This window comes from Alteromonas sp. H02 (assembly GCF_059682525.1).
Window position 1 is genome coordinate 230,422 of record NZ_CM185021.1, and the last position, 115,343, is coordinate 345,764.

Genomic DNA, 115,343 nt, shown 5'->3' on the forward strand with positions numbered 1-115,343 from the left:
TGGTGTACTGCTAATTGGCTTTGCCATCACCGATGGATTTGATTTAGGGGTTGGCGCACTGCTCACCCTGATTGGTAAAACCGACGATGAGCGCCGGGTAATGATCAACACAGTGGGTCCGCACTGGGACGGTAACCAGGTGTGGTTTATCACCGCCGGTGGTGCCATTTTTGCGGCCTGGCCGATGATTTATGCCACCGCCTTCTCGGGCTTTTATCTGGCACTGGCGCTGGTGTTGATTGCCTTATGGATGCGGCCGCTGGGCTTTGATTTTCGCAGCAAATTAGAAGATAAGCGCTGGCGTACCAGCTGGGACTGGGCGCTGTTCACTTCTGGCTTCGTGCCTGCGTTAATTTTTGGCGTGGCCTTTGGTAACCTGCTATTGGGCGTACCCTTTGAGCTGGATGGCAATTTAAAAGCCACCTATACCGGTTCGTTCTTTGGCCTGCTGACGCCATTTGCGCTGGTAGCGGGTTTGGTTTCAGTCGCGATGATCCTCAATCACGGCGCTACCTGGCTGCAAATGAAGACCGACAGCTTTATTGAAGTGCGGGCGCGCGCAGTGTCCGTGGTACTGTCACTGGCAACCGTGGTGCTGTTTATTTTAGCTGGCCTGTGGGTTGCCTTTGGACTGGAGGGCTTTGTGGTTACTTCAGCCGTGGATACACTGGCTACGTCTAACCCGCTTAAGAAAGAAGTGGCGGTTGAGGCCGGTGCCTGGATGGCCAACTACAGCAAATACCCCTGGATGGTGGTGGCGCCACTGTTAGGTATTGGGGCGGGCCTGGCTTGCGCTTTCTTCTCCAAAGCTGGTCGTGGTGGCTGGGCATTTGTGAGCAGCGCGCTGATGATGACCGGTATTATTCTGACAGCGGGCTTCTCAATGTTCCCATTCCTCATGCCAAGTACCACCATGCCGATGGCCAGCTTAACCGTCTGGGATGCAACATCCAGTGAAATGACCCTGAAGATTATGTTTGGCGTAGCCTGTGTGTTTGTGCCCATTGTTTTAAGCTACACCGCTTACGGCTTCTACGTGATGCGCGGTCGCATAAAAAACAGCGATTTAGACTCATCTCACGCGATTTATTAAGGAGAACAGAACATGTGGTATTTTACCTGGATATTGGGTGTGTTACTGGCTTGTTCATTTGGCATTATTAACGCCATGTGGTTAGAATCGACTGAGAACCTGGACCGCCCTGAAGACCCAGAAGATCAGTAGTGAAAGAGAGTCAGTCCCTTGTGCGGTGGTTTAACGCCACCGTCACCAGGCAGGGTGTTGCATCGCGCAGCACCTTGTTTTTATTGGTGGCCATAAAAACCACCCGGCTGTTATGTTTAATTGCCGGCTACTGGCTGTTTGCCGCGATGATGCACGATTGGGTGGTGCTGGCTCAGCAGCCGGATATGAGTGACTGGCTGGGTTTGGCGGCTGCGTTATTACTGGCCTGGCTACTGCAGGGCGATGCTTATCAGCGTACCTTGCAGGCTAAAACCGATTTACTTAGTGGCCTTGAAAAGCGCTTTGCCGAGCGTTTGGTGGCAGAGCAAACCTCGTTAGTCAGTACCCATTCGGCTTACTTTTGGCAATCGGTATGGACCAGGCACATCAGCGCGTTGGTTCACTGGCGCTACGACTATCAGGTGCAACAATATGTGGCGGTGCTTACGCCGTTTTTCGCGCTGCTGTTTATTTTTGTGGTCAACCCGGTGGTGGGTGGCAGCCTGCTAATCACGTTACCGCTTATTCCGCTGTTTATGATTTTGGTGGGTAAGGGCGCCGCGGCACTTCAGCGCAAACACTTTGTCGCCCTCACCCGCCTGGGCAGCCTGTTTGTTGATCGCCTCACCGCGTTAGGCCTACTGGCCACTTTTCGCACCCACCAGATAGAACAAAAGCTATTAAAACAGGCCAGTGACGACCTGAATGAACGCACCATGAAGGTAGTTGGCGTGGCGTTTTTATCCAATACCGTGTTGGATTTCTTTTCGACCATTGCCGTTGCCTTAATTGCGGTGTTCATTGGCTTTAGTTTATTGGGCGAGTTCTCGCTAGGCCCTGAGCTTACGCTGCATTCTGGCTTATGGTTGTTACTGACAGCGCCATTGCTGTTTTCTGAACTCAAAGCGCTGGGGCAGTTTTATCACCAGAAGGCCGAAGCTGAAGCCGCGCGGGATCTTGCCGGTAACTGGCTTGCGCCCTTGGATGCCGGGAAATTGGATGAACCGGCCAACGAACTGACCAAGACACAGCATTTCAGCTTACAACTGGCCGATAATCTGCTTACCAGCCAGTCATTAACGCTGCTGCCTGGTGACTGGGTGGCCGTAACCGGGCCGTCCGGCAGTGGTAAAACGTTGTTACTGGAAGCCCTCGCCGGCCAACGTATGGGGAACTACCGCTTGCCTTGTCGGGTAGCCATGCTCACTCAGCATCCGGTTTTGTTACCCGCCACGCTGCGGGAAAATCTCAATTATCAACGCACTTTTACCACTGCCAGGCTGGAACAAGCGCTCAGTGAAGTCGAGCTTAGAGCATGGCTGGACTCGTTGCCGGCAGGGCTCGATACGCCCCTAGCTGAAGTGCCCGCGATCTCTGGTGGACAGGCTCAGCGCCTGGCTCTGGCGCGCTTATTACTGTCAGACGCACCAGTATGGCTACTCGATGAACCTACCGCGCATTTGCCTGAGACGCAGCATCGCAGTCTCAGTCTGCTTATTCATAGCCTGGGGCAGGGGCGAACCGTGTTATGGGTTTCCCATAAGGCGCTGCCGGATAACTGGTTTAACCGAACCTGGCAGGTGGAAAACCGCAGGGTGCAGCAAACAGCTGGGGAGGCGCTATCGTGAAAGCCTTCATTACCGTGTTACTGGCAGTGCTGCACGGCGGTGCCGGGCTGGCCATTTTGATTGTGTCATCGTGGTTTATTGCCGCCTGCGCTGTGGCCCCGGTAAATTTTAACTACATGCTGCCAGCGGTAGTGATCAGAGCGCTGGCGCTGATACGCATTGGTAGTGGCTATGCTCATATGTGGGTGGGCCATAAACATCTGTTGCAACTCACCTCGCTACTACGCGTGCAATTATTCGAACGGCTGTTCGCCGCGCAGATCCGCCAGCGTAGTGAGGAAGTCGAAGCGCTGGCCAGTCATACCGAGGCCATCGCAGCGGTGTGGGTCGGCTGGGTTTCTCAGCAGGCCTCTGCGGTACTTATGCTGGTGGTGAGCGCAGTAGCGCTGCTGGCGCTGGATATCCCTTTTGCTGGCTGGACAATAGCACTTGGTGTTATCTGGCTGGTGATCATGTCGGTGCTTTGTGTGCAAGGGCTCACTTTAGCTAAAATTCAGGTGCTTCAGGAGCATAAGTTCAGAGAGCAATCCGATGTGGTGCTCAGAAGTGTGGCCATCTGGCATTTAAAAACAGTGCAAGAGCAGTTAAGGCAGTTACCCTCCGCACAAGCGTTGTGGCAAACTGAAACCAGCCAGCAGCGGCTTACTTTGCAGAGTACGTGGGTGTTTCAGGGGCTTGCCTGGGCGCTGATGCTGGTGATTATTTATCTGGCTATCCATACTCAACTTGAGGGGAAAGGCGGTAACCCGCTGTTGCTGGTGGTGCCCATGCTGTTGCTCAGCGCCGGTGACTGGCTGGGCCGCTCCTTTAATGGTCAGCCTGCGCTAAACCGGTATGTGCAGGGCAAACAGGCACTTAAAACACTACCATTAGAGTCTCTGCAACTCACAGACGCCGCACCACTGTCCAACACGCTCACTCTTACAGGCTTTGGTTCAGTGAACTTACCCGAACAAAACGTGACGGCGGAATTTGATGCCAGCGGTCTTTACCTGGTTGGCGGGCCAAGCGGCGCAGGTAAATCCCAGTTATTGCAGGCTATCAGCGGGTTGGTAGCCAGCCATGGGCAACGCCTTTGCGATGGTGATGCACCGGGGGAGGGCCTGATTGAAGGCTGGCTATATCTGGAGCAGCAACCGGTGATCCTCGCCGCCACGCTCAGACATAACCTGACCCTGGGCCGGGACTTTTCGGCGACGCAGCTAAATGACGTGCTAGCCAAGGTGGGCCTTGTTCAGCTCAAAGATCTGGGCGAATGGCTCGGTCCGGGTGGCCGCGCATTATCAGGCGGCGAGCGCAAGCGCTTAGGCATAGCACGAGCAATGCTTATCCAGTCACCCGTGTGGCTGCTGGATGAACCCTTTGAGGGGCTCGATGGAGCAGCGGTTAGCCGACTGGTTGCCTTGTTACAACAGGAAGCCGCAACGCGTCTTATCATCATTGCCAGCCACGTGTATCCGGCTGAACTGCAATGCAAAGACACGCTGATACTAAATCCGCCCAGCTAATCTCATCAGGCAACGCGGATAGGGATAACATCGTCAGTGATCCCATGCTTTAGCCGGGCCTTTAAACAATCGGCCGAGCCGGCCTCAAATTCCCGGCAGGTTGACGAGCGTTGTTCATAAATACTGCAACTCACCTGTTTACCAATTTCGCCTGTCAGGGCGACACACCTTGGGTCAGGCTGATTAGTACCTGCCATCGACACCAGGTTTGGCGAAATTTTAGTAGTCAGTTCGGCCGGAACCGAACCACCGGCAAACGGGTCGGACTCCGCCCAGTAAAAAGACACCCGAAAGGTGGCGCAACAGGCACCACAATCCACACAAGACAACATACAAAAACTGCTCCACACAATGTGCAAAACAACCAGTGATTAGCTGGGTTTGCGAGCTAACGCATAAGGGTTGGAAAACGTCATTGTTAAAGCCGGCAGAGGGTACCTGCTCAACAACGTATTTGGCGAATTATGCCATTAAAATTAAAAAATCCTAAATAATATAAATCTTTAATAATCAATTAATTAAGCTTTTCTTTGGCGTTGTTATACGCAGTTATGGATAGCGTCCGGGCCAGCTGGCAAAGCTTTTGCTGTATCACACTAAAGACCCATTCTATTTTGATACAGAGAGCCGGCAAATGAGCAAAATTCAGATCACGCCATTTTTCCATGATCCCACGTTTACCGTGACCTACGTGGTAACTGACCGTGCCACTAACAGCTGCGCAATTATCGACCCGGTACTCGACTACGACGCCGCAGCCGGGCAGATTTCCCATGAATTCGCTGACAAAGTTGTCAGTTACGTTGACAAAAATGGCTTAACACTGGAATGGATCCTGGAAACCCACGCCCATGCCGACCACCTTACTGCTGCCCCTTACATCAAGGAAAAGCTCGGTGGGCTGATTGGTGCAGGTGATCATATTCGCCGGGTACAATCCACGTTTAAAGCCATTTATAACCTGGAAAGCACGTTTCCCACCGACGGCAGTCAGTTCGACCAGCTGTTTGTCGACGGCGAAATGATTACGCTGGGGCACTTAGATATTGAAGTGCTGCATACGCCCGGTCACACCCCGGCCTGTGTGTCTTACTACATAGAAGATGCGGTGTTTGTGGGCGACACCTTGTTTATGCCTGATTACGGTACAGCCCGGGCGGATTTTCCTAACGGTAGTGCACAAACGCTTTATCAATCTATTCGTAAAATTCTGGCCTTACCGGAGGCTACCCGAATGTTCGTGGGGCATGACTATAAAAGCCCCACGCGGGACCACTTCGCCTGGGAAACCTCGGTGATTGAGCAGCGTCGCAACAATATTCACGCAAAAGATGGTGTCAGCCAGACCGATTTTGTGGCCATGCGGGAAGCCCGGGATGCCACATTGGCGGTGCCTAAACTGCTGCTACCTGCGATTCAGGTGAATATCAGAGCGGGCCAGATGCCGCCGGCGGAAGACAATGGCAAGTGCTACCTGAAAATCCCCCTGACGGTTAAGTCGTAGTCATGTTGCTCACCCTTATCGGCGCTATTGTGATTGGCGTGAGTCTTGGTTTGCTCGGCTCTGGTGGTTCGATTCTCACCGTGCCACTGTTGACCTATGTGGTCGAGCGCCCGCCTAAAGTGGCGATTGCTGAATCCCTGTTGATTGTGGGCGGTATTGCGTTGGCGGGGGTATGGCGTCAACAACGAGCCGGTTTGGTGGCGTGGCAGAAAGTAGTCAGTTTTGGCTTGCCGAGTATGGTTGGCACCTATCTGGGGGCGCAACTTTCCCAGTACTTCAGTGGTCTGGCGCAGTTGGTGTTGTTTGCGGTCATTATGTTGCTCGCCAGCCGCTTTATGCTTAAGCCCGTTAACGTTGCTGCCGGTAATGAGGTGTCACTGATAAAGCTTATTCCGGCAGCTGTAGTAGTGGGCATGATTGCAGGTTTAGTGGGGGTTGGCGGTGGCTTTTTAATTGTACCGGCCCTGCTGGCTCTCGGTGGTGTCTCTATGCGCCAGGCCGTGGGCACCAGCCTGGCGATTATTGTAATGCAGTCGGTAGTGGGTTTTGGCAAATACCTGTATTTGTTCAGCCAGCTTGGTGAACTGCCCTTCGACTTTCAGCTAATCACGCTAATGGTGATTATCGGCGCTGCCGGTTCCCTGTTCGGTACAAAGCTTGGTGGGCGCTTACCTCAGCAGCAGCTGAAAAAAGGCTTTGGCGTGATGTTAATTGTAATGGGGAGTTTTATCTTTCTCTCGTCGCTGTACACGCTGTACTTTGTGGAGGTATCGGTATGAACATTCGTATTATAAATCATCATTTTAGCGTTTCGGGACCGTTAACCAAGGGCGACTTTACTACCCTCGTCCAGGCAGGCGTGACCACGCTGATCAATGGCCGCCCGGACTTTGAAGAACCTAATCAGATCCCGGATGCCATGTTACGCAACTGGGCAGGGGGTGCTGGCCTGGATTATCACTTTATCCCGGTAGTGAGTGGTAACTACACTCAGCAGGATGTTGCCGAATTTGGTCGGATCCTGTTGGGCGCCGAAGGCCGGGTCCATGCCATTTGCCGAACCGGTACCAGGGTACTGCATTTATGGGCCCTTGCCCGATGGGCTCAGGGGCTTAGTCACTACGAAATAAAGCAGGCCGGCGACCAGGCCGGTGTCGACCTTGATGGCGAGCTTCTGACCTATCAGAACAGTATTAGCCAGTCGCAGAAGTTGCACTGAAAAAGTTAATTGAATCAGTGCTTTAATCTCTTATGGGGCAGATGTCCGATAGGCAGGCAGGGAATAATCTGGCATCTTGACTCCCTCTTACAGGGACTATTGCTATGTATTTTTACCGTGTTTTCGTGTTCTTAACCACCGCTATCATTCCGATACTGAGTGGCAGTTTCTCTACTCATCTTCAGGCTTCAGAGCTCGCTGATTTAGCGGCGCTACGTGCTCAAGCTCAAGAGCGCGTCGAGCAGAATTATTCCTCTGACTGGATGGCTCATCAGAGTTCGTCGCTGAGTCGCTGGCTCATCGGCGCGCCGACGTTGGAAGTCTCCGCGTTACAATCTAACCTGGCTACCGGCACCGATGAGATTGAAGTGCGACTTGGCATGCAAATCCAGCGGCCAGATAATCTGGATTTATTTGACCAGATGGAGCAAACCAATCAGGCCATCTTGGTTGCCCAAAAGCGCCAGCAGACGTTGCTGGTCTCCGGTTTGTTAAGGCAGCGTGCCTGGGGCGCAGCCATGGCACGCCAGCAGGTCAACGCGTTGAGTGATAAGCAGGTATGGCTCACCCGGCTGGGCACTCAGTTAACCGAGCGATTTAACGCCGGAGAACTATCACGCTTAGCTTATTTGCAGTGGCAACAGCAGCAACTTGATGTGCAGCAGGCACTGGTTAGCGCCAAAGCGGAATTAGCCGGTGCAATGCGAGCTTATACCGAGCTTACCGGTGCGCAGACACTCCCTGCCAACATGGCAGAATCAGTCCCCGCTAATATCGACAGCGCACTGAATCGTCACCCTGAATTGAAACTCCTGAGCTTGCAGAAGCAATATGCCGCAGCGGCTTATCAGTATGGCCGGCAAAGTCAGAGCAACTGGGATGTTGCGCTGGTGGCGAGGCGCTTACAAAGCGTGATGGGCGATGAAAATCAGATAGGTATCGCGGTAGGGATCCCGCTGGCCATTGAGATGCCTGCCAACCCGCAGAATTTACAGGCCTGGCAGCAAACCGATCTGGCCCTTTCACAAACTCTGATGAATCTGCAAATTACGTTGCAGCAGCAGCTCAGCACGAATATGACCAGCCTCTCATCGCTGGAAGAACAAATTGCCATTGGTGAACAGCAAGTCGCTATCGGCGAACAAATTGTTGAGCAATTGGAACGGTTAAAGCAGAGCAGCGAGTTGGAGCAAAGCAACTGGCTGCAATCGTTGCTACAGCAGCGTGACCGCACCTATCAACTGGAACAACTCAAACTTTCTCAGCAACAACTTGTTGCACAACTTAATCAACTGGCAGGGCAAGTGCTATGAAGTCATTTTTCTCTTTTCTTTTGTTAGTGCTGACAGTCTCTGCTGCTTCAGCGCAAGAACAGCGTATCCCCCTTGAATCGCTTGGTCGCCTGTCACTGAATTTTGCCGCACCACAGATTGTGCCTGCTGTGCCAACACCGGCAGTAAGCGGTGAGGTAAGCTACCTTCCAGGGAATGGCTATCAACTGGTATTGCCGTTTAGGGTGTTGCAGCAGCAGTACCTGGTAGCGCCACAAGCCGTTGTGGAGGCTAACACTCCGCTGGTTAAACTGACCGGCAGCGAGGTTCATCATTTCTACGAAATGTTAAGAGCTCAAAAGGAGATTTACCGTCACGCAGAGCAGCGATACCAACAAAATCTGCCATTATTTAAAAGCAAGTCCATAAATCAGCAATCCTGGCAGGCAATTACCGATCACTACTTTGCCAGTAAACTTGAGCTGGGCCACCTTGAACATGCCGAAGAGCTGTTACAGCTGGCAAATGATGACGATTCGGCGTTACTCACTGCTCCCGTAGCCGGTGTGTTTATCCCGGCCGGTGAACAACTGGATACCGAAGCGTTTGTTTATGGTGAAGTGATTGAACAGAGCGCGTTACGCCTGAAAGTACAGCTGCCATCCCAGCTAGCCGATAAGGTATCGGCATTAACGGTGGGTACTTGTCATCTTGACGTTACCTATCGCGAACGTTTAAGCAGGGGGCTGGTCAGCCGGTTATGGAGCGCCCCGGTTACCGGCAATACTGAGTGTGCGCTACATTTTGCTGATGCGGTTATGGTGACACCGGTCATCGAGCAGGCGGGCCTGGCTGTGCCTGCCTCAAGCGTTTATTTTTTTGAGGGCGAGTATTATGCCCTGGCTAAAGACGGGTTAGAGTTAGTGCCGGTGGCGGTAACCGTGCTGGGGCGTCACGATGGCCAACTGCTGATTGCCGATAGTAAACAGCTTAAGAATGCGCAGGTACTCACCTCGTCAGTGAGTGCGGTGCAAGGCATTTTACTGGGTTTGGGAGGCGAATAAATGATTGCCCGCTGGATCCAATTTTCCTTAAGTCAGCGAATTTTCGTGTTGGCGCTGTTTGCCGTAGCCCTGACAGCCGGGGTAAGTGCCTGGCTGAAATTGCCTGTAGATGCGTTTCCGGATATTTCCCCCACGCAGGTTAACGTGATTATTAAAGCGCCGGGCATGACCGCCGAAGAAATTGAGGCGCAAATTACCCAGCCACTGGAAACCGAGTTGCTGGGGATCCCCGATAAAGCAGTACTGCGCTCAACCACTAAATACGCCATTACCTCTATTACCCTGGATTTTGTGGAGGGGACCGATATTTACTGGGCCCGGCAGCAGGTGGCGGAACGCCTGAATAATCTGTGGAGTGAATTACCGCCCACGGTAGACGGTGGTATTGCACCAATGAGTACGCCGCTCAGCGAAATGTTTATGCTGACCCTGGAAAACCCCAATCTGTCACTCATGGAGCGCAAGCATTTACTGGACTGGCAGATACGGCCGGCGCTGCGCACTGTTGCCGGTGTGGCAGAGGTGAATGTGTTGGGTGGCTATACCAAAACTGTGCAGTTCACTCCGGATGTACAGCGAATGAGTGCCCTGGGCCTGACATTGCCTGATGTGGCCGACGCGCTGACCAGATCGAATATTAATGGCAGCATCGGCCGCATAGAGGTGGGTAATGATACGCTAATTGTTCGAAGCGAGGGGCGTTTCACTCAGTTGGAAGACGTGGCTGAACGAGTGGTTGCCATTAAAGATGGTGGTGCCATTCGACTCGACGACATTGGCCGTTTGTCGGTAGGCAGCCTGGCCCGTTATGGCGGGGTCACTAAAGACGGTGAAGAAACCACCGAAGCGCTGATTGTGGCGCTAAAAAACAGTAATACCGCCGAGGTGGTGGAGTCAGTACAGGCAAAGCTTGCGCAAATTAAGCCCGGTTTACCTGCCGGCACCGAGGTAAACGTATTCTATAACCGCAAAAACCTCATCGATACCGCGGTGGGAACCATCACCAGTGCGCTCGGACAGGCAATTGTGATTGTTGTAGTGCTACTGGCGGTGTTTCTTGGCCAGATTGGCGCGTCTTTTGTGGTGGCCTGTGTTATTCCGGTAGCAGTACTTATCACCTTTTATCTTATGAGCGTGGCTAACCTTACCGCTAACCTCATGAGCCTGGGCGGTCTGGTAATTGCCATTGGCATGTTGGTGGATGCCTCGGTGGTCGTGGTGGAAAATATCGTTTCGCAGCTTTCCCGGGGAGTACCTTTGCCAAGGCTGCATGTGATTTATCGTTCGGCTAAAGCGGTTGCTACGCCGGTCATCGCCGGTACGCTGATTGTGCTGGTGGTCTTTACGCCTTTGCTAACCCTCACCGGACTTGAAGGCAAATTGTTCAGCCCGGTGGCGATGACCATCATGTTTGCCATGGCCGTAGCGCTGGTAAGTGCCTTTACCATTATTCCGGTGCTGGCATCGTTCTTTGTTCGTAAAGCGCCGCAGCAACTTCCGGGTTATTTGCAGGCATTACAAAACGGCTTTGAAAGCGCTTTGCGAAAAGCCATAGCGGTACCGAAAACTCTGTTCATTGCGATGGCGATAACCCTTGCCCTCACTGTGCTAGCCTTTACGCAGTTGGGCAAAACCTTTATGCCAACCCTGGATGAGGGCGACCTGATTGTGCAACTGGAAAAATCCCCCACACTTTCGCTAACGGCCTCCCTTGAGCTGGATAAGCAAATTGAAGAGGCGTTACTCGCCGAAGTTCCGGAGATTAAGCAAATTGTGGCGCGCACCGGCTCGGACGAACTGGGGCTGGATCCCATGAGCCTCAATGAAACGGATGTCTTTATGCAGCTTGCCCCCACCGACGAATGGCGCTTCGACACTAAGGCCGAACTGGCCAACGCTATTCGTGAGGTTTTAAAGGGCTTCCCCGGTATTAACTACGGTTTTACCCAGCCAATCCAAATGCGGGTTTCTGAAATGCTTACCGGAAGCACCGGCATGGTAAGCATTAAAATTTTTGGTGATGATATTGCCCGCCTCACCGATGTGGCCAGTGAGGTTGCCGCGGTAACCCAAAGTGTGCAGGGTGCGGTGGACGTAAACAAAACCTTGATGGAAGGCGGTGACTATTTGCGTATTAAGCCAAATATGGATATCGCACTGAGATTTGATATGTCGCTCACCGAGTTGTCTGACTATTTACAAATGCAGGTGAACGGTGTGCAGGTTACCGACATCATTAACGGCCGCATCGTAACGCCGCTGATGTTTTCTAATCAGCGTGAGGGTATTGCGGCAATAGGTAGCGATAATGAACTGGCCAACCTGCCAATCCAGCTGCCCGATGGCACCTTATTGGCTTTATCTCAGGTCGCACAGCTTGAGCGGGTAGAAGGCCCTGCGGTGATTGAGCGGGAGGATGCCTTACGTTATGTGATGGTAAGTGCCAATGTGGAAAATCGCGACCTGGCGTCTTTTGTTGAAGAAGTAGCGGCCGAGGTGAATAACAGTGTGTCACTACCCACCGGCTATACCGTAAGTTACGGCGGCGAGTTTGAAAATCAGATCCGTGCAACCAATAACCTGCTGACTATTATTCCGCTGGTGCTGGGCGTGATTCTGATCATTCTTTTTACCCAGCTTAAGGAGCTTAAGCTGGCGCTGCTGATTCTGGCCAATATCCCGTTTGCGTTGGTGGGGGGGGTGTTTGCTTTGTGGTTTACCGGTGAATACCTGTCGGTACCCGCTTCAGTTGGGTTTATAGCGCTACTCGGTGTGGCGGTACTCAATGGGGTGGTGATGCTGTCGCATTTTCAGCAGCTGGCAAAGCTGGCTGGTGATTTTAAAGAGCACATTATCCAGGGAGCGAAAGACCGCCTGCGGCCTATCCTGATGACCGCAACCACGGCTATTTTTGGTTTGATGCCGCTGGCTTTTGCTACCGGCCCGGGCTCTGAAATCCAAAAACCACTGGCCATTGTGGTGATTGGCGGTCTGCTTTCCTCCACTCTGGTAACACTTATTATTCTGCCGATTCTGTATTTCACTCTGGAGCGTAAACATCATGTCTGAACAATGCATATTTAGCTGCTTTGTGGATCCTGAAACCGTCGATAACGTGGTGGATTGTTTATTGTGCCAGTCGTTTGTTGGCGGGTTTTCCATGCATGGTATTGAAGGCTACAGTAAGGAACATGCAAATTATTCGGTGAGTGAGCAGGTTGCCGGCCATCGGTCGGTGTGCCGCATTGATATTCGCCTGCAGCATAAAGAGCTGGATAATTTAACGGCCGCCCTGGCGGCATTATCGTTACAGCATCGTATTCGCTACTGGGTTACACCGGTTATTGATAGCGGCATTATATAGTCAGGCCGCTAGTACTTAGACCTAAGCTTAAGCTTGTCTTAATAAAACTCATGTAGCTTATTGTGAAAACAATAACATGTGGTGAGTTGTGAACGTTTCTTTTGTGATACCGGCAAAAAATGAACAGGGCAATATCCGGCCGTTGGTGACTGAGATTACTCAGTATACGCCGCCAGACGTGGCGTTTGAAATCATCTATGTGGATGATGGCAGTACGGATGGCACGCTCAGTGAAATACGTGAACTTGCAAACGAGTTGCCTGTTTGCCTGCGTGTAGTGCAGCATGAAAAATCTATGGGGCAGTCCACCGCCATCATAACCGGGGTTCGTTATGCTCGTTATGAGTGGATTATCACGCTGGATGCCGATGGTCAGAACGATCCGGCGGATATCCCGCGTTTCATTGAGGTTGCGGCACGCCAACCGATGGGAGCAGATTTTTGTGTCGCCGGTTATCGCAAAAATCGAAAGGATACAGCCTGGAAGCGTTTTCAGTCGCGTATTGCTAATCGGGTGCGCCAGCGCTTGTTACACGATGAAACGCCCGATACCGGCTGCGGTTTAAAATTGATCCCACGCAGCACTTTTTTATCGCTGCCTTACTTCGACCATATGCATCGCTTCCTGCCAGCGCTGGTAAAGCGCCTTGAAGGACGCGTATTTGTCGTAGAGGTCAATCATCGCGACCGACACTGCGGCACTTCTAATTACACCGTGTTGAGTCGCCTTGGCGTGGGTATTGTGGATTTATTTGGTGTTATATGGTTACTTAGGCGGGCGAAATGCCCTCATCCTCAGGAAGTTACCGATTGATGCCTAAAACCAGTACTATGAATCGTTTGCAAGCGAGTATACGTGCGCTGTTAAAGCCGCTGATAGCCTGTCTGGTTATTGCCGGTTTGGTAAAAATGGCGAGCCTCGGTGAATTCGCGGATCCGCAGGCTGTTGAACGGTGGCTTACCGCTCAGGGGATTCTTGGTTGGCCATTGCTTGTTGTAACCGGCGTGTTGTTGATGCTGGTGGGGTTTCCTCGTCAGATAGTGGCTTTTATTGGTGGTGGCCTGCTGGGCGTGACAGCAGGCACGTTACTTTCCACCGCGATGGCAGCCATTGCCTGTGCAACGACTTTTATGATTTCCCGTTACTTTTTTCAGGCCTGGGTCAAGCGCCGCTTTCCCGGCGTGATCGCAAAACTCCATCCGCTGCTTGCAGGAAAACCCTATACCGCGACCCTGGCAATAAGATTACTGCCTATTGGCAGTAATGCGCTCACCAATATTGTGGCGGGTGCCAGTACCATTAAAGGCCGGGCTTTTGTCAGCGCATCGGCGTTGGGGTACGTGCCGCAGATGCTAACTTTCGCCCTTGTGGGGCAGGGCATGGAACAGATGTCTTCGTGGCAGATCAGCGTTAGCCTGAGCTTACTGGTGTGTTCGGTGTTACTTGGCGCACACCTCTATCGCTGGTATCAGCAACAACCAGCCAGCTCTGTTTCAACGCGCTAATTGACTATGAATTTATTATTGCCTTCTGTCAGTCGCTATCAGCGCTCAGATTTAATCTGGCTCGGTTTACTGACCTTCTTACTGCTCGCTCTGGGTATTGGACTGCGGGCTCCCTGGCCTGCCGATGAACCCCGTTTTGCGTTAATTGCCAAAGACATGGTGGAAACGGGCCAATGGTTGTTTCCGATGCGAGGACATGAGCTGTATCCGGATAAACCGCCGTTATTTATGTGGTCTATCGCGATTTTTTACGCTCTTACCGGTTCGCTGTATGTCGCCTTTTTACTACCATCAGCCATCGCTGGCACAGTCACCGTGTTGGCGGTTTTTGATATATGCCGCCGCTTATGGGGGAGACGGGAAGCCTGGTGGGCGGCCGGATTATTGCTGGCCAGCGTGCAGTTTGTTCTGCAGGCGAAAAGCGCACAAATAGACGCCAGTGTATGTATGTGGGTGACGCTGGGCTGCTATGGCTTAATGCGGGCGATCCTTTGCCAGGAAGGGCATATTACCTGGTGGCTGGCAGGTTGTGTGGCGATGGGATTGGGCATCATGACCAAGGGGGTAGGTTTTTTAGCACTGTTGATGTTGCTGCCCTATGCTCTTGTATTGTGGCGTCAGACCCCGGTGAAAATCCTGCCAAAGCGCTATCACTGGGGATGGTGGGCAACAGGTGTACTGACCATGCTGATAACATTGATGCTATGGCTACTGCCAATGCTACTGGCTGTGGATGGCAGGTTAGATCCGGCCTATAACGCTTATCGCGACAATATCCTGATGAAGCAGACAGTTACCCGCTACGCCAACTCCTGGCACCACATTAAGCCATTCTGGTACTTTCTGATAAACGTAGTGCCCTGGGCGTGGTTGCCGCTGGTGGCGTTATTACCCTGGCAATGGCCGCACTGGCGCAGCGCCTGGAGAAATAATGACGCCCGTATCATCATGCCACTGGGCTATGTACTGCTGGTACTGATGTTTTTCAGCATGAGTCCGGGTAAGCGTGGGGTTTATATCCTGCCGGCTTTACCAATGCTGGCGTTGGCCATGGCACCTTTTATGCCGCACATTGCTGACAAGAAATGGTTGTCCCGCACGTTATGGGGATTGCCTTTGCTGATTGGCAGCAGCTTTTTCATTTTAGGTGGATTGGGCTTGGTTGATACCGGGCCCGTTGCTAAACTTAATCAACGCTATGAAGTGGATGGCAGTGGTCTGTTTCTGGCCACCGGGCTGGCGGTATTGGTAGCATTGTTCGCGGTGCGCCGCAGAGCAGGCTGGCAGGCCTGGGGTATCACCATGCTGGTGGTATGGTGCAGTTACAGTGTTGGATTTGCCAGCTTACTTAACCCAATTCGCACACCAGCCGGAGTATGGCAGGCAATCGATAGCAGCGTTCCTGCCAATCACGAAATAGCTCTGTTAGATACCGGTGAGCAGTTTATGCTATTTGCTCGCCGGCCAGTTGTGCACTTTGGTTATCATACGCCGCCCGAAGCCGAGATGTTTGCCGCGTGGCAGTGGCTAAAGATACATCCGGCAGGGCATTTGCTGCTACCTGCCAGTCGTGAATCTGCCTGTTTAGACCTGACCAAAGGACACCCTGTAGGGCGGGCACACAGAGAGGATTGGTTACTTTTAGGGGCCGACGGGCTAAAAGCAGACTGCCCGTCAACTGATATCAAAGCGACGACGTTTCGTTATGAGCCAATAAACCCGTTGATCAGATAGCCGGGTAATGGCTATGCTGATAGCTCACTAGATTTCAACCCGTTGCATAGTTTCCAATATGAGCAAACATGGCCTGGGGCAGGGGCACCATCATCATTCTCACGCTCATGACCATGGTCACGAGCATCATCATGGTCATCACCACCATCATGATATCGCTGAAGACAGAATCAGCTGGGCGTTCTGGCTCAATTTCATTTTTACCATTATCGAGTTTATCGGCGGCTGGCTTACTAACAGTGTGGCGATCATGGCCGATGCGGTACATGATCTGGGTGATTCCCTGTCGATAGGCCTTGCCTGGTATCTTAGTAAAGTGGGTAAGCGCGACGCTACCGAACAGTATTCCTATGGGTTTAAGCGCCTTAGTTTACTGGGCGCTTTAATTAATGGTTTGATCCTGGTCGTGGGGTCGGTATGGGTACTAACTGAAGCCATTCCACGGCTATGGTCACCTGAAATGCCAGTGACTGAGGGGATGATTGTGCTGGCCATTTTAGGCATTGCGGCAAACGGCTTCGCCGCTTATAAGCTGCACGGTGGAGACACCTTAAACGAGAAGGTGCTGAACTGGCATCTACTGGAAGATTTACTCGGCTGGGTGGCGGTGTTGATAGTCGCTATCGTGCTGCATTTTGTTGACTGGCCGATACTGGATCCATTGTTGTCGGTAGTTTTTACCTTGTTTATTCTGTTTAACGTGGTGAAGCACGTTATTCACACGGTGAAGCTATTTCTTCAGGTTAGTCCCGATGGTGATAAACGCGCCGCCATTTTAGCTTCGTTAGAGGACATTGAGCATGTAAGTGCTTTGCATCACGTTCATTTCTGGTCACTGGATGGCGCCAGTCACGTGCTTACTGCACACCTTGAACTGGATAAGCGAATCGATGTCACTGCCCTGATTGAATTAAAAGCCCGGGTCGCCAAAGCGCTTGAACCCTTTAACCTGGACCATACCACCATAGAATTTGAAATGCCCGGAGAACATTGCAGGGATAACTTTAAGTAATATAAGGCCCTGTAAAGGTGGCCGGGCCAAATAAATGGTTCCGGCCACAGGGCACACACACTCAGGAGCCAGGGCAGACGACAGGCGTTTCTACCCGGGTAAAGCGGATATCTGACAGTTTAAACTCGGTGGCATCCTCGGCAGAGAGTGCCATTGGCACATATATTTCACGCAGATTAACGCCCTTATCAACAAAGCAGCTCAGTGGAATAGCTACGCTCTGCCAGTTGTTATCAGCAGTGGTAAAGTCGTCCAGAGCTAGTTCGGCTTCGCAACCATCACCACAAGACATGGATACGGTCATGCCGGTTGAAGCTGAACGCTGAATATCAAAGGCCAGTACACCTGTTGGTACCGCGTAATCGAGTAAATCTTCCGGAAACGGCGAGAAGAAGCGAATGCTGTCTTCGTTGCTGCCAAAGGCGATTTGCAGTGTATCTTCCTGTACATGGCGGTCGGCAGTACGGATGCTAAGGGTATTAACACTCAGTACGTTACTATTCATTGCGCCTTGCTCGCCAGCGCTGGTAGCGATAAGTGACCACGGCTGTTGTACGCTCTGCTGGAAGATAACCGCATCGCCGGCGGCGTTGGCAGCGCTGTTCACAGACTCGTCGAGTTGCGGCAGATCGGCGTTTTCACCGTAACTCAGGCCGTAGTCGTAGGCAAATAGCGATTGCTTACCATCACCTTTATTAACCGGGTTCTGGAATGGGTCGGCAGGCCATGAGAACGACAGTTTACCGTGCATAGGGTAGTTAACCGAGCCGTCTGGTTTGCTGAACAATACGTCGGCTACACCGCCGCCTTCTGAGCCAGGTAACCAGGCAACCACAAAGGCATCTGATGCGTTTAGTTCTGGCGTAACCCACAGCGGCCGACCGGTAATAAATACCGATACTACCGGGATACCCTGCGCTTTAAGGGATTTCAGCAGCGCCAGGTCCTGCTTGTCACCACGCTGATACTCCACATTAGCGATATCACCGTTACCTTCGGCATAGGGTGTTTCGCCAAATACCACAATCGCTACATCCGGCTTTTCTGTGAAGCTGCCATCTACGCTTAATTCAGCCTCACCACCGGCGGCTTCAACAACTTGCTCAATGCCTGTGTATACAGAGGTAGCCCCCGGGAAATCATTGTTTTCATTACCGGTGCCTTGCCAGGTAATGGTCCAGCCACCGGATTGCTTGCCAATATTGTGCGCGCCGTCACCGGCGACGAGTACCCGGCTATTAGGCGCAAGCGGTAACAGTTGTTGGTTATTTTTAAGCATAACCAGTGATTTACGAACGGCTTCTCGGGCAATTTCGCGATGCGCGTCTGCACCGATAACCGACATATCGCCAGACAGGCTGCGATTAGCTGGTGAAGGCAGGTCAAATAACCCAACCCGTAACTTCACCCTCAGTACCCGGCTAACGGCGTCATCAAGACGTGACATAGAGATTTCGCCACTCTTCACCTGGGCAATAAGGTTTTCCATCAAAGGCTTCCAGGTTGGGGTAGGCGCCATGTAAACATCCAGGCCAGCCAGTAATGCCTGCGGGCAGTTGTCGTTAGTACAGCCTGGGATTTGGCCATGGCCGTTCCAGTCTCCTACCACAAATCCATCAAAGCCCATTTTATCTTTGAGAACATCAGTAAGTAAGTATTTGCTACCGTGTATTTTTTCTCCGTGCCAGCTATTAAAAGACGCCATTACGGATTGAGAACCGGCATTTAAGCCGTGCACGTAGCCTTGCGCATGGATGTCGAACAGCTCTTTTTCGCTGGCCAGGTTGTCACCCTGGTCATCGCCCTTATCGGTTCCGCCATCGCCAACAAAGTGTTTAACGGTGGAAATGACATGCTGGTCGTCGATATTGCCGTCGCTGATATCCCCTTGCAGGCCGGTAACTATTGCGCGTGCATACTCTCCCACTATCGCGGGATCTTCGGAATAGCTTTCGTACGTGCGACCCCAGCGGTCATCACGGACAACCGCAACGGTCGGAGCAAAAATCCAGTCTATACCGGTGGCGCGCACTTCTTTAGCGGTGGCGGTAGCTATTTCTTCAATCAACGCCGGATCGCGCATGGCACCCAGGCCAATGTTGTGCGGAAACAGTGTGGCACCAATTACGTTATTGTGGCCGTGCACCGCGTCGGTACCCCACATGGTGGGGATACTGCTGCCGTCGAGTGAGTCATCTATGGATGCCTGGTACATGGCTTCGGCCAGGTCGATCCATTCCTGCGGCGTAGCATGTTTGTTTGCACCTGGGAAAGAGCCGCCACCATTAAGGTAAGAACCAAAACCATAGCGACGCATGTCTTCTACCGTTACATCGCGGATCTCGGGTTGGATAAGCTGAGCGACTTTTTGCTCTACCGTCATATCGGCCAATAACGCTTCAACCTTGGCTTCAACTGCTTGATTATTACTGATAGGCGATTGAATTTGCGGCCAGTAATCCGGAACAGTTACGGTATTGGCAGACTGGCTGTCAGTTTCTGATGTGCTGCAAGCGGTTAACACTGCAACCCCAATGGCTGCTGCAGCCACTGACAAAGTAGTTGATTTCATGATTACTCTCCGGATTATAACCCCTGCGAATGCCAAAGCACTGCGAAACCAATGAACGAATGTTAATAATTTGTTGTGAGAGTATATGTATAAATTTTAAAAATGCAAGCGCTTACATTTTTGTGTGAGTAAATTGTTCGGGAAATGCTTTTCAGGAACAGTTAATTTGGTTAAATAACCCGTATTGTCGAAAATAGTGGCCTGGCTTTGATTCATTAACCCTGATTAACGGTTGTTCCGCACAGTTGCTGATGATTTTATGAAAGCGTTTACATTTTTGTGGTTGCCACTTTTGCCAGCTGGCATACTCACTGCTGGTACTGGCTGCTTGCTGCGTCGCCGCACATATTTCACAACGGATGCCGCCAAAATAGGCCGTAATAGCGACTGGAATATAGAATATGGGGTTCATCCGTAATCTGTACTCTAACATTGCTGTGCCTGGAAACAATTACGATGAGTGTTGCAGTGACTATCTTTATTCAGCGAGGGCGAGCCAATGCGGTGAATTGAAATGTAAATAACTTGTATAAAAAATGAAGGCGCTTACAATTAGGGTCTGATTTTTGATGAGTCTATTCTGCAAGAGGTGGCTGTACGCTGACGGAAATCATTGCGTTAGGTACGTAAATGTAAGATGAGTAAAGGTTTTTCAATCAAAAATGTGCTCGGTGAACCGAACTTTACAATTGGAGTGGCTACGTCGTCGTTTCAGATCGAAGGTGCCAGCGAATTGCGAGAGCCCTGCATATGGGACACATTTTGCCAGGTACCCGGCGCAGTAAAGGATAACTCCGATGGCCGGATGGCCTGCGATCATTATCATTTGTGGCAGCAGGACATTGCGCTGATTGATGAGCTGGGTTTTGATGCCTACCGGTTTTCCGTTTGTTGGCCAAGGATCATTTGTGCCGACGGCAGTGTTAATCAGGAAGGATTGGCTTTTTATCTTAAAATACTTGATGAACTTCAAAGGCGTGGCCTCAAGGCCTATGTGACGCTTTATCACTGGGAGTTGCCACAATTTCTGGAAGATAAGGGCGGCTGGCTTAACCGTGCTACAGCCTATGCATTTGCTGAATACAGCCGTATTGTAGCCACGGCATTTGGCAATAAAGTAAGTGCTTACACTACGCTTAATGAGCCTTATTGCAGTGCATTCCTTGGTTACGAAATAGGCGTTCATGCGCCGGGTAAAATTGGTAAGCAATACGGTAAAAAGGCCGCTCATCACCTTCTGCTTGCTCATGGGCTCGCAATGCAGGTGCTTAATGAAGTCTGTCCGGCTATTCCAAGCGGCCTGGTACTTAATTTTACTACTTATTATCCGGCGACTGAAAGTGAGGCTGATAAGCAGGCTACCTTGCTGGCTAAAGCCCATTTTAACGACTGGTATGTGAGCCCTGCCTTAACGGGTAACTATCCACCGCTGCTGAACACATTACCCGAAGCTGAAAAGCCATTAATTGAGCCGGGTGACATGGAAATAATTGCCGCGCCCATGGCGTATCTTGGGGTTAACTATTATACCCGGGCTCTGGTGCAGGCCCGCCCCGGAGGCCACTTTGAGATCCTGCCGCCTGATGACAACGTACCAGTTACTGCTATGAATTGGGAAATTTATCCGCAAGGCTTGTGTGATTTACTGCTCCAGCTTCATAGTGAATATGATTTGCCGCCACTTTTTATTACCGAGAACGGTATGGCCGAAGATGATGTGGTACAAGATGGCCAGGTGCATGATAAAGTGCGGATAGATTATTTACAGGACCACATGCAGGCTGTTGCTGAAGCAATGGAAAAAGGCGTGGATATCAGAGGTTATTTTGTGTGGAGTCTGTTGGATAATTTCGAATGGGCGGAAGGGTATCTTAAGCGGTTTGGCATTGTGCATGTGGATTTTGCAACCCAACAACGGTTACCTAAACAAAGTGCCCTGAAACTAAGTGAATGGCTTAAACAACGCCGCTAAACTCCATAGCTGTCTGGACATATAATGATTAGTGTAAAAGAAAAAGTTGCATACGGGCTTGGCGATACAGCAAGCAACTTTGTCTTTCAGACTGTCATTTTGTTTCTTACTTTCTACTACACCGATGTGGTTGGGCTCAATCCCGCAACCGTTGGCAGTATCTTTCTACTGGTACGATTGATTGATGCGGTAACCGATCCTTTGATGGGTTCCCTGGCAGATAAAACCCGCACCCGTTGGGGCGCTTACCGGCCCTATTTGCTGTGGATGGCTCTGCCATTTGCACTTATCAGCGTACTCGCCTTTACCACCCCCGACACGGATTACAACGGCAAACTGATTTACGCCATTGCCAGCTATGTGCTGTTAATGCTGATGTATACCGCGATCAATATCCCCTATTCCGCGCTAGGCGGTGTAATAACGGCAAGCCCACTGGAGCGGGTGTCGGTGCAGTCATATCGCTTTGTGTTTGCCATGCTGGGCGGACTTATTGTGTCGCTTTGCACGCTACCAATGGTGAATTGGTTTGGCGCCGGCAACGATGCGCGTGGCTATCAGCTCACGATGCTGACCATGGGAGTGGTTGGGATGGTGTTATTTCTTTTGTGTTTCGCCGGCACCAGAGAGAGAGTGTTACCGGCTGATGGGCCGCCCTCTCCGGTGCGGGAGCAGTTAAAGGCAGTATGGCATAACGACCAGTGCCGTGTTTTATGTATTGTCAGCATGGTACTGCTTACCGGAATCGTATTGCGCAATGCGCTGGCGATTTATTACGTGAAATATGTGCTGCAACGCCCCGACGATGTCACGCTGTTTGTGTCGCTTGCGATGGTGGGTGGCATTCTGGGCGCAGCATCGGCTCATCTATTTACGCGACGCTGCGATAAGATACTGTTATACAAAGTATTACAGCTTTCCTGTGCGGGATTATGTATTGCCAATTATTTCCTGCCTGCAACCATGTGGGTAGGGGCTTTGGTGATTCACTTTTTGTGGGGATTCGTGCTGCAAATGACCTCGCCATTATTGTGGTCAAAAATGGGCGATGTGACCGATTACGGCGAGCTGCAAACAGGTACACGACTAACCGCAATGACCTTCTCCACCATAGTGTTTTTTATTAAATTAGGTATCGCCCTTGGCAGTGCTTTGGCGGGTTGGGCGCTGGCCTATTACGGCTACCAGGCAAACAATATTGATGAGCGCGTAAGTCACGGTATAACTTTGTCTTTTTGTTTAATACCGGCTGCTATGTCTTTAGTGGTAGTGTTGTTGATGCGCTGGTATAAACTGGACAGCCAGCGAGTGGACAAGATTCATAACGCCCTTATAACAGCACGGCAACCCCAGCAGGAAAACGTATAGCGAAGTTAATATGGTCACAATAAAACAAGTTAGCGAGAAAGCCGGTGTATCGTCTGCCACCGTCTCCAGGGTTATCAACAATACCGGCACGGTAAAAGAGAAAACCCGTGAACTGGTTATGACGGCCATGGCGGAGCTTGGTTACCGGCATAATGTTGTGGCAGCTTCACTGGCATCCAATAAAACTCATACCATTGGGTACGTTGTACCGGAACTGCATGGTTCTTTCTTTGGGGCGATGATGGGCGGTACTGAGCAGGCCTTACGGCAGGCCAAAAAACACATGCTGATTGCTACCGGCCACTCCGATGCACAGATTGAAAAAGAACAAATTGATGCGTTGCTGAGCCGCCGTTGCGATGCTTTGATATTGCATGTGGAAGCCGTTAGTGACGAGTATCTGGTGAGCCTAGTCCATCAGGGCGTTGAATTAGTGGTGGTAAACCGCTTTATTGGAGAAATTGGCGATAATTGCATTAGTCTCGATAACGTCAAGGGTGGGTACCTTGCTTCTCGCCACCTCCTCGACATTGGCCACACGAAAATTGCCTATATTGCCGGGTCGCTGTTTAAAGCCGATGGTAAGAACCGTTTAACTGGTCACCAACAGGCCCTTGCAGACATGGGGGTTGAATATACTGACAAGCTTACTTACGAAGGCAACTTCCAGGCAAAATCTGGTACTGAGGGGATTCGAGCATTGGTTGCTCGCGGTGCAAAATTTACGGCGGTGGCCTGTGCAAACGATGAAATGGCCTCAGGCGCAATGATTGCGTTGCGCGAGCTTGGTCGCAGAGTGCCGGAAGACGTATCGGTGATCGGGTTTGATAACGTTGATTTTGCCAGCTACCTTTCGCCGGGGCTAACCACCATAGATTATCCGGTACAAAAAATCGGTAGTATGGCGGCTCACTGGGTGCTTGAGCGGGTATACGGTCATACCCGCCATGAATACCAGCATATTCTGAGCCCGCGACTGATCCTCAGAGGTACGACGAGCAGTCCTGAGTAGTAAATCACTGGATTATTTTTAGCCAACTCTTAGAATCGCGCAATACCACCAGTAATGGTGGGGTTTTAACGTTTACCTCAGGAGCCGATGATTTGTTTGTATTTCGCACAACCCTTGAACAAGAGCAGGGAAAAGTCTCTGTTCTCAAAAGAGAAAACGCTCAGCTTGCGACACAGTTAGCAGCACTGGAAGAAGAGAACCGAGAACTCAGGGCACAACTCGCTGAAGCCGAAAACAAAGAATCTGATATGCCTGGTCTGACCGACAGTATGCTTGATTCGTTGAATCAGGTAGAAGGGATCCGTCAGACAGTACTCTCCTCATTTGAAGATATCAGTGCGCAAACCGACAAAATTACCGAGAACCACCGCCTGTTTGCTGAATCCAGCGAATCTCTGAAGCAAATTGTAGCTGATATGAGTGGCCTGAATACCATGATGTCGGCCATGAGTGACAGCATTGAAGGGCTTTCCGAAACGGCCGACAACATCAATAAGTTTGTAACTACTATCACCAGTATTTCCGATCAGACTAACCTGCTGGCCCTGAACGCCGCCATCGAAGCTGCCCGTGCCGGAGATGCGGGACGCGGGTTTAGTGTGGTGGCAGATGAAGTACGCTCACTGGCAAATGAAACCAATCAGTCGGCCAGTGAAGTCTCTGAGCTGGTAAAAAGTATCATTCAGTCTACCCAGGTGGCTGTTTCGTCTGTTGGGGAATTGCAAACCAATAATGGCAAGCTAGCCGACGGCATTAGTGCACTTAACAGCAATTATGCTGGCATGATTGAACATTGCGATGTGATGGAGAGCACCATACGCTCTGCCAGCCTGCAAACCTTTATTCAAACTGTAAAGCTCGATCACGTAGTATGGAAATCTGAGGTTTATTCAGTACTTACCGGGCGCTCTTGCAAATCTGAACATGATTTTGCCGATCACACGAACTGCCGGCTGGGTAAATGGTATAGCAGTAATGCTGGTTCAGACATGGCAAAACTGGATGCTTTCAGACGTTTAGACAGGCCCCATGCGGCAGTACATAAAGCCGGTGTTAATGCTATCCGTGCTCACGCTGGCGGTAACCATGGTGAATGTGAACAGTTGCTCAAAGAGATGGAAGCTGCCAGCCAGGAAGTAACCACCTTACTGGATAATCTTTCCCACACCGCAAAACTCTAGCCGTTTGCCGGAAGCGGCTCGCAGAGGGCCGCTCCGTTTACTATCTTGTTGTTTTAATTCCAGTCCACCATAACTATTTTCGCCGCTTGTTTAGTGGTGGTTGTGTATTTAATGGTCTATTTTAAATGATAGAGGTGGTTGGGAGCCCTGCATTCGTCTTTATTTTTCACCTAGGGTAAACCCAGCTATTGGTTGTCAGGAGCAAGAAGGGAGCTTCGTTATCGATGCGCAATAACCAGCCAGTCACACAAAAAGACTACAAATTTCCTGATCACTACCGGCTGATATCATCTACCGACAAGCGCGGCATTATCACCTACTGCAATGATGCCTTTGTGGAAGTGAGCGGTTTTGACAGGGAAGAACTGATCAACAAAAACCATAATCTTGTTCGTCATCCGGATATGCCGGAAGGCGTGTTCAAAGAAATGTGGCAAACCCTGCATGCCGGCCGAATCTGGATGGGGTTGGTAAAGAATCGGCGTAAAAATGGTGATCATTACTGGGTGTCGGCATTCGTTACGCCGGTTTACGAGAACAATGACATTGTTGGCTATGAGTCGGTCAGGGTGCCAGCCCTAGATCACGAAGTTGCCCGCGCCACCTCGCGCTATGAGCGGATCCGTAATGGTCAGTCAGCGGCCAGGGCCAGCGAAATTTACCTTTATATGCTTAAAAAACTGAGTGTGTTCTGGGGTGCGGGTATCCCACTGCTTATTTTTATGGGCTTATTTGCCGGTTGGGTGCCTACAGTAGTGACAGCCGCAGCGCTGATCATAATGACGGTTTGGCAGCACTCCTTAAGTGAAAGGCGTTGGGAAGAGCTAATAAGCCTGAGTCCGGATTCCTATGACAGCGCCGTGGTATCGCAAACGTATTTTGATGACTTCGGCGCATCGGCCAGAGCTAAGCTGGTGCTTGGCTGCGAACTGGCCCGCAGTCGTACAGCGTTAACCCGCATAAAAGACGCGGCTTCGTCGCTGGAGCATATTGCTAACACTACCCACGAGCAGGCGGCTATAACGTCTACCGCAGTGGTGCAACAAAATCAGGCGACCCAACAAATTGCTTCGGCAGTGACACAGATGTCCCAGTCTATTCAGGAAGTGGCAGAACGGGTGGAGCAAAACGCCGATACTGCCCGTTCTGCGGCGCGAAATGTGGAAACCGGAAACCAGACTGCGCAATCTGCCGCCGCAGCAATTGATGAGCTAAAAGGGGTGGTGGAAACTATTTCCGCTACGGTCACCGAGCTCGACCAGAGTACCAGTGATATTGGTGAAGCGGCAAGCATTATCTCGTCGATTGCTGAGCAAACGAATTTGCTGGCGTTGAATGCTGCCATCGAAGCTGCCCGGGCCGGCGAGCAGGGGCGAGGATTTGCTGTGGTTGCCGACGAGGTGCGGGCCCTGGCCTCGAAAACCCGGGAATCCACAGACCGTATCCACAACATTATTCAGGTACTGGCCACGCGTAGTGAGAGGGCGGTAAAAGTGTCGAAAAACGGCCTGGAGTCAGCTGAACGCGGCGCCGGTATTGTGCAGGACACCCGTCAGGCACTGTCTGATATCAATGTTGCGGTGCAGGGAATTTCTGAAATGACCATTGAAATGTCGGCTGCAGTCGAAGAACAAAGTGCTGTAGCGGAGCATATCAATCAGCAAATTGTTGAAATTGCCGATGGCGCTGCCGATACTCAGCGCAGTTCAGAGCGTTCACTGGAGGCGAGCGATCACCTGCATACCACTATTGCCGAGGTTAATGGTGTTATTAAGCGCTTCAACATAGAAAAAGAAATTGGCAACAAATAGCGCCACCAGACTCAGTACCATCACTGAGCCTGGCAGCCTTGCTATATCATTCCAACGGCGTTTGTTGCCCTAGCCGTTGGCTTTTAGCTTTACCACTTCAGCGCTTTCGCTGGATAACAGTGTATCGGCATCGGTGCCTTTGAGCAGCTTAGCCAGGTTGTCTTTATTTTTGGCCAGCATAATTGATAACTCTTCGGCCACCGCTTCGTCGAGCTTGATGCCTTTCGCCTCAATGTAAACGGCCAGGTTGTCGGCCACATCGAGCATTTTATCGTATTGATCTGCTGCTTTTTTATCGGTAGTAACCAACTTTTCTACCCCTTTATGAGAGACCACATATTGTGTTGTGATAGCCATTGTGTAACTCCGTTGTTGTGAAATTCCTTGTCACTCTATCGTAATTTACTGTATAAATAAACAGTATTTTTTAACAGGTGGTAAAGTTAACAATGCTTCAGGTTATACCCGTTGCAGCGCAAGCTGGCATCAGTGGTTTCGAGTCGCCGGCGGCTGAATATAAACAACTGGCGCTGGATCTCGATGAGCTGCTTATAGAACACCCTACTGCTACGTTTATTGGTCAGGCTCAGGGCGACTCGATGACAGGCGTAGGTATATTCGACGGCGATTTACTGATTGTCGATCGTGCGGCGCATCCCACTTCACTGGATGTGATAGTGGCCAATTTAAACGGTAACTTTGTTTGTAAACTCTACGATCGCAAAGCGCAGGTGCTGTTATCTCCCGGCCTTGATCACAAGCCCTATGCACTGGGCGACGGTGATTTGTTTGAGGTGGAGGGGATAGTGGTGCGTTCTGTGCGCATGCACCGTTATGTAAGATGGTTAAGCCAATGTATGCGTTAGTCGATGCCAATAGCTTTTACGCGTCGGCCGAGAAAGTCTTCGACCCGGCCATTCGCCAGCGACCGGTTGTTGTACTGACCAACAACGATGGGTGTATTTGTGCTCTTTGTGAGCACGCCAAGCAATTGGGCGTCGAAAAATTTGGCCCCTACTACAAGGTAAAAAAACTGCTGGCGCAGCACAATGCGGTGATTCGGTCTTCTAACTATGAACTTTACGATTACTTGTCGAATAAGATGATGCAGGTGGTGGGGCAGTACGCTCCTGACCAGCATATCTATTCCATAGACGAGTGCTTCTTATTTTTTGATACCTGGCGGCCTGCTGAAAGCTGGCGTGTATATGCTAAGCGCATACAGAATGATGTATGGCAGCAGCTCAGATTGCCCGTAGGCGTTGGCTTGGGCGCAACGCCTACTCTGGCTAAGGTTGCCAGCTTTGCAGGGAAGAAGCTTGGTGATAAGTCTGGCATTGCCGTGCTCGATACGCCGGAAGCTTGCAGGCACGTGCTGTTTCAAATGGATGTACAGGATGTTTGGGGCGTGGGTAAACGTATCGCCGCCCGGCTGCGCGAGCAAGGTATTTTAAACGCCTGGCAGCTGGCACAATCCGACCCTAAAGCGCTGCGTAAGCAGTTTTCAGTGGAATTGGAAAGAACAGTAAGAGAGCTTAACGGCACCGTTTGTATCCAGTGGGATCAGGAACGGGCCAAAAAGCAGCAAATTTACTCAACGCGCGCGTTTGGGCAACCGGTTACCAGTGAACAGTTTTTGCGTGAAAGCCTTTGCTGGCATGCTGAAAAAGTGGCTGAAAAATTACGTCGCCAGCAAAGTAAAACCTTGCTACTCACCCTATTTACGCATGCCAATCCCTTCGCTGATACAGAGCAATATCACAAGGCTATTCAGCATCGCTTTGCGCAGCCAACTAACGATACCAGAGCGCTGGTTCAGGCTGCGTCTAATGCCAGTCACGCGCTCTATAAAGCCAATATCAAATTACACAAGTGTGGCGTTGGCGCGATAGAGATTATCGAAACTGCCCATGAGCAGAGCGATATGTTCGCCGAACTGGCCCACAACCCAAAACTCATGCAATGCATGGATGCCATAAACAGCCGCTACGGCAGTCAGACTATAGGCGCAGCCGCAAAAGGAATACACCCGGAATGGGGAATGAAACGAGAACACCTGTCACCCCAATACACGACTAACTGGCGGCATTTGCCTAAGGTTGAGTGTTAGTGCCCATCATCTGGTTTTTCTGCTTCTTCTACGAGAAGAGCTGGGCCGCTTGGTCTCTCAACGCCGAGAAGGTCCGGCATTGCAGGAAGAAAGTTACCGCCCTGTACCATTAGACAGTCTTCAACAGAAATCTCGTAATTGGTTAATTTTTGCTCTATATTCATTTTGAAGTACTCGCATTAAAGTAGTTGATAAGGAGATACCAATTTAAGAAAAGGACTTCGGAGATACGCAGATGAAAAAGACAAGGATGTTGACATTTAGGACAGTATTATTTGCTGTCTTTATTTGGTTATTGACCGTAGAGAATGCGTTTGGAGTAGAACCGTCCTGGACGGGGAAACGCAAACTAAACGGTGAAGCAACAGGTATTATACGGGACATTAAAGAGCACAATGGAGCAGTATTTATTGGTGCAGAGAATGGCCTGTTCCGCATTGTCGGTAATTCAACAGAACAATTTACTCATTCCAATAGTCCGTTAGGTAAAGGGTATATTGCGGATCTACACATTGCCGGGAATAAGCTGTTTATTTCTGAATTCGGTAACGGCGTGTTTACCTATTCCTTGTCCGAAGGCACCTTTTCACAACTTGCTATCCCTGAGCCTCTGGCTGTAAAAGCATGGGCAACCCACTCTTATAAAAACTCAGTTGTAGTTAGTACATTGACTGGCATTGTGCTGCTGCCATCTTCTGGTAATTCTCAGATCATTAAAGATAAGTTCGAAGATGGTTCGAACATGAGAAGTATCTATTCGCTTACTGTTTACAATGATCTGGTTACTGCATCTGAAGCAAACCATGTCATTTTTATGGATGAGCAATTACGGGAAATTACGCTTCTTAAAAGAGATATTTACTTCCCGGGGCTGGAAAAGATTACTTATGTCAGGGCTATTGGCGAGTATCTCTATGTGGGTGGTGTTGGTGGTATTTATCGGTATCGGGATAACGTTAGTGATTTTTATCCAGTTTCTGTTCCAGAAAATCAGCTTAAGGATGTTGAAAGTATTATCGAGGATAGCGAAGGTACGCTTTGGGTCGCGGCCGGAGGGTTATTTACGCTTGATAAAAGCGATGGTGTGTTACGTGAATTAGCTTTCGGCAAGCCTCGTTTTAGTTTTGATCAAATAAGAGCAGTGCAAGCTATCCATCAATTAGAAAGTAAACAGTTTCTGGTTGCCTCCACTCAGTTGGGGATATTAGCTCTAGACCTTAATCTCCCCGCAGTTAATTACCTGCACGAATCATCATTTCCTTTTCGGAATGACATTTACTCAGTCGTACCTTTGAGTTCAAACCAATATATAGCCAGAAGCAAAGACAAGTGGTTTCGATTGAACGCCGAGACGGGTAAGTTAGACCGATTCACTAACAATGAATTTGAACAAGTCCCGATTCCAATAGGTAACAAAGTGATAGCGCCTGACGCTGCGTGCAATGCATTCGAATTTGGGGATGCTGAGCTGATTAAAACTCAGAAAATACGTGACGCATCAGGCTTTTGCTCTTATTTGAAAGCAGAACACTTCAATAAGGAAGAATTACAATACATTTATTATCAGGCTCCCACGCACGCAGGGTTCGTGAAGTTAGAAAATAACGAACTATCACACCACGTTAATGCACCAAAAGATCTCAGGTTTCTAGAGAGCACCAGTGACTTGCCTGCAATCATACTGGATAAAAAAAATGTGCTTTATTTCATGGTTGAACAGGGAGTTTGGGTTCGACATGAATTGGAGGAACTGAAAGGAGTGTTTGTATATTGCATGTACGCAGATTCAACCAGCATTTATTTTTGTACATCCGGCAAGGGGTTGAAACGATTCGACATAGTTGCGAAGCGCTTTATTGAGGAGCCAGTAAGTGCAGCTATCCCGAGGTTTATAAGGGCAGGTTTTTTGGATGCTAATGGCAACCACTGGCTGGCGACTAATAAAGGTTTCGTCTTTTTAAGTGGAAACTATCTATTTCAATTTGATAGTAGTGATGGAGTTGTTGATACTGACTTTAATTACCGGGGCATTTTGCCGCTTAACGAGAAAAAATTTATTCTGGTGGGCGATCAACTGTCTTACGTAATCGATGCAGACATGGTCGCTCAATACGTTGAAAAACGCAGACGGCATGTCGCACAAGCAGCAGTAGTAAAATTAGAGTTCTCGCCTGATATTACCCGAACAGCGCCTCCGGCCTCACAATTTACTTTGGAACTAGCCTCTGCCCCCGATGAAATGATTTTTGAATTTGCCTCGGCAGACTATGTTTACCCGCATTTGCACAAGCTTGAATACCGTCTTAAAGGGTTTCATGAAGACTGGCAGGAGTTGCCGGCTAATATGGGTACAGTGGCTTACTCAGGCCTGAGATTTGGCGCTTTCGATTTCCAGGTTCGGGTTGTGGATAGTAAAAGTCAGGCAGTACAGCCCATTAGTCGTTATCCTTTCAATATTGCCCGGCCCTGGTGGTTATCCTGGCAGGCATACTTACTGTATCTGGCGGTTTTAGCAATGACCATCTGGCTTGTAGTAGTACTGATAAAACGGCATATGGCCGAAAAAAGCCGGGTCTTGGCGGCGGTTATTGAGCAGAAGCAGTCGGCGTTACTGGAGAGCAACCGTTCAATTACCGAATTATTAAACAAAAAAGAAAAAATCTTCAGTAATCTTGCCAATGAAATAAAGACACCGGTAATGCAAATCTTAAATCCGCTCACAGAATTACGGGCAAAGCCATTAACAGCGGATATCCGGGGGAAGCTCGATCTGGTTTACGATAACGCGGGCCGCCTCAGAGTACTCACCGACCAACTTGCGGCGGTGGAGCGGATTGAACATATTAGCGGGCAGGTGCTGCAGCGATACAATATCGGCAATACATTAGCCTTCCTGGTTGAAACCTGGCGTCCGGAAGCCTTAAAAAAACAACTTATACTCAGCTGTGATTGTGAATTTAGAGCGCCAGTGTTGCTAATTCAGGACTCGCTTGAAGCGTTACTCAACCATTTACTGATTAATGCAGTTTCTTATACTCAGCCTGGCGGACAAGTGCGCATTAAAGCAATACACCAGGCTGACAAGCTAGTGGTGTGCATTAAAGACAACGGCCCGGGAATGGACAAACCGCACCTGGAATTTGTTACATCCCGGTTTGCCAAGGGCTCCAATTATAATGGCAACACTAAGACTGGCATTGGCCTGAACCTCGCGAACGCACTGGCGCTGGCCAATGACGGCTGGTTAGAATTAAAAAGTGAACCGGGTATGGGTACAGAGGTTTCGGTGCATTTGCCTTTTAACCCTGCGCTGACAGTGGAAAATAGGGAAGCTCTTACCGTTGATGATGAAACACAGCGGCAGGTAGCAGAACAATCGGCTCTGTATAGGGAAAGCAATTTACCGGTAGTTCTCGTGATCGAACGTAGTCATGAGGCCTGCGAATATATCATTAATTTACTGGGCGAAAGCTTTAATTGTTACTCAACCCAAAGCGGTACGCAGGCGCTGGAAATCATCCCCGTTTTGCAGCCTGATGTGATAGTCACTGAGTTAAACATTACCGATATTTCCGGTGTGATCTTTACTGAAAAGCTCAGGGAGAAGGATGTATTTGCAGATGTACCGGTAATGATACTCACTGCCGACAGTGATTACTCCTCAAAACTCAGTAGTTTTAAGGCGTCAGTCAATGACTACCTGGTTAAGCCGGTAGAACGTGAAGAACTGATATCAAGAATTGAAAGTAATCTCACCTACTCTCGGCTTGCCCATCGTCATAACGTTAGCCGTAACGTTAACGACAACACAGAAAATTCACCTGCTTACGTAAAGGCTATCTTGCCCCGATGTGATAATGAGAAAGACCGCAAATTTATTGTTAAGTTCTTGGATATAATAGAGAGTAATTATCAGGATGAGCGGTTCAACCGTAGTCGTGCATCGGAGCTTCTGGCAATGAGCGACAGGCAGCTCAATCGCACTCTTTCGAAATTACTACCAGATAACTTTACGATGTTTTTGAAAAAGTACCGGCTGGAGAAAAGCATGCCGATGTTGGAACAAGGTTTACAGATAACCCAGATAGCGTTTGAAGTTGGGTTTGGTTCCGGCGCCTACTACAGCCGCTGTTTCAAGCAGGTTTACAAAGTGCTGCCAAGCGAATATGAATTTTCTCAGCCAGTTGAAACCGAGTAATCTGCCAAAGCTTTGCACTTTTAAAAGTCAATTAGTCTCCCCATGTCGTATTAACTCAAAATGGAAAAAAAAGTTTGGAGACTTATTTTGGCTACTATTCTTATTACCGGTGCGAACCGTGGGATTGGTCTGGCGCTTGTGCAGGCGTATCTGAAACGTGGCGACAGTGTTATCGGGGTTTGCCGTAATTCATCTGAAGCGCTTCAGCGAAGTGGCGCAGAGGTAATTGAACAGGTGGATGTCAGCCAACAGGACGGCCTGGATAAATTGCAGAACCAGCTTGGCGGCAGGACCATCGATGTGCTTATCAATAACGCGGGCATAATGCGTAAAAATAGTCTGGATGATTTGAATTTTGAGCAGATTAGAGAGCAATTTGAGGTAAACGCTATCGGCCCGCTACGGGTTGTTGCCACCTTAAAGGCGAATTTGCAAAAAGGTAGTAAAGTTGGTCTTGTTACCAGCCGGATGGGCTCAATTGCTGATAACGACTCAGGCGGTAGTTATGGTTACCGGATGTCAAAAACGGCGCTCAATGCGGCTGGTAAGTCGCTGGCTGTTGATCTCAATAAGCAAGGGGTTGCAGTGGCCCTATTGCATCCGGGTTGGGTAAATACCGAGATGGTAAACTTTAACGGGCTTATCGAACCTGAAGAGGCGGCAGCCGGATTGCTGGCGCGTATGGACGAATTAAACGTCGAGAATTCCGGTGGATTCTGGCACAGCAATGGCAGTCAGCTTCCCTGGTAATCCGTACTAAGTATTAACGTGTCATAACGCCGGGCTTGCCCGGCGTTATGCTGATTACTTTTCGGGTGGCAGTGATACGTGGATCTTGCCGGTTTTATAATCCATGGTAAGCAGGAAATACTGGAATAAGCCATAGCCGATAATGCCGACGATGCGTTTACCTTTAATGCGGCTGCGGGTTTCAGAAAACTGGCTTTTCAGGTTGGTGGTTTCGCCCGGTGCCGGGAAGCTTACTTTCACATCGGCAATTTCGAACGGGCCAAACCTTACGGTATCTGCATTGGCAACATCCTGAATACCGGTACTGTTAACCCCTCTGGATGACTCTGAGCCATCAACTTTGTCGAGTAAGCCCGCTCGGGATGCGTAGCGCCGTTCCATAAAAATGCCGCTGGAGCTACCGGTATCAACCAGAAACCAGAAGTTCTCGCCATTTATGCCTATCTCAGCGATGGGCATGCCATTGCCGCGATTGTCCATGGATCTCACATTGGACGCTTCATTCATATCCACGCTGTCGCGGGTGAGTAAGCGTATTTTCTTTTCAGGGTAATTGATTTGGATAATGAATGGATTGAAAAATCCAGCGCCCAGTAACATGCCGCTGGAATGGTGGCCCAGATTAAACTCGACCACCTTGTCCAGCTCAAATTCAGAGCCGAACAGTCCTACCTTAACATTGTTGTAAGTGGTTCGATCTTCGGTGTCGTGAACGCCCTGAATACGCATTTTGGCGCCGGTCGATAAATCCAGGTTGTTTTTACCAATGAAGGCCTTATTGATAGCGTGAACCTGAGCGCCGGAGTCTAGTAGTACATGAGTGTCGATACCTTCAACGGTAATCGGTAAATAAACGTGGCCATTGTGCAGCGTAAAATCGACCCATTCTGAGACAGCGGCAAGAGCGCGCAGGGGGGCAAGAAGCAAGATCAGCAAGTAGGCATACTTCATTGAATTTCCTTATTTTATTAATTAATCCTTTATCAACAAACAAAAACATACACCACAAGATGATGGGAAGTCGAGGGATCTTTGAGCTGTAAACTGGCGACAGGCTTAATGCGTGTCAGCGTAATAATTGCGCCGGATGGATTGAAAGGCACCACTGGCGATGCCGTTGGCAATAATCGCTTCTAACTCGGCCTTGTGTGCGTAAAGCCACGAGTGGTTATTGATGGCAATATACTGCTGATAAACCTCAGGTGGCTGGTAATCGGCTTGCGTTATGTTGTTGGTGTAGCCGAGCTCCTTAAGGCGCAATGCGGTGCTTTGCGTCACATGTAAAAAACCATCTATGCGGCCTTTTAACAGCATCTCGATTTTTTGCTCCAGCGAACGAGCCGGCACTATATGCGCTGCGGGTATTGCGCTTAATATGGCATCACTGTTGGCGTGTCGGGTGAGGCTGAGTAAATGCTTGCGCATATCATCAGCTTCAGTAAACAGAGTCTCATTGCCTGCGAGTACAAAGAGTCCGATGCTCAGATTATCGTAGGCGGGCCTGAGCAGAATGGTATGGCTACCAATGGGGGCAGTGCCAGACACTCCAACCATCATATCGATACTGCCATCATCCAGCTCTATCAGTCGCCGGGCATAGGGCATGTGGGTGATGACCGCCTCCACATTAAGCTGCTCGCTGATATACTTAATAAAATGAGCGTGGAGGCCGTTGGGAAAATTACCGGAGACTGCCGATTTAAGTTGGTTTGCTGCATGAGTATTCCCGGATAACAGCAGTAGCAATAACAACCAGCGATACCACATAACTATCCGCCGCCTCCAGAACGCTTATTTACAGAGCGGTTTGCCCCACCACTCGCCGTCTTCCACGTATTTAACCACCAGGCCGTCATGAATCAGCAGAGCGTGTGTATTAAACCCGGTGTCTTTTCCCACCATGTTGCGGTAATTGAGCGTGGCACAAACAAGATAGCCGTAGTACACGTTATCCAGTTCATTGCCCAACCAGTAACGTTTGGGCTTTTCTATTTTGCCGTACTCAACAGAATTCGGGTGAGTGAGGTGATAGCCATAGTAAGTTTTTATGATATTTTCGTAATCATCGGGGTAGGCGCCGTAGTCAGCATCACTGATTTCCTGTTCCGAGGGGAGTGACGTACATCCGGCTAATACACCAGCAGAAATAACAGCTAACGCAGCAAGCAATTTTTTCATATACATTCATCTCCTTTTTGTTTTCAGACCAGAGTTTCAGAGTGCAAAGGATACCATATCCTTACTTTATCTTGTTACGGCAATTAGATAATGAAACCTGCCTGCGCGCTATATATTGCGACGAAACTGTGATTGTGCAAGTCCGGTAACGCTACTTTTGACTAATAAGGTTTTGTTAAAAAAAGTGGTAAAAATACTACCGTTCAGAGAAAATAAAATTCACCTTCTCTGTAAGAAGCCCGGAATAATGAAAAAAATCACTGCGATTATAAAACCATTTCGCATCGAAGAAGTACGTCAGGCCCTGGCTGACGTAGGAATAAACGGCTTAACAGTTAGTGAAGTAAAAGGATTTGGACGACAAAAGGGCCACAGCGAGTTGTACCGTGGTGCCGAGTATCAAATTGACTATGTACCCAAAACACAGATGGAGCTGGTGGTTGCCGACGAAAACGTAGAACGCGTTTGTGAAGCGATTATTCAGAGTGCCAGGACCGGCAAGGTAGGCGACGGAAAATTATTTATAACAGATGTCGAAAAGGTTATCCGAATAAGAACATCAGAAACAAACTCCGACGCAATTTAATACAACACATTTGAGAATCAACAGGACACACTTATGCGAAACTGGCTTATCGGCCTGGCGTTAATGCCGGGCTTTGCATTGGCTGAATCCGGTGCAGATACCGGCGACACCGCCTGGATCTTAACCGCTACGGCGCTTGTTTTATTTATGACCCTGCCGGGTCTGTCGTTTTTCTACGGCGGCCTGGTGCGCAGCAAAAACGTACTTTCGGTATTAATGCAATGTTTTGCAATTGCCTGTGGCGCGTCTTTGATTTGGCTGATAGCGGGATATAGCCTGGCATTTGGAGAAGGTAACGCTTTTATCGGCGACTTCTCAAACATGTTTTTAGCCAATACGGATAAGTCCTCATTATCCGGTACACTCCCTGAGCCGCTGTTTTTCATGTTTCAGATGACATTTGCCATCATCACCCCTGCACTAATGGTGGGCGGGTTTGCTGAGCGTATGAAATTCTCTTCTGTACTAGTGTTTTCTCTGGCCTGGCTGGTGCTGGTATATCTGCCAGTGTGTCACTGGGTGTGGGGCGGCGGCTGGCTGGCGCAAATTGGCTTGCTGGACTTTGCTGGCGGTACAGTAGTGCACATTACGGCGGGCGTAGGCGCTTTGGTGGCAGCGATGTACATCAAAAACCGCCACGGCTACGGCAGCGCCTCAATGATCCCACACAACCTGACCATGACGGTAGGCGGCGCGGGAATGCTATGGGTTGGCTGGTTTGGCTTCAATGGCGGCAGCGCCGTGGCGGCTAATGGAGATGCGGCTATGGCAATGTTGGTAACTCACGTGTCAGCTGCGGCAGGCTCACTGGCGTGGATGACCATCGAGTGGGTGAAATACGGTAAACCTTCGGTGTTGGGTATCGTTACCGGCATGGTCGCAGGACTAGGAACCATCACGCCGGCTTCGGGCTATGTGGGTCCGGCAGCGGCTCTGGTTATTGGTCTTACTGCTGGTTGCGTCTGTTTTTACTTCACCAACCTAATCAAGCAGAAGTGGAAAATTGATGATTCGCTTGACGTGTTCCCGGTTCACGGCATCGGCGGTATCCTGGGTACTTTCCTGGCCGGTATCTTCTGCTCTCCCGATCTGGGCATTTTCAGCGGCTACGGATTCGGAGGCGATAATACCTCCATCGGCGAGCAACTGGGCGTACAGATGGTCGGTATTTTTGCCACGTTTGTCTATACCGCAGTGGTAAGCCTGGTGCTGCTTAAGCTGGTAGACATGCTCACTAAAGGTATTCGGGTTTCTGCAGAGCATGAGCAGCAGGGGCTGGATATCAGCAGCCATGAAGAGCGCGGATACAACCTCTGAGCCACTAACAGGGCTGCTGATGCAGCCCTGTTACCTTCGTTACATTGCACTAAAGTATAATGTCGCTTTTTTTTACAAATCAACAGTTCGTAGAATTATTCAAAAAGTCTTCAAATCAAAAAATTGTCAGTTATTCAAGTAATTAATCATAAATCTAGCGATCTGGCCCCTTCTTTGCTAGATATGCGGTAGGTATGCTTAATTTTTAATCATACTTAATATACTGCAAATAAAAACGTAGAGAATGCGCGGTACTACGGGCGTTTATTGAAGAAGGACTTTTTACATGAAAGCGAAGAAACTGTTTGCTGGCGGTCTCGCCGGCGTATTGTTGGCATCTGCGTCTGCTGCCAACGCAACCATTCTAACCGTATTCGATGGCATTACTGACGGCGTTGCCGATTTTGACAGCACCGTAACGGGCGCTGGCGGTACTGTTGGCGTTGACATCTGGGATACGATCTTGTCAGGAGCTTCGATCGACCGTGGTGACTATGTTATTACGCAAAACGATGGCGGCTCTGCATCCGGCACAACCTATGGTTCATTAACGGGTACTGCAATTGGTATCAATCCGGCGGGTGGTGGTTCACTTCCTCGTACGAATCCGATGGACTATTTTGGTAGCGGCATTACCTTCACCTTCGATAGCGCAGTAAACGCTGTTGGATTTGAAGTAGGCGACTGGGCGACCTGTTGTACCGATCCTACAACTGATCTCTATATCTCATTTGACGGTGGCTCGCCAATTTTAGTGGCTTCGGCATCCACAAATGCTGAAGGGCTTTTCCCGTCGCAGGATAACCCGGCAAGTGATGTATTTGAAATATTTGTAGCGGCGTTTGACGATAGTGATGAATTTACTCAGGTGTCGTTCTGGGGCAACGGTATCGGTGAGTATCTGGTTGCTGGTGGTCAGGTGCGTTATGCACTGCTAGATCAAGACAGCCTTCCGCCAACTACTCCGGCTTCAGCGCCTGCCTCGCTGTTACTGATTATCGGTGGTTCCCTGCTTGCGGCTCGTCGCCGTCGCTCTGCATAATAATCACGAACTCGTTCGTACCTAAAAGGCCTGCTCATGCAGGTCTTTTTTATGCCTGCAAAGCATTAAGTAGTGCCGTCGTTGTAAATTTGTTGTTAAACTACGTGCTTTTATTACAACGAAAATACAGGCGACTTATCATGATAAAACTTAATAAGATCCTGCTGGCCGGATGGTTAAGTATGGTTGCAGCGGGCCAGGTTTTTGCAGCACCGGCTGAAGTGGCTAAAGCCAGTTCGCCAGTCGTTATCGACGGTAAAGCCGACGAAGCAGCCTGGGATAACGCAAAGTGGCACCCTCTTAAGCACCTCATGGTGGGTACGATGCCGATTCCGGCAGATTTTAGTGGCCGATTTAAGATGCTTTGGGACGAAGACCAGCTGTATTTGCAGGTAGAAATCATCGACGATGTATTGATCGACTCTCACCCCAATCCGCTGCTGACCTACTGGGATGATGATTGTCTGGAAATCTTCATTGATGCCGACGCATCAGGCGGCAATCATTTAAAATCCTATAACGCTTTTGCCTATCATATTGCGTTAGATGGCAATGTGGTGGATATCGGCCCTACGAGCAATGGCGGTCAGGAATTTGTCTTGCTTAATGAGCATGCCACCAGTCGCTGGACCCGTGAAGACACGCCACCCTATCAAATTACCTGGGAAGTTAGCTTCAGAGTCTATCCGGACACTTTCCACCACAATAAACCGGTGCCACCGCTGAGTCTTTCAGCTGAACAGGTGTTGGGTTTTATGCTGGCCTATTGCGACAATGACGGCAGTGAAGAGCGCGAGCATTTTGTTGGTTCTCACGAAGTGGAACCGGTAAACGGCGATCGTAACCTTGGTTATATCGACGCTTCCGTGTTCGGTAAAATCAAACTGTTAGACTAACCTTCAGATAATATCAGCTTAACTGGCTACCGGCTAACCTGCGGCATGCTTTTGTTCGTACATCAGCATGTCGGCAGCGTGAAGCAATAACGACAGGTCATTGTGCGGAGTATCAATGATTTGCGCACCGACGCTTGCCGATAGCGGGATATGCTGCTCATCAATTTTGATTATCAGATCCTCCAGACGCTGAGCGATACGTTGTTTAACCCTTTCGGCAACATTGCGACTGTGACAGTGGCTCATCACCACAAACTCGTCGCCGCCGAGCCGGCCAACGATATCCTGAGCCCGCGACTGACTGTTGAGAATTTTGGCCAGAATGACTAAGGTCTGATCACCCACCCGGTGGCCGTAGGTGTCGTTGATCTGTTTAAAATCATCTAAATCGATAAACAGCAGTAACAACACACCCCCCTCTTTACTATGGGTCGTCATCATTGTTTGCGCCGACTCTTCCCAACCCCGGCGATTTAATACCGGACACAGCGGATCGCTTGAGGCTGCAAGATATGCCTGCATCTTATCTGACTGCAGGCGCTTTACACGCTCCGAGGCGGCGATAGCTAATAACAAGGCCTCCACGGTAACCGCTACAATTAACGCATACCGGTGCAGAAACACGTTAACATCAGGCAAATACACCCTGAATATCATGGCAGCCAGCAGCACCAGCAAGGCGATAAGCACCCAACCGGCACCATGTACTTTACGTAAAAAAGCGTAGGCTGTAGCCAGCGTGACAGCAACCATACCAATCAGGGTAACCAGCCCCATTAACTGGTTGGCAATGGCGTGTAAAGGTGCGATGGGCAGTACGGCTATAAAACCCAGTCCCAGCACTATAATGCCGCTGTAAAGAATCATCTGGTACTCCCACCGCTTGAGGATAAGGCGCAGATCGAGCAATAAAGTGATGAAGCGCAGGGCAGTGTAAACGGTTGCCCCGGCAAAAATGGCTTTGAGCTGGTGGCTGTGTAACCAGTGCACCGCCGGGAACAATATGCGCAGAATTCCTTCCTGTAGCACAAAGAAAAAGCCGGCACTCAGAATATACCCGCTGTACGCGTAAAACCCGGCATTGCGCAGGCTTCGACCAAGTATTCCCACATAAATACACAGCGCAATACAAAACCCGCCAAAGGCGCTGATGGTTAAAATGTGCAGGTTGTTATCGCTTTGAAAGGTGCTGAGATCGCGAAGCGACATGCTGACTTTGCTGATATGGTCAGACTCGGCAGTCAGGGTAAACTGGTATACGCCTTCGGGTAGCAGGTAGGCTGCTCTGGCACTCGCCAACGGCGTAATAATAACATCCTGAGCAGTATACACTGACGGCTTTTGCAGTGCGTCTAAAGGGAAGCTTAGTACCCTGGCATCCGCCAGGCGGCATTTAAACTGGATGTCATTAAACCCAAGGCTGATATCCAGCGGTTGCTGTATAGATTGGGCTTGTGGAGCAATAATCTGACAGTCGGCGTAACCTGGCGATGAAAACAACATCATCAGCAGCACACCGATAAAAACAAATTTATAACGCCCTATACCTTGCTTCACAGTTCAACAACCTGATACCAAAAAGTTCGACTATTCATCCATTTAATGCCATGGGCATTACACTGTTGATTACTTTACGCGCACTCTTGCTCGCTGTGAATGAAAAAAAGGTTATGAGGGTATTTATTTCGATTAATATCGGGAGGCGCGATTAGTCGCCTCCAACAATTTGTACCTGAGCGAGGTCTGTATCGCCTTTTATTACTTTGTAGATAGCATCCTGGATAAGGGTTCGCATACCATCCTGCATGGCCTGGGCTTTCATTTCGGCAACCGATGCTTCTTTATAAACCAGCGAGCGCAGCGCAGGGGTCATGCCCAGCAGTTCATGTACACCAGTCCGGCCGCGATAGCCGGTATCCCCGCAGTCGTCACAGCCCTTGGCGCGATAGATTTCAAGATTATCGGGCAGGTTGAGTTCGTTGATATACTCTTCGCCGTACTGGCGTCTGATAAAGGCCATATCAGTATCTGACACCGGGTGCTTTTCCTTACAACTGCTGCATAAGGTTCTGATTAAGCGCTGCGCGAGTATGCCCACACAGGCGTCAGAAAAGTTAACCGGGTCGAGGCCTAAATCGAGTAAACGGGTAATGGTTTCCGGCGCAGAGTTGGTGTGCAGGGTGGATAAAACCAGGTGACCTGTTAATGAGGCTTCAATACCAGCATGCGCGGTTTCTTTATCCCGCATCTCACCAATCAGGATAATATCCGGATCGGCCCGCAAAAATGCCCTGAGTGCATTAGCAAAGGTGAAGCCGATTTTCGGGCTCACCTGCACCTGCTGCAAGCCTGGCTGGGTGATTTCAACCGGATCTTCGGCAGTCCAGATTTTCTTTTCCGGTGTGTTAAGGTAGCCGAGGATAGCGTGCAGAGTAGTGGTTTTACCGGAACCGGTAGGTCCCACAACCAGTAAGATACCGTGAGGCTTTTTGATCATTTCCTCAAGCCGGGTCATGTTACCTGGTGCAACATTCATTTTACCCATGGGCATCGCACCGCCTGATGCCAGGATCCGCATCACCACGCCTTCGCCGGCAACGGTTGGAATGGTGGCAACCCGCACTTCCACTAACTGTCCGCTCATTCTGAATGCCAGTTTGCCATCCTGAGGTACGCGTTTTTCGGCGATGTTCAGGTTAGACATAATTTTAATCCGCGCAATCACGGCACTGTGGTGTGAAGCCGGTACCTGGTTGATATCACGGCAGACTCCGTCGATTCGCATACGTACCCTGGTTGGGCCGCTCTTTTCCGGGTCGATATGAATATCCGAGGCATTGAGTCGCTTTGCGTCGTGCAGGATACGGCTTACCAGCCGAACCACCGCAGGCGCGTCGTCAGAAAGCTCATCAACCCCTTCCTCAGACTCCTCGGCTGACGTACCGATTTCATCGAGGATCTCACTCATTTCGCCGGGGGCACCGCCACCTGCTGAATCACCGAGGTATTGCAGAATATGGTTAGGCAGGCCTACTGCAATGTCGTAGCTGTCGATACCCAGCGCACTTTCAATTTCCATTAGCAACGACGCATTATTCGGCTCAGCCATCAGCACAATGGGTTTATCATGTGCATCGGCAATCACGGCTACAAAATTACGCTTCAGATAAGACGTATTAAGGCGACTTTCACTTTGATAGGAGTGGTATTTCTCCGGGTCAAAACCGATGTATGGCACTTGGTAGTGAATTGACAAAGAGGTGCCGAGCTTGCCTTCATTAATGCGGTATTCCGACATTAACCGCTGTACCGTCTGACGAATATCGCTGCTGGTTTCCTGCAATTCCGCGAGTGCTTTCTCACTGAGCAGGTTTTCGTGTAGTAGCAGATCAAAGGGGTTTTGCGTGCCACCAAGCTCAAACCGAAATTTGGTGCCCAGAATATCGTTGAGCTGTTGCGCTAGCTCCATATCACGGTTGGTGAACGGCCCGTTGTTTTTGTTGATAATCTGGAAAACGCCCATGATAACGCCGGCGTTCAGAATAGGTACACACAGAATATTACGGGTTCTGAAGTCGCTGCTTTTATCAAACCGGTCGGCAAAGCGCAGACGCGGATGAATGGCGGCAAGTTCTTCCTGATCATAAGGGTCTGAGATAATTAAGGGGCGTTGTGACAAGGCAACATAACCGGCAATCGACAAAGGGCTGATTGGCACCTTGATTTCCATTGTTTCTTTACCGGTTTTAAACCGGGCAACCAAATCCTGGTGCTGGCGACGCCGCTGAAAGATACTCATGCGTTGGGCGTCAAATAAACCGAGTATAAGGGGTTCTAGCTCTTTATAGGCATCTAACAACGTCGGCTTTTTCTCAAGCACTGTGTTGATTTTATCGAACACCAACTGGTTTTCATTTATCTCTGACATATTCTACTACAAATTAGTAAGCTGTTACTCACAGGGCAGGAAACATATCCGGCTGTGACGAAGTATAGTATTACTATATATCACCTTATACCCTCTGACCTAATGCAGCAATACTGCTAAAGGTGCAGGTAGTAAAAGTCGGTGCATGTCGGGCAGTTTACTGGCCCTGCTCAGGTGATGATTTGAGTTGTTCTTTCAGCGTCACGTTAAAGTGAAAATCACCGATTTGCATTATGCGGTACTGCGGTTCTCTATATTTGACCTCCAGTGTCTGGAGGTGCTCGCGTAGAGTCATCGTTTTATCTTTGCCGGTCGGGCCCAAATCTTCAATATCTATCGGATACCAATTACTGTTTCTGCGCATATACAGGGTGGCATCTACCAGGTAGTCAGTTTCCAGCATTAGCAGGTAGTCGGTTTGGTTATCGCCATCAGGGTCGACCGCCAGCAGGTAAAGTTGTTCAGCCTGGCGCAACAGGTAGTTACTTTTGGTCAGGCTGTCGTAAATGACATCGGCGAGATCCGGTGGCATGTCGCAGTCGTTGAGACATTCGATACTGTTTACCACCAACAGTTTGTCCTGCTCAGGTTCTTGAGCATCTTCCTGATAGGCTCGGGAAAGCCTTAGCGCCAGTGTCGGGTGACTGTCGCCATAGGTTTGCTTTAGTTGCTCTATGGCCAGGTAGCCAGGCAAAGCAAGCTGATTGGCAAAATACGGTATATCTATGTTCTGCAGTTTGGTTTGTCCGGATTCGATACGAGCTAACTGATTGTCAGCCGTTAATCTTCGTAAGTCTGCAAACGGGCTGTTTACCAATATCATCACCAGCACCAGTAGCCAGCCCATCGCAACATTAATGCGACCGAGACCGCCAATCCAGTCATCTCTATAGCGCACTATACAAGTTACATAGCCAACGGAAAAAAGCGCCAGGAACATCCATACTATCATCCCCCAGTAACGACTTACTGACCAGCCATACTGCTCCACCCTTAGAGACAGGCCATAAAATACCAGCCCGCTGTAAACCGGTAACAAGAGTATGCCGAGATAAATAAACCGGTGTACAAAAGGTGAGTAAGGGCGTTCACTCGCATCGCCCTGATATACGCTGTTCAGCGCAAATAGCAGACAGGCCTGCATCCACAGAATGAGATAACTGCCCGGGCCTTCTTCCCATAGCGGCGACAGCCCGGTAAAGGGTAGGGCGAGCAGAAAAATCAAAGAGACAAACATCAGCAGTACCAGAAGGTATTTCAACAGAGCCTGCTGCAACTGTTTAATGGTGTCGACGATAATACTAAGTCGGCGGATAAGCACTACGCCCAGAGCCAGAGCAAGATTAAGCGTCGGGTAATAAAACCATTTTTGCTCAAACAGTTCGTCAAAGAAATCGATATTGATAACCGAGAACAGTGCGGCCCACAGCATCAGAACACCCCAGGTAACCAGGGTAAACGCCAGAGCCAGACCCAGAGTGAGCAGGTTGCGCCACGAATAGTGGAACAACTGCGGATACACGAAGGGTTCAGCAGCCGTTTTCACCTGCACATACATCAGCGCTTTAAAGGTCAGTAAAGCCAGAGTAAATGTCATGGGGGCGAGCAGAGTGTCCAGGCGTGATGGAGAAGAAGGTATTGCCTGGCCTCCGGTGTAAAAGGCAAGCAGCGCACAAAGTCCGGCAAAAGGGACTATGTAGGTAACCAGCCTGACCTTATTGGATTCGTTAACCCCCAGCAGATACATGCCAGGCCCAATAATGACCAGGGCGTAAGCGGCAAACAGCCACTGCGGGGCCGTGGCCGGCCAGAACGCAAAGTCGATGGACTGATGTAATAGCAATAGAGCGAGCCCCTGAAGCAGGGCAGTAAGTAGCATCAGCCGGGTGGGATAGCGCTGTTCTTCCATAAATAAAATCGCCTGATTGTTTTACCAATTAAACTACAGTAGTTTTATGAATTGGTGAAAATTAAATAAAGAGAATAGCTGATGCCCGGTACAGAACGTTTATTAACGCTGCGCTTTCTGGCAGAGCCTGCGGACGTCAACTTCGGTGGTAAAGTGCACGGTGGTGCGGTAATGAAGTGGATCGACTTAAGTGCCTATGGGTGTGCAGCCGGTTGGAGTGGGAAATACTGTATTACGGCTTACGTTGGCGGCATGCATTTTGTTAAGCCAATTCTGGTGGGTAATATAGTAGAAGTTGAAGCAAAGGTTATCTTTACAGGCACCAGCTCGATGCATATCCGCATTCTGGTGCGTGCGGGTGATCCGAAAAGCAGCGAAAGGGAATTATGTACTCATTGTATTGCTGTGATGGTGGCCATGGATGAAAACGGCAAGCCTTCATCTGTACCCGACTGGGTACCCCAAACCGAGCAGGATAAGCGTCAGCGTGACTCTGCGTTAAAACTGATGGCAATGCGTGAGCAAATACGTGATGAAATGACGACCTATCTGGACTAGCTTAACCGTTTACGGCAACAGAAACATATACCCGGCACTTCAGGAGTACGCAGTGAGATTAAAGGGATATATCGGCCTTGCGCTCGTGAGCAGCATGCTTTGGGGCTTTGCTGCCAGGAGCATGGCGATCGAACTTGGCAGAAATCAACAACAACTGCGCGAACGGATCAACCAGGACCCGGCAGCGGTTATTGAAACAATAAATGGTATTCTTGCTGATGGTCAGCTTTTTGCCAGGGACGAAGCGGAGTATCAACTGGTGTTGAGTGATGCTTATGCAGCGGCAATTCTGGGCAGTAAGGCTATTTCATCGGCGCAACGCTGCAGGGAGTTAGCACTTTCCCTGAAAGAACACGAATTGTTCCAGTGGTGTAACATAACACTTGCACAGGCTTATGATATGGCGTCTACGCCGGAGCCGGGCCTGGAATATGCGGCACAAGCAGTAAATTGGGCCAATGAGAATAACCGACCAGGACTGAAAGCACAGGCGCAAAGTGTTGAGGGTTTGCTGCAACTTACTGTGGGTGATTATTCGGCCGCTCTTGAGATACTCACTGACGTATACCTGCAAGCGACGCAAAACTCCCAGCTTGAAGACATGCCGTCTTCAGGTGTTGCAGCTTACAATCTGGCTCTTGTTTATGAATATCAGGGGCAGCCTGAGCTTGCTATTCCCTATTACAATGAAGCCGAGGAATTTTACCGCAGTACCAACAATCAGGTTGAGTTAGCTAATGCACTCTTTGGATTGGGACGAGCCTACTGGAACCTGCATAAGGCAGACAAGGCAGTAAACTATTACCGTAAAAGCATGGCTATTTCAGAAGCTTTGGGTGATGAGCAGGGAATGGCATATACCACGATGGATCTTGTGGGTGTGCAACTGGCTAAGCGCGAAGCACTTACCGCCGAAGACGCGAAAGATATCAGGAAAAACCTATTACAGGCGATACAGTCTTTCAAAAAGGCCGAAAACTATGTCATGCAGGTTAATGCAATGAGCAAGCTGGCGTTTACTTACCGTTTCAGACAGGAGTATAACGTTGCACTTGATGTGTTGGATGAGGCGCTTACCATAGCTGATGCTTACAAGCTGGATGCGGCGAAAATTCGATTGCTCGAGCTTAAGGCTTCTGTTCACTATCGATTAGAAGAGTATCAGCAAGCCTTCAAAACTGCGATACAGGAAAAGAAAGTATCTGCCGAGTATCGCAAGCGTACCAATGAAGAACAGTATCAGCAGTTACAGGCAGAGTTTGAAATTAATAAAAAAGCGTATGAAAACGAATTGCTGGTTGCGCAGAATGAACGCCAACAGGCAGAGCTTGCCGTAGCGACCAAGCAGCAAACAATAATCCTGCTCATCGGCCTGGTACTGGCTTTGGCTTTCATTGGGATTGCATTGCTCTACATTAGTATAAAGCGTCAACACAGGCTCACGCTAAAACTGGCTCAAACCGACGAACTAACTGGCTTATATAACCGGCGGCAATGCCTGGCGTTGCTCGAACGGGAGAAGCAACTTGCAGTTCGGCAATCTCAGTCTTTGAGCGTTGCTATTGCCGATCTGGATGACTTTAAACATATTAATGACACTCACGGGCACCAGGTGGGTGATGAAGTATTAAAGCACGTCGGAGAACAGGTAAAACGAAATTTCCGTAACACCGATATCATTGGCCGGATCGGCGGGGAAGAGTTCTTATTTGTTTTTCCGGCAGCAGCTTGCGAGGAAGTTGAGGTAGCCCTCAGGAAATTTATGGACGAATGCAAGGTGTTACCCGCAGCACTCTCTACCTATCCTGATATCAGGGTGACCTTTTCTATAGGACTGGTAGATGCCAAAGACCAGGAATCGGTGACCCATACTCTGGCACGGGCGGATAACCTGATGTACCAGGCCAAGGCAAATGGTAAAGACCAGGTTGTGATAACAAATTAATGCCGTGCTGGCAGAGAGTATCTTAGTGCTCAACCAGCCTGGCCACGAAGCCCTGTAATGAGCGCTAATGTAAGGCAGATTAATTTTATTCACTCAGCGCGACTTTATCTATTACCTATGAATGCCTCCAGTGTGCTGGCAATCCGAAAGGCAGCGAATGGGAACTTTGTACTCACGGTATTGCTGTAATGGTAGCCATGGATAAAAAAGATAAACCTTCATCCGTACCGAACTGGTTACCCCAAAGCGAGCAGGATAAGCGTCGGCGGGACTCGGTATTAAAGCTTATGGCAATGCGCGATCAGCTCCGGGAAGAAATGACGACCTATGTGGACAATTGAGCCAATTTATTAAGTTTGTATACAGTCGTTACACCGATAACGCCACCCAATACAATTGCTAAAATAACAATTAAATCAAAAGACTGCGCAGTATAAAATTGCTGCGCAGCGTAAATAAGTGAGCCAAGACAAGCAAAGGCTGAAAACTTAACCCGTTTCACGCTATCCCCGCGCAGAAGAAGAGGGATAAGTGATACTCCCAACGTATAAAAGAAACCTGGTGCGGCAGTGTAAAATATTGACAGCGCCGGTAACGTTGAGGAGTTTAAATGTTCAGGATGTTTTAACTGAGTGACTACAGCCAGAATAATACACACTACAATGGCTAATATTGTATACATGCGGATAGCCATAATGTCTCCTTGTAGAAAAAATGGATGCGCCAGGCAGATCTGGCGCAGAGAATATTTAGTTGTACATATTAGAGCGGGCATCATCATTCATTTGCCCGCCGGTCGAATCAACACCACTTTCCAGCGCACCAGAGTCAATGACTTCCTCCACAATCATTTGACCTACTACGCCAAGCAAGGTCCAACCAAGTGATCTTAAACCACCTTGCACTGCGACTAAGTCTGTTTCATTGAGTATTTGCATAATAATCTTCCTTAAAAAATAAAATTGGTAACTTTTGTTTCTGTTACCTGAAGCGTGTTCACATTAACTGTAATAGCTTGTTAGCGACGATGTAACTGACCCAAAGCGAAGAAACACTGATATCTAAGCGTGTGAAGGTGATTTACTGTCAGGTATCACGCTTATTTCCATATATTGATTGATTGATACTTGCACGTTTGGATTAAAGCTGTATAATTCGCGCCCACTTGCCCCGTACATATGTACCCAGGGCATGGTTTCAGCCGCAGCCACACTGCTTTTAGGGTGGTCGCCAAAGCAACGTCTTAAGGACGCAGCGGGAGTGTTAGAAACAAAGAACAAGATTCCAATTGGGAATCACTGGTTTATACGCACATCTTTTCGTCCCAAGAATAAAAGGGAGTGAGAAGATGATTTTTTTGTTCTTTCGATTGGAGCTTAATCGATGCCAAATCAAAGAATTCGTATTCGTTTAAAAGCGTTTGATCACAAGTTGATCGATCAGTCTACGGCTGAAATCGTTGAAACGGCGAAACGTACTGGTGCTCAGGTCAGCGGTCCAATTCCACTGCCTACTCGCAAAGAACGCTATACAGTTCTGATTTCTCCGCACGTTAATAAAGACGCGCGTGATCAATATGAAATCCGTACTCATAAGCGTTTGGTAGACATCATTGAACCAACTGACAAGACCGTTGACGCGCTGATGCGTCTGGACTTGGCTGCTGGTGTTGATGTTCAAATCAGCCTGGGCTAACAAGAGAGGGTAATAACAATGGCGATTGGTCTAGTCGGTCGTAAAGTGGGTATGACTCGCATCTTCACTGAAGATGGCACATCTATCCCTGTGACTGTTATTGAAGCGACCCCTAACCGTGTTACTCAGTTACGCACTGAAGAAACTGACGGTTATCGCGCACTGCAAGTTACTGCAGGTACCAAAAAAGCGAACCGCGTAAACAAAGCTGCAGCAGGTCAATTTGCTAAAGCTGGTGTTGAAGCTGGCCGTGGTCTTTGGGAATTCCGCCTGGAAGATAACGAAGGTGGCGACATCGAAGTAGGCAGTGAAATCACTGTTGAAATCTTCAACGACACCAAAAAAATTGACGTCACTGGTACGTCTAAAGGTAAAGGTTTTGCTGGCGCTATCAAGCGTTGGAACTTCAGTTCACAGCGTATGACTCACGGTAACTCTTTGTCACACCGTGCACCTGGTTCAATTGGTCAGAACCAATCACCAGGTAAAGTTTTCAAAGGTAAGAAAATGGCTGGTCAGCTTGGTAACAAGCAAGTGACTACTCAGTCTTTGGAAGTTGTACGCATTGACGTAGAAAACAGCCTGATCCTGGTTAAAGGTGCCGTACCTGGCGCAACTGGCAACGATGTAATCGTTAAGCCAGCTGTTAAAGCGTAACGTCTGGGAGTTGAACTGATGGAATTAACATTGAAAGACGCGCAAAGCGCTCTTGAAGTATCCGAAGCGACCTTTGGACGTGAATTCAACGAAGCCCTGGTACACCAGGTAGTCGTTGCTTACGGCAATGGTGCTCGTCAGGGTACTAAAGCACAAAAGACACGTTCTGAAGTACGTGGTGGTGGTAAGAAGCCATGGCGTCAAAAAGGTACTGGCCGTGCTCGTGCCGGTACAATCCGCAGCCCAATCTGGGTTGGTGGTGGCCGTGCATTTGCTGCCAAGCCTCGTAACTTTGATCAAAAAGTTAACAAGAAAATGTATCGTGGTGCGATTAAGAGCATCCTGTCTGAACTGGTTCGCCAAGACCGTCTGGTAGTGGTTGAAAAGTTCGGTGTTGATACACCTAAGACAAAAGCTCTGGTTGCTAAGCTGAACGAACTGGAATTAAACGATGTTCTTATCGTAACTCCAGAAGTTGAAGAAAACCTGTTCCTGGCCGCTCGTAACCTGTACAAGGTTGACGTACGCGACGCAGCAGGTATCGACCCGGTCAGCCTGATTGCATTTGAAAAAGTACTTATCACTGCTGATGCAGTGAAACAACTTGAGGAGGCGTTAGCATGAAAGAAGAACGTCTACTAAAAGTGCTTAAGGCACCACACGTTTCAGAAAAGTCTACCATGGCTGCTGAAGCGGGTAACACAGTTGTATTTAAAGTAGCTAAAGACGCGAACAAAGCAGAAATCAAAGCAGCAGTTGAGAAACTGTTCGAGGTTGAAGTGGATTCGGTTCGTACTGTTAACGTTAAGGGTAAAACCAAGCGTCACGGTATGTCTTTCGGTAAACGCAGCGACTGGAAAAAAGCGTATGTAGCGCTTAAAGAAGGTCAGGACATCGACTTTGTCGGTGGTGCTGAGTAAGAAGGGGATTAGAAATGCCATTAATGAAAGCTAAGCCAACTTCTCCCGGTCGTCGTCACGTAGTTCAGGTTGTTAACCCTGACCTGCATAAAGGTGCGCCTTATGCACCTTTGCTGGAAAAGAACAGCAAGTCTGGCGGCCGTAACAACAATGGTCGTATTACTACACGTCATATCGGTGGTGGTCACAAGCATCATTACCGTGTAATTGACTTTAAACGTAATAAGGACGGCATCCCAGCAAAAGTTGAGCGTTTAGAATATGATCCTAACCGTTCTGCAAACATTGCATTAGTACTGTATGCAGATGGTGAGCGTAATTACATCCTGGCTCCTAAGGGTATCCAGGCTGGTGACGCTATCCAATCTGGTTCAAATGCGCCTATCAAAGCGGGTAACGCTATGCCTATGCGCAACATGCCAGTGGGTACCGTTGTACACGCGATTGAAATGAAGCCTGGCAAGGGTGCACAAATTGCACGTTCTGCCGGTGGTAGTGCACAGATCCTGGCTCGCGACGGTAACTACGTTACTTTACGTCTGCGTTCAGGCGAAATGCGCAAAGTATTATCTGATTGCCGCGCCACCATTGGTGAAGTGGGCAACGCAGAGCACATGCTTCGTTCATTAGGTAAAGCTGGTGCAAGCCGCTGGCGTGGTGTTCGTCCAACCGTTCGTGGTGTTGTAATGAACCCGGTTGACCACCCACACGGTGGTGGTGAAGGTCGTACTTCTGGCGGTCGTCACCCAGTAACTCCTTGGGGTGTTCCTACTAAAGGTAAGAAAACCCGAAGCAACAAGCGTACCGATAAGCTTATCGTACGTCGTCGTAATAAATAATAGCGAGGATTCACCATGCCACGTTCTCTCAAGAAAGGTCCATTTATCGACCTTCACTTGCTGAAGAAGGTAGAGGCTGCAGTGGAAAAGAACGAACGTAAACCAATTAAAACCTGGTCTCGTCGTTCTATCATCATCCCAGATATGATTGGGTTGACCATTGCAGTCCATAACGGTCGCCAACATGTACCTGTCATCATTAGTGACGAAATGGTCGGCCACAAGTTGGGCGAATTTGCGCCAACGCGTACTTACCGCGGCCATGTCGCGGATAAGAAAGCTAAACGTTAAGGGGTAGGAAGATGGAAGCATTAGCTAAACACCGTTTTGCCCGCACGTCGGCTCAAAAAGCACGCTTGGTTGCGGATCAAGTTCGCGGTATGCACGTAGAAAAAGCGCTTGAGCTTTTAACGTACAGCCCTAAGAAAAGCGCTACGCTGATCAAGAAAGTTCTGGAATCAGCAATCGCTAACGCAGAGCATAACGAAGGTGCAGATATTGATGAACTGCGCGTCGCTAAGATCTTCGTTGACGAAGGCCCAACTATGAAACGTATCAAGCCACGTGCCAAAGGCCGTGCGGATCGTATCTTTAAGCGTAGCAGTCACATCACTGTGGTTGTAGCGGATAACTAGGAGTAGATAATGGGACAGAAGGTACATCCTACAGGTATACGCCTGGGTATCAGTAAACCATGGACTTCTACCTGGTACGCTAATACCGCAGATTATGCAGATAACCTGTACAATGACCATCAGGTACGTCAGTACCTGACAAAACAACTGAAAAACGCTTCACTGTCTAAAATCGTGATCGAGCGTCCTGCTAAGAGCATCCGTGTGACTATTCACACTGCTCGTCCAGGCGTAGTAATCGGTAAGAAAGGTGAAGACGTTGAAAAGCTGCGTAACTATGTTTCTAAGCTGGCCGGTGTGCCTGCTCAGATCAACATTGCTGAAGTACGCAAGCCAGAGCTGGATGGTCAGTTAGTTGCTGACAGCATTTCAAGCCAGCTGGAACGCCGTGTAATGTTCCGTCGTGCTATGAAGCGTGCGGTTCAAAACGCAATGCGCCTTGGCGCAAAAGGTATCAAAGTAGAAGTTAGCGGTCGTTTAGGCGGTGCAGAGATTGCACGTTCTGAATGGTACCGTGAAGGTCGTGTTCCTCTGCACACTTTCCGTGCGGATATCGATTACGCGACTTCTGAAGCGTCTACTACTTACGGTATCATCGGCGTAAAAGTATGGATCTTCAAAGGTGAGGTTCTGGGCGGTCTGCCTACAAACCAGGAGCCGGCTGCGCCAGCTCAACCTAAGAAGAAAGGCCGCAACGCTAAGCGAGAGGGCTAATCATGTTACAACCAAAACGCATGAAATTCCGTAAAATGCACAAAGGCCGCAACCGCGGTACAGCTGCGGGAGCGACTGTTGCCTTTGGTACTTACGGTCTTAAAGCGGTTGGTCGTGGTCGAATGACTGCGCGCCAAATTGAGGCTGCACGTCGTGCCATGACTCGTCACGTTAAGCGTCAAGGTAAAATCTGGATTCGGGTTTTCCCTGACAAACCAATTACTGAGAAGCCTCTTGAGGTTCGTCAAGGTAAAGGTAAGGGTAACGTTGAGTACTGGGTATGCCAAATTCAACCTGGTCGTGTTCTTTATGAGATGGAAGGTGTTCCTGAAGCTCTGGCACGCGAAGCGTTTACTTTGGCTGCGGCAAAACTGCCATTTAAAACAACCTTTGTAACTCGGACGGTGATGTAATGAAAGCAGCTGAACTGAAAGAAAAAAGCGTAGAAGAGCTGAATGCAGAGTTATTAAACCTGCTACGCGAACAGTTCAACTTACGCATGCAGCATTCAACTGGCCAGCTTGAAAAAACCGACCAGTTGAAGAAAGTGCGTCGCAGCATCGCGCGTGTTAAAACCATTCTGACTCAAAAGGCTGATGCGTAATGACTGAGCAAAAAATTCGTACAGTACAAGGTCGTGTGGTTAGCAACAAAATGGATAAAACCATTACTGTTGCGGTAGAACGTTTTGTAAAACACCCTATCTACGGGAAGTTCATCAAGCGTACTACTAAACTGCACGCTCATGACGAAAGCAACGTGTGCAACGAAGGCGATACAGTTACTGTTCGCGAGTGTGCACCCATCTCTAAGAACAAATCTTGGATGTTGGTTGACGTTGTTGAGAAAGCTGGCGTTTAATCGCGACTTTCTAAGCGTTTAAAAAAAGCCGCTCTTTGGAGCGGCTTTTTTATTCTCTTCGATACGTACAGACTTGCAGAATAAGGTGTTTAAGCTGGATTATTAGCTAAAGCCTTGTTAAGTCGAGTATGGGCAGATTAACTTGCTGATAAAAAAGATTTAAAAAGAGGTCTTTCTTCAGTTAAGTTTATTTTTATGCTGTATTAAGTAAAACTTTATATCTGATATCTACGTTTTTAAGCCTATATTCCATTCAAAGCAATGCAGCGCCCATTTTTACAAAATCAGGATTAAGGTTGATTTTGAGAATAGTTTCTATCCTCATGAATATTATGATTTTATTCTATTAAAATTGAGACTTTTAAAACTGTGTCAAAAATAAACAGCTACACAGTTTTCTATTTGTCTCTTTCAAACATAGATAGTTAGCTATGCAAAGGCGTAGCGCATGGCTTGCCACCTTTGCAAGCTGTTTGAATCAGCTATTTCTGAGGCTGTTCATATCAATAACAAAGCGGTACTTCACATCACCTTTCTTCATTCGCTCATAAGCGGCGTTGATGTGCTGAATGTCGAGCATTTCGATATCACAGCTAATGTTGTGAGCAGAACAAAAGTCCAGCACTTCCTGAGTTTCTGCCAGCCCGCCAATCAGCGAGCCAAGAATCGAACGCCGTTTCATAACCAAAGCACCAGTGTTAAGAGCTGGTTCCAGCGGCGTTAGTTGCCCTACAACAATGTGTGTACCGTTGTATTTCAGGCAATTCAAATAGGGGTTAAAATCGTGTTCAACCGGAATAGTATCAAGCAGATAGTCAAATTGCTCCGTTGCGGCTTGCATCTGTTGGTCGTCGGTTGAGATGATCACGTGATCCGCACCTTGCTGTAGTGCTTCCTCTACTTTTGACTCTGAACGGGTGAAAATAGTGACTTCTGCGCCCATGGCTTTGGCAAACTTAACGCCCATATGCCCCAGACCGCCCATACCCAGTACGCCAACCTTGTCGCCCTGTTTAACACCCGCGTATTTTAACGGTGAGTAAGTGGTAATACCGGCGCAGAGAATCGGCGCTGCAGCCGCCGGATCCAGCCCATCAGGGATAGCCAGAACAAAGCGTTCTTTTACCACAATCGACTCGGCATAACCGCCCTGGTTAGGTGTGCCATCGATACGGTCTGTACCACCGTATGTACCATGAATACCTTCATCACAAAACTGTTCCTGGTGGTCGTCACAGGCCGGGCAGGTCCCGCAGGAGTCAACCAGACAGCCCACACCCACGGTATCGCCTACGTTGTATTTGCTTACTTGTGGGCCTACTGCCGTAACGGTGCCGACAATTTCATGGCCGGGAACAATCGGGTAGCTTGTGCGTCCCCAGTCATTTTCGACGGTATGAATATCTGAATGACACACGCCGCAATAATCAATACTGATGGCAACATCATCATCCCGCAGTGAGCGTCGTTGAATCGTTAATGGGTTTACCCCTGAATCCGGGGCGGTGGCTCCGTAAGCTTTAGTGTTCATTATATATCCTCATGGTGTAAGACGGTCTATTGTGCGTAATTAACCGTATCAAAGCTTTAACATTCCTCCATTGATTTTGACTATTACTCTAAACAAGTAGTGTTTTGCTGGTTAATGTCCCCACATCGTTGCATAATTCTCTTTGTCACTTAGGCAGGAATTACTATGTCCATCAGCAAAGAAATGCCGTTAACAACAACTGGTGTTAGTCACCCTTACCATCTGACCCTGCTCGACAAGGTTAACCAGTTATTACCCCGGGAAGGGGTTATCACAACTGCCATACCCGGCCTCACGGTATTCCATAGTTGCCACCACCGTCCTGCTCGTCCGTTTATTTATAACCCTGGAATAGCTGTTGTGTTGCAAGGCCATAAAATTGGCCGCGTGGGTAGCCGCGAGTTTCATTACGGACCTGGTCAGTATCTTTTGCAAACCCTGCCAATCCCTTTTTACTGCGAAACCATCGGGAGTAGAGAATCGCCCGCCATTGGTGTTCGTATCGATTTCGATCCGGCAATCGTCGCCGAATTGGTGCAGGGCCTGCCTGGGACGTGTATGGAATCTGACCGTCTGGAGCCTACAGTGTCAGTCCCCATGCATAGCGAGATGGCCTATGCAGTAGTCAAGCTGCTGGAGGGTGGGGCAGATCCGGCTGTTGCCGCAGTTTTAGGGCGTGCACGGCTTAAGGAACTCACTTACGAAGCGTTAAAAGGCCCCCACGGGTATGCGCTTAGAGCGCTTGCTGCCGATGGTGGGCATTACGCGCGGATAGCCCGTTCGCTGAAACAGATTTCGGCTAACCTGGATGGTGAATTTAATGTCACTACCCTGGCCAGGGAGGCAGGCATGAGCGTATCAGGTTACCACGCCAGTTTTAAACAGATAACTCAGACATCGCCCATCCAGTACCTCAAACGTTGCCGGTTGCTAAAAGCGCAGGCCATACTGAGCCGCCAAAGTTGCGGTGTGTCGCAGGTTGCCAGTGAGGTGGGCTATACCAGTATTTCTCAGTTTAGCCGTGACTATAAAAAGGCCTTTGGTTATCCACCTACCCAGGAACAGGGGATTGGTATTCCGGCCTAGTCCGGGTCGTGCCGTTTAAGCCAACTGGTTAATATCGCCTGCGTGATTACCGGTCGGTCACCGTAAAAACCGTGCGCACCGCCTGGTACAACCGCAAGTTCAGCCCCCGGGGTTAAAGCCAGGTAATCCTGGACCGTATCGATGCGGGCTGAGTCGTACTGCCCAATCATAAACAGGGTTTTAGCCGGATTGACACGGCTGAGTAAGTGGGTTGCATCGTAATGCTTTAATACCCCGGTAGAGGAAAATTCACTGGGGCCCCACATGGCGTTGTAAATCACCGGATTGAAGCCATTTCCGCCGACATTGAGGTAATAATCCCGTTCAGCCTTAGTTGCCGTGCCCGGTGTGTAGAACGCGGAATATAGCTTGGTATAAGCCGCGCTGCACTGGTCTTCCTCAGGCGGTTCTGCCGACTCGCACTCACGTAGTGTTTGCTGTACTGATTGTGGCGCTGCTTTAACCAGCAAGTTAGCATCCATGATCCAGTGCGGGGTAGAGATAAACGTACCGCCAAGGACAGTGGATACCACCTTGTTGGGGTACCTGGCGGTATATTCCAGTGCCAGTGCCGATCCCCAGCTGTGACCCACCACATGCCAACGTGGAATATTCAAGTGTTGGCGAATAGTCTCGATAGATTCAACAAACCTTTCTACGCGCCAGTTGTCCGGGTTGTTGGTTTGCTCAGACTTGCCGCTGTCGAGCTGGTCGTACATGATCACCATGCGGTTATCTGCAAGACCAGTCATACCGGCAAAGCCGTTGTGTGTGCCGCCGGGCCCGCCATGAATAAAGATAACCGGTATCGCTGCCTTATGGGCTAAACCGTTAAGCCTGACATACACTTTGCCGCCTTCCACCGGTACCATTAATTCCTTTTCCGGCGGCGCAAAGGGGGGTGTGTCAGCATAAACCGGAGGAACAAAAAGCAATACCAGAGTCAGTAGCAGCGGCGATAACATTAAACGGCTGGGTTTCATCACAACGGAACCTATAATTTGAGTGGTCCCCGCCAGTATAAAAGGGTTTGAGTTTGTGCTCCAGCCGGCCTATCCCTTAATTTGTTGATACAGACTTAAATATCCATTTGCCATAGCGTTAGTAGAAAAGTGAGTACTAACATGCTCAAATAGAGAGTCACCGTAGTTATGCCTTAACGCGTCATTGTCCAGGGCAGTGCATATGGCTGCGGCTAATTTTTCTGAGTCGCCGGCCGGCGTCAGCCAGCCAGTTTGCTCGTGCTTTATAATTTCCGGAATACCCCCGGACGGGCTGGCGATCACCGGTACTTTACAGGCACCGGCTTGCAACAAAATAACGCCAAGGCCTTCGGCATGCGCCGGATGTACCAGCAAATCAATATTGGGCAGTATTCTGGCCACCTGTTCGGTAAAGCCGCACAGGCGAACATTATCGCTTATCCCTGCCTGGTCTATCTGACGCTGATAAACGTCAGCCAGACCGCCTTTTCCAAATAGTAAACAGATAGTGGCAGGCTGCATTGCAATAACCCGTTTCATTGCCGCAATGATGTCGCGCTGACCTTTGCGGTCGATAAACTGGGCGAAGTTTGCCAATACCCGGTACCCCTCTGGTATGGCAAACTGACGGCGAAACCAGTCGGGGTCTGCAGCATAATGAAACTCCGAGAAGTCCACCGATGAATGGATGACCTGTTGAAGTACCGATGCCGGACAACGCTGCGAAACCACTCTCCGCACCCCTTCAGAAATACTGATAACGGCTTGATACTGGGCATATTTCAGGCAGCTTATGGCAGACTCCGGGTTATCAACCCGCCGCGTACAAATAGCTGGTATACCAGTATATCTGGCTATTATTGCGCCCCAGAGATCGGCACCGCGACGACTGTGTACATGTATAACGTCAGGTTGTAACGCCCTGACCAGCCCGGCCAGACGCCACAAAATGCTGATGTCCGGTTCACCTGCGTAGGGCAGCGCGTGTGTTTCACATTCACTAAGACCCAAAGCGGCAATGTCACTGCCTTCAGCACACACCAGGTGTTGTTCAACGGTGTTGCTTTGTACAGCAATCGCTTTAATCAGGTATTCCACCTGTTTGGCACCGCCATACAAATGCCGGCCCAGTTCCAGATGCATAACACGCATGGTTATTGCAGTCCTTGCAGTGTGCTGAACACCTGCTCGGGGGTGATTGCCTGCATACAGTCAAAACGGCCGTCACAGACAGGGCGACGCTTGCAAGGGGCGCAACTTAAGTCTGCATACAGAATACGGGCATGAGGGTTCTGGGTTCGCGTATACGGCCGGGTCGAACCGAAGATAGCCACGGTGGGGCGTTGATAAACCATGCTCATGTGCGTCAGGCCGGTATCAACACCGAGAAGCGCCGCGCATCGCTCAATTACGGCAGCACTCTGAGTTAAGCTTAATGAGCCAGCCAGGCTATGGCAGTGTGAATTACCGCCGGCAAGATGCTCAGCACTGTTCTTATCGGCCGGCCCACCAAGGATTATCACCTGATACCCATCCTTTCCCAGCATAGCAATGAGTTCGTGCCAGTAGGGCAGTAGCCAATGCTTCTGAGGGCGCGTTGTAAAAGGGGCGATTACGATAAAGTTGCCGTGAAAGCCTCTTTCTTCCAGAAGGTTATGCACAGTTACCCGATCCTGCTCACTTACCTGAAGGGTAAGTTGATAAGGTGAGTTACTAAACTTACTGGCCAGAAATTTGTACTCGCTGCTAATGTCATCTGACAGGGGCTTATCGAAAGCCTCGGTTAAAAACCACTGACTGTGTTCCTTACTGTTGAACCCTACCCGTTTATGCGCGCCGGTGAACCAGGCTAACAATGCACTCTTAAGTAATCCCTGAGCGTCAACAACCAGATCGAATCGTAAAGCTCTTAAGCTGCGCCGAAACTGTAGTAGCGCCTTAAACAGCGCAATATATTGTCGTGATTTAGCCAACGCCCGCCATTCCTGTTTTGGCCAGGTAATAACGTTATCTACATCCGGGTGGCCCGCCACCAGGGCGGCATAGGGGCTTTCAACCAGCCAGGATATAGTCACATCGTTGTCAAAATGCTGTTTTAAGCTGGACGGCAGACCTGAGGCCATTACAATATCGCCCATTGCACTTAACCTGATGATAAGCACTGCGGGTTTGGTGGCACTTGATGACATGCAATAAAAATAAACGTGAGAAACCTGTGTGTCAGTGAAACAAAACTTCACGACATTTTGATGACGGCCAGCATAACGGTGTACAAGGCAACATGAGCAAGCAACGCGCAACATATTCTCCTAAGTGGTATCAGGACGCCTTTCGCTGGCTCTACTCCTGTATTCTGGCACTGCTCATTCCATTTGCTTTTTTCACTCTTATTAAACGCGACATGACTCGCCAGAAAGACTATAACCGCCGCCGCTTTGAGCGGTTTGGCTACGTGGCACACGCACCGAAAGCCAATGGCTATCTGTTTCATTGTGTGTCGGTGGGTGAGGTGGTCGCGGCGTCGGTTCTGATTAAACGCATTATGCAGGAGCAGCCAGAGCGCCAGATAACGGTTACCACTACCACGCCTACCGGTTCGGCCCGGGTTCGTGCAATTTTTGGTGATAAGGTGCATCACTTTTACCTGCCCTATGACTTACACATGGCCATGGCGGGCATGTTGAGACGGATTAAACCCAGCGTGGTTTTTATCACTGAAGTTGAGCTCTGGCCTAACCTGATCCATGCCTGCTGGAAACGTGACATTCCGGTACTGGTGGTCAATGCCAGAATGACCGATCGCTCGGCGCGGCGGTATGCGAAGTTCCCCATCCTGTTCGAGCCAATGCTTAAAAAACTGGCCCATGTGTGTGCGCAGGGCGACAGGGATTATGCTAACTACCGATTTTTAGGCATGCCGGAAAGTAAGCTCACGCTGACGAATAATATTAAATTCGACCAGGCCTCTGCCCTGGATGCCTCTGTAAGCGGCTTTTTAGGGCTGGAACACAGTAACCGGAAAGTTCTTGTGGGGGGAAGTACCCATGACCCTGAGGAAACGGTATTGCTGCAAACCTACCAGGCGGTCAAAAAACAGTGTTCGGAGCTCTTGCTGGTACTGGTCCCCCGCTATCCTGAGCGGTTCGAAACAGTAGCCCGACTGATCCAAAAATCCGGCTTAACCATGACACAAAGTGCGTCGGTCGACAGTGTATCCGATGATTGCAACGTGTTGCTGGTGAATGAAATGGGTAAGCTCAATGCGGTGTACAGCGTGGCCGATTTTGCTTTTGTCGGCGGCAGTATTGCCGATCGAGGAGGCCACAATGCGCTTGAACCGGCAGCCAGAAAACTGCCGGTTATAATGGGACCGAATACCTACAACAACCCGGTGATCTGCGCCAAATTAGCAGAATCCGGTGCACTGTTTATCGTTGACGATGCTGATGCCATGACAGAGCTTACTCTCGCCTGGTGCAATGATGCTGATGCCGCTGAACAGGCTGGCCTTGCCGGTTACGCCGTGCTGGCGCAAAATAGCGGTGCGCTGGATAAAACAATGAAAGTTGTTGAGTTATATAACAACTGATAGGCTAAGTCCTGTAGTGATTTTTCTTCAGGGCTTTGATTATGCAAGGAAAGCGTGTCTTCTACCTGATGCTATTGAGCAGCATCCTATTGTTTCTGGCCGGCTGCGCAGCCACCAGTGTTTCCTCTCAAAAACAAGATACCGACAAACTGGTAGAGACTAATCAGGGCTACCTGCTGATTGGTCTGGTTAATGATTACGATCTACAGGCACTTTATGTGTGGGGCGAAGAAAACCTCAAACTTACCCACGAAGATTTATCCGCCGGTGAAAATTATATTCTGTTACCGGTGAAAGCATGTGAGTATCATTTCGGTCGCATCGATTACAACTTCTATTACCGCACCAGTCTCAATGAGGACGAGTGGCGTTTTGAGGTTAAACCGGGGCGGATTAATTATGTCGGGCATTTAACGGTTGAGCAGCCTTTTTATTACTTCTTTGCCAATCACATCGAGCTGGAAAACAGAGCCGCCAATGCACAGCTGTTCATGGAAAAATATTTCCCCGGGTTACTAACCAGTCGTGATATGTTTTATGCTGGCCTGGGCCAGGACCGTTTCTACTCCCTGATAGCCGGGCTGGAGGAGCAGCAATGAGATGGACGCCGTGGTTATTCACTGTAGTGAGTCTATGGGGATATGCCCAGGATGACGCGGGCAGAATCGCTGCGCCGGTACCGGCAATAAGTTTGTTTACCAATCAACAGTTCAGCGCACCGGCGTTATCGCCGGATGGTCAGTACATCGCCTTGTTTGAAATGACCGAAGAAGCCGCTCAGGTGGGGTTGATTGAACGTTCTTCAACAAACTATGTACCGCTGCTCAACCTCGGAGCCGGTGGCAGACTGAAGGAATATTTCTGGCTCTCATCAAATCATCTATTGTTCACCGGTTCTCTGGTAAACAATGGTAAGCGACAGGATGTCAGGGTAACGCTGGAAGTGATAGCCACAGACGGCGCTGTTAGCGACATAAAAGCTCACGTAGTCAGGGTAGATGGTTACATAATGGGGCAGGCCGGTGAGGATCCGAAGAAAGTGCTCTTTACTACCACCAGCCGTGGCGGCAATACAGAAATCTATGTAGTGGATCCTGTCAGGCTGGCTGATCCCAATTGGTCTGGTAAAGACAGGATCCGCAACTTGCCCGATGATATGGTGCGCTACTTCTATGACGGCGGCGCAGATATGTTACTGGGCCTGAGCTACGATGATGAAAACGCAACATATACCATCAAGTACCGCAAGCTCAGAGGCGAGTCCTGGCAGGTAATGCTCAAAGACTTTAATACCGACTACACTTTCGAGCCCATGGGTTTTCTCAACGACTCTCAAATTGCGGTACTGAGTGATATTGCCACCGATAAAATCGCTTTGTACCTGTATGACATCCCCACCGCCACTTTTTCCGATGTGTTATATGAGCACGAAAGTTATGATCTGGTCTCTGCGTCCATTGATCATAACAGCGGTGAACCGGCCAGCGTACGCTACTATAAAGGTGGTGAAATGGTAGTGGAGTACCTTAACGCTGTGCAGGAATATCATCAGGCACAGCTAAATCAAAGCGTGCCGGGCCGTCGCTTTACACTGGCAGATTACAGTGCAGCCGCTGATGTGTATGTGGCGGTGGCCTGCGCACCGGATGCGCCAACCGATTATTATTTGTTTGATGTTGCCAGACAGGAAGCTCGGCTCCTGTTCTCAGTGCAACCGGAACTGGATGACTATAAATTCTCCAGGCCACAGGTTTATGAAGTGATCTCGGCCGGCAGTAAGGTTGAATCTTATTACTACCCTCCGGTCGGGCAGGTTAATGATGTATTGCTTGTCATGCCTCACGGGGGCCCGGTTGGCGTTCGTGATACTACAGAGTTTAACCGCCTGACTCAGTTTTATACCACCCGTGGATACGCCGTTTTACAGGTAAACTTTCGTGGTTCCTTTGGGTTTGGTAAAGCGTTCAGAGAAGGCGGGGTAGGCGAATTTGGCCAGCAAATCGAGCAGGACATTCTGGCCGCTGTGAAAAAGGTACAGCAGGTTGCGCCGGCGCAGAACATCTGTGCTATGGGCTCAAGTTACGGTGGCTATTCTTCGCTTATGTTAAGCATTTTGCATCCTGAGTTGGTGGACTGCGTTATTTCCCGTTTCGGGGTATACGACCTGCCCTTGCTATTTAATCAGAGTAACCTGAAAACCAATAACGCATGGGCCAGCCAGGTGTCTTAAACCGTGGGGGAGTACAGCGAGGATTTATATCAGATATCACCACTTTATCTGGCCGAAAAAATCGCCACGCCGCTGCTTATCACAGCCGGTTACAACGACGAGGTTGCTACCTTTGAGCACACCCAGCGACTGGACTATGTGCTGAATAAACTGAAGATCCCTTTCGAGCATGTGTATTACCACAATACCGGCCACGGCCACCCGACATGGCAGGGAGATATTCATGAGAACGTTATTATTGATGATTTTATCCGGCGAACGCTGGGGCTGGAATTGCTCGATTTAAGTACACAGCCGGATAACGTTCAGGCTGCGCTGGTGAAAGACTTAACCGTGGCAGCAGATACGTTTTATGCCAACGATTTGGTCGACCGCGATGAACGAAAAGCGTTTGAGTACTACCAGCGAGCGGCAGCCAGTAATCACCATCAAGCGCTGTACAAACTGGCGCTGGCAAAGCTCAATGCCCGCGAGAAACTTTATCCCATCGACGAAATTATTCGTTTACTTAACCAGGCCGCCGGGCAGGGAAGCGCAGATGCAGCGTATTTTCTGGCCACAGCTTATTTGTTTAACGATCGGTTCAACAGCAATCCATCGCTGGTAAGGCAAACTATGCTCAAATTCCCGGACGATAACGAAGACAGCAGTGGTAAGTTGATTGGCATGCTTTTTAAGTGCCTTTATCCGTCCGCCAGCGAAACAGCGCAGAGCTGTGCAGAGGCTTTTGCAATGATTCCAGCCCAGTCCAGAAAGAGCCATGATCCGCTGATACGGCAAATGATTGCGCGTTTAATCACATCACAGCAGTTAACGGAATCAGAAATAGCCACCATCCTCAACAGCTATCACGCTATTACCACATCGAATATTGATGCTGAACTGGTTGAAGCGGGCAGGTTGGTCACTCAGGCGAATGGCAATGACGCTTACCAGACAGAGGTACGAAAGCTAAACATCGGCGATCGTTTAGGGGTTAAGTTTACTGTCTCAGCCGGCGAATTTTTTGTTCAGGCCGATGAGCAACTCGGCGTTGTTGTGCAGTGGCTTGGTGTTAGTGAAGATGGCACCACCCGGGTGTTAAAAAATATGTTGTTTAATGGCTCGCCCAAACAACTCAATTATTTCAATTATTGGGGGGCTACCTTTGAAATCGGGGCGTACGATGCCACTTTTAAAGCCATCAAACTGGTAATCAGAGACGTTCACAATCAGCCAAAACTGGAACACCTGTTTCAGGTTGACTAGCCGGTTTCTGATTGGATCAATCCATCAAATTTAATGAAATGAATAACTTCAGCAATTCTTATTTTATCATTTCATTAACCTTTTCTTGTTTTGTAGCTCCTTGTTTTCCTTACAAATTTGTAAATTTTTCCGTATAAACTATTGATCTAAATCAACTAATAATTTTATTTTTCGACCTGGCACCGCCTTTGCTTTTGTTGGCTTAATGTTAACAAAATATTATTAAAATAATGAAATTAGGTGAATATAAGATTCGGTGTTGCACCAAAGTCATTGCTTGTAGTTTCTTAACCCGGCTGTGAAGCTCCCTTAAATCTGGCAGCCGTTGAAGCCCAACGAGCGCAATCCATTCAACGTATCGATTTTTATCAGTCCATGGTGGCTAACGGTGATGAACTTATCGCCGTGGGTAATAATGGTCTGGTTATCTCTTCTGCAGATGGCGAAGTCTGGCAGCGGCAAATCCTCGAGGGTGCAGCGTCATTGTTAACCGTCGATGCCTGCCCTTCCGGTGAGACAATCGCTTTGTCATTTGATAACAACATCTGGTTGAAACAGCCCCAGGCCAGTCAGTGGCAATCAATCGCTATTCCCACTAACGAACAACTGATGGACGTAACCTGTGCGCCGGACGGAAGCTGGTGGGTTGCGGGCAGCTTTTCCACCATTATGCACAGCACCGATAGCGGCGCTAACTGGCAGACATTCTCTCTTCAGGAAGATGCCATCATTACCAATATCGCCTTTTTGAATGACACCGATGCGGTAGCAAGTGCCGAGTACGGGATGATTTTATCCTCCACCGATGGTGGCCAGAACTGGGATGTAACAGGCTTCCTGCCTGACGAGTTTTACCCCCATGGCATGTACTTCACATCGCTGGAAAGCGGCTGGATAAGCGGCCTTAACGGCTACATTTATGCCACCGAAGATGGCGGCGAAACCTGGTCAAAAGAAACAGTGGATACTGCCGTTCCGGTTTATCAGTTGGTTGCCGCCAATGACCAGCTGCTGGGACTGGGCGAAAACACCACGGTGCTTCGCCGCAACGCTGCCGGTAGCTGGACTACCATTGTTCCCCCTTCTGCGCCTGTTTACCTGCGGGCGGCTGCTACCTCTGCCGACGGCGTCACTCATGTTGCCGGCGGACGAGGTGTATATCTGGCTCTGACTTCATCAATGACTGGTTCGAAGGAGTAATACCATGAATAAGCCAAAGCATAAGTTTACTCACGCACTGCACGAACTCGAACTCAGCCTGTTTCGTCATCCGAAAACCGTGTTGCTGGTGATCCTGGCCCTGACATTGTTTTTTATGAGCCGGATCCCCGCGCTCAAGATCTTCACAGATTTTTCTAACCTGCTGCCTCAGCAGCACCCCTATATACAGTTACACAACAGTATCAAAGACAGCTTTGGTGGTGCCAATGTGCTGGTGGTAGGCATTGAGTTTACCGACGGCGATATTTTTACCAACGAGAACCTGAAAAAGATTGACCGTATGACCCAGGCGATTGATAGCCTGCCCGGGGTTAACCACAATCTGGTTTCCAGTGTAACCCACCGTAACTCACGCCATATCTGGCTTACAGAAGTAGGAAGTATTAACTCACAGCCCTACTTCGATGCGACTTCAGGCGACTACAGCCAGGCGCAACTAGACGAGATGCAGGCCAATATTGCGGCGAACCCGAGGGTCTACGGCCCGTTGGTGTCTCCTGACTTTAAGATGGCGCTGGTTAAAGCTCAGTTAATCGAAGGGCAGCTGGATTACGCCGGTACCTTTGAGAAACTGCAAAAAATCCGTGAGCAGGAAAAACAAGCTGGCATAAACATTTATGCAACCGGGCAGCCGGTGCTGGTGGGCTGGGCGTATACTTACCTTGATCAAATCGTGCAGATTTTCTTCTTCACTATCCTGATCATGCTGGCGTTACTGATTTTTCATTTTCGCCGTGCATACGGCGTGCTTGTGCCTCTTGGCGGCGTAATGGTCTCAACTATCTGGGGTCTGGGGATCATTAGTCTGCTCGGTTATAACCTGGATCCTCTGGGTCTGGTCATTCCCTTCCTGATCGCCGCCCGGGCCATGAGTCATGGTGTGCAAATTGTAGAGCGTTATTACGCTGAGGTGACCGTTTACGGAGATGGGGCTATTGCCGCTAAGGAAACCTTTAATAGTCTGTTCCGCCCCGGCACACTGGGAGTGGTGTCTGATGCTGTTGGTTTGCTGTTAATTGCGGTTGGCTCTATACCACTGAATACTCAGCTTGGTTTCTACGCGTCGCTGTGGGCAATCACCGTGGTGTTTACCGTGCTGGTAGGCGTACCCGTGCTACTGACCATTCTGCCAACACCGAAAAATCCAGAACTCAAAGAAACCTTTTTGCGCCACATCGGTGCTAGTTGCTCGCGTCTGGTCGGCAGACCGGGCGCGGCTCGCAGCTTACTGTTAGCGGCTGCAGCGTTTATGGCACTTGGTTTGGTGAGCGCATCTAACGTACAAATTGGCGATTCGGAGCCTGGCTCGCCTATCTTGTATCCACACCACGACTACAATGTGTCGTCACGGGTGGTGAACGAGCAGTTCCCCGGCTCAGAAGAGTTGTATATTGTGGCCGAAACCGATGAGCCAGGTGGCCTTAAACGCCCGGAAGTGCTGAAATCGCTGATAGATTTACAGCAGCACATGCTCAGCGACCCCGAAGTGGGTGGCAGCAAAGGCCTGACCGATCTGGTGATGCAGGTTAACCGTCTGATGCACAATAACGACCCGCGCTGGTACCAGATCCCTCATGATAAATCTTATGTGGGCGGGCTGATGTTTACCTATATGGCGTCAAGCCCCATCCCCGGCGCTCTGAATGAGTTTAATGATACCGATGATCGTATTGCCAACCTGGTGTTTTACTACAAAGACCGCCAGGGCGAAACGATCCGTCGTGCTATTCACATGGCCAAAACCTGGATTGCCGATCACGGAGATGATGTAGAAGGACTCACTATCCGTCTAGCTGGCGGTACACTTGGGGTAGCGGCAGCAATGAACGAATCCGCTTTTGAAACCAACCTGATTGTGCTGCCCAGTGTATTTTTGCTGATTTTCATCTTTGTGATGGTGTTTTACACCTCATGGCATGCCGGCGTAATGATGCTGATGACCATGATGTTTGCTACCACTCTCACTTACGCCTACATGGGATTATATGGCCTTAGTATCGATATCAACACCGTCCCTGTAGTGGCGGTGGGGATTGGCGTTGGCATCGATTATTCCATCTACATGATGGACCGCATTCGCGAATTTATGGCCCGTACCCAGGATCTGACAACCTCTGTACGCCAGTCAATTGCCACTACCGGGATGGCGATTAGCTTTACCGCCGTCACCCTGATGGCCGGGATTATCATGTGGGTCATTCTCTCTGACCTGCGCTTCCAGTCCGACGCCGCCCTGCTGCTGTGCGTCATGATCGTAATCAACGGGTTTGCCGCCATGTTGCTGGTACCAGCATGGGTATTGGTGTTCAAACCCAAATTTATCGTCAATGTATACAGCGACGAAGATGGTGTGCTGTATGCCGATGGCGAATCTGCCAAACAACCAACCACGCATAAAGACGTTGGCGACGAAGGCGGAAGTCTAGCCGGAAACGTAAGCCGCGCGTAAGCGGCACTTTCCTTACACATTGCTCCAGAGGATATTAGGATGCACACAATAAAACCCAATAAGTATTGCTCCATATTGCGTCGCTATGCGCTCCCGACGTTGCTGTTATGCGGCACGGGATCGGCAATCGCAGAAGATGCAAGAGTTAACGGCTTTATCGAGAACGCGACTTACGTTCGCGATAATGTCGGATTGTCTAAATTCAGAAATACCCTGCAAATTGAGGCCGAAAAGCAGTACGGCAACAAGGGGATGTTCAGTAACGTATCGGTAAGCGGTACGTTTCGGGTCACCTATGACGGCGTATTCGACCTTAATGATGATGAATACGGCGACAACGCCGGCGGCCCCATAGCACTGGAAAACATTGCGACCGGGCCGGGTACCACTGTCCCCTTTGGTGAGGGGATTCCGTTGCCATACACTTTTGATGTGGCCAACCACCCTAATGAGGGCATGATAGTGCTGGGCCAGGCTCTGCATGAGGCTAACGGCGGCGTAACTTTTGGGGTACCGGTTCGCCCGTGTGATGTGGACTCCCGCGGCTGTATTAACGGTTATCTTGACAAGGATGGTGATGAATTACGCTCACCTGAGCTTAATGACCGCCTGGACTTCATCCGTGAGTTATATCTGGATTTTGATATTTATACCGACAGCGGCAGCGTGCTGAGTACCCGCCTGGGTAAACAGCAGGTTATCTGGGGGCGTACCGATTTATTCCGGGTACTGGACGTTATCAACCCGGTAGATTACTCGCGTAACAACATTTATGACGAGCTGGAAGATATCCGTATCCCGATGTGGATGCTAAAAATGGATTATCGGATGGGGGCAACAGAAACCTTTGATGATATTAACCTGCAGCTAATCTGGAATTTCGACCGTTTCCGCCCGCATGACTTAGGGCAGTGCGGTAACCCTAACGTGATTCTGGATGCAGGTTGCTTGTTCCGTGGCATGAAAACCCTGTGGGACTACGGCGGTACGGTGTCTAACTTTGCCGGCGGTGTCGGCGCAACAGATTTTGGCCCCGGCCAGATTGGTTTGCGTCAGGCACATATGCCTAGCTGGAGCCTGTCAAACTCGCAGGTTGGTGTAAAATTTGAAGGTATTTTAGGTGATTTCGGCTTCTCGTTGAATGCCCTGCACTACCGCTCACAGCTACCATCGTTGCGTGGTGGTATACCTGCACAAAATTCCTATACCGGTGAAGTGGGCGTCTGGCCATCGCTGATAGCCTTTGATGTCCATTTCCCGCGGGTTACCTTGCTGGGTGGCTCAGTCGATTATTACTCACAGGGCATTGATACGGTGTTCCGGGTGGAGGCGGCTCATACCTCAGGAGAGGAGTTCGCGAACACTATGCGTGAAGAGCTGTACTCCGAGTCAGATGTTATTCGCTACGTTATTGGTGCCGATAAAAACATCTTTATTCCGTTCCTGAATGATCGCCGTGCTTTCCTGTTCTCAGGTCAGATTTTTGGTCAGCATCTGCTCGACCATGAAGAAGAGCAGCGAGCCCTGGGTCCGGTGGGTATGCCTGACTGGGACGAAAACTGGACGGCTACCCTGTTGATTAAAGGCTGGTGGATGAATGACCGCCTGAGCCCGCAAATATCGGCAGCCCACGACTTCCGCGCCGAAGCATCGGTTATCTCTTTTGCGGTTGAATATATCGTTAACGACAACTTCAAAATTACTGGCGGGGCCAACTTTAAGGTCGGTACCGGCGCCCGTTCTTACGATGATTGTCGCACCTGTAATCCATTCTCACCCTTTACCCAGGCATTTCCAGAACATCCGGATGGATATTCACTCGGCCTTGGTGGCTATGAACCTATGGGACGCTTTAAATCCGGCCCCATCGGCATGGCACAAAAAGAAGATGAGCTTCAGTTAACGCTTCGTTATAGCTTCTAATAGGAATTCAATTATGACTCTAAAGATAAAAAAACTATCAGCATTGATTATCGGGGGCGCGCTTTCCTCTCTGGCGGGCGGTGCACTGGCTGCCTCTGAAGTAGTGGAAAAATCGTTTTATCCCTACAAGGCAGATACCCCTGAATTTACCGGACTGACTCCGGGCATGGTCATCGACCAGTCAAACGTAGAGCAGTTCAAAGACATCGTCGACCCGGCTTATTACAACTTTATCTCCAGCGGTATGACCTCTATCACCGTAGACGAAACCACCTCTTTTGATTTGCATGAAAACTATGTCAAAGCCACGGAAGACGGGCTGGGTAAGGTAAAGCTGGGTGACAAAGTGGGTGAGATCAGTGGTTGGGTGGCAGGCCGCCCGTTCCCTGAAGAGCCGGACATGAATGACCCTCGCGCCGGTGAGAAACTGGCCTGGAACTATAAATACGGTTACAACTGGGGCGACAGTGGTTCCATCTATCCGACGTACTGGAAGTTCCGGGACATGGAGTCGGGCAAAATAGAGCGTACCATTAAGTTTAATTTCCACTTCCTTAACTTTAAAGGCCGGGTTAACCACGAGCCTAAACCAGAGATTACGCCTAACCCGTCGGACTTATTCCGCGCGACCTATGGCATGGTGCTGGAACCGTCGGACGTGCGTAATACGCAGTTGCTAATTCACCGCTCAAGCGACGACCTTAAGCGTGATAACTCCTGGTTATATCTGGGCTTCCAGCGTCGGGTAAGACGTCTGGCTACCGGTCAGGTAACCGACGCCTTTCTGGGCTCAGATCTGATGATTGAGGATTTTGAGGGGTATAACGGTCGCGTTTCCGATATGAAATGGACCTATAAAGGCACTCGTAACATCCTGATGCCATTCTACAATCACAATGATCTGGAACTGGACTCTGAGACTCACCAGGATGACGATGGCTTTGAAATGGTTGCCTTTAGTGGTCAGGGAGGCTGTTTCCCGAATATTACCTGGCAGCTGCGTAAGGTCTATGAGCTGGAATCCGTTCCTGTGAACGATTCACACCCGTTGTCTAAGCGTGTTCATCTCATTGATGCACAAACCTTTACTATTCCGCGTACGATCTCTTACGACCGTAAAGGGTCTATGTGGAAGTCGTATACTATCGGTCAGGCCCACCCTGATCACCATCTGGCCATGAATAAGGGCTCCGGTGTGTCTATTGACGATGCCGTTAGTATGGTGGATGTGCAGGCGAATCACTGCACCACTGCGCAGTTTAAAGGGGTGGTCGATCCCAGCCTGTCACCAGTGACCAAGTTTAATACGCAGTATATGCGAGCCTCGGGCAGTTAATTCAGTCGACCATCTTGGCATCCGAACCATGCCAGGTTCCTCCTCGGATAATGGCTAACTGAATAAAGGAATATCGGGCAAGGCGACGGCCTGCCCCATTATTCTGAAACATCTTGTCACTACATTTCCTCTTAACGCCATAAACCGCTTATGGTATGCCTGGTTGTAAAACGCCTTTACTTACCGGTATGAATTGCAGACCATGTCTGATAACCATCACAAATAAAAAGGAAAATCAGATCATGGTTATTTTCAGGCTAGCAACGATGCTGTTTGCCATATCGCTGAGCATCTGGTCTTTGTCCAGTCAGGCCAGCTCCCCGGCACTTACCCTTGAAGAGGCGAATCGCCTGGCTTCTCTACCGCTTAAATGTACCCAGGTGGAGTATCCGAATAAACTCAATCAGGTGCTTGATAGTGACGAATATCTGAAGTCACCCAAAGCACTGCACCCGGCCTTTTATGGCTGCTTTGACTGGCATTCTAGCGTGCATGGTCATTGGATGATGGTCAATCTGCTGCGTAATTTTCTGGATTTAGCCGACAGGGAAGGTATCAAAGCCATCCTGAAAACTAATCTGACGGCAGAAAACATAGCAGCAGAAGTGGCTTTCTTTGCGACCCCCGGCAATAAAAACTACGAGCGTACTTACGGCTGGGCCTGGCTACTAACCCTGGCGGCTGAACTGCACAGCTGGGATGATCCGCTGGCCAGAGAGCTGGAGCAAATCTTACAGCCGTTAACTGAGCTGATGGTGAGTAAGTACGAAACCTTTTTGCCTAAACTTATCTATCCTATTCGTACCGGTGAACACCCCAATACTGCATTCGGGCTGTCTATGGCGTATGACTTTGCCGTGGTAACAGCCAATGACGCACTGGCTGAGCTCATCAGAGCCCGTGCCTTGCACTGGTACCTTGATGATAGGCAGTGTCCTCTTGCCTGGGAGCCTAACGGATTCGATTTTTTGTCGCCTTGTTTTGAAGAGTTAAACCTGATGCGCAAGGTATTACCCGCGGAACAGTTCAAAAGCTGGGCCGGTGATTTTATGCCTGAACTGAGTAATCAGACATTTACTCTGGAGCCTGCCCGGGTGAGTGATCGCACCGATGGTAAGCTGGTTCACCTGGATGGACTTAATTTTAGTCGCGCCTGGTCGTTGTACGGGGTTGCTAAAGCGTTTCCTGCTGAATACGGTCATCTGCAAGGTATCGGCGATGAGCACGTTAAAGCGGCTTTACCGACTATAGTGGATAATCACTATGAAGGGACTCACTGGTTAGGCAGTTTTGCCATGTATGCACTGCTTAGTCGTCAGGGGCTCTGACAGCAAGCATCAGGGGGCATTTTGCCCCCTTTCAGGGTAGCGTTATTCCGGTTGCTTGGTTAACTTATACTGGAGTTTCCCCCGGCCCATTTTTAGCAGCCGTGCCGCGGCGGATACATTACCATCGGTGCGACGCATGGCCTGCTCAATCATCTTTTGTTCTATGTCTTCGACACATACGCCTTGCTCCAGCAGATTATCAATCAGCGCCTCCTCGTTGGCGTCTGTGGTCAGGGCCTTCTTGTCGGATTGTTGCAGTCGACCTGATGAACTTAAGCCCAGGGAGGCGGTTTCGATGTTCTCGCCGCCGTTAAATAAATGAGGAATATCGATGGGCATATTGTCGTCTACCAGGATCACCGCCCGTTCAACCAGATTCTCCAGTTCCCGCACGTTACCCGGCCAGTCGTAATGCCACATAGCATCTAAAGCCCTACGTGTAATTCCAGCGAGGGATTTACTGGCTTTCTGGCCATACCGCTCAACAAATACGTTGAACAGCAGGGGAATGTCTTCCCGACGTTCTTTAAGCGGTGGAATTTCAATAGGATAGACATTTAAACGATAGAATAAATCGGCCCTGAATTCGCCGTCTTCGACGGCTTTTCGCAGGTCATTGTTAGTGGCTGCTACGATCCGTACATCTACTTTAATAATTTCAGTTCCGCCTACGCGTTCGATTTCACCTTCCTGGATCGCACGCAGCAGTTTGCCTTGTGCGGCGAGGGGCAAACTACCAATTTCATCCAGAAACAGGGTACCGCCGCTGGCTCGCTCAAAACGGCCTGGTCGGGTGGAATTGGCACCGGTAAAGGCGCCTTTCTCAACGCCGAACAGCTCTGACTCTACCAGTTCATTTGGGATAGCTGCGCAGTTTACCGATACGCACGGGCCTTTGCTGCGCCGGCTAATAGCGTGCAGGGCTTTGGAAAAACGTTCTTTCCCCACACCACTTTCCCCCAGTAACAGTACACTGGTATCCGTAGGGGCGACCTTTTTCAGGCGGAAAATCACTTTATTGAAGCCTGCGGATGCGCCAACTAATTCATTCAAAGGCGAGCCGGGCTCTTCTGCGCTACTGATATCGGCGGGCACCTGGTGTTGACGTAGCTTGGGCAGATCAACAAACGGCTCCACTTTCAGAAAGCTCCCCAATTCTTCTGAATCTTCCCAGTCATCAAGGGGCTTGCCAATTACCCGACAAGTCTTATGGCCCATAGCTTTGCATTCTACTTCCCGCCACACAACCGGGCGGCCGAACATAGCGGTAGAGAAACCGTTAGCGTAACCCACCATTGTCCAGCAGGTGGGTCGACTGCTCAAACCGAAATGCGACAAATAGTATTCTGCTTCCCAGGATGAATGCCACTGATAGTCACCCTGAAAGATACCTTTCTCTACATCGATTTGCATGCTTTCGATAGGATCGTGATAAACATAACCCTCTAGTTCGGCTAGTCGCATTGCCGAGCGGATCAGAGTATCGGTGTCTTCACCGGAAATACTGCGCAGGTGGTGGTAGTAATTCACCCCTCGTTGATAACCCAGCCGGGTAAGCAGTTCCTTGGCTTTCTCAAAACTAAAGGTTTCGATCATTTCTTTGCGCAACAGCCCGAGGGTTTTGCCAGGGATAAGTAACATGCGCTGATCGAATAACCGGATGTGACCGGTGTCCGGCGCAAACATGAGTTGCTCGGAAAGCAACTGCGTGACTTTAGCTTCAACTTCCTGCTTTTTTTCCATGTTTGGGCATCTCAATTGGGTGAATGAAATCAGTAACTGAAACCATTAAAGCCATTTCAGTATGATTGAAATGATGTAATGAAACCTAACATGAAAGCTTTCATATGCAAATAAAAAGTTAACAAATAATACACATATCAAGAACATAAGACATTTTTTTATAACCTGGCTCAGCCTTTGCTATCTCTGATTAAATATTGTGAAAGTTGTTTTTAATTAATTGGTTAGCTTTCTGTTGTTGATGCAAAAGAAGCATGGCCGAGAGAGGTAAAGAATGAATTCAGAACTGATAGATGTTGAAGTTGTTAACAAGTCTTCAGAAGCCGAGGGGATTGTCAGTTTCGAACTGGCCCCTACAACAGGCGGCTTGCTCCCGGCCTTTACCCCGGGTGCCCATATCGACCTGGTATTGCCAAACGGCTTAATTCGTCAGTATTCGTTGTATGAACACAGCGCCACCCCTACAAGTTACAAAATCGCGGTTTTACGGGAGCCTGAGAGTCGCGGCGGTTCTGAGTTTGTGCATGAAAATCTGCAGGTTGGCTCCACCTTGCAAATCAGCGCACCACGTAATCACTTTGAGCTCGTTGCTGCCAAAAAATATCTGTTGCTGGCCGGCGGTATAGGCGTCACGCCGATTATGTGTATGGCCGGTAAGCTGGCCCGGGAGAATGCCGATTTTACCCTGCATTACTGTTGTCGCAGCCGCGAGAGAATGGCTTTTGAACAGCGCTTATCTACCAGTGATTTTGCTGCAAACGTACATCTGCACATTGATGAAGAGATCACGCAGCCAGCGTTTGATGCCAAAGCAGTATTTGCTGAAGTGAGTGCCGATACCCATCTGTTTGTGTGCGGCCCTAAAGGCTTCATGGATTTTGTGATCAATGCGGCTATAGCTGCCGGATGGGACGATAGCAACATTCACTTTGAGTATTTTTCCGGAGTAGAAATGACGCCGGATGATGCGGATTCGTTCCAGATTAAGCTTGCCAGCTGCGGCAAGTTGCTCACCGTGAAAGACGATCAAACCGTGTTACAGGTGTTGCAGGATAATGGCGTGGACGTCCCCGTGTCCTGTGAACAAGGAGTCTGTGGTACCTGTGTCACTAAAATCATTGATGGCGAGCCAGAACATCGTGATTTGTTTTTAACCCAGGCCGAAAGAGATAGCAATAGCGTATTCACGCCTTGCTGCTCACGCGCCAAATCAGCCTTACTGGTCCTCGATTTATAACCACTGTACCGACCTACAAAGGCATTTTAACCCTTAAATGAAAGCTAAAAAACTTGTTAAGGAACTACTAATGAAAGACACTAGCCGTAAATTTCTGACCAATACCTGGTATGCCGCCGCGCTATCCACCGAAGTTACCGACTCGCTGTTTAAGCGACGGTTGCTGGACACGCCGGTGGTTATATACCGCCGCGATGACGGTTCGCCGGTTGCCCTGCATGACCGTTGTCCACACCGGTTTGCCCCACTCAGTATGGGTAAGAAAAAAGACGACTGTGTGGTGTGTCCGTATCATGGCCTGGCCTTTAATAGTGACGGAAAGTGCACCCATAACCCGCATGGTGGCGGCCATATTCCGGCCAAGGCTGAAGTGAAAAGCTATCCTTTAATGGAAAAATACGGGTTTATCTGGATCTGGATGGGCGATAAGCCGGCAGACCCGGCGTTGCTGCCTGACTATTCTTTGTTGGATAACGGTCACCCTAATGCGCTGGCGCACACGTATATGAAGCGTCCCTGTAATTATGAGCTGATCACCGATAACGTTATGGATCTTAGCCATATTGATCACCTGCATGGCGAAATCATTACTACCCGTGGCCAGTTGTCACCGCAAATCCCCAAGGTTGAAGACGAAAACAACGAAGTTGCAGTGCGCTGGGAGTGGGAACAAACACCACCGATGTTGATTTTTAATGATTTCCTGCCAAAGCCAGGTGAGCCTGCAGCGCACTTTGTTGAAGTCACCTGGTCGCACCCTACCCATATCCAGCTAACGGTAGGTGCTACTCAGGATGGTTCAGCCATGGACTACGACAATACTGTTTCTCAATACGACTTACACACCTGTACGCCTGAAACTGAATACAGTACCCATTATTTCTTTGCAACCCGTCGAAATCACAATGTGGAAGATGCAGAGTTCAACAAGATCAAGATTGAAAGCATGCACGGTGCGTTTGAGGATGAGGATGGTCCAATCCTCGATGCCGTTCAGGACCAGATGGAAACTAATGACTTCCTGGCTCTCGATCCGGTGTTAATCAGCAGCGATGCCGGGCCTGTGCGGGTAAGACGCATCCTTAAATCGATGATCGAGCAGGAGTCTGCATAGGTTTATAAGGGCTTGTCAGGGGCGATTGAGCATCGCGCCTGGCGGATTAACCAATTTGGTGCGATGAAGCATATTGTGCTTAATTTTGGTGCTTTGTAAGCGCATACTTTTGGTGAAATTGACCGGCTTTATTTGTAAAGTTCAAATATTTCAGTTATTTATAAATTATACTAAAGTTGGCCTGTTGGTTGCTATAACCAAGCGACGCTGTAATTAGGCAAAACAAAAATTCAAAAGGTTGCACCTAACGCACCATCTAATTGCTCGTTGTTTCCAGGGAGAGGCACCCTGTCTACAGACAGGGTGCTATTCTGTTAGTCCTTCGTCGGCTTCACGACTTTTTCTGAATCCAGCATCTCAGCTTCCACCAAACTGACCAGCTTGCTGCCAGCACGCGGAATTGTTTCATCTGAACTAAGCAAAACATGCATGCGGTTATTTTCGTTGATGTACATCAGTGGGGTGGCTGCATCACCGTATTTTTCCATATAGTCCTTAAAGGTGAACTCAGGTGTGAGTGCCGTGGTTTTTATTTGCGCACCACGACTAACCGCACTGGCCAGATACCCGTAGGTAATGCCTTCAGCAAACAACGACAGTTTTTTAGCATAATCCTTAGAAACCTGATGGCTAGGCCGGGTGGCCAGTTCGTTGTTGGTCAGGCCCCAGACCTTATCCTTACCCAGCGTGTACTCAAAATGATAACCAATCATAGGATTTAGCTGTTTATAGGGCGATAACAGCAGTACCGTCCCTATGGTGTTTAAATCCAGATGGATGGCGGCATGCTCAGACGTGGGATTACCAAAATACACCGGGATATCCTGCATTCTGGCCGCGCGGATAGCATCCCAGTTGGTATCGGCTACTCGTACCGGCACCTTATGTTTAATTAGTTCTTTGGCCAGCATGCGACTGAATTCACTGGCTCCAAACAGCAGAAAGCCATTGGGCACCGGAGCGCGCACCTTGAGCAGTGCCGCTACGGGCTTAGCCGTAAGGCCCTGTAACACCACGGTGGCAATGATCACCAGGAAAACTAATGGCACGATGATTTCTACCTGGGCATAGCCGAGTTGCTCCAGCTTGAGTGAAAACAAGGCCGAAACAGCCGCGGCAACGATACCTCGTGGCGCCAGCCAGCTCAGCAAAGCCAGTTCGCGCAGGTTAAGTCCGGTGCCAATGGATGAGACAAACACCGCCAGCGGACGGGCAATGAAAATAATCGAGAATAAAACGACTGCTGCTGCCCACCCTACATCAGCCACGGCGCCTAAATCGAGGCGGGTGGCGAGTAATATAAACAGGCCGGAAATAAGCAATACACTGAGCGTTTCCTTGAATTCAAGGATGTCCTCAACGTCCACATCCCGCATGTTCGCCATCATGACGCCTATCACAGTAACGGTTAGCAGCCCGGACTCGTGAGCAAAATAATTGGAGCCGGCAAAGGCTGCCAGGATGATGGTTAGTACCGCTGTATTGCGTAAGTAATGAGGAACCAGATTGTGGCGCAGAGTGATGCCCAGGAAGTAGCCGACCGCCATACCCAGGCCAAGCCCTATACCGAGCGTTTTACCAAAGGCAACCAGGGTGTGAGACACGGCGCTCTGCGACGAAATGATATATTCGTAAACTAACACCGCCAGTAATGCACCGATGGGATCAATAATGATCCCTTCCCAGCGCAGTATATTGCCAAGGTTTGTTTGGGGGCGTACGGTTCGAAGCATAGGCACAATAACGGTGGGCCCGGTTACGGTGACGATGGCTCCGAATAAGAACGATAGCTGCCAGCTAATGTCCAGCGCATAGTGGGCCACTGTGGCGGCGATGATCCAGGTGACCAGAACCCCAATACTACAGAGGTTTCTGACCATGTTACCGTGCCCGGCAATATCACTGTATTTAAGGGTCAGCGCACCTTCAAACAGAATAATGGCGACCGATAGCGATACCACCGGAAAGAGTAAATCACCAAACAGGGCATCTGCATCTAATACATTAAAAACCGGACCAACCAGAATACCTACGACTAGAAGAGGTAAAATGGCCGGTAAACGAATCTTGTAAGCTAAATACTGACAACTGATTGAAAGCAGGCCGACGGCGACCAGAGCAATAGTTGGATCTGACACTCAAAGAGTCCTTATTTTTGTTTGGCTGCGACGTAAAACAACAGCAATTAGATTCCTACCAGATGTTATACACCAGAATTGTATCATGTGTTCACTTTCCGCTTGGGAAACGGTGTAATCGATTCCGTTATAATTATGTCGGAGTTTTTTACACTCATGAGAATATTGTTGATTTCGACTTTGATAAATCAATGATCTTGAGCCATTTTTTTTAATGGAATGATTATTGCACTTTTTCTTTTATAACAATGCATTACGATAGTACAAAAATGAAAAGACAGAACAGAAAAACGTGGTCAGCCCTGATAGCCGCCGTTATGCTCGGGTTTGGTTTATTCACTGTTACGGCCCCTGCTAATGCGGCCCTTATTAAAACCGATATGGTTATGCTGGTGGACGAAAGTGGTTCAATGAGCACTATCCACAATAACCTTCGTGACAGCATAGGTACCTTTGCCAGTATTTTGCAAAACGGTGGGCTGGACGCTCAGTTTGCACTAATAGGCTACGGCTTTGCAGGTGACAGCATCCGTCTCCTGTCTGATTTCGTTGATGCGGCAGGCTTTGCCAGTGCCATGGCGGGGATCACACCTGTAGGCGCCGATGAACCCGCTTATGATGCCACGGCTTACGCGCTGGAAGCGCTGCCTTCAGAACAGCCAGGGCTCAGTTACCGCGACGATGCGGTGAAAAACCTGATTTTGTTTGCCGACGAAGCCAGCAACAGCGACAACTATTTCGATGCCGACTCACTGGATGGCGTGCTAAAAGACAACTCTGCGTTATTTAATGTGGTACTGGGCGGTGACTTCAGCGAGTTGATTGACTTAGCTCTGAATAATGGCGGTAATAGCTTCGATTTAAACGAGTTGAATACCACCGTTCAGAGTGAAATCGATGATTTCGTCACTAATTTCGCCGAAGTGAAATTACAGGAAACCGTGGATTTTTGTGACCAAAACCCGGATCACACTGCCTGTACAGACAGTGAACCGGTTCCGGCGCCAGCCGGCATTGCATTGCTTTCTCTGGGTTTGCTGCTCCTGACTCGCAGAAAGTTCGGCTAAACCTCATAAGGGAAGCTGATATACCCGGCAGGCAAAATCGCTGTTTGCCGGGTGAGTACAAATCGCCAGTCTTATTAGCGGCAACAAATGGAACGTTTCACCGCGTTAATTGAGTTATGAAAAATTCTTCTTTTATAGCAGGTGCTGGTAAGGCATTTGCAATCAGCCTGTTATTGCTCCCTGCCGCTTGCAGCAGCACGGATTCTGGTAACGACAGTGGTATCGAAGTGCTCGAAGACATTGTTTTAGACGAACAGTTAGTGGAAACCTCGGGCTTATATTGTGATGCCAACTATATTTACACTATCAATGATTCGGGCAACAGCCCCGATTTATTTACTCTGGATACTTCCGGCACGATTGTAAAAAGTGAGAAATTGCCGCGCAAGAATACAGACTGGGAGTCGGTAACGGCAGACAGCGAGTTTTTCTACATTGGTGATTTTGGTAACAATGCCGGTAAACGCAGTGATCTGGCAGTGTTAAAGGTCAGCAGGGCAGACACGGGCGATATTACACCTTTGCCGGTCAACTATGAAAACTATGATATCGCCAAAAACGAGTACTACGCGCACGACTATGATGCAGAAGCCATGGTCTCCCGGGGCGACCAGTTGGTGCTGTTTTCCAAGAGCTGGCTAACGCGTGTGGTAAAAGTGTATTTGCTCGACAAAGGCCAGACAACCCCGCTTTTATCGCCGGTAGCTGAGGTATCAGGGATCCCAGGAGTGGTGACTGGCGCTGACTTTGACACACAAAATAACCGCTATGTGATTGTTGGCTATACCAGTAATGCACTGGGTATGTTCAAGCCGTTTATTGCCACCCTGACAGCGGAGTTTGACTTAATCAGTACCTATAAGCTTAACGGCTATGGGCAGGTAGAAGGCCTCTGTGTTCGCGAAAATAATACAATCTGGCTGACTCAGGAAAGCTCACCACTCAGTGCTGCAAAGCTTATTAAGGTGAAGCTGCCCGAGTAACCGGGAGCAGAAACAAAAAGGCCAGCCTTGCGGCTGGCCTTTGTTATATTAACCGCTTAGGTTATTTATCCTGCTCTGATGTTACCGGAAAGCCACGGTCACGCATCAGTGCTTCAACGTTAGCATCACGACCACGGAACATGCGATAGGCCTCGGCCGGATCCATAGCATTGCGTACCGAGAACAAGTACTTCACTAACTTGGCTGACACTTCTTCATCGTAAAAGCCGCCCGGCGCTTCTTCAAATGCTTCTGCTGCATCCGCGGTTAATACTTCTGCCCACATATAGCCATAGTAACCCGCTGAATAGCCCTCACCAGAGAAAACATGGCCAAAGTGAGGAGTACGGTGACGCATCACGATTTCTTCAGGCATTCCCAGTGCTTTGAGTTGTTCACGCTCAAAACTGTCTGGTTCGATATTGGCAGGATCTGTGGTGTGATAGAGCAGATCCATGATGGCTGATGCCATATATTCAGTGGTTTTGAACCCTTCATTAAAGGTTGATGCCTTCTTGATTTTAGCAATCAGGCTGTCAGGTATGGGTTCGCCGGTTTCATAATGTACCAGGTACTCATCAATGACTTCATCAGTGGTCAGCCAGCGCTCCAGTAACTGCGACTGGAACTCAGTGTAATCTCTGACGCCAGAGTGTGAAGTGGGGTATTTAACGTTTGCCGACAGGAAGTGCAGCGCGTGGCCAAACTCATGGAAGTATGTCTCAGCGTCATCCCAGGAAATCAGCGTTGGCTCTCCTTCCGGTCCTTTCACAAAGTTGGAGTTGTTAGATGACAGAACGTTCTTGTCACCATCAAAGGTGGTGTGTCGCCGGTACGTGGTTGCCCAGGCGCCGGAGCGTTTACCCTGACGAGCGAACGGATCCAGATACCACAGGCCAACCAGTTCACCGGAATTCTTATCGGCTACTTCCCATACTTTTACATCTGGATGGAATACCGGTACCGTGCCCGCCGGAACCGGTTTAAAGTCAAAATTGAACAGGCGTCCGGCCACATAAAACATGGCTTCGCGCAGTTTATCCAGTTGCAGGTATTGTTTCACCTCATTGGAATCGAGGTCGTATTTCGCGAGACGAACTTTTTCGGCGTAAAAACGATAATCCCAGGGTTTAATTTCGATGTCCGCACCTTCGGCATCGGCGATGGCCTGCATGTCGGCCACTTCTTCCTTTACCCGGGCCAATGCAGCTGGCCAGACTTTCATCATCAGCGCCATGGCATTTTCAGGGTTCTTCGCCATGCGGTCTTCAAGGCGCCACTGAGCATAGTTATTGTAACCGAGCAACTGAACGCGTTCATGGCGCAAGGTAAGAATTTGTTTGATGATGTCGTTGTTATCAAACTCGTCACCGTTATCGCCACGGTCGTAGTAGGTGCGCCATACTTTTTCGCGTAAATCCCGTTGTGTTGAATAGGTCAGGAAAGGATCCATTGATGAGCGCGTATTGGTAATGGCATACATGCCTTCCTTACCACGTTCTGCGGCAGCAGCTGCTGCGGCTTTAACAAAGCTTTCCGGCAAACCGTCGAGTTGCTCTGCCGTAATATAGGTGACGTAATTTTCTTCATCTGCCAGCACGTTATTGGAAAAACGGGTATGCAGGCTTGCCAGCTCTTTATTGATCTCGGCGTAACGAGCCTTGGCTTCGCCTTCCAGCGTCGCTCCATTGCGGGCAAAACTGTTATAGATAAGCCACGTGATGCGTTGCTCTTCGTCAGTAAGAGACTTCAGTTCGTCACTTTCATAAACCGCCTTAATGCGCTCAAAAAGCTTAGTGTTCTGATTGATTTTGGAGCGGTAGGCTGACAGCTTAGGTGATAACTCCCGCTGTAGTTCACGAAACTCGGGGCTGGATACATTAGAGCTCCAGATTCCGTAATAGGTATAGACCCGGCCAATGGTGTCGCCAGCCTTTTCATAAGCCACAATCGTATTGGCAAAGTCAGGCGCTTCGGAATTATTGGCGATAGCATCAATTTCGGCCAGGTGTTCAGCCATAGCGGCTTCCATGGCTGGCATCAGATCGGCCAGTTGCATATCTTCAAATGCTGGTACGCCACCATAGGGGCCTTTAAAAGGTTGCAACAAGGTGTTTTCAACTGTCTGGTTTGCTGCTTCGGCAGCGCCGGAGGCGGTATTTTCGTTGCTCGATGGTGCTTCAGAGCAGCCCGCCAGTGCCAACACTATGGCTGTGGCAGTGAGCGTCTTTTTTATTGTAAGCATAGAGTTCCTGTCATTTTGTTATTGTAGAATTATATATTTTGGTGCTTTGGCACTCGGGCGTGCAACCGGCAGGCGTTGTATGGCACGCTGCCAGCGACAAAAGGACTACGCGAATACCACAGTTTTGTTGTGGTGAATGATGACCCGGTCCTCGAGGTGGTTACGCACACCCGTAGCCAGCGCATTAACTTCGCAGTCTTTACCTTTACGTACCATGTCGGCAGCTGTATCACTGTGGCTGATACGTTTAACACTTTGTTCAATAATCGGGCCTTCATCGAGGTCACGGGTAACGTAGTGGCAGGTTGCACCAATGAGCTTTACGCCGCGATCATAGGCTTGCTGATAGGGCTTTGCTCCGGCAAAGGAGGGCAGAAAGCTGTGATGGATATTAATTGCTCTGCCGGCCAGTTTTGAGCACAGGTGGTCGGGCAGGATTTGCATAAAACGGGCAAGTACCGTGAGGTCGATGGCATATTCATCCAGAAGTACTTCAATTTGTTTAAATGCGTTTTCTTTCCCAAGGGTCTTAAAGTCTACCCAGTGAAAAGGCACTTTGTACCAGTCAGCAAACTGCTTCATTTGCGGATGGTTACCAATAATGCAGGGAATATCGCAATGTAATTCGCCGGTATGCCAGCGATGCAAAATATCCACCAGACAATGGGATTCAACACTACTGAGCAGTGCTACTCGCTGGCGCTTGGATGAATCAGTTACTTTCCACTGCATCTGGAACTCATTCGCCAGCGGGGTAAATTCTTCAATAAAACGATCATAAGAGAGCGTTAATGAGTCGGTGCTGATTTCGTGGCGCATAAAAAACCGACCAGTCTGAACGTCGGTATGATGGCTGGCTTCGAGGATTGACGCATCATGGTCAGCCAGAAACTGGGATACGCGTGCAACCAGGCCAACCTGGTCGGGGCAATCGATAATAAGTCTGAAAGTTTGGTGCATGTTACTGGTGTTCTCTAAAGTGATGTGTCTTTTTACCGAGCCGCGACAGTGCTGTAAAGAGGCAAAGGTTAAAAATTCCCGCGCAGCAATTTTTCCCGCACTGAGTTGGTGTTACGCAGCGGCCAGCTTTGGCGGATGGGGTATGTTACACCAGATTGGGTAGAGACAGACTCAAATAAATGGAACCGACTAAACTGGCAGACAACTGACGGCGGGAAAAGTGGAGGAGGAAAGTCAGCTTTAACGTTGCGGATCATCGTAACATGAGGCTGGTAGTCACGCTTCTCGACGGCGATGTCAGCCTGACGGGCGGCGGCCGTTGCTTTTGCGGCCAGTTCTGACAACGGTTCCGGAACCTGTTCGGGGCCCACATAGAAAATCTTCGGCCCCGACCAAAAGCCGGTTGTATCGAGCGACAACTCAAAGGGTTGCGATGTCACCTCAGCGAGGCGCTCGGTCACCGCTTCTAATTGACGTGGAGTGACAGACCCTAAAAAACACAGGGTAATATGAAAGTTAGCTGCCGGCACAGGGCGCGGCTGGCGTACCGGCGCTTTGGTATTCAGCGGCATTTTGACTCGTGGAAGTTCCGGCAGGCTTTTCTCCCGCCAGTTGTCTAAGGCCAGTTTGTTTGCCGGTGATAAATCCAATCCAATAAAATAACGCATGTTACGTCCGGGCCTGATAAGCTCAATGGCTAGCTATGTTGGCAGTTTATCCGGCGCAGAACAAGACAGGTTTATGTCTTAACCGGCCATGGCTATACTGCCTCTTTTTATTCTAGTGTAGTACAAATAGTTAAAGAACAACTATTCTTTAGCACGTTGCCGAACTTAATCTGATGTCCAAACGTTTACCTGTAGAAAGCATAATACCTGATTTACTTACCGCTCTGGATACCACTGATGTGTTGCTCAGCGCGCCGCCCGGTGCCGGTAAATCCACCGCTGTACCCATGGCCTTGTTGCGGTCAACCTCCGCCAGGATTTTGCTATTACAACCCCGCCGTGTGGTAGTGAAGCAACTGGCGGGCTACCTGGCACGGCAGTTAGGCGAGGAGGTGGGCGAGACAGTTGGCTATCGTATTCGCGGCGAGCAGAAAACCAGTGCGGCCACCCGTCTGGAAATTATTACCGAAGGGATCCTCACCCGTAGGTTGCAGCAGGATCCGGAACTGGCCGGCGTGGATATTGTGTTGTTTGATGAATTTCATGAGCGCAGCCTGCACAGCGACTTCAGTCTGGCGCTCGCCACTGAGGTACGACAAACCCTGCGTGATGACCTGCGCCTGGTAGTGATGTCGGCAACGCTGGATGTTACTCCTCTGCGTAAACTGTTACCGGAAGCAGCTGTATTATCCAGCCAGGGGCGCCGCTTCGACGTGGAAGAAGTGTATGTGGGCGAGTGTCATCTTTCGCAATTAAGCCCGCGTATTGGCGGCCTGATTACCGAGGTGCTCACTAAAGAATGTGGCGACATACTGGTGTTTTTACCTACCGTAAAACACATTAATCAGGTGCTGGGTTCTTTGTCTGGTATAGAGAGCAAAGAAGTGGCAGTCCTACCTCTTCATGGTGCTTTGCCACTTCAGCAACAGCAATTAGCTCTTAGGCCTCATGTAGAGGGTTTAAGAAAAGTCATACTGGCTACTAATATTGCAGAAACCAGCTTAACTATTGAAGGTATTCGACTGGTTATTGATAGCGGCCGGGAGCAGGTCGCTCAGTTTCATCCGACAACCGGCATGACCGAGCTGTCATTAAAAATGATTTCACAGGCATCAGCTGAGCAACGTAAAGGTCGTGCGGGCCGGGTACAGGAGGGCACATGCTACCGGCTTTGGAGTAAAGAAGCTCATAGCCGACTGGCAGAGTTCGCTCTACCCGCCATACGCACTGAAGACATAACGTCTCTGGTGCTACACAGTGCCGATTGGGGCACTTCTCTTGATGCCCTGCCGCTGTTGGACAAGCCGAGTGAAGCGCAATTAAATGCCGCAACGCAGACGCTGCAGGAACTCCGATTACTGGATACTAACGGGCGGATTACGCCACTTGGTAAGGACAGTCTTAAACTACCGGTCGATGCGAAATTCGCCAGTATGCTGTTACAGCTCAAAGAGGAAGCTGAATTAACGGATGAGCAAACACTGCTGACAGCCGGTTGCGTGGTAACTGCTCTGGCCGAAGAAGCTCCCCGAACGGAATACTGGCTGGTGAGTGATGTTCTTCGCTCCATACCTTCTCCGGTCAGACAATCGGTAAGCCGTCAGGCGTCGAGGTATGCTCGTTTGCTAGGCAGCGACGCCAAAATAGACTCCAGGCTGAATGTGCCGGAACAATACCTTGGCCTGGCAATAAGTCTGGCGAGGCCTAGCTGGATTGCCCGGGCGCGCAACTTACAGGAATTTAAGCTGGCCATGGGGACCGGTGCAGAACTGGTTCAGCCGGCGGCAACAGAATATCCCTGGCTGGCGGTATTAGCAGGCCAACGCAAAGGCGCTAATTTACTGATCCGCTTAGCTCAGCCAATCGAAGAGCCGCTTATTCATGAGCGCTTTGCGGATTCTGTCTCGTTACAGCAGGTTGCCTTTTACGACGCTCAAAGCGACACAATGAAGGCCGAAGAGCGGCGTTACTTTAAGCAAATTCTGCTGTCTCGCCAACCGCTGGCTAAGCTGGGCGAAGCTCAGCGAATTCAATGCTGGCAAGACTGGTTAGGCGAAAAAGACATTAAAGACTGGCCATTCTTTAATGAGCTTGAAGAGACTTTAAACCGGCTTAATATGGCGCGAACACATAATCTTGTGGCCAGCGGTTTTGATGGCGATTCGCCCTGGCCGGAGGTGTCGACAAGCTGGTTACTCGGGCAGGAGGTGGTGCATGCCGTATTAGGGCGATGCGCGTCACTTAGCCAGCTTAAAAAAGCGCACTGGGCGGAGGTACTACTGCAAACATTGAGCTGGCCTCAGCGTCAGGTCGTTGAGCAACAATTGCCCGCGAGCCTTAAAGTGCCCAGCGGCACAACACGACGCTTGCGTTATGAAAGCGAATCGCGGGTAGTGTTGTCAGTCAAAATGCAGGAAATTTATGGCAGTGCTGCACCAGTGACCGTTGCTCAGGGTCGCCAGATGGTTACGGTAGAGTTGTTATCACCGGCTGGCCGACCGATTCAGACTACCAATGATTTACCGCGCTTCTGGCAGGGTAGTTATGCTGAAGTGAGAAAAGAGATGAAAGGCCGTTATCCCAAACATTACTGGCCTGAAGATCCGACCACTGCAATTCCTTCTGTTAAAACAACGAAGAATAAGTAACTGAATACTATTATTAAAATGTCATATAGATCGAATAGGCTATTGACTTGGAGCATAGTTTATAGACCAACGTCTGATTTTCACGGTGGAATATTCAAGCTATAGATGATTATATAGTAATCAGTTGTACGTTGAGCAATATCAAACAAGAAGGAAATAGCATGAGCAGAGTAGCACTCGTTACAGGTGGAACACGCGGTATTGGTGAAGCAATCTGTACGACACTGAAAAGTGCGGGTTATACCGTAGTGGCTAACTATGGCGGAAACGACCAGGCGGCACAGGAATTTACCGAGCGAACAGGTATCGCGGCGATGAAATTTGACGTGTCAGATTTCGAAAAAACCAAAGCTGCCATAGAACAAATCGAGTCGGATTTTGGCCCCGTAGATGTGCTGATCAATAACGCCGGTATCACGCGCGACGGTACCATGCACCGTATGACGTTTGAACAGTGGAACGCGGTTATCCAAACTAACCTGGCTTCGTGTTTTAACACATGCCGGGCGGTTATCGAGGGGATGCGCGAGCGTTCATTTGGCCGTATCGTAAACATTGGTTCAATCAATGGCCAGGCGGGTCAGTATGGTCAGGTGAACTACGCGGCGGCAAAATCCGGGATCCACGGTTTCACTAAAGCGCTGGCTCAGGAAGGTGCTGCTAAAGGTATCACCGTAAATGCTATTGCTCCAGGCTACATTGATACTGATATGGTACGAGCAGTACCAGAAGACGTACTGAAGAAAATTGTTGCGAAAATCCCGGTTGGCCGTTTAGGTAAGCCAGAAGACATCGCTGATGGTGTGTTGTTCCTGATTAAAGATGAGTCGAGCTTTATCACAGGCTCAACGCTGTCTATTAACGGCGGTCAGCACATGTACTAAACCGAAAAAGCCGGACATGCTTTGATTAGAAAGCGCTGTCCGGCTCTTTTCATTCAATACAATTAAGAGGTGGGAGTAACTTCTATTCCCAGTGCCTGCATGACGGCCAGCGAAGGAAAACCATCGGCAATCATGTCACTACGGCGTTGAAATTCGCGGATCCCCTCGCGGGTCGCCGGGCCTAAAATACCGTCTGCACCACCCACATCAATACCTTTCTGATTGAGCTGTTCCTGCATAGCTTTGATATCGTCGCGACGATAATTCGGTAAAGGCGGCAGGGATGCAACCAGTTCACCGTCGCCGGCAATTCTGTCTGCCAGTCGACCTACTGCAATGGCATAAAACTCTGAATTGTTCCAGCGCATGATCACTCTGAAATTAGGGTAGGCGAGAAAGGTTGGCCCCTCATGACCGGCGGGCATAACTAAATAAGCGTTCATATCGCTGCTACCCAGGGCATCACCGTTGGCCCGGGTTATTCCGAGTTTATTCCATTCGGAAACGGTTCGGCGCTTGGAGTAACCTAACAGCGAGTAATCAAATCCGTCTGGCAGAGTAACTTCCCGACCCCAGCGGAAACCGGGCTGCCAGCCTAGCTGAGACAAAAAGTTGGCGGCTGATGTTAAGGCGTCGGCTTCGCTCTCCCATAAATTAATTTGCCCGTCACCATCACCATCAACGGCGTAGTTAGCATAGGCTGACGGCATAAACTGGGTATGACCCATGGCACCGGCCCATGACCCTACCATTTTTTCCTGCTCTAAAGACTGCTCTTCCAGCAGTTTTACGGCAGTGAGCAATTCGCGGGTGAAAAAGGCGCTGCGTCGCGGATCACAGGCCAGGGTTGCCAGAGAATCGAGTACCGGCATTTTGCCTTTGTAGCCGCCAAAATTTGTTTCCAGTCCCCAAAACGCCAGTAAGTACTGAGCGGGAATACCGTATTGCTTTACCAATTCCTGTAGCAGCGCTTTGTGCTCGCCGGCCAGTTGACGGCCCTTGTTGATTCGCCAGTCGTTAACCCGCTTGCTGAAGTAACCAGGAAAAGTTTGCACAAATTCCGGCTGGCTGCGGTCAAGCTCAATGACTCTGGGCTGATAGTTAATATTGGCAAATACCCGTTCGGCTGTGGCTGGTGTGATACCCGCCTCTACAGCTGATTGCTGCAGGCTTTGTTTGCACACATTAAAGGCCTGAACCGGATCGGCATTAGCAGAAGGCTGCTCATCGGTATTTTGCCGGGCAAAAGCCGATGGCTGAAAACTCAGTGCTGCCACAGATAGCATTAAACAGGAGGTTAACCGTGGGAACAAACGCTGACCTTTAGCGGATGTGCAGCGGGGAACAAAGCGCATAGAAATCTCCCTGAAATTAAGAGCACCCATGCTAACCTAAGTTGCCAGCATGGGCGAGATAACGTCAGGCAAATTTATGAATAAAATCGGTGATCAACGGACGGATATGTTTGCGGAACTGTGAACCGCTAAAAATACCGTAGTGACCAGCACCTTGTTGAACGTGGTGTTTACGTTTAGATTTTGGAATGCTCTTACACAAATGCTGAGCGGCTTCCGTTTGACCCAGACCACAAATATCGTCGTTTGCCCCTTCAACGGTTAACAGCGGCGTATTTTCGATAGACTCGAAATTAACCGGTTGACCTTTGTAGGTGATGGCGCCACGAGCCACTTCATTATTTTTAAATACACGCTCGATGGTTTCCAGGTAGAACTCTGCCGGCATATCCAGTACCGCCAGGTATTCGTCGTAGAAAGCCCGGAAACGGTCGGCATCTTCTTCTTCACCCAGAAACAGGTTCTGGTAGAAATCGATGTATTTCTGCATGTGTGCCTGTTGGTTCATGCTAATAAAACCGCCCAGCTGCATAAAGCCAGGATACACCTTACGGCCTTCGCCCGGATAACCGTGCGGGACGGTCATAATGGCGACATTTCGGAACCAGGACATGGGGTGCTTCTTAGAAAACTCATTAACCCGGGTAGGATTTTTACTGGTGTCGATTGGGCCCGCCATCAATGTAAGCGTATGTGGCGTAGCGGGGCTCTTTTGCTCAGCCATTACCGCGGTGGCAATCAATGCCTGAACGGTGGGCTGGCAAATAGCCATTAAATGGGTATTTGGACCGAGATACTCCATGAAATTAATCAGATATTCAACATAACAGTCAAAACTGAAAGGGCCCTCGTCGAGAGGCACCTCGCGGGCATCAGCCCAGTCGGTAATATACACTTCATGGTCTGGCAACAGCGCTTCAACTGTGCCTTTAAGTAAGGTAGCAAAGTGGCCGGAGAGCGGCGCAACAAGCAATACTTTGTGATTGTCCTGCACACCTACGCGATTAAAGTGGATTAAATCGCAAAAAGGTTTGGATACTGCAACTTCTTCCTTAACGGCGTGGTATTTGCCATCAATGGTGATCTCGTCAATATTAAAGCCAACTTTCTCATAACGGCGGGTTAGTCGCATGGCGGTCTCAAGACTCGCCCGGCTCACACGGCCTGGAATAGTATGGGAAAATGGATTCGACGGGTGGCTGGCAATATCGTTTAGCAGACTAAACCCTTCATGCATGATTTGCGCACCGCGAGCCATGTAGTCGTATGCTTGGTAATTCATTGTTTCACTCCCGGAGGTACTACTTTTTGAGTGATATGTGGACCGACAAGAACGTCCTTGGTTCCACAGATGTCAAAAAAAGGTAATACAAATATCAAAAAAGGGCCATTAAGTATAACAGCCCTTTTTCTGGGCCCGCATAACACTTTTGTCCAATTTTAGGGCAAGTGCTGCGGGCATTTTTAGCCTGGCGGAGTCTTATTACTTAGCAGTAAACTTAGTAGTGAACTCTTCGCTCATGCCTTTCATCATTTCGCCCGCTTTTTGCTGGGTTTCAGTGATTAGCGTGTAGCTGCTTTTCGCAGACTCAGTCATTTTTTCCTGCAGGCTTTCTAAATACGCTTTTTGCGCTTCAGCAAGGCTCATCAGATCTTTCTGCTGGCTGGCAGTTTCGGCAAAAGCCATACCGTCAGACATGAGGGTAGAGAACAGAGAATTTTGCTTTTCAGCTAATTCCTGCATGGTGTTCATGTTCAAAGTCGCAAGTTCAGTTACAGGCTTCATTGCAGTTTGAAATTTTTCAGTCATTTGCTCTAGCATTAGTCTCTCCTTAAAGAGTCGTTAATTAATTAGTTGATTTGGTTTCGGCCGCTTTAGTTGCTGGCTTTTTAGCTGTCGAAGTGGTTCTGCGCGTACGCGTGGTTTTCTTTGCCGCTGGCTTTGCTGCAGGTTTTGCCTCAGCTTCAGCGGGTTTCGCCGCTGCCTTGGCTTCCTTTGCCGGGGCTGGCTCCTCTTTCGGCGCTGGCGCCGGTGTTGGAGCAGCCTTTGCTGCAGGCTTCGGCGCGGCCTTCTTGGCTGGCGCTTTTGCCGGTGCACTCTGAGCTACGGGTTTCTCAACAGCCTTGGTGACTTCTTTCGTGACTTCCTTGGCGACTTCGGCACTATCTTCGATTGACGATTTCACGACGTCTTTCATATCCGCCTGTAAATGGCTTAAAGTCGAGTAGGCGCCTTTAGATGCAACAGCCAACCGGTCGCGCATGGCTTCAGCAAATTCAGAATTAGCGGCAAAAACACCTTTTGCTTCGGTTTGCACCGACACTGTTTCGAGATATTTCACGCTATCGCTCAGTAAACCAGTAAATAATTCGGTTTGGTTTTGCGATAAATCTTCCAGCATTTTCGCATTCACAGACATCCATGAATTCATTGGCTTTGAAGATTTCTTAAGTTGCTCTGAAAATTTGCCAAACATATAACACTCCCGTTCGAAGTTTATACTTGCTGCGTTGCAGCATTCGTTGGTTATATATTAGACAGTAGAGGGCGGAATGGTCAAGGGGTATTTTGTTGCAATGCAGCAAAACGCCTAGAACAATATAGAATAACTATACAACTTTTTATGCTGCGGTGCAGCAAGTGACTATTTTTTCTGCTCTTTTGTTGATTTGGTCCAGGCGTCGATATTCTGTTCCATGATTTTGCTGAACATCCCCAGTGGGCTGGTATCCACCATATTCTTCATCATTCCCTGCAAACTGTCCTGTTGTTCCATAAAGCTAATCAGGCTTTGTTCCAGGTACTCGCGCAGGAATAACTGCATATCAGAGTCGTAAAAACGAATAAGTTGCTTGAGGAGTTTGTTGGTCAGCAGTGACTGATGCTCATTGGTTTCAGACTCACTGATAATCTGCAACAAGATAGTCTTGGTCACATCGTCACCGGATTTCGAGTCGACCACGTTAAAGTCGGTACGCTCATTGACCAGGGTTTTAATGTAATCCATGTTCACATACTGACTGCGTGACGTGTCATAAAGCCTGCGATTTGGATATTTCTTGATCGTAACCATTGGAACCTGTGCTTATCTTGTTTGTACTAGAGTGAGCAACGCTATGAGCTGCTTTCCGGGCTGCTATTCAATGCTGAACCGCATTAATACCGGCGCCGGAATCTGGTGGACAGAGTTCTGAAAAGGTTAAATCAGGCCCTCGTCGCAGAGCCGGCAGGTTGATAAACTCTGTCAGCTATTCTGCAATGTAGCGCAGAACAGGCCGACAGAGCAAATTTTGGATGGTTAACCGTTAGCCAAGACGGCGTTTAACGTAGCTGCCGGGGGCATCCTCAACAACCGGGTAGGACTTGTGTTTACCGGGCTTGGGTGAGGTAACCTGTTTATCATTGTGTGATTGTAGCCAGTGGTACCAATCGGGCCACCAGGAACCTTCGTGCTGAGTGGCGCCATCAAACCAGGCGGCGGCATCCTCTGGCAGGTCTTCGTTGATCCAGTGCGGATACTTGCCTTTGGCGGGTGGGTTAATTACCCCGGCTAAGTGTCCGGAACCGGCCAGTACAAAGCGGGTATCACCGCCTACCAGTTGCGTACCTTTATAGGCGGCCTGCCAGAGCACGATGTGATCGGCAATAGTGGCCAGGAAGTAAACCGGCACATCGATATTGCCCAAATCGATAGGCACACCGTCAATCACCATACCACCTGGTTCCCGCAGTTTATTTTCCCAGTACATGGTGCGCACATACTGTTTAAAGCAGGCGGCAGTGATATTAGTGGCATCACTGTTCCAGAACAGAATATCAAAGGCGGCGGGATCCTCGCCTTTTAGATAGTTATTGATAAAGTACGACCAGAACAGATTGTTCTCGCGCAACAGGCTGAAACTGAGCCCCAGTATGCGGCCGTCATAGACGCCTTTAATATCGGCGTTCTGCTCCATGGCGTTAAGGCTTTCTTCGGTCAGGTAGTTACCAATTTCACCCGGCTCACTGAAGTCGGTCAGGGTGGTTAGCAGAGTAAGTGACTGAATTCGCTCATCGCCCTGGGCGCGCAGGTAAGCGGCAGTGACGGCAGACAGGGTACCGCCTACACAGAACCCGGTCATATTAACCTTGGGTTGTTTGGTAATCTCGCATACCACATCCAGCGCGGCCAGCGGGCCGTGCTTCATATAACTCACAAAATCGTGCTCGGCCAGAGATTTGTCCGGATTGACCCAGGAAATCATAAACACACTGAAACCGTTTTCGAGCAAGCCTTTCACTGCAGATTTTTTTTCATCAAGGTCGAGGATGTAATATTTATTGATAAACGGCGGCACAAACAACACCGGAGGTGCATAGGTTTTGGCTTTTTTCGGTACGTAGTGAATGAGCTGGATGAGATCATTCTGGTACACCACTTTGCCCTCTGTGGTTGCCAGGTTTTCACCCAGCTCGAAGGCCGACATGTCGGTTTGCGTAATCTTAAACGCTTCCAGTGGGCTTTGTTCCAGATCGCGCATGAAGTTCTCAATGCCTTTGAGCATGCTTTGCCCTTTGGATTTGAGGATTTCCTCACACACATCCGGGTTAGAGAACAGATAATTGGTTGGCGCAACCGAGTTAATATACTGACGAGTGTAAAATTTTACCTGTTCAGCAGATTTAGGATCGGCAAAGGTCATGGAGTCCATCATGCCCTGCAGCATTTTGGAGTTGATCAGGTAGGCTTGTTTTAAATAGTTAAAAACCGGGTTGTCGTTCCAGTCGGTGTGGCTGAAACGTTTGTCACCGCGTGACTCACTAACCACGGCTTCAGCCTTCTCGCCAAACATGGCTCTGCTTGCCTGCTGCCACAGCTCGGTTTGCTGGCGCATAAACTCCATTTGGTTTTCAACCAGCTTGGAGGTATCTACTTCAACCTTATCGGCCAGTTTTGTGGTCAGTAGCTGCTGCAAATGCTGCGGATCGAACATCTTTGCTGCATCGTTCGAATCAGCCTGACGGGTGAGAATTTTCTGTACCATGCTATTAAACTGCTCAGCATACTGGTTCAGCGTGTCCAGAATTTCCTGCTTATCCTGTTGCTCCACAAGTGCTCCTTGAAGTTGTTATTTTTTGCCTGAGGCGGTGCTGGTGGCAATGCCTTCCATCATTTTCTGGTAGAAAGAAAAGGCCTGCTGACTGCCGTCAAGGTAGGGTTTCAGAAGGGTCATCATTGTTTCCTGATTACCGTTTTTTAATTGTTCGGTAAACATGGCAATGGTGGCTTCATGGATTTTGGTCATGTCCGGCCAGCCTAAGAGTTCGCGAGCTTCTGACGGTGACAGATCGATATCGACGGTAATTTTCATGGTAAACTCCTTACTTTAGCCAGTATCATGGCTTTCCCAGAGGCTGATTGACTTACAGAGTAAAAAGCGAACAATCACTTGTCTAGTCTGATGAGCCTAAAGTTGCATACAGGTAATTGATACAGCGCAAACAAAACGGCTGTGTTCCTTGCCCGGCCTGAATGCCTGCAACCGGTCGTACCCGCAAAGTATTTACAGGAAGCGTTGTGACATCAAAAAAAGCCGAGCCTACTTCTAATCCTAACCGAAAACGCCGACTCTGGCGGTTTTTCTGGAAGTTTTCTTTAATTCTGCTGGTGCTGTTCGGGGCCTACATCATTTATCTCGATGCCCAGATTAAGCACCACTTTTCAGGTAATAAATGGCAGGTGCCTGCACAAATCTATGCCCGCCCGCTGCAACTGCAAAAGGGCGAGGAGATTACCCGCAAAGAAGTGCTGGACGAGCTGAAGCTGCTGGGTTACCGACGGGTTAATCAGATCCAGGGCAGTGGTGAATACAGTGTGGGTCAGGCCGCTATTAGCATTTATCGCCGGGCGTTCCATTTCCCTGATGGCTTTCAGCCGTTGCGGCAGTTAACTATCCGCTGGAACGGTGCGCGCATCGCCTCTATTACTGATTTACAAACCGACCAGTCTTTATCGCAGGTCAGGCTGGAGTCGTGGCTGGTAACCCGTCTCGCCAGTGGCAGTCAGGAAGATCGAATGCTGGTGACGCTGGAAGATGTGCCGCCGTTACTGGTAAAGGCATTAACGCTTACCGAAGATCGTGACTTTTACAGTCATCACGGTATCGCGCCGTTGTCTATCATCCGTGCGCTACTGGCGAATATCGCAGCCGGACGCACGGTTCAGGGGGGCAGTACGCTTACCCAGCAACTGGTTAAAAATCTGTATTTAACCCGCGAACGCTCGCTTGAACGAAAGATAAAAGAAGCCCTGATGGCCATCATTATTGATGCTCGCTACAGCAAAGATAAGATCATACAGGCCTATCTGAATGAAGTGTTTCTGGGACAGAGCGGCGATATGGCGGTACACGGTTTCGGCCTGGCCAGTTATTTTTATTTTGACCGTCCGGTGTATGAACTCGATGAAACCGAAATCGCCATGCTGGTAGGGATGATAAAAGGGCCTTCTTATTACAATCCCCGTAAGTACCCTGAACGGGCCATCGAGCGGCGCAATCTGGTGCTGCGGTTGTTGCTGGAAGGTAATGAGTTAACCCCGCAACAATACGAAATGGCCGTATCCAGACCAGTGGGGATTGCTACCGGCGATAGCCTGGCGACCGGCAAACATCCGGCATTTATGACTCAGGTTCGTAAAGAACTACAAACCATCCTCGCCGATCCTAACATCCGGGAGTCGGGCGTGAAGGTGTTCACGACCCTGGATATTTATGCCCAACGCCGCGCCGAACAGGCATTAACCAGCACGCTGGACAGCTTGCAACCTGGCCGCGAAGCGACCCTGGAAGGCGCGATGGTGGTATCAGACATTGGCAGCGGTGAGGTGCGCGCGCTGGTGGGCGGGCGCAATGTCAGCTTTGCTGGTTTTAACCGCGCGCTGGATGCGGTTCGGCCCATAGGTTCGCTGGTAAAGCCGGCCGTGTACCTTACGGCACTGGAGCAACCTACGCAGTATAATCTGGCTACACCACTGGACGATAAGCCATTATCTCTCAGTGACGAACACGGTGATAACTGGCAGCCGCAAAACTTTGATAAAACTTACCGTGGCTCCGTGCCGCTAATTGATGCGCTCAGTTTGTCGTTGAACGTGCCTACGGTTAACCTGGGGCTTGAGCTGGGCATCGATAACGTTGCCGCCACTCTAAAGCATTTGGGCGTTAAGCGGCCGATTCCGGAAGTACCTGCGCTTACCTTGGGCGCAGTAGCGCTGACTCCCTTTGAAACCAATCAGCTATACCAAACCATTGCCAACAATGGGGCGTACCGACCGTTACATACCGTTAGTGCCATTGTGAGCGTGAATAACCGTTTAATGTGGCGTCAGGCTGAATATGGCGAGCAGAGGGTTAACGAGGAGTCAGCTTACCTGCTTAATTACGCGCTTTATAAGGTGGCCACCGAAGGCACGGCAAAAGCCATTGGCAGAATCTATGGCAACATAAACATGGCGGGAAAAACCGGTACCACCGATGATTATCGCGACAGCTGGTTTGCCGGGTACGACCGTAATAATCTGGCAACGGTCTGGGTAGGTAATGATGAAAACCGCTCAACCGGCCTGACTGGCTCGACTGGTGCACTGCCGGTGTTCCTTGCTTATCAGCAGTTACAGGAACCTAAATCCCTGTCGCGTCGTTTTCCTAATGGCCTGGGCATTGCGCATTTCGATCCTGCAACCGGCGCGGTAGTGACGGCCGGATGTCCAGGCAGCATGAGTGTACCTGCGGTGCTTGAAGCGCTGCCGCCAGCGCAGGGTTGCGTGGGGCAATCGGGAGCAAAAAAACCGGCGAAGAAAGCTAAGGAAAAGTCCTGGTGGGAAAGGTTATTTGGTGGTTGATAGGCTAATAAAACCTGGCTAAAACTACCTGGTTGGTGAAGTTTATAAGTAGAGTGCAATACATCCTTATTTTTGGTTCTTATTGAGCGAGATACTGTCATTGGGCAGATGAAGTAAAAGCGTAGAGGCGTCATGGACGACGCCTCCGGCCAGCGAGGGCATGGAGCCCTCTCTGGTCGATAGGTTTTACCTGCCCGATGACAGTATGCTTTTCGTGAGTAAGAACTGCGGGGGTCAAGGGGCGTCGCATAACGCCCCTTGGTGCTGTCGGCACCCCGACAAAATGCCAAGACATCTATCGTATTTAAAGTGAACGTTATAGCAAAAATAAGTTTGTTGTGAAGAAAAGAGGCTGCTAGCTTGCTATAGACGAGTAACTGCGAGTGGTTATTAGTCTTTAGCAGATAAAAAACTCAGGAGATTGCAGAGATCTGCAATTCCTGAGAAGTGGCACTACGGGAGTGTCCAGGGATACAAATGCGGTAAGCCTTTAGTGAATCAAAGAGTCTGACGTAAACAGGTAACGAATCCCGTTAAAAATTCCCAGCGCAACGATATAGGCCAGCACCGGACCCAGTAAAAGCCAAATTAAAAAACTGTAAGTAATCATAATCTTGAACCTCGCTGTTCGTTACGGGCACACCAATAAGCGATTTACGCTCACTGCCCTGTACCCATTCAGAGCCTCATCATGCTCGCCGAGCAGGCTATCTGTTAATCTAAGTCGCAGAATAGTTAGCGATAGTTGTGCCAGTCAGGTGGTTAATTTTTAAGTGTTTGATTTGTATTTATTTATTTTGATTTTGTAAGGCCGGGGGAAATTGAGCGTGTGGTTTTTTTTGCTAATTAATAACTGAATTTCCAGTAAAGTAGCGCAAATGGCCAACGCTACCTTACTGGTGATGCTGAGTCTGATTACTGACGGACTTTATTAAAAACAGCCAGGGCGAAAGCGATGATCGTCCCTGCGACTAATCCGGCGATACCATCGGCGGCAATGCTTAGGATCAAGGCTACTTGCGGTACCAGTTGGGTTACCGATTCAGCGAGATGGTGCAAAAACGGAATACTGTGAGTCAGAATACCGCCGCCCACCAAAAACATCGCGATGGTGCCGACGAATGACAGCACTTTCATCAGAATTGGCGCCGCTGTCAGTAAAAAACGACCGGCTATGCGCTGTGAGCTGTTGTAGCCACCCGTTAGTGATTTACGCAGCAGGTATAAGCCGAGGTCATCCATTTTTACAATGCCGGCCACCAGACCGTAAACCCCAATGGTAAAGGCGATACTTAATCCACTCAGGACCAGGATTTGAGTCGTCAGATCGGCACCCTGCAGACTGCCGAGGGTAATCACAACAATTTCTGCAGACAAAATAAAGTCAGTGCGTATCGCCCCTTTAATTTTGTCTTTTTCCATTTGCACCAGGTCAATGGAAGCATCGGCCAGATTATTAAGGCGCTCATCGGCCTCTTCGGCGCTATCGGCATGGGGCAAAAACCGATGGAGCACTTTTTCGGCCCCTTCAAAACATAAATAGAGTCCGCCAAGAACCAGCAATACGGTGATTAGTACCGGTACAAAAGCACTGATCAACAATGCGGCAGGCACCAGAATCAGTTTATTGATGAAGGATCCCTTAGCCACCGCCCACACCACGGGAATTTCGCGGTCAGGTTTCACGCCCTGTACCTGATTGGCATTCAGTGCTAAATCATCACCCAGCACACCGGCAGTTTTCTTGGCTGCCATTTTCGACATCATGGCGACATCGTCGAGCAGAGTGGCTATATCATCAATGAGTGCAAGTAGGTTGGCTCCGGCCACGGGCAGTCCCTTATTGTTCTGGTTGTTTATATCGTCGTTTGTCGATGAATTGCTGAAATTCGTTGCGACTGTTGCACTTTACATTGCCTCCAAACAATCGCGCAACTGTTGCCACAGTGCTATTCACCCCCTTATCGCAATTCACGGCATATTCCCCGACTGTTTGCTTGGCTGGTTCGTACTCACCAATGCGTAACTCCGGTGATTTCTGTTCCAGACGGCGCTGCCGCGTGACTTGTTCGGCGAGTTCGTGTTGTTTTTGTAACTGCTGTCCTGCAATCCCTCGACTGATTGCGTTAGATAGACGTCGTGAAGGTGGTGCGGGGCTATCCTCTGCCTGGGTGAGTATTTCACCTGGAGGTGGCGCAGAGGTTTCGGTACTGGGATTGGGAATGTTTTCTGCCTGCGGTGGCGCCGCTTCGGCTTGTGCAGGTTCGCTTTCGGGCTGTGACTCGACTCTCTCAGGCTCTTCAGGCGGTACATCGGTAACGGCGGGCTCGGGGAACTCTGCCGGCGCAGGTTGGGCTGGTGCAGGCACAACAGGCGTGTACAGAACCGCCTGTACCGGAGTGGATTTTACCGGCTTTGGAACAGGCGGTGGAAACGACAACGTGGCCAGTACTGCAATATGAACCAGCACCGAGCCGACAATCAGCCACACCAGTCTGCCAGCCTTCTTAGGGGCTGGTTCAGCAGGTTGAAAACGCGTGGGCCCGGTAAAGGCTAAGTCCATTTTTTCCATGCCAGATAGACCGGCTGTTTGACGCTAAGTTCCCTGCGATAAACGACATTACTGACAGGATGAAATGTGATAGCACCAAAATGGTGCAAACCGAGTCTCATGCATTTAAATGGTGCGTAAAATTGTAAGAAAATATAACAATTTTAAATTTAGTTATTGATTTTTATGGGTTTTAATTTGTGGCATAGGACTTGTTCTAGTCAATCTCGCACAACATGAACACTGGTAGCAAACCACTATTATTTTGGGAGCAACACATGAAACTAGTCACAGCAATCATCAAGCCATTTAAGCTGGATGATGTTCGTGAAGCCATTTCAGAAATCGGTATTGACGGTCTGACCGTAACCGAAGTGAAAGGTTTCGGACGTCAAAAAGGACATACAGAATTATACCGCGGAGCCGAGTATCAGGTCGACTTCCTGCCGAAAGTTAAACTGGAAATTGCCGTTCAGGATGATCAGGTGGAACGTTTGGTTGAAGCCATCACAGGTGCTGCGAAAACCGGCAAAATTGGTGACGGCAAGGTCTTCGTTTACGACCTTGAAGGCGCTGTCCGGATTCGTACCGGCGAAACAGATACCGACGCACTGTAAGAGCAGTCGACGAGAAATTTGCGGAGATAAGCATAATGGAAACAACTTTTGAATTAGGGTACGCGTTAGATACCTTTTACTTTTTAATCTGTGGCGCACTGGTAATGTGGATGGCTGCAGGTTTTGCCATGCTGGAAGCTGGCCTTGTACGTGCTAAAAACACAACTGAAATTCTGACTAAAAACATCGCGTTGTTTGCGATTGCTTGTACTATGTACATGATCTGCGGCTACGGCATCATGTACGGCGGTGGTGACTGGGTACCTTTCCTGAGCGGCATCATGGCTGACGGCGCAACTGGCGTTGCTGATGAACCAGCAACCTATGCACCATCTGCTGACTTCTTCTTCCAGGTAGTATTCGTTGCTACGGCAATGTCTATCGTATCTGGTGCGGTAGCTGAGCGTATGAAGCTGTGGGCGTTCCTGGCTTTTGCGGTAGTAATGACTGGGTTCATCTACCCAATGGAAGGTGCTTGGACTTGGGGACAGTCTGATGTTTTCGGAATGTTTTATCTGAACGCACCTGATGATGCAGACCCTTCAATGTGGAACGCTGGTTTCTCTGATTTCGCTGGTTCTGGTATCGTTCACATGGCTGGTGCAGCGGCTGCATTAGCGGGTGTACTGGTACTGGGTGCCCGTAGAGGCAAATACACTGCAGATGGCAAAGTTAACGCTATCCCTGGTGCAAACCTGCCGCTGGCTACCTTAGGTACATTCATTCTGTGGATGGGTTGGTTTGGTTTCAACGGTGGTTCAGTACTGGCTACTGCTACTGTAGAAAGCGCAAACGCTGTTGCCGTAGTATTCATGAACACTAACGCTGCTGCAGCGGGTGGTACTATTGCTGCACTGATTGTTGCTCGCATCATGTTTGGTAAAGCTGACCTGACAATGGCACTTAACGGTGCACTGGCTGGTCTGGTTGCTATCACTGCTGAGCCGTCTACTCCTACGCCACTGACTGCGACTCTGTTTGGTGCCCTGGGCGGTATCCTGGTTGTATTCAGCATCGTTACTCTGGACAAACTGAAAATCGATGATCCGGTAGGCGCGATTTCTGTTCACGGTGTAGTGGGTCTGTTAGGTCTGTTACTGGTTCCTGTTACTGGTGGTGCGACTTTCTCTGGTCAAATCATCGGTGCCCTGACTATCTTCGTATGGGTATTCGTAACCAGCTTAGTGGTTTGGTTAATCATCAAAGCAGTTATCGGTGTACGCGTTAGCGAAGAAGAAGAATTTGAAGGTGTTGATATCAGTGAATGTGGTCTGGAAGCTTATCCTGACTTCACTGGTGGCCGTTCATAATCTTCGGACACATTATTGATTAGGCGCTCAAGTTAATAATAATAAGCCTAAATCACTTCGACTCAGACCCCGCTTATGCGGGGTTTTTTCTTGCGGGTGAATTTTGTGTAAAAGCCGTTTGGGCTGTTGAATAAATGTTGCCCAATGAACAAATGTCGAGTTTATATGCAATTACGCAACTGCCATGGAACCATGCTCAGGTGGTGAAAAGAGCGCTGGTATGCGGTGCTGGAAAAGGTTTACCCGGACAATACGGCAGGAGTAAGAAAGCCCGGTTCAATTGATAAAGTGGAAGTGAACCGGTCTTTTTATTGTCTTCGGCCTTAAGCGGTTTGCCTGATATCTTCAGCAACTTCCGGTTGTTCCTCGCAGGGTTGATCAATAAAAAAATCGTTCAGCTCTTCCTCTGGTGCCAGGCGGGTAACCCGGATACCGGTTTGTTCATAATCCGAATTCACATAGCCAAGCTCAGCAAACTTCTCGAAATAGTTGCATAAGGGATAACAACTCCACTTTTGTTTGAACAATTCCGCGTTGGCAACGAGATCGCACAGGTGGTTAAGCGGCGGATTAAAATGCATATGAAATTGTTTAAAGATATGCCGACCGGTATTCACTAATGTAAGGCCCGTCTGGCTGCAGCGCATGGCAAAATCCACATCGCTGAAGCCATAGCCTTCGTAGTCGGTATCAAAGCCGCCGAGACGGTCAAAATCGTCGCTGGTGATAGCAAATGCCGTGACATCAAAATGAACAAAAGGAAGTTCTTTTTGCGCCTTAACCGGTATTGCCGTTAAGTCCTGTAGGATACTTTTAGAGACTTCTTCGGCTTTGCATGGCAGATCAATGATGTTTGCAGTGACCACCCTTCCGTTTGTCAATGGCGCTGTTAGCTCCTGCAGCAGGGTCGCCGGGCATAAACAGTCTACATCCAGGTAAATAATCTTTGCGGTGGTACAGGCTTCAAAGCCCCGATTACGGGCTTTGGCTATGGGTAATTCTGAATGGGTGGCGAAACAATGCTGAATGTCAAATAGCTCACTGCTTAGTAGCGACTCGTCACTGGGTGAGGTCATCCATACAATCACTACCTCTTTGGGGATTACTGAAGAGTGCTCAATACTGCTCAGCAAATTAGACAGTTGTTGAGTGCGATGCTTAACAATAGTAACGATACTAAATTCCGTGCTCATGGTACTGACTCTCTGCGGTTGGGTGTCTCACAAGACAAATTGAAAAAATGGTCCACTGGTACTGCAAGCGAGGGGACAGATGATTAGCTCATAGCAACTCAATTCATGAATACAAGCAATATTGCAAACATGATTCCAATTCGTTTGTGCCGGGTGGTTGTTGTGCAGCCCGCGTATTTAAAGGTGTTTGGTTTTTCAGCAAAAAGTGAAGGATTGTAATACTATGTTATCTTAGGCAAAGCATTCACGCCGGGCTGGTAATTCTTACAGACAGCCAGACACTCACAGTAACAAGGGTAACGTAATAATAATGAGGTTGAGTTTAGTAAAAGGCATGGGAATTAAGCTGACTTGCGTGGTTGTGGGGTTGGTGATGACGGTATCTGCCAGTGCCTATGACAGAATTACCGGCAAACCTTTTGCCAGCCGCTCCGAAGTGATTGCCCGGGAAGGGATGGTGGCGACCAGTCAGCCGCTGGCAACTCAGGTAGGCCTGGATATCCTTAAGCAAGGCGGCAGCGCCATTGATGCAGCCATTGCAGCAAACGCCATGCTGGGCCTTGTCGAGCCTACCGGTAGCGGAATTGGTGGCGACCTGTTTGCAATTGTCTGGGATGCAGAGACTAAACAGCTATACGGGCTGAACGCGTCCGGGCGGTCACCCCAATCCCTGACTGCAGAGGTGTTCTCCGCCGCAGGACTAACTAAAATTCCATCCTTCGGGCCGTTGCCCGGCGCGGTAGATGGCTGGTTTGAGCTGCATAATCGCTTTGGCCGTTTACCCATGACCTCATTGTTGTCGCCAGCAATTCGTTACGCTCGTAACGGCTTTCCGGTTAGCGAGCTGGTGGCATATTACTGGCAGATGAATGTCGACCGAATTGGTCATTACCCGGGATTTTCACCCACTTTCATGCCGGGCGGAAAAGTGCCGCAAAAGGGCGATGTGTTTAAAAACCCGGGGCTGGCTGCGACCTACGAAAAAATTGCTACCGGCGGCCGGGATGCGTTTTATAAAGGTGACATTGCCCGGGTGATTGCGGCTTACATGAAAGAGCAGGGCGGGTATTTAAGTTATGAGGATTTGGCTACTCACACCTCTGACTGGGTGACACCGGTGTCGGCGAATTACCGTGGCTACGATGTCTGGGAATTACCGCCAAACGGTCAGGGCATTGCCGCGCTGCAGATCCTGAATATTCTGGAACAGTACGACATCGAAGGTATGGGGCTGGATTCTGCCGATTATATTCACACTTTCGTTGAAGCAAAAAAGCTGGCCTTTGAAGACCGGGCTAAGTATTACGCCGATCCGGCATTTAACGATATCCCGGTAGCCCCGCTTATCAGCAAAGACTACGCTCGGGAGCGCCGTAAACTTATCGATCCGCTAAAGGCGGCCAATCGCTATGATGCCGGCGTTATCGACGGCGACACCGTCTATCTCACCGTTGCCGACAGCCGCGGCAATATGGTGTCGTTAATTCAGAGTAACTATCGCGGCATGGGCTCTGGCATGACCCCGTCAGGACTCGGCTTTATTCTGCAAAACCGTGGTGAGTTATTCACCCTGGAGCCCGGCCATAGCAATGAATATCAGCCGGGTAAACGTCCGTTTCATACCATTATTCCGGCAATGGTCACACGCAACAATAAACCCTGGTTAAGCTTTGGTGTAATGGGTGGTGCCACGCAGCCCCAGATGCATGCACAAATAATCGTCAATCTTATTGATTTTGGTATGAATTTGCAGGAGGCTGGTGATGCGCCCCGATTTATTCACAGTGGCTCAAGCAGTCCTACCGGCGCCTTAATGAAAGACGGTGGCTCGATTAGTCTGGAGCGTGGCTTTTCGCTGAGCACTGAAAGAGAGTTATTGGAAAGAGGCCACAAACTGGAAAATAAACTGGGGATCTACGGTGGCTATCAAGCGATTATGTATGATGCCGATAAGCAGATATACTATGGCGCATCAGAAAGCCGCAAAGATGGTCAGGCTGCCGGGTACTAAATAACAACACCGGTCGATAACGATAAAAACAACGGGAAGACTATGTCGCAACCACAAAAAGGTATTTGTGCTGAACCCAATCTGCATGCGCAGTACTTGTTGTTCAATGTGATTGACGACGATTCACAGGCTGTCCGGGCCAAGCTGGGCAGGGCACTGGAAGTGCTTGATTATTACGATAATGAACACTACGAAGCCATGGTGTCAGGGGTCATTGCCGTGGGCAGTAATTACTGGAGTGAACTTTATCCCGGCCCTATTCCCGTTGAACTAACGCCGTTTCCGGATATGCAAAGCGAAGACCGCGTAGCGCCCTCCACGCCCTGCGATCTGTTTATTCAGATTCGCGCTGACCGCATTGATATTTGTTATGCCATTGGCCTGGAGATCATGGAACTGCTGCGGATCCATGTAGAGCTGGTGGAACAGATACAGGGGTTCCGCTATCTGGACGGTCGCGATCTTAATGGCTATTTGTATGCCCAGGACAATCCCCGGGGCCTACAGCGAGCTAAAGTTGCCATTATTGAAGATGATGACAACGGCTTTGCCGGTGGTAGCTATGTGCATGTGCAGCGTTTCAGACACGATTTACGCCGTTGGTTGAGCCTGTCTGACCGACAGCAGGAACAGATCATGGGCACTACCAGGGAGCATAACCTGCCCAGTGTGGAGTGTAATCCTTCTTCTCACAGCGTCAGGGCCAGCATTATTGCCACAGAGCAGGGTAAAGCTGACTTGCTCAAGCAGGGCATGCCTTACGGCGATATGACATCGCAGGGTATGTTTTCGGTTACCTGCGCAGCCAGCTCTCAACCCTTTAAAAGGATGTTGCACAGTCAGGTGTACGGCAGTGGCGACGGCGAATACGACCGCTGGCTCGATTACACCGCTGCCGAGACAGGCTGCGCGTTTTTCGCACCATCCATCGCGTTTATTAAAGCCCAGGCCAAGCTTTGACCACCTGCTTATGACGCCAATTAACTACAACCAGCTGTATTACTTTTACATGGTGGCTGAGCATGGCTCTATTGCCAGGGTAAGCGAATTACTGCATATCACACCGCAAACAATCAGTGGCCAGATAAGCGCGCTGGAAGATACCATTGGCGCATCATTGTTCACCCGTCAATCCCGGCGGTTGATACCCACCGAGCTGGGTATACTGGTGCAAGGCTATGCGGCAGATATTTTTCAGCTCGGAGAAGAACTTAAGTCGGTGCTTAATCAGCAGCACAATCAGTGGCAAAGCTTTACCGTGGGGATTACCGATGTGCTGCCCAAAACCCTGGTCTACGAAATGCTTAAGCCGGTCTTACAGTTACCGGTGAAGCTGGTGTGCCGGGAGGGAGAACTAACCTCTTTGCTCGGCGAGCTGGCGGTTAATCGTCTGGATATGGTGTTATCCGATCAGCCCATTCAAACTGGTAGTCACATTAAGGCATACAGCCACTTAATCACCGAATCGCCCATGGCAGTATATGCGGCCGCGGATAAATACGACGCACTAAGTCAGGATTTTCCCCGCTCACTGCATAACGCCCCCTTTCTGCTGCAAGGCAAAAAGTCGTTAATTCGACAACAGTTGTTGGGATGGTTCAGCACTCAGGATATTCAGCCTGATATCACGGCGGAATTTGACGACAGCGCGCTGATGCTGGCTTTTGCGCAGGAAGGGCTGGGCGCTTTCTCTGCCCCATTGTTATTAGCGCCTCAGCTTGAAAAACAATTTGGTCTGCTCAAAGTCGGCGTGATCAACCGTGTTACGGAGCAACTCTACGCGATTTCTCCGGAGCGTAAACTCACTCATCCTGCCGTTCTGCAACTGGTAAAAGCCCTGCGAAGCTGATACCAGTGCCGGGTATTTTTTAATCAGTAATTACCTGACTAAATGTAAGTTATATACGATTTTAACTTACAGCGAATGACCCTGTATAATGCACAGTGTTAATTTTCGTTTCTTGTTTAGCGAGGCTTTTATGAAACGTGTAGTGCTGTTTTTGATCACAAACCTGGCCGTGGTACTGGTACTCGGGATTGTGCTCAGTGTGGTGTTTGCCGTGCTGGGTATTAACAGCCAGAGTATGGGCGGCTTACTGATATTTGCCGCTGTTTTTGGTTTTGGTGGTTCGTTTATTTCACTGTTGATGTCGAAGTGGCTGGCAAAGCGCTCAACCGGCGCTGTCGTCATTGACCGGCCGCGTAATGCGACTGAGCAATGGCTGCTGGAGACCGTAAAACGTCAGGCCCAAAAAGCGGGTATCGGCATGCCGGAAGTGGCGGTTTATGACTCGCCGGAAATCAACGCTTTTGCCACGGGTGCCAATCGCAATAATGCGTTGGTTGCGGTGACGACAGGCTTACTGCAAAACATGACGCAGGAAGAAGCTGAGGCAGTGCTGGCCCACGAGGTATCTCACGTAGCCAATGGCGACATGATTACCCTGGCGCTTATTCAGGGCGTGGTAAATACCTTCGTGATTTTCCTGGCCCGGGTGGTTGCAGGCTTAATCAGCAACCTGATGCAAAACGATGAAGATGGTGAGGTCGTTGGCGGTTTCGCTTATCTATTCACGGTTATCATTCTGGAAGTGATTTTTGGTGCGCTGGCCAGTGTGGTGGTGTTCTGGTTCTCTCGTCAACGTGAGTTCCGTGCTGATGCGGGATCCGCTTCACTGGTAGGTAAGCAAAAAATGATTGCTGCGCTTGAGCGACTCAAGTCTAACCGGGAAAGCGAGCTGGAAGGCACGATGATGGCATTTGGTATTGCTGGTAAACGCAGTTTCTCAGAATGGTTTATGAGTCATCCGCCGCTGGAACAGCGGATCCAGGCACTGCGTTCTACTGAGCATGTTTAATCAGCCACACAACTATTGCTAAGCGGTGATGGTTAACTGCTTAGGCCGGACGGGTTTCCACTTCCCGTCCGGCTTTTTTGTGGGCCGGCATAAGCTGCTTATTTTGCTGCAGCCTGATGATCAGGTTTATTAAGCAGATAGATTAGATAAACAATCGCCACAATCGGCACGAATACGGAAATACCCAGAGACAGCGCAGTCAGTATGGGTTTGTCGGTCTTACGTTTACCTAACATAAACCCCACCACGGTCATGATCATAGCCACGGGGATAAGCCATTGAAAAATTGTTTGTATATCGTAATTATTCATTTCACCTTCCGGTTGATTAATGTGCTACCGCGCCATCCCAGTCGGCCGGGAGGTCAGTATGCATAAGAGTTTCAATGGTATGAATATGATGATGCAGCAGTCGATCGTCGGGAGCTATTAGCAAAGCCTTATTGAAATGGCTGAGCGCTTCCTGAAAGTCTCTGGTAATACGGCAAGCCAAGCCATCACGAATATAGGGGGCCACGATAAGCTTTTGTTTACGGGCATCCTCACTCAGGTGGTTAAGGACTTCATAAACCCGAACCGGAGCCTGGCGGCCTTTAATTCTGACCATATCCAGCACCCGGCAGTCTATTTGCTGTTTATGGCTAATGGCTTTGAGTGTTTGCGCACTGATAACAATATCGGCGTGATATTTCGGCGCCAGTCCTTCCAGACGAGAGGCGATATTCACGCTGTCGCCAATCACGGTGGTATCCATTCTGTCATCGCTACCCACGGTGCCCAGGATCACCGGGCCAATATGAACGCCTACACCAACCCGAATGCCTTCATAGCCGGATTTAGCCCGGTGGGTGTTATACACGCTAAGGGCTTTTTGCAGGTCGAGCGCTGCATTCACCGCATCGGTGGCCTTGTCGGTACCATTTCCGCCGGGGTGATCAAACAGGGCCATAATGGCGTCACCGATAAATTTATCGATAAAGCCGCCATTTTGGTGAATGGGGTCGTTCATGCGCAAAAAATACGAATTCAGGAAGTTCATTAACTCCTGAGGTTTCATTTTCTCCGACAGGCCGGTGAACCCACGAATGTCACAGAACAGGATGGCCACTTCGTCTTCGTCGGCGCGGCCGAGTTCGAGGGTGTCGATACCATGTTTGGCGAAGTGGTCGACAAACTGTTTTGGCACAAATTTCTGGAAAGTCTGATTCAGTCGCATGGCTTCATCAGCCTTTTCCAGAAAGCGTTGTTCGCTATCATCGTTACGAATGACCGGTTCAGGAATAACGCGGGTCGCCGCCCGGGCAATTCGCAGGGTAACCCGTTTCTGCCTGATAAGCAGCAGAGTAACAATCCCGGCGTAGAGTACCGTTACGCAAACAAAACCCGTGGAAAGCAGCGTCATCCCTGCATGTTTCCTGCACCGCCTGTTAGCTTAAAGGTTGGCAAACACTTTGCGCGCCGCCGCAAGTGTGGCGTCGACAATGTCCTGAGTATGCATCTTAGACACAAAGCCGGCCTCATAAGAGGCCGGAGCCAGATATACACCTTCGTCGAGCATGCCGTGATAAAACTGCTTAAAGCGTTCCTGATTGCAGTTTATCGCCTGCTGATAGTTCACAACCTTATCTACGTCGGTGAAAAAGAGGCCGAACATTGAACCTGCGTGGTTGGTAGTAAACGGGATGCCGTGTTCATCGGCGATGGCCTGAAACCCTTCAACCAGCGCTTTGGTGCTGTTGAAAATAGGTTCATAAAGGCCAGGCTCGGCTATTTGTTCCATCGCTGCCAGACCCGCCGCCATGGCGATAGGGTTTCCTGATAAGGTACCCGCCTGATAGACAGGGCCGGTTGGCGCAATATGGGTGAGGATGGACTTTTTACCACCAAATGCACCCACCGGCATACCGCCACCAATGACTTTGCCCAGGCAAGTGAGGTCGGGAGTGACGCCATAGCGCTCCTGCGCGCCGCCTCGACTTACCCGAAAGCCAGTCATCACCTCGTCAAAAATCAGTACCGCGTCATGTTCGTCACAAATATCGCGCAGGCCTTGTAAAAAGCCATCGACGGGGGGAATACAGTTCATGTTACCGGCAACCGGCTCAACAATGATACAGGCAATATCGTCGCCCACTTCAGCAAACACCTCCTTAACGCTATCGAGGTTATTGTATTCAACGGTTAAGGTGTGCTGTGCAACATCGGCTGGAACGCCCGGAGAGCTCGGTACGCCAAGAGTAAGTGCGCCTGAGCCGGCTTTTACCAGCAAAGAGTCGGCGTGGCCATGATAACAACCTTCAAACTTCACCAGTTTGTTTTTACCAGTGTAACCACGCGCCAGACGAATGGCTGACATCGTGGCTTCGGTGCCTGAGTTCACCATTCTGACCATTTCCATTGATGGCACTATCTCACGCACTTTTTCGGCCATGATAATTTCAGCTTCAGTGGGCGCACCGAAGCTCAAACCCGAAGCCGCGGCATGGATAACCGCTTCGCGGATCTTGTCGTTGTTGTGACCCAGTACCATAGGGCCCCATGATTGCACATAATCAATGTAGCGCTTGCCATCCACATCATAGATATACGGGCCATCTGCCTTCTCAATAAAACGCGGTGTTCCGCCGACTGCTTTAAAGGCTCGCACAGGTGAATTTACGCCACCGGGAATAGAAAGTTGGGCGCGCTCAAATAGTTGTTCGGATCGTTGCATAATGTTTTTAGCTCTTATTGCTATACCAGATGACAGGCTTTTCGTATTGACTCACCAGATTCTCCACGCCGAGCGTGAGAGCGAATAACGCCATGCGCACTAATACGCCGTTGTCGGTTTGTCTGAAAATCGCCAGATTAGGGTTGAGGTTGAGGTCGTTATCCAGCTCGTTAGCCTCGGTACGGGAATCCCTCGGTAACGGATGCATAATAACGGTTTTAGATTGAAAATGCCGGGTGTAAATCGACTGATTTAAGCGGAATTTTCCGCGGTATTTATTGGCTTCGTCTTGTGAAGGGAAGCGTTCTTCCTGAATACGGGTCTGATAACAAATATCGGCGTCCATATTCCCTTCCAGTTGGTCGGTGACCTTTAATGAGTGGCCGGCATTTTCGATAGCTTCCAGAATGTAGTCCGGCATTGCCAGCTCTTTGGGTGAAATCAAAGTAAAACGGACGTTCTTGAACAAGCACAGCAGTTTAGACAGGGAGTGCACGGTTCGACCGTAACGTAAGTCACCAATCATGGCAATGTGCAGGCCATCAATGCTTTTGTTATTGAACTGTAGTTCACGCTTAATGGTAAACAGATCAAGTAAGGCCTGAGTGGGATGTTCATTGGCACCATCACCGCCGTTTAGCACTGGCACCCGGCTGCCTTCTGCAAATTCAGCAACCGAGCCGGCAGCCGGATGGCGCATGGCGATAATGTCGGAATAGCCACTAAGAACCCGGGCTGTGTCGTACAGGGATTCCCCTTTAGCCAGCGCGGAGTTTGCCATGCCGGTGGTTTCCCGCACTTCTCCGCCAAGTAGATTAAAGGCAGTACCAAAGCTTACCCGTGTTCGGGTACTGGGCTCAAAAAACAGGTTGCCAAGAATTGCACCATCAAGAACAGTAGTTCTCTTTTGACGTCTGGCGTAGGGTTCCATGCTTTGGGCGACACTAAAGACCAGTTCTATCGCATCACGATCGAACTGAGAGACAGAAAGAATATGATTACCGGTGAAACTCGACATAGATTTAGCTGCGGCCTCATTGATTTGTGGCTAGTGTAGCAAAAATCGCTAACTGCCGTGCGGATTATCGTTGCGGGGAATCATATCCCTGTGCGTAAATCTTGCCAATATTGGCGGCTAAATATATTCCCTCAGCGTTGCGCCGGGGGCATGATAAACTATTTACTTAAATCCGTCGTTTAAATGAACAGTACAGCGTATGCCTAAGCCCAAAAAAATGACGAAGCAGAGTCAGACTGAGTTCTCAGGGAAGGGGAGCAAAAACAAGACTGGCTGGTGGTCAACGAACTGCCCGTTTTGTAAACGTATGCGGCTGTATGTGATTTGGACAATATTAATGTTTGTGGTGTATTTCTATGTCTTCCAGCGATGATTACATTTTTATCCGTTCTACCGCTAAACGCAACGGTCTTACCACACTGCTGATTGGCGTAGCCGTATTGCTGATTGCTTCACTAGCGTTGAGTCTGAGTCCAGACTGGTTGTTTTTACCCCTCATATTTGCGGTAAGTGGTGGCATTGTTACCATTTTAGTGGGCTGGTTTAAATTACGGGAGCCGCCGCATAGTCTGGCTATCGGCCGCGATAAAGTGAGCTACCAGCATCGCTGTGGGCAATGGCATATTGCCTGGGACGATATTCAGCGGGTGGATTGCCCCCGGGTGAGTCGCGGGCTGGACCATGACACCCTGGAACTGGTGGGCTTTAAACTAAAACGGTACGACGAATTCTTAACCACCATCTCGCCACGTCTGGCCTCCCACATCATTATTGAACAACGGCCATTGATGGTGCACGCACAGGACAAATCCTGTTCGACCGGCGGCTGCTACAGTAGCAGTTTGTTTGAAGATAAACCCTTCGTATTGGAGAACGGTGAGACCTTAACCGGCATCAAGGCCATCCTGGCTAATCGCATGACGGCGGTTAGAAATGCGCTGGGCTACGACGTGTTTATTTCTGCCAGCGAATTAGACCGTGAGCCGGGCGAGTTTGTCGGACTGTTGCGCGAATGTCAGGTAGCGCGGTTACGCGAACAGGCTTAGCGTGAATTAAAGGCTCCGTTATCCTGAATGAACTTGTCAGCCTGGGCGGCTGCGATTTCGCATTCCAGAATGATGGTTGGCAGCATTTCTGCTACTTCATAATGATTTCCCAGCTTTAGCGCTGATTCCATCTCATTAGCCAGCGCCTGGAGTTTAGGCACACCCGTATAACAACAGGCGCCGTGCAGGCGGTGGATCTCATCCTGTACGCCCTTGTAATGGCGGGCATCCCATTCACTTCTGATCACTTCTGCCGCTTGCGGTAGATGAGCAATAAACTCACGAAGTAGTTCCATTGCCAGGTCCCGGTTCTGATTAGCACGCTTGAGGGCCAGTTGCCAGTCCAGGGTTGGCAGCGCCATGGCGCTACTGTCTACGCCCTGACACCAGCGTTTGATAAGGGTGATTAGTGTGGAAAACTCAATGGGCTTGGGCAGATAATCTTCCATACCGGATGATAGCAGGCGTTCCTGCTCTTCCTTAAAGGCATGGGCAGTAACGGCAATGATTGGCGTTCCGGCATTAAGGGGCGTTTTGCGGATGTGACGGGTAGCCTGAATGCCATCCATTCCCGGCATCTGAACGTCCATCAGGATCAAATCAAACTCTTCATTTTTACAGCGATTCACTGAGTCCTGACCACTGGTGGATAAGCTGAGTTGCACCGGTGAATCAGCCAGCCAGGTATCCAGCAATTTCAGGTTCATGTCCATATCGTCCACTGCCAGAATACGGGCTTTGGGCAATGTGTTGAGCTTACTCTGCTGGGAAGAGGCTTTTTCTTTAATATTGCCGTGAACAATCCCCTCGAGCTTGGTAATGGTGAGTGGCATTCTTACCTGAGCTTCAAAGTCCTCTGTATAGGCCGGGAAGTCGGTCAGCGGTTCGTCACCTGAGTACCATAGGATTCGTTTGCGGGCGCTAAATACGCACAAGGCTTCGAGCATCTGCTCACGAGCGGATTTTTTCAGCGTTGGCAGGGTGGCAAACAGGTAATCAAACTCTTCGTCAACAGCCTGAAGATGGGCAATGGATTCCACGCAATATACCCTTGCCCCGAGACTAATCATCATTTGCGCACTGGCGCGGCGGCTCTGGGGGTGCGGATCAAAAATTAATACCCGTTTGTTAAGCCACTCAGGTAATGGTGAGAGCGCGTAACGCTGGCTTAACTGGTTGGTTCGCAGCACTACGGTAAAGGTACTGCCTTGTCCTGGTGCGGTTTTGAGGGTGAGGTGACCGCGCATTAACTTAACCAGTTCCTGACATATCACCAGGCCCAGGCCGGTTCCCTGGTAGCTACGGTTAAGCGCGTCATCGATTTGTGAAAACGCACTGAACAGCTTGTTCTTATCCTTGCGACTGATACCAATCCCGGTATCCTCGATTTTAATTTCCAGCTCATGAATTCCGTGTTGCAGCGCCTTACCTTCAACCGCAAGTTTGATATAGCCCGACGAGGTAAACTTGAGGGCATTACTTAGCAGGT

The 115,343-nt window shown here is 49.5% G+C and carries 100 protein-coding genes and 1 pseudogene (2 of these 101 only partly in view); 65 read left to right on the plus strand and 36 right to left on the minus strand.

Going from position 1 to position 115,343, the window contains the following annotated elements:
* The 4 genes in view from cydB to AC566Q_RS01095 are tightly spaced (at most 12 nt apart) and all read left to right on the plus strand, a layout consistent with a single transcriptional unit that may run on beyond the window.
* On the plus strand, window positions 1-1,093 hold the 3' portion of the coding sequence (cydB, locus tag AC566Q_RS01080; protein ID WP_499612787.1) for a cytochrome d ubiquinol oxidase subunit II. It extends 44 nt beyond the left edge of the window; the window shows 1,093 of its 1,137 coding nt (coding positions 45-1,137); its start codon lies beyond the left edge, outside the window; its stop codon occupies window positions 1,091-1,093.
* A gap of 12 nt (window positions 1,094-1,105) precedes the next feature.
* Window positions 1,106-1,225, plus strand: a complete 120-nt coding sequence (cydX, locus tag AC566Q_RS01085; protein WP_070177514.1) for a cytochrome bd-I oxidase subunit CydX — start codon at window positions 1,106-1,108, stop codon at window positions 1,223-1,225.
* A complete protein-coding gene (locus tag AC566Q_RS01090) occupies window positions 1,225-2,853 on the plus strand; it encodes an ATP-binding cassette domain-containing protein (protein ID WP_499612789.1) in 1,629 nt (542 codons plus the stop codon). The genes cydX and AC566Q_RS01090 overlap by 1 nt, the downstream gene beginning before the upstream one ends.
* Window positions 2,850-4,361, plus strand: coding sequence for an ATP-binding cassette domain-containing protein (locus AC566Q_RS01095; protein ID WP_499612791.1), 1,512 nt, complete (start codon window positions 2,850-2,852; stop codon window positions 4,359-4,361). Before AC566Q_RS01090 ends, AC566Q_RS01095 begins: the two co-directional genes overlap by 4 nt.
* Before the next feature lie 5 nt (window positions 4,362-4,366).
* Here the strand turns inward: AC566Q_RS01095 and AC566Q_RS01100 are convergent, their stop codons facing one another.
* Window positions 4,367-4,693 (minus strand): YkgJ family cysteine cluster protein, encoded by a 327-nt coding sequence (locus AC566Q_RS01100; protein ID WP_499612793.1) that lies wholly within the window; start codon window positions 4,691-4,693, stop codon window positions 4,367-4,369.
* 302 nt (window positions 4,694-4,995) lie between these two features.
* On the opposite strand from AC566Q_RS01100, the gene AC566Q_RS01105 reads away from it, so the two are divergent.
* The 11 genes from AC566Q_RS01105 (at window position 4,996) to AC566Q_RS01155 (ending at window position 17,035) form a co-directional block, all read left to right on the plus strand.
* Window positions 4,996-5,865 (plus strand): MBL fold metallo-hydrolase, encoded by an 870-nt coding sequence (locus tag AC566Q_RS01105; RefSeq protein WP_499612795.1) that lies wholly within the window; start codon window positions 4,996-4,998, stop codon window positions 5,863-5,865.
* A 2-nt stretch (window positions 5,866-5,867) separates the two neighbouring features.
* A complete protein-coding gene (locus AC566Q_RS01110) occupies window positions 5,868-6,644 on the plus strand; it encodes a sulfite exporter TauE/SafE family protein (protein WP_499612797.1) in 777 nt (258 codons plus the stop codon).
* Window positions 6,641-7,084 carry a protein tyrosine phosphatase family protein gene (locus tag AC566Q_RS01115; RefSeq protein ID WP_499612799.1) on the plus strand — a complete coding sequence of 148 codons (444 nt, stop codon included), beginning with the start codon at window positions 6,641-6,643 and terminating at the stop codon, window positions 7,082-7,084. The genes AC566Q_RS01110 and AC566Q_RS01115 overlap by 4 nt, the downstream gene beginning before the upstream one ends.
* A gap of 104 nt (window positions 7,085-7,188) precedes the next feature.
* Window positions 7,189-8,397, plus strand: a complete 1,209-nt coding sequence (locus AC566Q_RS01120) for a TolC family protein (protein ID WP_499612801.1) — start codon at window positions 7,189-7,191, stop codon at window positions 8,395-8,397.
* Complete coding sequence (locus AC566Q_RS01125) at window positions 8,394-9,419, plus strand: hypothetical protein (RefSeq protein ID WP_499612803.1); 1,026 nt, start codon at window positions 8,394-8,396, stop codon at window positions 9,417-9,419. The genes AC566Q_RS01120 and AC566Q_RS01125 overlap by 4 nt, the downstream gene beginning before the upstream one ends.
* Entirely contained in the window at window positions 9,420-12,488 is a 3,069-nt protein-coding gene (locus AC566Q_RS01130; RefSeq protein WP_499612805.1) for an efflux RND transporter permease subunit, read from the plus strand.
* Window positions 12,481-12,783: a DUF3240 family protein gene (locus tag AC566Q_RS01135; RefSeq protein WP_499612807.1), complete on the plus strand. Its 303-nt coding sequence runs from the start codon at window positions 12,481-12,483 to the stop codon at window positions 12,781-12,783. The genes AC566Q_RS01130 and AC566Q_RS01135 overlap by 8 nt, the downstream gene beginning before the upstream one ends.
* Window positions 12,784-12,871: 88 nt before the next feature.
* On the plus strand, window positions 12,872-13,597 hold the full coding sequence (locus AC566Q_RS01140; RefSeq protein ID WP_499612809.1) for a glycosyltransferase family 2 protein: 726 nt from the start codon (window positions 12,872-12,874) through the stop codon (window positions 13,595-13,597).
* Window positions 13,597-14,289: a TVP38/TMEM64 family protein gene (locus AC566Q_RS01145; RefSeq protein WP_499612811.1), complete on the plus strand. Its 693-nt coding sequence runs from the start codon at window positions 13,597-13,599 to the stop codon at window positions 14,287-14,289. Before AC566Q_RS01140 ends, AC566Q_RS01145 begins: the two co-directional genes overlap by 1 nt.
* A 6-nt stretch (window positions 14,290-14,295) precedes the next feature.
* Window positions 14,296-16,023 carry an ArnT family glycosyltransferase gene (locus tag AC566Q_RS01150; protein WP_499612812.1) on the plus strand — a complete coding sequence of 576 codons (1,728 nt, stop codon included), beginning with the start codon at window positions 14,296-14,298 and terminating at the stop codon, window positions 16,021-16,023.
* Window positions 16,024-16,081: 58 nt separating this feature from the next.
* On the plus strand, window positions 16,082-17,035 hold the full coding sequence (locus AC566Q_RS01155; protein ID WP_499612814.1) for a cation diffusion facilitator family transporter: 954 nt from the start codon (window positions 16,082-16,084) through the stop codon (window positions 17,033-17,035).
* Between the two features lie 61 nt (window positions 17,036-17,096).
* On the opposite strand, the gene AC566Q_RS01160 is transcribed toward AC566Q_RS01155, so the two are convergent.
* Window positions 17,097-19,607 carry a glycoside hydrolase family 3 protein gene (locus tag AC566Q_RS01160; RefSeq protein ID WP_499612816.1) on the minus strand — a complete coding sequence of 837 codons (2,511 nt, stop codon included), beginning with the start codon at window positions 19,605-19,607 and terminating at the stop codon, window positions 17,097-17,099.
* 637 nt (window positions 19,608-20,244) lie between these two features.
* On the opposite strand from AC566Q_RS01160, the gene AC566Q_RS01165 reads away from it, so the two are divergent.
* The 5 genes from AC566Q_RS01165 to AC566Q_RS01185 all read left to right on the plus strand — a co-directional run bounded on the left by AC566Q_RS01165 (window position 20,245) and on the right by AC566Q_RS01185 (window position 26,951).
* Window positions 20,245-21,579, plus strand: coding sequence for a GH1 family beta-glucosidase (locus AC566Q_RS01165; protein WP_499612818.1), 1,335 nt, complete (start codon window positions 20,245-20,247; stop codon window positions 21,577-21,579).
* Between the two features lie 24 nt (window positions 21,580-21,603).
* A complete protein-coding gene (locus AC566Q_RS01170) occupies window positions 21,604-22,947 on the plus strand; it encodes a glycoside-pentoside-hexuronide (GPH):cation symporter (protein ID WP_499612820.1) in 1,344 nt (447 codons plus the stop codon).
* 10 nt (window positions 22,948-22,957) lie between these two features.
* On the plus strand, window positions 22,958-23,959 hold the full coding sequence (locus AC566Q_RS01175) for a LacI family DNA-binding transcriptional regulator (RefSeq protein ID WP_499612822.1): 1,002 nt from the start codon (window positions 22,958-22,960) through the stop codon (window positions 23,957-23,959).
* Between the two features lie 92 nt (window positions 23,960-24,051).
* A complete protein-coding gene (locus AC566Q_RS01180; protein ID WP_499612823.1) occupies window positions 24,052-25,140 on the plus strand; it encodes a methyl-accepting chemotaxis protein in 1,089 nt (362 codons plus the stop codon).
* 224 nt (window positions 25,141-25,364) lie between these two features.
* On the plus strand, window positions 25,365-26,951 hold the full coding sequence (locus AC566Q_RS01185; protein WP_499612825.1) for a methyl-accepting chemotaxis protein: 1,587 nt from the start codon (window positions 25,365-25,367) through the stop codon (window positions 26,949-26,951).
* Window positions 26,952-27,020: 69 nt separating this feature from the next.
* Here the strand turns inward: AC566Q_RS01185 and AC566Q_RS01190 are convergent, their stop codons facing one another.
* Window positions 27,021-27,308 carry a YebG family protein gene (locus tag AC566Q_RS01190; RefSeq protein WP_279319044.1) on the minus strand — a complete coding sequence of 96 codons (288 nt, stop codon included), beginning with the start codon at window positions 27,306-27,308 and terminating at the stop codon, window positions 27,021-27,023.
* A 92-nt stretch (window positions 27,309-27,400) separates the two neighbouring features.
* Here AC566Q_RS01190 and AC566Q_RS01195 point away from each other — a divergent pair, with 92 nt between their 5' ends.
* Complete coding sequence (locus AC566Q_RS01195; RefSeq protein ID WP_105936919.1) at window positions 27,401-27,817, plus strand: S24 family peptidase; 417 nt, start codon at window positions 27,401-27,403, stop codon at window positions 27,815-27,817.
* A complete protein-coding gene (locus AC566Q_RS01200; RefSeq protein ID WP_499612827.1) occupies window positions 27,805-29,061 on the plus strand; it encodes a Y-family DNA polymerase in 1,257 nt (418 codons plus the stop codon). The genes AC566Q_RS01195 and AC566Q_RS01200 overlap by 13 nt, the downstream gene beginning before the upstream one ends.
* Here AC566Q_RS01200 and AC566Q_RS01205 read toward each other — a convergent pair.
* Window positions 29,058-29,225, minus strand: a complete 168-nt coding sequence (locus AC566Q_RS01205) for a hypothetical protein (protein WP_499612828.1) — start codon at window positions 29,223-29,225, stop codon at window positions 29,058-29,060. The two genes, AC566Q_RS01200 and AC566Q_RS01205, sit on opposite strands and share 4 nt — an antisense overlap.
* Before the next feature lie 71 nt (window positions 29,226-29,296).
* On the opposite strand from AC566Q_RS01205, the gene AC566Q_RS01210 reads away from it, so the two are divergent.
* Window positions 29,297-33,259, plus strand: a complete 3,963-nt coding sequence (locus AC566Q_RS01210; protein WP_499612830.1) for a response regulator — start codon at window positions 29,297-29,299, stop codon at window positions 33,257-33,259.
* An 87-nt stretch (window positions 33,260-33,346) separates the two neighbouring features.
* The gene (locus AC566Q_RS01215) at window positions 33,347-34,009 is read left to right on the plus strand and encodes an SDR family oxidoreductase (RefSeq protein ID WP_240621880.1); all 663 of its coding nucleotides are present in this window, start codon (window positions 33,347-33,349) and stop codon (window positions 34,007-34,009) included.
* A gap of 54 nt (window positions 34,010-34,063) precedes the next feature.
* Here AC566Q_RS01215 and AC566Q_RS01220 read toward each other — a convergent pair whose 3' ends face one another.
* The 3 genes from AC566Q_RS01220 to AC566Q_RS01230 form a co-directional block, all read right to left on the minus strand.
* A complete protein-coding gene (locus AC566Q_RS01220; RefSeq protein WP_105934135.1) occupies window positions 34,064-34,960 on the minus strand; it encodes a pepsin/retropepsin-like aspartic protease family protein in 897 nt (298 codons plus the stop codon).
* Between the two features lie 105 nt (window positions 34,961-35,065).
* On the minus strand, window positions 35,066-35,776 hold the full coding sequence (locus AC566Q_RS01225; protein WP_105934136.1) for a substrate-binding periplasmic protein: 711 nt from the start codon (window positions 35,774-35,776) through the stop codon (window positions 35,066-35,068).
* Window positions 35,777-35,800: 24 nt separating this feature from the next.
* Window positions 35,801-36,187, minus strand: a complete 387-nt coding sequence (locus AC566Q_RS01230) for a hypothetical protein (RefSeq protein WP_146129522.1) — start codon at window positions 36,185-36,187, stop codon at window positions 35,801-35,803.
* A 247-nt stretch (window positions 36,188-36,434) separates the two neighbouring features.
* Here AC566Q_RS01230 and AC566Q_RS01235 point away from each other — a divergent pair, with 247 nt between their 5' ends.
* From AC566Q_RS01235 to AC566Q_RS01250, 4 genes are all read left to right on the plus strand, one after another.
* Window positions 36,435-36,773 carry a P-II family nitrogen regulator gene (locus tag AC566Q_RS01235; RefSeq protein ID WP_105934138.1) on the plus strand — a complete coding sequence of 113 codons (339 nt, stop codon included), beginning with the start codon at window positions 36,435-36,437 and terminating at the stop codon, window positions 36,771-36,773.
* Between the two features lie 33 nt (window positions 36,774-36,806).
* Window positions 36,807-38,090, plus strand: coding sequence for an ammonium transporter (locus tag AC566Q_RS01240; RefSeq protein ID WP_105934139.1), 1,284 nt, complete (start codon window positions 36,807-36,809; stop codon window positions 38,088-38,090).
* A gap of 286 nt (window positions 38,091-38,376) precedes the next feature.
* Window positions 38,377-39,132 (plus strand): PEP-CTERM sorting domain-containing protein, encoded by a 756-nt coding sequence (locus AC566Q_RS01245; RefSeq protein WP_105934140.1) that lies wholly within the window; start codon window positions 38,377-38,379, stop codon window positions 39,130-39,132.
* A gap of 140 nt (window positions 39,133-39,272) precedes the next feature.
* Window positions 39,273-40,028, plus strand: coding sequence for a sugar-binding protein (locus tag AC566Q_RS01250; protein WP_499612834.1), 756 nt, complete (start codon window positions 39,273-39,275; stop codon window positions 40,026-40,028).
* A 33-nt stretch (window positions 40,029-40,061) separates the two neighbouring features.
* On the opposite strand, the gene AC566Q_RS01255 is transcribed toward AC566Q_RS01250, so the two are convergent.
* The 3 genes from AC566Q_RS01255 to AC566Q_RS01265 form a co-directional block, all read right to left on the minus strand.
* On the minus strand, window positions 40,062-41,585 hold the full coding sequence (locus AC566Q_RS01255) for a GGDEF domain-containing protein (protein WP_499612836.1): 1,524 nt from the start codon (window positions 41,583-41,585) through the stop codon (window positions 40,062-40,064).
* 151 nt (window positions 41,586-41,736) lie between these two features.
* Window positions 41,737-43,956 carry a GspE/PulE family protein gene (locus AC566Q_RS01260; RefSeq protein WP_499612838.1) on the minus strand — a complete coding sequence of 740 codons (2,220 nt, stop codon included), beginning with the start codon at window positions 43,954-43,956 and terminating at the stop codon, window positions 41,737-41,739.
* A gap of 157 nt (window positions 43,957-44,113) precedes the next feature.
* Window positions 44,114-45,865 carry a DUF4153 domain-containing protein gene (locus AC566Q_RS01265; RefSeq protein WP_499612839.1) on the minus strand — a complete coding sequence of 584 codons (1,752 nt, stop codon included), beginning with the start codon at window positions 45,863-45,865 and terminating at the stop codon, window positions 44,114-44,116.
* Between the two features lie 81 nt (window positions 45,866-45,946).
* On the opposite strand from AC566Q_RS01265, the gene AC566Q_RS01270 reads away from it, so the two are divergent.
* The 3 genes from AC566Q_RS01270 to AC566Q_RS01280 all read left to right on the plus strand — a co-directional run bounded on the left by AC566Q_RS01270 (window position 45,947) and on the right by AC566Q_RS01280 (window position 48,709).
* Window positions 45,947-46,423, plus strand: coding sequence for an acyl-CoA thioesterase (locus tag AC566Q_RS01270; RefSeq protein ID WP_499612841.1), 477 nt, complete (start codon window positions 45,947-45,949; stop codon window positions 46,421-46,423).
* A gap of 52 nt (window positions 46,424-46,475) precedes the next feature.
* Entirely contained in the window at window positions 46,476-48,368 is a 1,893-nt protein-coding gene (locus tag AC566Q_RS01275; RefSeq protein ID WP_499612843.1) for a diguanylate cyclase, read from the plus strand.
* A 197-nt stretch (window positions 48,369-48,565) separates the two neighbouring features.
* Complete coding sequence (locus AC566Q_RS01280; protein WP_499612844.1) at window positions 48,566-48,709, plus strand: hypothetical protein; 144 nt, start codon at window positions 48,566-48,568, stop codon at window positions 48,707-48,709.
* On the opposite strand, the gene AC566Q_RS01285 is transcribed toward AC566Q_RS01280, so the two are convergent.
* Together AC566Q_RS01285 and AC566Q_RS01290 are read right to left on the minus strand one after the other, a co-directional pair.
* A complete protein-coding gene (locus tag AC566Q_RS01285) occupies window positions 48,694-49,062 on the minus strand; it encodes a hypothetical protein (RefSeq protein ID WP_499612846.1) in 369 nt (122 codons plus the stop codon). The two genes, AC566Q_RS01280 and AC566Q_RS01285, sit on opposite strands and share 16 nt — an antisense overlap.
* A gap of 55 nt (window positions 49,063-49,117) precedes the next feature.
* Window positions 49,118-49,306: a hypothetical protein gene (locus AC566Q_RS01290; protein WP_499612848.1), complete on the minus strand. Its 189-nt coding sequence runs from the start codon at window positions 49,304-49,306 to the stop codon at window positions 49,118-49,120.
* Window positions 49,307-49,751: 445 nt separating this feature from the next.
* Between AC566Q_RS01290 and rpsJ the strand changes: the two genes are divergently transcribed.
* From rpsJ to rpsQ, 11 genes are read left to right on the plus strand one after another with little or no spacing between them, the layout of a single operon-like run.
* A complete protein-coding gene (gene rpsJ / locus AC566Q_RS01295; RefSeq protein WP_010179497.1) occupies window positions 49,752-50,063 on the plus strand; it encodes a 30S ribosomal protein S10 in 312 nt (103 codons plus the stop codon).
* An 18-nt stretch (window positions 50,064-50,081) separates the two neighbouring features.
* A complete protein-coding gene (rplC, locus tag AC566Q_RS01300) occupies window positions 50,082-50,720 on the plus strand; it encodes a 50S ribosomal protein L3 (protein WP_499612851.1) in 639 nt (212 codons plus the stop codon).
* Between the two features lie 18 nt (window positions 50,721-50,738).
* Window positions 50,739-51,344, plus strand: a complete 606-nt coding sequence (rplD, locus tag AC566Q_RS01305; RefSeq protein WP_499612853.1) for a 50S ribosomal protein L4 — start codon at window positions 50,739-50,741, stop codon at window positions 51,342-51,344.
* Window positions 51,341-51,640 (plus strand): 50S ribosomal protein L23, encoded by a 300-nt coding sequence (rplW, locus tag AC566Q_RS01310; RefSeq protein WP_105935536.1) that lies wholly within the window; start codon window positions 51,341-51,343, stop codon window positions 51,638-51,640. Before rplD ends, rplW begins: the two co-directional genes overlap by 4 nt.
* 14 nt (window positions 51,641-51,654) lie before the next feature.
* Window positions 51,655-52,479: a 50S ribosomal protein L2 gene (gene rplB, locus AC566Q_RS01315; protein ID WP_499612854.1), complete on the plus strand. Its 825-nt coding sequence runs from the start codon at window positions 51,655-51,657 to the stop codon at window positions 52,477-52,479.
* Between the two features lie 15 nt (window positions 52,480-52,494).
* On the plus strand, window positions 52,495-52,770 hold the full coding sequence (rpsS, locus tag AC566Q_RS01320) for a 30S ribosomal protein S19 (protein ID WP_499612856.1): 276 nt from the start codon (window positions 52,495-52,497) through the stop codon (window positions 52,768-52,770).
* Between the two features lie 11 nt (window positions 52,771-52,781).
* Window positions 52,782-53,114, plus strand: coding sequence for a 50S ribosomal protein L22 (gene rplV / locus AC566Q_RS01325; protein WP_105935538.1), 333 nt, complete (start codon window positions 52,782-52,784; stop codon window positions 53,112-53,114).
* Between the two features lie 9 nt (window positions 53,115-53,123).
* Window positions 53,124-53,828 (plus strand): 30S ribosomal protein S3, encoded by a 705-nt coding sequence (gene rpsC, locus AC566Q_RS01330; RefSeq protein WP_273641841.1) that lies wholly within the window; start codon window positions 53,124-53,126, stop codon window positions 53,826-53,828.
* Window positions 53,829-53,830: 2 nt separating this feature from the next.
* Window positions 53,831-54,241 (plus strand): 50S ribosomal protein L16, encoded by a 411-nt coding sequence (gene rplP, locus AC566Q_RS01335; RefSeq protein WP_105935539.1) that lies wholly within the window; start codon window positions 53,831-53,833, stop codon window positions 54,239-54,241.
* Complete coding sequence (gene rpmC / locus AC566Q_RS01340) at window positions 54,241-54,432, plus strand: 50S ribosomal protein L29 (RefSeq protein WP_070177562.1); 192 nt, start codon at window positions 54,241-54,243, stop codon at window positions 54,430-54,432. Before rplP ends, rpmC begins: the two co-directional genes overlap by 1 nt.
* Complete coding sequence (rpsQ, locus tag AC566Q_RS01345) at window positions 54,432-54,689, plus strand: 30S ribosomal protein S17 (RefSeq protein WP_070177563.1); 258 nt, start codon at window positions 54,432-54,434, stop codon at window positions 54,687-54,689. Before rpmC ends, rpsQ begins: the two co-directional genes overlap by 1 nt.
* Window positions 54,690-55,167: 478 nt before the next feature.
* Here rpsQ and AC566Q_RS01350 read toward each other — a convergent pair whose 3' ends face one another.
* On the minus strand, window positions 55,168-56,220 hold the full coding sequence (locus AC566Q_RS01350) for an NAD(P)-dependent alcohol dehydrogenase (RefSeq protein WP_499612858.1): 1,053 nt from the start codon (window positions 56,218-56,220) through the stop codon (window positions 55,168-55,170).
* Between the two features lie 165 nt (window positions 56,221-56,385).
* Between AC566Q_RS01350 and AC566Q_RS01355 the strand changes: the two genes are divergently transcribed.
* Window positions 56,386-57,306 carry an AraC family transcriptional regulator gene (locus AC566Q_RS01355; RefSeq protein WP_499612860.1) on the plus strand — a complete coding sequence of 307 codons (921 nt, stop codon included), beginning with the start codon at window positions 56,386-56,388 and terminating at the stop codon, window positions 57,304-57,306.
* Here AC566Q_RS01355 and AC566Q_RS01360 read toward each other — a convergent pair.
* The 3 genes from AC566Q_RS01360 to AC566Q_RS01370 form a co-directional block, all read right to left on the minus strand.
* Window positions 57,303-58,289, minus strand: a complete 987-nt coding sequence (locus tag AC566Q_RS01360) for a proline iminopeptidase-family hydrolase (protein WP_499617320.1) — start codon at window positions 58,287-58,289, stop codon at window positions 57,303-57,305. The two genes, AC566Q_RS01355 and AC566Q_RS01360, sit on opposite strands and share 4 nt — an antisense overlap.
* 69 nt (window positions 58,290-58,358) lie before the next feature.
* Window positions 58,359-59,441 carry a glycosyltransferase family 4 protein gene (locus AC566Q_RS01365; RefSeq protein WP_499612862.1) on the minus strand — a complete coding sequence of 361 codons (1,083 nt, stop codon included), beginning with the start codon at window positions 59,439-59,441 and terminating at the stop codon, window positions 58,359-58,361.
* 2 nt (window positions 59,442-59,443) lie between these two features.
* On the minus strand, window positions 59,444-60,427 hold the full coding sequence (locus AC566Q_RS01370) for a glycosyltransferase family 9 protein (RefSeq protein WP_499612864.1): 984 nt from the start codon (window positions 60,425-60,427) through the stop codon (window positions 59,444-59,446).
* A 143-nt stretch (window positions 60,428-60,570) separates the two neighbouring features.
* On the opposite strand from AC566Q_RS01370, the gene AC566Q_RS01375 reads away from it, so the two are divergent.
* The 8 genes and pseudogenes from AC566Q_RS01375 (at window position 60,571) to AC566Q_RS01410 (ending at window position 73,613) form a co-directional block, all read left to right on the plus strand.
* Window positions 60,571-61,878: a 3-deoxy-D-manno-octulosonic acid transferase gene (locus tag AC566Q_RS01375; protein ID WP_499612866.1), complete on the plus strand. Its 1,308-nt coding sequence runs from the start codon at window positions 60,571-60,573 to the stop codon at window positions 61,876-61,878.
* Between the two features lie 41 nt (window positions 61,879-61,919).
* Window positions 61,920-62,477, plus strand: coding sequence for a hypothetical protein (locus AC566Q_RS01380; protein ID WP_499612867.1), 558 nt, complete (start codon window positions 61,920-61,922; stop codon window positions 62,475-62,477).
* Window positions 62,478-63,067: 590 nt separating this feature from the next.
* Window positions 63,068-65,356 (plus strand): annotated as a pseudogene (locus tag AC566Q_RS01385) (prolyl oligopeptidase family serine peptidase).
* A 375-nt stretch (window positions 65,357-65,731) separates the two neighbouring features.
* Window positions 65,732-66,556 carry a WD40/YVTN/BNR-like repeat-containing protein gene (locus AC566Q_RS01390; protein ID WP_499612869.1) on the plus strand — a complete coding sequence of 275 codons (825 nt, stop codon included), beginning with the start codon at window positions 65,732-65,734 and terminating at the stop codon, window positions 66,554-66,556.
* Between the two features lie 4 nt (window positions 66,557-66,560).
* Complete coding sequence (locus AC566Q_RS01395; protein ID WP_499612871.1) at window positions 66,561-69,026, plus strand: efflux RND transporter permease subunit; 2,466 nt, start codon at window positions 66,561-66,563, stop codon at window positions 69,024-69,026.
* A gap of 39 nt (window positions 69,027-69,065) precedes the next feature.
* Entirely contained in the window at window positions 69,066-70,949 is a 1,884-nt protein-coding gene (locus AC566Q_RS01400) for a DUF1302 family protein (protein WP_499612873.1), read from the plus strand.
* Between the two features lie 13 nt (window positions 70,950-70,962).
* Entirely contained in the window at window positions 70,963-72,285 is a 1,323-nt protein-coding gene (locus AC566Q_RS01405; protein WP_499612875.1) for a DUF1329 domain-containing protein, read from the plus strand.
* Window positions 72,286-72,527: 242 nt separating this feature from the next.
* Window positions 72,528-73,613, plus strand: coding sequence for a DUF2891 domain-containing protein (locus tag AC566Q_RS01410; RefSeq protein WP_499612877.1), 1,086 nt, complete (start codon window positions 72,528-72,530; stop codon window positions 73,611-73,613).
* A gap of 42 nt (window positions 73,614-73,655) precedes the next feature.
* Here AC566Q_RS01410 and AC566Q_RS01415 read toward each other — a convergent pair whose 3' ends face one another.
* On the minus strand, window positions 73,656-75,356 hold the full coding sequence (locus AC566Q_RS01415; RefSeq protein WP_499612878.1) for a sigma 54-interacting transcriptional regulator: 1,701 nt from the start codon (window positions 75,354-75,356) through the stop codon (window positions 73,656-73,658).
* A gap of 274 nt (window positions 75,357-75,630) precedes the next feature.
* On the opposite strand from AC566Q_RS01415, the gene AC566Q_RS01420 reads away from it, so the two are divergent.
* Window positions 75,631-76,593, plus strand: coding sequence for a PDR/VanB family oxidoreductase (locus AC566Q_RS01420; RefSeq protein WP_499612879.1), 963 nt, complete (start codon window positions 75,631-75,633; stop codon window positions 76,591-76,593).
* A gap of 70 nt (window positions 76,594-76,663) precedes the next feature.
* Entirely contained in the window at window positions 76,664-77,707 is a 1,044-nt protein-coding gene (locus tag AC566Q_RS01425) for a Rieske 2Fe-2S domain-containing protein (protein WP_499612881.1), read from the plus strand.
* A 314-nt stretch (window positions 77,708-78,021) separates the two neighbouring features.
* Here AC566Q_RS01425 and AC566Q_RS01430 read toward each other — a convergent pair whose 3' ends face one another.
* Window positions 78,022-79,845, minus strand: a complete 1,824-nt coding sequence (locus AC566Q_RS01430) for a cation:proton antiporter (protein WP_499612883.1) — start codon at window positions 79,843-79,845, stop codon at window positions 78,022-78,024.
* 269 nt (window positions 79,846-80,114) lie between these two features.
* Here AC566Q_RS01430 and AC566Q_RS01435 point away from each other — a divergent pair, with 269 nt between their 5' ends.
* The gene (locus tag AC566Q_RS01435) at window positions 80,115-80,912 is read left to right on the plus strand and encodes a vWA domain-containing protein (protein WP_499612885.1); all 798 of its coding nucleotides are present in this window, start codon (window positions 80,115-80,117) and stop codon (window positions 80,910-80,912) included.
* A gap of 116 nt (window positions 80,913-81,028) precedes the next feature.
* Window positions 81,029-81,895 carry a hypothetical protein gene (locus AC566Q_RS01440; protein ID WP_296044285.1) on the plus strand — a complete coding sequence of 289 codons (867 nt, stop codon included), beginning with the start codon at window positions 81,029-81,031 and terminating at the stop codon, window positions 81,893-81,895.
* 61 nt (window positions 81,896-81,956) lie between these two features.
* On the opposite strand, the gene AC566Q_RS01445 is transcribed toward AC566Q_RS01440, so the two are convergent.
* The 3 genes from AC566Q_RS01445 to thpR all read right to left on the minus strand — a co-directional run bounded on the left by AC566Q_RS01445 (window position 81,957) and on the right by thpR (window position 85,768).
* Window positions 81,957-84,140: a M3 family metallopeptidase gene (locus tag AC566Q_RS01445; protein WP_499612887.1), complete on the minus strand. Its 2,184-nt coding sequence runs from the start codon at window positions 84,138-84,140 to the stop codon at window positions 81,957-81,959.
* 105 nt (window positions 84,141-84,245) lie between these two features.
* Window positions 84,246-85,100: a formyltetrahydrofolate deformylase gene (purU, locus tag AC566Q_RS01450; protein ID WP_499612889.1), complete on the minus strand. Its 855-nt coding sequence runs from the start codon at window positions 85,098-85,100 to the stop codon at window positions 84,246-84,248.
* A 68-nt stretch (window positions 85,101-85,168) separates the two neighbouring features.
* On the minus strand, window positions 85,169-85,768 hold the full coding sequence (gene thpR, locus AC566Q_RS01455) for an RNA 2',3'-cyclic phosphodiesterase (protein ID WP_296044279.1): 600 nt from the start codon (window positions 85,766-85,768) through the stop codon (window positions 85,169-85,171).
* Window positions 85,769-85,941: 173 nt separating this feature from the next.
* Between thpR and hrpB the strand changes: the two genes are divergently transcribed.
* Window positions 85,942-88,416 (plus strand): ATP-dependent helicase HrpB, encoded by a 2,475-nt coding sequence (gene hrpB / locus AC566Q_RS01460; protein WP_296044277.1) that lies wholly within the window; start codon window positions 85,942-85,944, stop codon window positions 88,414-88,416.
* A 161-nt stretch (window positions 88,417-88,577) separates the two neighbouring features.
* On the plus strand, window positions 88,578-89,300 hold the full coding sequence (gene phbB, locus AC566Q_RS01465; RefSeq protein ID WP_296044274.1) for an acetoacetyl-CoA reductase: 723 nt from the start codon (window positions 88,578-88,580) through the stop codon (window positions 89,298-89,300).
* 62 nt (window positions 89,301-89,362) lie between these two features.
* On the opposite strand, the gene AC566Q_RS01470 is transcribed toward phbB, so the two are convergent.
* From AC566Q_RS01470 to AC566Q_RS01500, 7 genes are all read right to left on the minus strand, one after another.
* Window positions 89,363-90,655 (minus strand): lytic murein transglycosylase, encoded by a 1,293-nt coding sequence (locus AC566Q_RS01470; RefSeq protein ID WP_499612891.1) that lies wholly within the window; start codon window positions 90,653-90,655, stop codon window positions 89,363-89,365.
* Window positions 90,656-90,719: 64 nt separating this feature from the next.
* Window positions 90,720-91,937, minus strand: coding sequence for a polyhydroxyalkanoate depolymerase (locus AC566Q_RS01475; protein WP_499612893.1), 1,218 nt, complete (start codon window positions 91,935-91,937; stop codon window positions 90,720-90,722).
* Window positions 91,938-92,138: 201 nt separating this feature from the next.
* On the minus strand, window positions 92,139-92,477 hold the full coding sequence (locus tag AC566Q_RS01480) for a phasin family protein (RefSeq protein ID WP_499612894.1): 339 nt from the start codon (window positions 92,475-92,477) through the stop codon (window positions 92,139-92,141).
* A 25-nt stretch (window positions 92,478-92,502) separates the two neighbouring features.
* Window positions 92,503-93,132, minus strand: coding sequence for a phasin family protein (locus tag AC566Q_RS01485; RefSeq protein WP_499612896.1), 630 nt, complete (start codon window positions 93,130-93,132; stop codon window positions 92,503-92,505).
* Window positions 93,133-93,300: 168 nt separating this feature from the next.
* Window positions 93,301-93,729: a polyhydroxyalkanoate synthesis repressor PhaR gene (gene phaR, locus AC566Q_RS01490; protein WP_499612898.1), complete on the minus strand. Its 429-nt coding sequence runs from the start codon at window positions 93,727-93,729 to the stop codon at window positions 93,301-93,303.
* 232 nt (window positions 93,730-93,961) lie between these two features.
* On the minus strand, window positions 93,962-95,746 hold the full coding sequence (locus AC566Q_RS01495; RefSeq protein WP_499612900.1) for a PHA/PHB synthase family protein: 1,785 nt from the start codon (window positions 95,744-95,746) through the stop codon (window positions 93,962-93,964).
* 18 nt (window positions 95,747-95,764) lie between these two features.
* A complete protein-coding gene (locus tag AC566Q_RS01500) occupies window positions 95,765-96,007 on the minus strand; it encodes a DUF6489 family protein (protein WP_105935560.1) in 243 nt (80 codons plus the stop codon).
* A gap of 206 nt (window positions 96,008-96,213) precedes the next feature.
* Between AC566Q_RS01500 and mrcB the strand changes: the two genes are divergently transcribed.
* On the plus strand, window positions 96,214-98,538 hold the full coding sequence (gene mrcB, locus AC566Q_RS01505; RefSeq protein ID WP_499612901.1) for a penicillin-binding protein 1B: 2,325 nt from the start codon (window positions 96,214-96,216) through the stop codon (window positions 98,536-98,538).
* Between the two features lie 915 nt (window positions 98,539-99,453).
* Here mrcB and AC566Q_RS01510 read toward each other — a convergent pair.
* On the minus strand, window positions 99,454-100,368 hold the full coding sequence (locus AC566Q_RS01510; protein WP_499612903.1) for a DUF808 domain-containing protein: 915 nt from the start codon (window positions 100,366-100,368) through the stop codon (window positions 99,454-99,456).
* 10 nt (window positions 100,369-100,378) lie between these two features.
* The gene (locus AC566Q_RS01515) at window positions 100,379-101,110 is read right to left on the minus strand and encodes a hypothetical protein (protein WP_499612905.1); all 732 of its coding nucleotides are present in this window, start codon (window positions 101,108-101,110) and stop codon (window positions 100,379-100,381) included.
* A gap of 257 nt (window positions 101,111-101,367) precedes the next feature.
* Between AC566Q_RS01515 and glnK the strand changes: the two genes are divergently transcribed.
* Both glnK and AC566Q_RS01525 read left to right on the plus strand, forming a co-directional pair.
* Window positions 101,368-101,706: a P-II family nitrogen regulator gene (gene glnK / locus AC566Q_RS01520; RefSeq protein WP_105935564.1), complete on the plus strand. Its 339-nt coding sequence runs from the start codon at window positions 101,368-101,370 to the stop codon at window positions 101,704-101,706.
* Between the two features lie 35 nt (window positions 101,707-101,741).
* Window positions 101,742-103,016 (plus strand): ammonium transporter family protein, encoded by a 1,275-nt coding sequence (locus tag AC566Q_RS01525; RefSeq protein ID WP_499612907.1) that lies wholly within the window; start codon window positions 101,742-101,744, stop codon window positions 103,014-103,016.
* 323 nt (window positions 103,017-103,339) lie between these two features.
* Here AC566Q_RS01525 and AC566Q_RS01530 read toward each other — a convergent pair whose 3' ends face one another.
* Complete coding sequence (locus AC566Q_RS01530) at window positions 103,340-104,209, minus strand: glycosyltransferase family 2 protein (protein WP_499612909.1); 870 nt, start codon at window positions 104,207-104,209, stop codon at window positions 103,340-103,342.
* Between the two features lie 334 nt (window positions 104,210-104,543).
* Here AC566Q_RS01530 and ggt point away from each other — a divergent pair, with 334 nt between their 5' ends.
* The 4 genes from ggt to htpX all read left to right on the plus strand — a co-directional run bounded on the left by ggt (window position 104,544) and on the right by htpX (window position 109,078).
* Entirely contained in the window at window positions 104,544-106,220 is a 1,677-nt protein-coding gene (ggt, locus tag AC566Q_RS01535; RefSeq protein ID WP_499617323.1) for a gamma-glutamyltransferase, read from the plus strand.
* 42 nt (window positions 106,221-106,262) lie between these two features.
* The gene (locus AC566Q_RS01540) at window positions 106,263-107,180 is read left to right on the plus strand and encodes a Dyp-type peroxidase (protein ID WP_499612911.1); all 918 of its coding nucleotides are present in this window, start codon (window positions 106,263-106,265) and stop codon (window positions 107,178-107,180) included.
* A 10-nt stretch (window positions 107,181-107,190) separates the two neighbouring features.
* The gene (gene nhaR / locus AC566Q_RS01545) at window positions 107,191-108,069 is read left to right on the plus strand and encodes a transcriptional activator NhaR (protein WP_499612913.1); all 879 of its coding nucleotides are present in this window, start codon (window positions 107,191-107,193) and stop codon (window positions 108,067-108,069) included.
* 130 nt (window positions 108,070-108,199) lie between these two features.
* Window positions 108,200-109,078 carry a protease HtpX gene (gene htpX / locus AC566Q_RS01550; RefSeq protein ID WP_499612915.1) on the plus strand — a complete coding sequence of 293 codons (879 nt, stop codon included), beginning with the start codon at window positions 108,200-108,202 and terminating at the stop codon, window positions 109,076-109,078.
* A 98-nt stretch (window positions 109,079-109,176) separates the two neighbouring features.
* On the opposite strand, the gene AC566Q_RS01555 is transcribed toward htpX, so the two are convergent.
* From AC566Q_RS01555 to AC566Q_RS01570, 4 genes are read right to left on the minus strand one after another with little or no spacing between them, the layout of a single operon-like run.
* Window positions 109,177-109,389 (minus strand): hypothetical protein, encoded by a 213-nt coding sequence (locus tag AC566Q_RS01555; RefSeq protein WP_499612917.1) that lies wholly within the window; start codon window positions 109,387-109,389, stop codon window positions 109,177-109,179.
* Between the two features lie 16 nt (window positions 109,390-109,405).
* Window positions 109,406-110,479, minus strand: coding sequence for an adenylate/guanylate cyclase domain-containing protein (locus tag AC566Q_RS01560; protein WP_499612919.1), 1,074 nt, complete (start codon window positions 110,477-110,479; stop codon window positions 109,406-109,408).
* 30 nt (window positions 110,480-110,509) lie between these two features.
* Window positions 110,510-111,790: a glutamate-1-semialdehyde 2,1-aminomutase gene (hemL, locus tag AC566Q_RS01565; RefSeq protein ID WP_499612921.1), complete on the minus strand. Its 1,281-nt coding sequence runs from the start codon at window positions 111,788-111,790 to the stop codon at window positions 110,510-110,512.
* A gap of 7 nt (window positions 111,791-111,797) precedes the next feature.
* Window positions 111,798-112,808 (minus strand): aspartate carbamoyltransferase, encoded by a 1,011-nt coding sequence (locus AC566Q_RS01570; RefSeq protein WP_499612923.1) that lies wholly within the window; start codon window positions 112,806-112,808, stop codon window positions 111,798-111,800.
* 356 nt (window positions 112,809-113,164) lie between these two features.
* Here AC566Q_RS01570 and AC566Q_RS01575 point away from each other — a divergent pair, with 356 nt between their 5' ends.
* On the plus strand, window positions 113,165-113,854 hold the full coding sequence (locus tag AC566Q_RS01575) for a DUF2982 domain-containing protein (RefSeq protein WP_499612925.1): 690 nt from the start codon (window positions 113,165-113,167) through the stop codon (window positions 113,852-113,854).
* Here the strand turns inward: AC566Q_RS01575 and AC566Q_RS01580 are convergent.
* A protein-coding gene (locus AC566Q_RS01580) for a hybrid sensor histidine kinase/response regulator (RefSeq protein ID WP_499617326.1) crosses the window boundary here: on the minus strand, window positions 113,851-115,343 show its 3' end. Its footprint extends 1,642 nt past the window's final position; only the last 1,493 of its 3,135 coding nucleotides appear in the window; its start codon lies off the right edge, out of view; the stop codon is at window positions 113,851-113,853. The genes AC566Q_RS01575 and AC566Q_RS01580 overlap by 4 nt on opposite strands.

What these genes read in the sequence shown, in the direction of transcription:
- cydX (WP_070177514.1), top strand. Translation starts at nt 1,106, where the DNA reads ATGTGGTATTTTACCTGGATATTGGGTGTGTTACTGGCTTGTTCATTT.
- AC566Q_RS01100 (WP_499612793.1), bottom strand. Translation starts at nt 4,693, where the DNA reads ATGTTGTCTTGTGTGGATTGTGGTGCCTGTTGCGCCACCTTTCGGGTG.
- AC566Q_RS01105 (WP_499612795.1), top strand. Translation starts at nt 4,996, where the DNA reads ATGAGCAAAATTCAGATCACGCCATTTTTCCATGATCCCACGTTTACC.
- AC566Q_RS01110 (WP_499612797.1), top strand. Translation starts at nt 5,868, where the DNA reads ATGTTGCTCACCCTTATCGGCGCTATTGTGATTGGCGTGAGTCTTGGT.
- AC566Q_RS01115 (WP_499612799.1), top strand. Translation starts at nt 6,641, where the DNA reads ATGAACATTCGTATTATAAATCATCATTTTAGCGTTTCGGGACCGTTA.
- AC566Q_RS01120 (WP_499612801.1), top strand. Translation starts at nt 7,189, where the DNA reads ATGTATTTTTACCGTGTTTTCGTGTTCTTAACCACCGCTATCATTCCG.
- AC566Q_RS01125 (WP_499612803.1), top strand. Translation starts at nt 8,394, where the DNA reads ATGAAGTCATTTTTCTCTTTTCTTTTGTTAGTGCTGACAGTCTCTGCT.
- AC566Q_RS01130 (WP_499612805.1), top strand. Translation starts at nt 9,420, where the DNA reads ATGATTGCCCGCTGGATCCAATTTTCCTTAAGTCAGCGAATTTTCGTG.
- AC566Q_RS01135 (WP_499612807.1), top strand. Translation starts at nt 12,481, where the DNA reads ATGTCTGAACAATGCATATTTAGCTGCTTTGTGGATCCTGAAACCGTC.
- AC566Q_RS01145 (WP_499612811.1), top strand. Translation starts at nt 13,597, where the DNA reads ATGCCTAAAACCAGTACTATGAATCGTTTGCAAGCGAGTATACGTGCG.
- AC566Q_RS01150 (WP_499612812.1), top strand. Translation starts at nt 14,296, where the DNA reads ATGAATTTATTATTGCCTTCTGTCAGTCGCTATCAGCGCTCAGATTTA.
- AC566Q_RS01155 (WP_499612814.1), top strand. Translation starts at nt 16,082, where the DNA reads ATGAGCAAACATGGCCTGGGGCAGGGGCACCATCATCATTCTCACGCT.
- AC566Q_RS01160 (WP_499612816.1), bottom strand. Translation starts at nt 19,607, where the DNA reads ATGAAATCAACTACTTTGTCAGTGGCTGCAGCAGCCATTGGGGTTGCA.
- AC566Q_RS01165 (WP_499612818.1), top strand. Translation starts at nt 20,245, where the DNA reads ATGAGTAAAGGTTTTTCAATCAAAAATGTGCTCGGTGAACCGAACTTT.
- AC566Q_RS01170 (WP_499612820.1), top strand. Translation starts at nt 21,604, where the DNA reads ATGATTAGTGTAAAAGAAAAAGTTGCATACGGGCTTGGCGATACAGCA.
- AC566Q_RS01175 (WP_499612822.1), top strand. Translation starts at nt 22,958, where the DNA reads ATGGTCACAATAAAACAAGTTAGCGAGAAAGCCGGTGTATCGTCTGCC.
- AC566Q_RS01185 (WP_499612825.1), top strand. Translation starts at nt 25,365, where the DNA reads ATGCGCAATAACCAGCCAGTCACACAAAAAGACTACAAATTTCCTGAT.
- AC566Q_RS01190 (WP_279319044.1), bottom strand. Translation starts at nt 27,308, where the DNA reads ATGGCTATCACAACACAATATGTGGTCTCTCATAAAGGGGTAGAAAAG.
- AC566Q_RS01195 (WP_105936919.1), top strand. Translation starts at nt 27,401, where the DNA reads ATGCTTCAGGTTATACCCGTTGCAGCGCAAGCTGGCATCAGTGGTTTC.
- AC566Q_RS01200 (WP_499612827.1), top strand. Translation starts at nt 27,805, where the DNA reads ATGTATGCGTTAGTCGATGCCAATAGCTTTTACGCGTCGGCCGAGAAA.
- AC566Q_RS01205 (WP_499612828.1), bottom strand. Translation starts at nt 29,225, where the DNA reads ATGAATATAGAGCAAAAATTAACCAATTACGAGATTTCTGTTGAAGAC.
- AC566Q_RS01210 (WP_499612830.1), top strand. Translation starts at nt 29,297, where the DNA reads ATGAAAAAGACAAGGATGTTGACATTTAGGACAGTATTATTTGCTGTC.
- AC566Q_RS01220 (WP_105934135.1), bottom strand. Translation starts at nt 34,960, where the DNA reads ATGAAGTATGCCTACTTGCTGATCTTGCTTCTTGCCCCCCTGCGCGCT.
- AC566Q_RS01225 (WP_105934136.1), bottom strand. Translation starts at nt 35,776, where the DNA reads ATGTGGTATCGCTGGTTGTTATTGCTACTGCTGTTATCCGGGAATACT.
- AC566Q_RS01230 (WP_146129522.1), bottom strand. Translation starts at nt 36,187, where the DNA reads ATGAAAAAATTGCTTGCTGCGTTAGCTGTTATTTCTGCTGGTGTATTA.
- AC566Q_RS01235 (WP_105934138.1), top strand. Translation starts at nt 36,435, where the DNA reads ATGAAAAAAATCACTGCGATTATAAAACCATTTCGCATCGAAGAAGTA.
- AC566Q_RS01240 (WP_105934139.1), top strand. Translation starts at nt 36,807, where the DNA reads ATGCGAAACTGGCTTATCGGCCTGGCGTTAATGCCGGGCTTTGCATTG.
- AC566Q_RS01245 (WP_105934140.1), top strand. Translation starts at nt 38,377, where the DNA reads ATGAAAGCGAAGAAACTGTTTGCTGGCGGTCTCGCCGGCGTATTGTTG.
- AC566Q_RS01250 (WP_499612834.1), top strand. Translation starts at nt 39,273, where the DNA reads ATGATAAAACTTAATAAGATCCTGCTGGCCGGATGGTTAAGTATGGTT.
- AC566Q_RS01260 (WP_499612838.1), bottom strand. Translation starts at nt 43,956, where the DNA reads ATGTCAGAGATAAATGAAAACCAGTTGGTGTTCGATAAAATCAACACA.
- AC566Q_RS01265 (WP_499612839.1), bottom strand. Translation starts at nt 45,865, where the DNA reads ATGGAAGAACAGCGCTATCCCACCCGGCTGATGCTACTTACTGCCCTG.
- AC566Q_RS01270 (WP_499612841.1), top strand. Translation starts at nt 45,947, where the DNA reads ATGCCCGGTACAGAACGTTTATTAACGCTGCGCTTTCTGGCAGAGCCT.
- AC566Q_RS01280 (WP_499612844.1), top strand. Translation starts at nt 48,566, where the DNA reads ATGGATAAAAAAGATAAACCTTCATCCGTACCGAACTGGTTACCCCAA.
- AC566Q_RS01285 (WP_499612846.1), bottom strand. Translation starts at nt 49,062, where the DNA reads ATGGCTATCCGCATGTATACAATATTAGCCATTGTAGTGTGTATTATT.
- AC566Q_RS01290 (WP_499612848.1), bottom strand. Translation starts at nt 49,306, where the DNA reads ATGCAAATACTCAATGAAACAGACTTAGTCGCAGTGCAAGGTGGTTTA.
- rpsJ (WP_010179497.1), top strand. Translation starts at nt 49,752, where the DNA reads ATGCCAAATCAAAGAATTCGTATTCGTTTAAAAGCGTTTGATCACAAG.
- rplC (WP_499612851.1), top strand. Translation starts at nt 50,082, where the DNA reads ATGGCGATTGGTCTAGTCGGTCGTAAAGTGGGTATGACTCGCATCTTC.
- rplD (WP_499612853.1), top strand. Translation starts at nt 50,739, where the DNA reads ATGGAATTAACATTGAAAGACGCGCAAAGCGCTCTTGAAGTATCCGAA.
- rplW (WP_105935536.1), top strand. Translation starts at nt 51,341, where the DNA reads ATGAAAGAAGAACGTCTACTAAAAGTGCTTAAGGCACCACACGTTTCA.
- rplB (WP_499612854.1), top strand. Translation starts at nt 51,655, where the DNA reads ATGCCATTAATGAAAGCTAAGCCAACTTCTCCCGGTCGTCGTCACGTA.
- rpsS (WP_499612856.1), top strand. Translation starts at nt 52,495, where the DNA reads ATGCCACGTTCTCTCAAGAAAGGTCCATTTATCGACCTTCACTTGCTG.
- rplV (WP_105935538.1), top strand. Translation starts at nt 52,782, where the DNA reads ATGGAAGCATTAGCTAAACACCGTTTTGCCCGCACGTCGGCTCAAAAA.
- rpsC (WP_273641841.1), top strand. Translation starts at nt 53,124, where the DNA reads ATGGGACAGAAGGTACATCCTACAGGTATACGCCTGGGTATCAGTAAA.
- rplP (WP_105935539.1), top strand. Translation starts at nt 53,831, where the DNA reads ATGTTACAACCAAAACGCATGAAATTCCGTAAAATGCACAAAGGCCGC.
- rpmC (WP_070177562.1), top strand. Translation starts at nt 54,241, where the DNA reads ATGAAAGCAGCTGAACTGAAAGAAAAAAGCGTAGAAGAGCTGAATGCA.
- rpsQ (WP_070177563.1), top strand. Translation starts at nt 54,432, where the DNA reads ATGACTGAGCAAAAAATTCGTACAGTACAAGGTCGTGTGGTTAGCAAC.
- AC566Q_RS01350 (WP_499612858.1), bottom strand. Translation starts at nt 56,220, where the DNA reads ATGAACACTAAAGCTTACGGAGCCACCGCCCCGGATTCAGGGGTAAAC.
- AC566Q_RS01355 (WP_499612860.1), top strand. Translation starts at nt 56,386, where the DNA reads ATGTCCATCAGCAAAGAAATGCCGTTAACAACAACTGGTGTTAGTCAC.
- AC566Q_RS01360 (WP_499617320.1), bottom strand. Translation starts at nt 58,289, where the DNA reads ATGAAACCCAGCCGTTTAATGTTATCGCCGCTGCTACTGACTCTGGTA.
- AC566Q_RS01365 (WP_499612862.1), bottom strand. Translation starts at nt 59,441, where the DNA reads ATGCGTGTTATGCATCTGGAACTGGGCCGGCATTTGTATGGCGGTGCC.
- AC566Q_RS01370 (WP_499612864.1), bottom strand. Translation starts at nt 60,427, where the DNA reads ATGGGCGATATTGTAATGGCCTCAGGTCTGCCGTCCAGCTTAAAACAG.
- AC566Q_RS01375 (WP_499612866.1), top strand. Translation starts at nt 60,571, where the DNA reads ATGAGCAAGCAACGCGCAACATATTCTCCTAAGTGGTATCAGGACGCC.
- AC566Q_RS01380 (WP_499612867.1), top strand. Translation starts at nt 61,920, where the DNA reads ATGCAAGGAAAGCGTGTCTTCTACCTGATGCTATTGAGCAGCATCCTA.
- AC566Q_RS01390 (WP_499612869.1), top strand. Translation starts at nt 65,732, where the DNA reads ATGGTGGCTAACGGTGATGAACTTATCGCCGTGGGTAATAATGGTCTG.
- AC566Q_RS01395 (WP_499612871.1), top strand. Translation starts at nt 66,561, where the DNA reads ATGAATAAGCCAAAGCATAAGTTTACTCACGCACTGCACGAACTCGAA.
- AC566Q_RS01400 (WP_499612873.1), top strand. Translation starts at nt 69,066, where the DNA reads ATGCACACAATAAAACCCAATAAGTATTGCTCCATATTGCGTCGCTAT.
- AC566Q_RS01405 (WP_499612875.1), top strand. Translation starts at nt 70,963, where the DNA reads ATGACTCTAAAGATAAAAAAACTATCAGCATTGATTATCGGGGGCGCG.
- AC566Q_RS01410 (WP_499612877.1), top strand. Translation starts at nt 72,528, where the DNA reads ATGGTTATTTTCAGGCTAGCAACGATGCTGTTTGCCATATCGCTGAGC.
- AC566Q_RS01415 (WP_499612878.1), bottom strand. Translation starts at nt 75,356, where the DNA reads ATGGAAAAAAAGCAGGAAGTTGAAGCTAAAGTCACGCAGTTGCTTTCC.
- AC566Q_RS01420 (WP_499612879.1), top strand. Translation starts at nt 75,631, where the DNA reads ATGAATTCAGAACTGATAGATGTTGAAGTTGTTAACAAGTCTTCAGAA.
- AC566Q_RS01425 (WP_499612881.1), top strand. Translation starts at nt 76,664, where the DNA reads ATGAAAGACACTAGCCGTAAATTTCTGACCAATACCTGGTATGCCGCC.
- AC566Q_RS01435 (WP_499612885.1), top strand. Translation starts at nt 80,115, where the DNA reads ATGAAAAGACAGAACAGAAAAACGTGGTCAGCCCTGATAGCCGCCGTT.
- AC566Q_RS01440 (WP_296044285.1), top strand. Translation starts at nt 81,029, where the DNA reads ATGAAAAATTCTTCTTTTATAGCAGGTGCTGGTAAGGCATTTGCAATC.
- AC566Q_RS01445 (WP_499612887.1), bottom strand. Translation starts at nt 84,140, where the DNA reads ATGCTTACAATAAAAAAGACGCTCACTGCCACAGCCATAGTGTTGGCA.
- purU (WP_499612889.1), bottom strand. Translation starts at nt 85,100, where the DNA reads ATGCACCAAACTTTCAGACTTATTATCGATTGCCCCGACCAGGTTGGC.
- thpR (WP_296044279.1), bottom strand. Translation starts at nt 85,768, where the DNA reads ATGCGTTATTTTATTGGATTGGATTTATCACCGGCAAACAAACTGGCC.
- hrpB (WP_296044277.1), top strand. Translation starts at nt 85,942, where the DNA reads ATGTCCAAACGTTTACCTGTAGAAAGCATAATACCTGATTTACTTACC.
- phbB (WP_296044274.1), top strand. Translation starts at nt 88,578, where the DNA reads ATGAGCAGAGTAGCACTCGTTACAGGTGGAACACGCGGTATTGGTGAA.
- AC566Q_RS01470 (WP_499612891.1), bottom strand. Translation starts at nt 90,655, where the DNA reads ATGCGCTTTGTTCCCCGCTGCACATCCGCTAAAGGTCAGCGTTTGTTC.
- AC566Q_RS01475 (WP_499612893.1), bottom strand. Translation starts at nt 91,937, where the DNA reads ATGAATTACCAAGCATACGACTACATGGCTCGCGGTGCGCAAATCATG.
- AC566Q_RS01480 (WP_499612894.1), bottom strand. Translation starts at nt 92,477, where the DNA reads ATGCTAGAGCAAATGACTGAAAAATTTCAAACTGCAATGAAGCCTGTA.
- AC566Q_RS01485 (WP_499612896.1), bottom strand. Translation starts at nt 93,132, where the DNA reads ATGTTTGGCAAATTTTCAGAGCAACTTAAGAAATCTTCAAAGCCAATG.
- phaR (WP_499612898.1), bottom strand. Translation starts at nt 93,729, where the DNA reads ATGGTTACGATCAAGAAATATCCAAATCGCAGGCTTTATGACACGTCA.
- AC566Q_RS01500 (WP_105935560.1), bottom strand. Translation starts at nt 96,007, where the DNA reads ATGAAAATTACCGTCGATATCGATCTGTCACCGTCAGAAGCTCGCGAA.
- AC566Q_RS01515 (WP_499612905.1), bottom strand. Translation starts at nt 101,110, where the DNA reads ATGGAAAAAATGGACTTAGCCTTTACCGGGCCCACGCGTTTTCAACCT.
- glnK (WP_105935564.1), top strand. Translation starts at nt 101,368, where the DNA reads ATGAAACTAGTCACAGCAATCATCAAGCCATTTAAGCTGGATGATGTT.
- AC566Q_RS01525 (WP_499612907.1), top strand. Translation starts at nt 101,742, where the DNA reads ATGGAAACAACTTTTGAATTAGGGTACGCGTTAGATACCTTTTACTTT.
- AC566Q_RS01530 (WP_499612909.1), bottom strand. Translation starts at nt 104,209, where the DNA reads ATGAGCACGGAATTTAGTATCGTTACTATTGTTAAGCATCGCACTCAA.
- ggt (WP_499617323.1), top strand. Translation starts at nt 104,544, where the DNA reads ATGGGAATTAAGCTGACTTGCGTGGTTGTGGGGTTGGTGATGACGGTA.
- AC566Q_RS01540 (WP_499612911.1), top strand. Translation starts at nt 106,263, where the DNA reads ATGTCGCAACCACAAAAAGGTATTTGTGCTGAACCCAATCTGCATGCG.
- nhaR (WP_499612913.1), top strand. Translation starts at nt 107,191, where the DNA reads ATGACGCCAATTAACTACAACCAGCTGTATTACTTTTACATGGTGGCT.
- htpX (WP_499612915.1), top strand. Translation starts at nt 108,200, where the DNA reads ATGAAACGTGTAGTGCTGTTTTTGATCACAAACCTGGCCGTGGTACTG.
- AC566Q_RS01555 (WP_499612917.1), bottom strand. Translation starts at nt 109,389, where the DNA reads ATGAATAATTACGATATACAAACAATTTTTCAATGGCTTATCCCCGTG.
- AC566Q_RS01560 (WP_499612919.1), bottom strand. Translation starts at nt 110,479, where the DNA reads ATGACGCTGCTTTCCACGGGTTTTGTTTGCGTAACGGTACTCTACGCC.
- hemL (WP_499612921.1), bottom strand. Translation starts at nt 111,790, where the DNA reads ATGCAACGATCCGAACAACTATTTGAGCGCGCCCAACTTTCTATTCCC.
- AC566Q_RS01570 (WP_499612923.1), bottom strand. Translation starts at nt 112,808, where the DNA reads ATGTCGAGTTTCACCGGTAATCATATTCTTTCTGTCTCTCAGTTCGAT.
- AC566Q_RS01575 (WP_499612925.1), top strand. Translation starts at nt 113,165, where the DNA reads ATGTCTTCCAGCGATGATTACATTTTTATCCGTTCTACCGCTAAACGC.